The sequence below is a fragment of the Bacillus sp. GbtcB14 genome (genome assembly GCF_019091205.1).
Classification (GTDB): Bacteria; Bacillota; Bacilli; order Bacillales; family Bacillaceae_G; genus Bacillus_A; species Bacillus_A cereus_AG.
On sequence record NZ_JAGXJT010000010.1, the window covers coordinates 1 to 115,343 of the forward strand.

Below are 115,343 nucleotides of genomic sequence, written 5' to 3' on the forward strand. Positions count from 1 at the left end.
GGGTAAAATAAATGCTTGATAATAGGAGGTAACGATACTGCCTCGTGTGGAGTGTTATACCCCTCGTCCCTTCGGGGGTGCGAGAACACGATGAAGCACTAACTTGTGTAAATTTGATTGAATTGTATAGATTTAGTTAAGTTTATCGTATCGGATAGATCCTTTAACTTTAGCAAAAATAAAAAAGCATATGTTAACAGTGAATGAAGAAGGAATTACAGCAGAAGTGTTAAGTACAATGGTAGGAGTAAGCAGATCAACAGCGAGGCGTTATTTAGAGTATTTAATATCAGGAAAGAAAGTTCATGCGGAGCTTACATATGGGAGTGTAGGGAGACCAGAAAGAAGATATTTTCTTGTTTCTTCATAATAAAAAACAGTGGAGGATATATGTCCCCTACTGTTTTTTTATCTTATATTGGAATAATCCCAATTACAATTCCAGTAATCAACATCACCATTGTCGTTCCAACTGCCCACAATAAAGTGAAACGTTGATGTTCACCAAAATCAACTTTGGCCATTCCGACTAATAAATAAGTGGATGCGACAAGAGGACTTAATAAGTGAACAGGTTGCCCGAGTAATGAAGCGCGTCCCATTTCAGCTGCACTAATTCCGTAAGTAGCGGCAGCTTTCGTTAAAATAGGTAAGACTCCGAAGTAAAATGCATCATTGGACATGAAAAATGTGAATGGCATACTAAGAAGAGCTGTAATAATTGGTAGTTGTGGTCCAAGAGCGTCTGGTATAAGAGTGACTACACTTTGAGCCATTGCATCTACCATTTTTGTTCCTGATAGAATACCAGTGAAAACTCCAGCAGCAAATACGAGAGAAACAACCGCCAATACGTTTCCTGCGTGAGAAGCAATACGTTCTTTCTGTTGTTCTAAGTTCGGATAGTTGAGCATAACAGCAATAGCGAAAGCGATTGTAAATAAAACAGGTAACGGCATAACTTCTAGTATGAGACAGACAAGTAAGGTAACAGTTAATAAAAAGTTAATCCATAGAAGTTTAGGGCGTTTATGAACGGCAGCTTCCACTGTTGCAGCTTGCTCATCCATCGTTTGCATTTGTTTTAAATATTGTACATCCATAATTCCTAATCGTTTTCTTTCTTTTTTTCCAAGATAGTAAGCAACGAAAACGACCCAAATTGCACCAGCGATCATTCCTGGTATAAGTGGTGTAAAGAGCTCTGATGCGTCTAGTCCAAGAGCACTCATAACCCGAGCTGTCGGTCCGCCCCACGGTGTAAGATTTGTCACTCCTGCTCCTAACATAACAACCCCAGCTAATATAAGTGGATTCATTCCAAGGCGTTTATATAGTGGGTACATTGCGGAAACAGTAATCATATACGTTGTTGTTCCATCGCCATCTAATGAAACGATAATTGTAAGAATAGCCGTACCAACAACAATTTTTAAAGGATCCCCTTTTACAAATTTCAAGATTCTACTAATGACAGGATCGAATAAACCGCTATCAATCATAATTCCAAAATACAAAATAGCAAACATAAGCATAATACCAGTAGGTGCTAGTTTTTGGATTCCTTCTAACATCATAGGTCCCATATTTGCATAGAAACCACCAATTAATGCGAAAGTAATTGGAATTAATATTAATGCTACTAGTGCAGACATACGTTTCGTCATAATTAAAAACATAAAGACAAATACCATCGCAAATCCAAGTAGTGCTAACATGTAATCTCCCCCTCAAAAATGATTGCGCTTTCAAAATGTAATGAAAATTCAGAAAAAAGTTTTTTTGTTTATCATAAAAGCATCCATCCAAATGGTAAATAATTTGAAAAATAACATCATTAGAAGCATAATTTTTATTTTGGTCATTTTGTTCACGGGAGTTAATTTGAATTTTTAAAAAGTAAGCTGCTCTCCGTAAGAATGGTAGAATAAGATGAAAATATTGAAGTGTGAAATAGGGAGTAGATTTTATATGAAAACGAGAATGGAAGAGATTTATAGTTCTTATGAAGGAAAAGTAGAAGAGATTTTTGTTAATGAATCTTCTTACGTATATGAGTGGGAAAAATTAATGATGATTCGAAAAAATAACGGTGAACTAGAAAAAGTTGCGATCGGTATCAGTGGAAATATAAGATTAGTAAATGTAGTTGCTGGGCAGCAAATTAATACAGATACATTATTAGTTACGTTAGAAGACGATTTATTAATTACAGGTTGTGAATGATGAGAGATGTGTAGAAATGACTACACATCTTTTTTGTTCCATATATTACAAAAAGAACATTGTTTTTTCACAAATCTCACACAAGTTTTTGGTATTCTCCTTGTAGAAGATACGGTTAGGGAGGAAATAAAATGAGAACGAAGTATGTGATGCTTGCTATATGCTTATTTTTTGTCTTTACAATAGTAGGATGTGGTAAGAAACAAGCAGAGGCGGTGGCAATTGATGAGAAACATGATAAGTGTGATATTTGCCAAATTGGGGTAATGGATAATCAATTTGCAACAGAAATTATTTTAGAAAATGGAAAAGCGCTAAAGTTTGATGATATCGGTTGTATGTATAAATGGATGGAGATTAATCCAGGTGAAAAGACGAAAGAAAAATTTGTTCGAGATTATGATTCGAAAGAGTGGATTTCATTAGAAGATGCGACTTACGTATATGATAAAACAATAACGACACCGATGGCTTATAATGTTATTTCATTTGAAAATAAAAAGGATGCAGAAAGCTTTGTGTCTAACTATAAAGGGAAAGTTCTTTCGTATAAAGAGTTATCAGAGCATAAATGGGAAATGAATAAAGAGATGATGGGGAACCCGAAAAAGGGAAATCACGGTGGGCATCATTAATAATAGAAAAAGACAACTATATAGTTGTCTTTTTTTATTATTACTCAGGTGTAAATATAGAAAAGGTGTAAAATTTTTAGAAGAACGGTTACAATGGAATATAGTAACCTAAAGCAATCATTTATGTACTTTTTAGAAATGTATACAAATGCGGTAAAATCGTGCTAAACTAATTGCTTCATAATGTTAATGATGAGGCCATCAGGCGTATCATTCCAATAGGTTGAGAAACATAGTATAGGTTTTAAGATAATCCGATTAAAGAAGGAATATAAAGGGCTTATGGATAAATGTACTCAAGAAGAGTTATTGTATGTGATGGAGGAATGGTTAAGAAAACATTATCTTTCATAGGAGCTGTAGTTGTGAGAAAACAAAAAATTTTATTATGTATGTTATTAGGACTTTTAATGACGGTAGTGGCTTGCGATAAGCAAGAGGAGCCAGAATCGAAACCGGTTCATGTGAAAAACGAAAAGAAAAAAGAAAAGCATAAAGAACAGGAAGAATCTAAAGAAGAAAAAAGTATAAATTTAATGGACAAACAGTTGCTACTTTCTGCAACTCTTGGGGATACGGAAACAGCTATGAAGCTGATTCAAGATGGAGCCAATATAAATGTAGAAGGTGACAACGGAGAAACGCCTATCCTTGCAGCAACGTATCAAAATCATGTAGAAACAGTTAAAGCATTAATTGGTGCAGGTGCTAATATTGAAAGTAAAGATGAGAAACAAAGTAATCCATTTCTTTATGCAAGTAGAGAAGGATATACGGATATTGTAAAAGTATTAATTAATGCAGGAGTTAATACGAAAGAAACGACTAAGTCAGGTGGAACAGCACTTGTTTCTGCATCTGAGCGTGGCCATGTAGAGGTTGTAAAAGAACTATTAGAGCACACAGATATTGATGTGAATTATAGAAATGCTCGTGGTGGAACAGCTTTAGTAGAAGCAATCGTATTAGGAAATGGTAGTGAAAATCATAAGAAAGTAATTCAAATGCTTATTGACCACGGGGCAGATGTAAATATGGCCAATAAGGAAAATATTACGCCACTGCAATATGCTGAAAAAAGAGGTTTTAAAGATATTGCAAATATGTTGAGGGTAGCTGGAGCGAATGAAGTCGTACAGCCACAACCACAACCAGTGGAATAAAAAGTATGAAGTAATCCCATTTAGATAGACAGAATGAAGAAGTCATTTAGTATGATGGATTCAGTAATGTGTATTTGAATGGGATTTTTGTTTTGGGCATGAAAAATAGATTATGAATGGTATATGGAGTAACTATAGTACTTCTTGGGATAATTATGCTTCACAAGCAGTTGCGAGAAAACTAAAACCGATTAACTATGGAATAAATTTGTATATCACTTAAATTGTAAGATAGTTGGTTGCTGTTGGAGTTTATTCGTATATCTAGACTATTGTTAAGAGGATATGGTGAATATTAACATTCGATTAACACCTAATTAACAATCTATCAAAACTGACTTAATAAATGCGTAATATAGTAAAGGTAACAAAATAACTAGGGTAGAGAACATTTGAGAACACCCGCTTACATATAACGTGCCACTTTCTTAGGTGTGCTCTATTCCCTAGAGTTCAAATAAGGAGAAAGGTGTTCTATGTAAGTAGGTGTTTTTAGTTTGGATAAAAATAGAAAAGCTAGGTGGAATAAATGTTTAAAGAACCTTATATTGCGATGATAAAGGATTGGAAAGGATACAAAGCATACAAAAAATTACCAAAAACAGTTTTTCTTATGACTGGTTCAATGCTGGAGTTACCAGAGCGTGTATATGAATTACAGAAACATGGACATGATGTATTTCTTCATTGTGATTTTATACAAGGTTTAAATACGAATACAGAGGAAGCTCTTTTGTATATTCAAGATGTTATCGGAGCACAAGGTATTATTTCAACAAAAGGCTCGACAATTCGAAATGCTAATAAAATTGGATTAAAAACGATTCAACGTATTTTTATTGTCGATACTTTATCTCTTACAAAATCAATTGAGAATTGTAAAACAACTAAACCGAATGCGGTAGAGATTATGCCTGGTATTATGCCTTCAATTATTAAGCAGCTAGCAGAGGAAATAGAATTTCCTATTATTGCAGGCGGGCTGATTCAAACACGGGAGGATGCGGAAATTGCTATTCGTGCAGGAGCAAGTGCGATTTCAACGAGTCATTATGAAGTATGGATACAAGAAGAAAAAAGGAGTGCAACCTTGTGATTGAATTAAAAAATGTTTCAAAGGTATATAAAAATGCGGAAGAGACAGCAGTTAATGGTGTATCAGTTCACATTAAGAGAGGAGAATTTTTTGTTTTAGTTGGACCTTCAGGATGTGGGAAAAGTACACTATTACGAATGATTGCTGGCTTAGAAGAAATTTCTTCGGGAAATTTAATTATTAATGAACGTGTTGCAAATGATCTAGAGCCGAAAGACCGTAATCTATCAATGGTATTTCAAAATTATGCGCTATATCCACACTTATCTGTGGAAGAAAACATTTTATTTGGACTTAAGGTAAGAAAAGTACAAAAAGAAGAGCGACAAAAGCGATTAATGGAAGCAATTGAAATGGTAGGACTAAAAGAATATGTAAAAATGAAGCCAGGACAATTATCAGGGGGACAAAGACAGCGTGTTGCGCTTGCTAGGGCAATCGTGAGTCAAGCGCCGATTTGTTTAATGGATGAACCACTATCGAATTTAGATGCGAAATTACGTGCGCAAATGAGGATTGAAATTAGAGAAATTCAGCAACGGTTAGGAATTACAATGATTTACGTTACTCATGATCAAATAGAAGCGATGACTATGGGAGATCGTATCATGGTCTTAAATAAAGGAAGCATACAGCAAGTTGGAACACCGCTTGATATATATAACGAACCAGCAAATGAATTTGTTGCAAGCTTTATAGGATCTCCTTCGATGAATATAAATGATGGAGAAGTGGACAAAGAAAAATGCGTATTACATATAGGGCAATTGCAAATTCCATTATCTAATGGACGGTTAAAGCAATTACCAAAAGGAAAAATTCGAATAGGTATGCGTCCTGAACATATTGAACTGTCTGAGGAAGGGCAAGAAGTTACATTACAATCTGTAGAAGTATTAGGGAACGAATCTATATTAAACTTCACGGTAAATGGAACAACTTGGAGTGCGAAAGTCATCGGACAGTTACTCTTGAACAAAGGTGACAAAGTAAAATTATTATTCTCGCAAGAAAAGTTATGCTTCTTTAACCAAAACACGAATGAACGCTTAAAAGTGGTAGCTGAAGAAGAGTTGAAAGTGGTGGCGAAATAATGATCGAAGTAAGTAAGTTACCAGTTCAAACAAAGGTGTCAAAAAAGAAAAAATTATGGGGGAGAACGAAAGATTTAAGAATAGGATTATTGTTTTTGGCGCCATCTATTTTGCTATTTTCGATTTTTCTGTTCTATCCATTGTTTAGGACGATTTACTATAGCTTTTATTTAACAGATATACATGGAGAAGCTAATCTTTTTGTTGGCTTAGAAAATTATCAATACTTATTTTCTGATCCTGCTTTCTACAAAAGCATAAAGTCAACTTTATTATTTGTCGTATATACAGTACCTACGAGTATTATACTCGCTTTATTTCTTGCATTGATTGCAAATGGAAAAGTAAGAGGTATTGGGTTATTCCGTGTATTATTTTCTTCCACTATGGGAATATCAGTAGCTGCTAGTGCAGTGATTTGGCTATTTTTATTTCATCCAAGTGTAGGATTATTTAATAATATATTAGCCTCTATGAATCTACCTGCAATTGCATGGTTAACGAGTCCAGATTGGGCGCTATTCTCAGTATCAGTTACAACAGTTTGGGTGAATACAGGATTTGCATTTTTAGTTATATTAGGTGGTTTACAAAATATCGATACGTCTTTATATGAGAGTGCATCTATAGATGGTGCTAGCTATTTATATAAGCTTCGCCGTGTTACATTACCGATGCTATCACCTACTTTATTCTTTATCGTAACAGTAACGTTAATTAGTGCGTTCCAAAGCTTTGGACAAATTGATATTTTAACGCACGGTGGACCGAATGATGCAACGAATTTAATTGTGTACTCGATTTACAAAGAGGCGTTTGTGAATCATCAATTTGGAACAGCAAGTGCACAAGCGATGGTATTATTTGTTTTCATTTTCATTGCTACATTACTTCAATTTAAGTTTGCTGAGAGAAAGGTGCATTATAAATGATTGTTAAACAGTGGAAGCAAAATTTCCTATTATACATGCTGCTCATTATTAGTGCAGTAATGGTATTTTTTCCTGTACTGTATGCGTTTTTAATAAGCTTTATGACACCAGATGATATTCAAATGAGAAGGTTATTTCCAACTCAATTTACTTTTGATAATTTCATTAATATTTTTCAAAAAGTACCGCTTTTTACATACTTATATAACAGTTTAATAGTATCGACAGTCGTTATGATTGGACAACTTATCGTATCAAGCTTAGCAGCGTATGCTTTTGTTTTTCTTCAGTTTAAAGGGAGAAACTTAATTTTCTTCCTGTTTATTTCAACGATGCTTATTCCGTGGGAAGCAACGATGGTACCTAACTTTTTAACGATTCAAAACTTTGGCTGGATCAATAGTTTCGCTGGGATGACAGTGCCGTTTTTTGCAACAGCTTTCGGTATTTTCTTACTACGTCAACATTTTATGACGCTTCCGAATGAACTGAAAGAAGCTGCTTTTATTGAAGGGATTGGAAATGTAAAGTTTTTATTCAGCGTTGTAATTCCGTATTGTAAAACGAGTTTTATTACGCTTGGAGTATATAGCTTTTTAACAACATGGAATATGTACTTATGGCCACTTTTAGTGACCACTGATGAAAAAGTAAGAACAGTCCAAATTGGTGTGAAGCAGCTTCAGTCACAAGAAGTTGCAACTGATTGGGGAAGCGTAATGGCCGGTGTTACGGTTATCGTTATTCCAACATTGATTTTACTATTTTTAGGACAAAAACAATTACAACAAGGATTAACAAAAGGTGCAATTAAATAACTAAGAGAAGGTGAGATTAAAATGAGTCTAGTTAAAAAAGGTGCTGCTCTATTGATGGCAGCAACAATGGCATTATCTAGTGCCGCTTGTTCAAATAGTAAAACAGAGGGGAAACCTGAAGCGCAGGCAAAAGTAGCACCAGTTGAAAAAAATGGTGATAAAACTGTAATTCGCTTCTGGCATGCGATGGGTGGAAAAACACAAGGTATACTAGATGGTCTTGTTGCAGACTATAATAAGTCACAAAATAAATACGAGATAAAGGCAGAGTTCCAAGGGACATATGAAGAGTCTTTAACGAAATTTAGAACGATGTCTGCAACGAAAGAAGCACCAGCGCTTGTTCAATCGAGTGAAATTACAACGAAATATATGATTGATAGCAAAAAAATCACACCAATTGATAGCTGGATAAAAAAAGATAAGTACGATACTTCAAAGTTGGAAAAAGCAATTACAAATTATTATTCAGTTGATGGGAAAATGTATTCTATGCCATTTAATTCATCTACACCAGTATTAGTTTATAATAAAGATGCTTTCGCGAAGGCTGGATTAGATCCTGAGAAAGCTCCGCAAACATATGCTGAGTTAAAAGAAACGGCGAAAAAGTTAACGATTAAAGAAGGCGGAAATGTAAAACAATATGGATTCTCCATGCTTAACTATGGTTGGTTCTTTGAAGAATTGTTAGCGACACAAGGTGCTTTATATGTAGATAACGAAAACGGGCGTAAAGATGCAGCAAAGAAAGCGGTATTTAATGGTAAAGAAGGACAGAAAGTATTTGGGATGTTAGATGAATTAAATAAAGCTGGTGCGCTTGGAAAGTATGGAGCAAGTTGGGATGATATTCGTGCCGCGTTCCAGTCAGGACAAGTTGCTATGTATTTAGATTCTTCAGCAGGTGTTCGTGATTTAATTGATGCATCTAAGTTTAATGTAGGTGTTTCATATATTCCGTATCCAGAGGATTCGAAACAAAATGGTGTTGTTATTGGTGGAGCATCATTATGGATGACGAATATGGTTTCAGAAGAAACGCAACAAGGTGCTTGGGACTTTATGAAATATTTAACGAAGCCAGACGTACAAGCGAAATGGCATACTGCAACAGGGTATTTCTCTATTAATCCAGACGCATATAATGAACCATTAGTAAAAGAGCAATATGAAAAATATCCACAGCTAAAAGTAACAGTAGAACAATTACAAGCGACGAAGCAATCTCCAGCAACTCAAGGAGCATTAATTAGTGTATTCCCAGAATCACGAGATGCAGTTGTAAAAGCATTAGAAGCAATGTATGACGGGAAGAATAGTAAAGAAGCGTTAGATGAAGCTGCAAAAGCAACTGATAGAGCAATTAGTATTTCAGCTCGTACGAGTCAAAAATAAGAAAAAGCCGTATCCCGAAAAAGGATACGGCTTTCTTTACAAGGAGATAAGGGATCAAAAAAATGAAGAAGTCTTATCTCTTTTATATGAGTAAAGGGTCTAGAATGAATCTTGTCCTTTTCATTATTTGTTTAGCTCCATTGCAACTTGTTTGCCATTTACGAAAGCCTCTACCACTGCTGCTACAACTTCCATCACTTTTTTCATTTCTCATCTCTCCTTGTTTTTTGTTTCATTTCTTACTTTTAGTATAAGGAAATATAGCAATTGCAACTATCGAATTGGATGACAAGAGACTTACATTGTTGTAAGGATAAGTGTTTTAGTTGTAATGAATATGGATTCAGAAATTTCTGTTGTTTTGAACTATAATTAGAAAGAGAGTGTCTTAGAAAGAAGGGGATAATATGAAAAGAATTCTTGTTATTAGTGATATTCATGGAGAAATAGAAAAGTTCGAACAGTTATTGGAAGAAGCTCAATACGATGCAAGACAAGATCAATTAATTCTATTAGGGGATTATATAGATCGTGGTCCCAATGCGCGTGCTGTAATCGAAAAGGTAAAAGATTTAAAAGAAGAAGGTGCCTTTGTTTTAAAAGGAAATCATGAAGATATGATGATTAAGGCGCTAACGACAGATGAGGAGCGTCCATGGAGCCATTGGGTAAAAAGGAATGGTGGAGATAAAACGTTATATAGCTATGGATTTGTAGAAGAAGACATTGCGGTTAATGAGGAAAACTTCCAAAAACCGATTTTACAATCTCATGTATTAGAGGAACATGTAACGTTTATTCAAGGATTAGATCATTACATTGAAACAGAAGAGTATATCTTTGTGCATGCTGGTGTTGAGCCAATGAAACGAGTTTCTGAATCTGAACCATACACGTTAATGTGGATCCGTAATGAATTTCATAATGGGTATAGTGGTGAAAAGGTTGTTGTATTTGGACATACGGAAACGAAGACGCTTCATGGTAATGATGATTGTGGAGTGTATTTTGGTAGTAATCGTATTATAGGGATTGATGGCGGTGCTGTATATGGTGGCCAGCTAAATTGTTTAGAATTGCCGAGTAAAAAGGTGTACGTAGTAAAAAATTGAAAGAGATAAGGGGAATCTATTTCAATTTTTTATTAAGCAAAATTTAAGGAAGAGCTTTTATAATAGAGCTTCCAAATTTTATATCGAGAAAAACGTTAAAATGTAATTATAAATAAAATTGAACAATATGGTGGAAGGTGAAAATATGCGTTTACTTGTAGTAGAAGATAATGCTTCTTTATTAGAGTCTATTGTCCAAATCTTACGTGATGAGTTTGAAGTAGATACAGCGTTGAATGGAGAAGATGGATTATTTTTAGCACTGCAAAACATTTATGATGCAATCCTACTTGATGTGATGATGCCAGAAATGGACGGATTTGAAGTGATTCAAAAAATACGTGATGAAAAGATTGAAACGCCAGTCCTGTTTTTGACAGCGAGGGATTCTTTGGAAGACCGGGTGAAAGGATTGGATTTTGGTGGAGACGACTATATTGTTAAGCCGTTTCAGGCTCCTGAATTAAAAGCGAGAATTCGTGCTTTACTACGTAGAAGTGGTAGTTTAACAACACAGCAGACCATTCGCTATAAAGGGATTGAATTGTTCGGGAAAGATAAAGACGTTCAAGTAGATGGACAAGGTATTAAGCTTACATTAAAACAGTATGAGCTTTTAGAGTACCTCGTTCAAAATAGCGGAAAGATTTTAATGCGTGAACAAATTTTTGATCGCGTTTGGGGATTTGATTCCGATACGACAGTAGCAATTGTAGAAGTGTATGTACATCATTTACGTAAAAAATTAGAAGCATTTGGTTATCAGAAAGATATTCAAACCGTTCGAGGTATTGGATATATATTAAAAGAACAATGAAAAAGGGAAGTATGTTTCAGAAGACGCGTATTCGTCTGACTATATTAAATTCGTTAGTGTTTATTATATTAATTGGAGTGTTAGGAAGTTTAGTGTATTCATATACATCCAATGAAATTTATAAGGGAGTAGATGAATCGATAAAGGACTTTATTATAAAGATAACGAGAGAAAAGCCACTAGGACCTCCACGATTTGAGGTGGGTAAAGAATTACGTATAGGGGATTCAAAAGCTTTTTACTTAATATGGGACGAAAGTAAGCAATTGCGAGAGATTGATCCGAGAGTTCGAGATCGTAGTTTTCTGGAAGAAAACAAAATAAAGCTATTTCCCAAAAAAATTGGAGATTTCTACGATATAGAAATAAAAGGAAAAAGTTATAGAACCGTGGCAGTCAAAGAAACTATACGTTCGGGAGAGAATGTCACATTTCAAATATTACGTGAAACTACGACTGAAACAGAAGTACTGCGTACATTGTTTTTAATTCTTATTATTGGTTGTAGCATAGGAAGTTTATGTGCAATAGGAATCGGCTTTTTCTTAGCTGGTAGGGCACTCGTACCAATTCAAAATTCATGGGAGAAGCAGCAACAGTTCGTTTCTGATGCATCGCATGAATTAAGAACACCACTTGCGGTTATTCAATCCAAAACAGATATATTATTTCAGTCACCATCTGCGACAATAGAAGAAAAAGCGATGGATATTTCTACGATTTCAAAGGAATGTAGACGGTTATCTAAGCTTGTAGCTAATTTATTATTGCTAGCACGTTCTGATTCTAATCAAATTGAGGTGGATAAGAAAACATTTGAAATGGATAAATTGTTAGAAGAAATAGTAGATCCATATAAGGAAATTGCTTCTTATCAAGAAAAAGAGATGATATTGAAAGTAGAGAATGACATATCATTTATGGGCGATAGAGAGAGAATTCATCAAATGATGGTCATCTTGTTAGATAATGCGATGAAGTATACGAATGAAGGTGGGCATATTCAAATTGATTGTACGCAAACGAACAACTCAATTCGTATACGAGTGAAAGATGACGGCATAGGAGTGAAAGATGAGGACATTCCAAAATTATTTGATCGTTTTTATCAAGGAGATAAAGCGAGAAGTGCATCAGAAGGAGCGGGATTAGGCCTTTCAATCGCGAATTGGATTGTAGAAAAGCATTATGGGAAAGTATCAGTAGAGAGCAAATGGGGAGAGGGGACTTGTTTTGAAGTAATTCTTCCTAAAAATCAAAGAATATAAGTGAGAAGACGATCTTGTTTTTACAAGGTCGTCTTTTTTTAAGGGAAAGTTAAGAAACTATTTATAACATGTATTATATACAGAAAGTTCGTCGCATGAAGAAGTGATTATAAAAAGGTATGTGAACAGATTATATCGATCATAATGTTATTTTGATTATGTATAGGGAATGATGGAAAAGAAAGTGTAAGAGGGAGGAATTAATTTTGAAAAAGAAAATGATGACGGTATTCACTATTGGAGTAATGAGCTTAAGTATATTAGGGGGTGCCTCTCCTTCTGAAACATCAAAAGGAAAGACAGATTACACGCAGCGCAGTAAAGAACAATTAAACAATGGCAAGGTACATGCGGTGCATACAGAAGAAAAGGCGGAGAATCTAGGTATTGAAACGGAAGGGAAAGAACAAATTACGCTAGAAAAAGAAATTCATGAAACGGAAGTAGGAAGAGAAGCTGAGCAGTTAGGAATTTCGATTGAAGGAAAAGATGTTGGAACTCTTTCAGAAGAAATCTATGAAACAAAAGTGAAGCAAGAAGCTTTAAAGTTAGGCATATCTATAGAAAATACATCAATTGTAAATTTGATTACTCAAATTAATACGATTAAAATTAGCGATGAAGCGGATAAATTAGGTATTTCGACAAATGGAAAAGAAATAGAGGATATTGCGGAAGAAATCTATGGAACGAAAGTAAGAGAGGAAGCAGGGAAGTTAGGTATTTCACAAAAAGGAAAAGAGATAGAAGCGTTAGCACAAGAAGTGTACGAACAAAAAGTGCAGGAAGAAGCAAAAAAATATCATATTGATTTGTATGGTAAAGATATATATCAAGTATTAAGCGAAATTAATGAACAAAAAGTATTGCAAATGGCAGACGAGCTTAATATGGATAAAACAAATATGAATGTTCAAGAATTAGCAGGAAAAATAAAAAAAGATCAGCCTGAAAAAGGAAAAGAACTAAATTTTGTACCGGTGATTCGCACGGATGCTGACGCGTTTTATTCTTATTTAACGAACTAAAAAGGGCGTGAGAGTGATACGGAGATGGAAGTGGTATATATGTATAGCATTACTAGCTATCGCAGTATGGAATGTATATACAAATGGAATTCCAAAGTATATGGAGAAGTTGACATTCTTCAATATACAAAGCGGAAAAGAAACGGAGTTTAGTAATAATGATGAAAAGGTCATCTTATCAAATGTACCTTTAATTCAGCAATTACCAGAGCTAGATAGAGGCTGTGAAGTGACGAGCTTAGCGATGATGTTACAATACGCAGGCATTACAGTGGATAAGATGAAATTAGCAAATGAAATAAAGAAAGTTGATTTTATGATAGAGGGTGTACGTGGGAATCCGAATGAAGGATTTGTAGGAAATATTTATACCTTTTCTGAATCTGGATATGGTGTATATCATGGACCACTTTTTCAATTAGCGAAAAAGTATTTACCTAATAAAGCTGTGGACTTAACAGGAAAGAGTATAGAAGAAATATATAAGAGTGTAAAATCAGGACAACCGGTAGTTATGATTACGAATGCAACATTTGCGCCATTAGATGAGGACGAATTTACTACATGGGAGACAAATAGTGGAGATATTTCTATTACGTATAATGAACATTGTGTAGTACTTGTTGGATACGATAAGGAATTTGTATATATTCGAGATCCACTCGATGATAGCCTAGATGTAAAAATGCCAAGAGAAAACTTTGAAAAGGCATGGATACAAATGGGGAGTCAGGCGATTAGTTATGTGAAAAGTTCTAAATGAATTAGTAAGGAAAGAGATGTAAGGAATTGTAAGAGTAGTTTTTGTAGGTGTTTTTTTGTTAAGAAATAAGAGAACTTCAGCTTATTATATAAGCTGAAGTTCTCTTATTTCTTATGATTAAATGTTTAGAAGTAGTGAATATGTAAAAATGCATAATTGACGAAAAAATTACATGTTATCATTATATATTGTTTTATATATGTTAATTGTATAAAATGACACAAGTATCCACATTACATAAAGGAGGCTTATTATGCAAAAAATATTTAACTGGGTTAAATGTATGAGCATCAAGAAAAAATTAATCATTTCATTTTTTCTTATTTTAACTATACCAGGACTTATTATCGGTGGTGTTTCATATCAAACTGCCAAAACAAATTTTGAACAACAAATTACAGGTAAAGCAAAGGAGAATATTTCAGTTTTAAATACTGTTATTTCTCAAAATATAGAAGAGAAATTTGTTGATGCGGCGTACTTTGCAGACATCTTAACAGAGGATACATATCCAAACGGACAAGAAGAAATAGTAAGAACGAAGTTAGCGCAATATATAAAACTTCATCCAGAAGTAGAAGGTATTTATATTGGAACACAGACAGGAAAGTTTATAAGAGAACCATATATCAAAATGGCTGATGGGTATAATCCAACAGATAGATCTTGGTATAAAGAAGCAAATGAAAATAAAGGGAAAGTAATTGTTACTGCACCATATCAATCAGCATCTACCAAAAATATGGTAGTGACAATTGCGAAAGAAGTAAAAGATGGTAAAGGTGTTATAGGAATTAACTTAAATTTAGATAACATCTTAAAAATTTCCAAAATGATTAACATTGGTGAAAAAGGTTATGCAGTTATTTTAGATCAAAATAAGCAAATTGTTAGTCATCCATCTAGAAAACCAGGTGCAAAAGTTACTGACCCTTGGATTAAACCAATTTATGAAGAAAAACAAGGAAATGTGTCTTATACAGAACAAGATGATAAAAAGAATTTAATCTTTGCAACAAATGAGAAGACAGGATGGAAAGTAGTTGGAGTTATGTTCGACGAAGAGATTACTCAAGCTGCGAATCCAGTGTTCTATAAGACTTTGATTGTCATTGCTATCGCTATTGCATTTGGTAGTGTATTAATTTATTTCATTACAAAGTCTATTACAAGACCATTAAGAAAAATAGCTGACTCGGCACATAAAATTAGTAAGGGAGATTTGACAGAGAAAATTACAATCCATTCAAAGGATGACATAGGGAAATTAGGAAATTCATTTAATGAAATGTCTGCTTCTTTACAAGATGTGATTACTCAAATTAGTTTTTCAGCAGAACATGTCGCTGCATCGGCTGAAGAGTTAACAGCGAGCGTACAGCAAGCAAATGATGCGACAGATCAAATTACAATTGCAATGGAACAAGTATCAGGTGGGGCTGAATCACAAAGTCAAGGTGTTGAAGAAGGTGCGGCTACATTACAACAAGTAAATACAGCAATTCAAGATGTAACGGGAAGCGCGGAATCAATTTCTATCTCCTCATTACATGCGCGAGAAAGAGCTGAAGAAGGGGAAGAATTGGTTGAACAAACAGCAAAACAAATGCAGTCTATTTCTAAATCGGTATCCGAATCAGATGCTATTATTAAACTTCTGGATGAGAAATCAAAGCAGGTAGGAGCTATTTCTGAAGCAATTCAAAACATCGCTACTCAAACGAACTTATTAGCTTTAAATGCTGCTATTGAAGCAGCAAGAGCAGGTGAACAGGGCCGAGGGTTTGCTATTGTAGCAGATGAGGTTAGAAAATTAGCGGAGCAATCAGGAAAATCATCTGGAGAGATTGCAAATTTAATTGCAGAAATTAAGGCTGATATTGAACATACTGTTAAGGCGATGGATAATGTGAATGGGGAAGTTCAACAAGGCCTTGATGTTGTAACAAAAACGAAAGTAAGTTTTACGGAAATTTTAAGTTCTACTACGCATATTGTTTCTCAAGTCAATCAAATGGTAGAAACAACAAAGAGAATTGCTGGAGATGCAAATGAAGTGACAAATGCTATTGATGAAATTGCAGCGGCTGCAGAAGAAAATACAGCTAGTATGCAAAGTGTTGCTGCTTCAACAGAAGAACAAGTGAATTCAATGGAAGAAATTAGTTCAGCTTCGCAAAACTTAGCTGAGATGGCCGAAGAACTACAAGCGATGACTAGTAAATTTAAAGTATAATAACAGCAGATAAGTAAGGTGAAAATAATATCACCTTACTTATTTTTCTATTCAGCAATTAGGGGAGTCATTAACGGGATGAAAAAAAGAAAAAGACTATGGAATTTATGGAAAACGATTACATTGTTAGTTTGTACAGTTGTAATTTTCTCTTTACTTGTGACAGATATATTAATTAGTCATAATGTAGAACGGGCGACGGAGGATAGCCAAGCAGAGAAAGCAAAAACAATTGCACACATTGTGGCGAATGATTCAATTGTAATCGATGGTTTGATTGGGAAAGCAGATACTTCTGAAATCCAAACGTATACAAATAGAATATTAAAAAACACAGGTGTTCAATTTATTGTAGTTATGGACATGAATGGAATAAGAAAATCACATCCAAATCCTCAAAAAATAGGTCATCATTTTATTGGGGGAGATGAAGGGCCTGCATTGAAAGGAAAGGAACATGTATCGCTGGCAGAAGGAACTTTAGGTATTTCAATGCGGGTGTTTGTACCTGTATTTTCTGAAACAGGTGAACAACTTGGAGCAGTGGCCGTTGGTATTTCAGCAGATAATGTAAAAGAGAGAGTTAAGGAAAGTAGACATATCATTTATATTGGTGTGGGAGTTGGAGTACTAGTCGGAATTATAGGAGCAATATTACTAGCTAGACATATAAAGAAAAGTTTATTTGGTCTTGAACCTCACAGGATAGCAAAAATTCTTGAAGAAAGAAATACGATGCTACAATCTGTAAAGGAAGGTATTATTGCTGTAGATAAAGAGGCCAATGTAACTTTAATAAATAATGAGGCAAAACGATTGTTTAAGAAAAGTGGTCTTGAAGAAGAGTTTATTGGTAAAGATGTTGAGTTGTATATGCCTAATTCACGTATAAAAGAAGTATTACAAACGGGAGAGGTACAATTAAACGAAGAACAAAATATTTATGGAATTACGATTGTGACGAATCGTGTTCCTTTATATGTAAAAGGAGAAATAGTTGGTGCGATTGCAACATTTCGTGATAAAACAGAGATTAGAAAATTAGCAGAAGAATTAACTGGTATTAGACTATATGCGGAAGCATTACGGGCACAATCGCATGAATTTATGAATAAAATGCATGTCGTATTAGGGCTTACACACATGAAGCAGTATGAAGAATTACAGAAGTATATAAGCGGTATGGTATCAGAGCATCAATATGAAATTGGTGGGGTTATGGAGAGAATAAAAAGTCCAGTATTTGCTGGTTTTTTACTTGGGAAACTTAGCTATGCTAGAGAGAAAAATATAAAATTAATCGTAAGTGAAGATTCTTACATGCCAGAAATAGATGATGAAAGTATTATTCATGAACTAATTACGATTGTCGGAAATTTAATTGATAATGCATTAGAGGCAGTGACGAATTGTGAAAAGAAGCAAGTTGAACTTGAGATACAATATGGGGATACATTAATCATTACAGTACAAGATACGGGGAAAGGTATACAAGAAGAAATAGGGGCATTATTTACGAAAGGTTATTCCACAAAGGGAGATAATCGTGGTTATGGTTTGTATCTTGTAAAAGAAAGTATACAGCGAATAAATGGGGAAATTCATATGCATTCATTAGTAGGAAAGGGAACAACGATAACAATTGAAATACCTAAAGGTAGGGATGAGAGGCAAATATGATTAAAGTTTTAATTGTAGAAGATGACCCGATGGTAGCAATGTTAAATACGCATTATTTAGAGCAAGTAGGAGGATTTGAACTTGTTCAAGCAGTTAACTCTGTAAAATCGGCGATAGAAGTATTAGAGGGATTACGAGTAGATTTAGTATTACTTGATATTTTTATGCCTGAAGAGACTGGATTTGAGCTTTTAATGTATATTCGGAACCATGAAAAAGAAATCGATATTATGATGATTTCAGCTGTACATGATATGGGGAGTATTAAAAAAGCATTACAATATGGCGTAGTAGATTATTTAATTAAACCATTTACATTTGAACGATTTAAAAAGGCGTTAACTATATATCGAGAAAAACTTACTTTCATGAAAGAACAACAAAAAATTAGTCAATCGGAATTAGACTCGTTAATTTTGCAAAAAGAAAAAAGAGAGCCTACTGTCACTAAAGAGCTTCCGAAAGGATTAACGAAGCAAACGCTGCAATTAATTTGGCAGAAGATCGAGTCGCTGAATGGACGAGCATTTACAACAGAGGAAATGGCGCAACTAGTTGGTGTTTCAAGGGTTTCTATTCGAAAGTATGTAATGTTTTTAACTGAAATTGGAGTATTAGAAAACGAAATGGTGTATCAACATGTAGGAAGACCAGTGAGTAAATTAAGATGTATTGACCAAAATAAAATAGAGTTTTACGTATAAGCGACTTAGTATAAGTCGCTTATACTTTTTTTAATTACAAAATCAATTACAAAACTTACAAAAACTATTTTTACTATTGAAAGCGTTTTAATATTGTTATTAAGAAAACAAGGGGGTGCCATATGGGAATTCAAAAGAATGTGGAAGCGGTATCATTTTCTGGAGGAAATGAAGTCCAAAGAGAATCTTTCGCTTCTAAAATTATGAATGTGAAAATCGGTGTTATACCTTTACCGTTATATGTAGTATTGGCTGCTATTATTTATGGGGCATCTGTATATAATAAATTGCCAGCAGATATGATTGGTGGATTTGCAGTTATTATGATCATGGGGATTTTCTTAGGCGATATTGGGATGAGAATTCCAATTTTAAAAAATATCGGCGGTCCAGCAATACTTTCGTTATTTATTCCATCATTACTTGTATTTTTTAACTGGATGAATCCAGCTTCAATGGAAGCTGCGACTATGTTAATGAAAAAATCGAACTTTTTATATTTATATATTTCTTGTTTAGTAGTCGGAAGTATTTTAGGAATGAACCGTAAAGTGTTAGTACAAGGTTTCGTTCGTATGTTTATTCCTTTAGTAGTAGGGACATTAGCTTCTGTAGCAGTAGGATTATTGGTCGGTTCATTATTTGGATTTGAAATGAAGCAGACATTCTTCTTTATCATCGTACCAATTGTGAGTGGTGGTATCGGGGAAGGAATTTTACCATTGTCGCTAGCTTATAGTGATATTTTAAATGAATCATCAGCAACGTTTGTATCACAGCTTATTCCAGCAGCTATTATTGGAAATATGTTCGCAATTGTAAGTGCAGGGTATATGAAGCGTTTAGGTGAGAAGAAACCGGAGCTTAGTGGTAACGGTGTATTAGTTAAAACAGACAATCAAGCCGAGTTATTAAAAGAACAAAATACAGAGAAGCCAATTGACTTCTCATTAATGGGAGCAGGTTTATTAATTGCGTGTACGTTCTTCATCTTCGGAGGATTTGCTTCTAAGTTCATCGGTATTCCTGGGGCAATCATTATGATTTTCTCAGCAGCACTTGTGAAATACTTTAAATTAATGCCAGCAAAAATGGAACAAGGAGCATTCCATTTATATAAATTTATTTCAAAGAATTTAACTTGGCCGTTAATGGTTGGATTAGGATTGTTATATATTCCGTTAAAAGACGTAGCAGCAGTTCTTTCAGTAGGATATGTTGTTGTGTGCGCGTCGGTTGTTCTTACAATGGTAGCATCAGGTTTTCTTGTAGGGAAAATGATGAAAATGTATCCAGTTGAATCAGCAATTGTAACTGGATGTCATAGTGGTTTAGGTGGAACTGGAGATGTTGCTATTTTATCAGCTTCAAACCGAATGGAGTTAATGCCGTTTGCGCAAATTTCAACACGTTTAGGCGGGGCAGCAATGGTTGTAACAGCGACAATTTTATTGAAAATGTTTTCATGATCAAACAAGCTAGCTATATTTATATAGCTAGCTTGTCAAATTAAGGGGAGATTATAAGTATGTTAGAAAGTCAAATTAATGAAAGATCATTATTATTGCATAAAGAATTAGTAGGGAAAATTGAAATTACAAGTAAAGTAGAAGTAAATTCAGCGGATGATTTAAGCCTGACGTATACACCAGGTGTAGCGGCGTCTTGCAAAGCAATTGCAGCAGATGAGGAAACAGTGTATGACTATACAGCACGTGGTAATATGGTGGCAGTTGTCTCAGATGGAACAGCGGTACTTGGTTTAGGGAATATTGGACCGAAAGCGGCTATGCCTGTTATGGAAGGGAAGAGTATTTTATTTAAGAAATTTGCGAATGTAGATGCTTTCCCGTTATGTTTAGGTACGACTGATGTGGATGAAATCGTTACCCTTGTGAAAAATTTAGAGCCTACGTTTGCAGGGATTAACTTAGAAGACATTGCGGCACCACGCTGTTTTGAAATTGAAAAGCGATTAAAAGCAGAAACGAATATTCCTGTATTCCATGATGATCAACATGGAACAGCTATTGTTGTCTTAGCAGCTGTTATTAATGCATTAAAAGTTGTAAGTAAAAAAATGGATAATGTAAAAATTGTTATTAACGGTGCGGGCTCGGCAGGAATCGCAATCGGCAAATTATTATTAAAGGCTGGCGCACAGCGCATTACGTTAGTTAGCTTAGAAGGTATTGTTTGTGAAGGTGAATCATGGATGAACGAAGCGCAAATTGAAGTTTCAAAAAAGACGAATCGAGAATATGTGCGTGGAACGTTAAAAGAAGCGATTCATCAAGCTGATGTTTTTATTGGTGTATCTGCTCCTAACGTATTAACGAAAGAACTTGTACAAATGATGAATGAGAAAGCAATTGTGTTTGCAATGGCGAATCCAATTCCAGAAATCTTCCCTGAGGATGCATTAAAGGCTGGGGCAGCTGTAGTAGGAACAGGGCGCTCGGATTATGCGAATCAAGTAAACAATGTATTGGCGTTCCCAGGAATATTCCGCGGTGCATTAGATGTGCGCGCGACTGATATTACAGAAGAAATGAAATTAGCGGCAGCATATGGGATTGCTAACATTATTACGGACGAAGAGCGTGATGCGAATTATGTAATCCCAAATCCGTTAGATAAAAGAGTTGTTCCAAGTGTTGCAGAAGCAGTAGCGAAAGCAGCCGTTGATTCAGGTGTGGCGCAAATTACGGAAATACCAAGTTATTAATAGCTAAAAGCAGTGCCTAAAAAGGCACTGCTTTTTTGAGATAAGAAATCAAAATAATGAAGAAGTGTAAAAGTATTTATTTGTGTTTCTTCACTATTTATTTAATTCCATTGCAACTTGTTTACCATTTACTAAAACCTCAGTTACTGCTACGATCACTTCTATCATTTTTTTCATCTCTCATCTCTCCTCGTGTCATTTCTTACTTTAAGTATAAGAGAAGAGAGATACTTCAACTATCGAAGTATATGACGTAGAAATTACATTGTTGTAAGAAAATGTTTTAGTTTTGTCACTTTACTCAGCAGTAATTACAAACTGATCATAATATTTTTCATTCACATATATATTTAATACCCATAATCCAGATGAAGGTAGTGACATAGTGAGAGGGAGTTCGTTTGTAGTAGAGTCTATTGTATTTGAAGTAGTCCAAGTTTGTTTGGAATTTTCTTGTTGATAGAGTACTGGTGTCGGAGTTACAGATCCTTGTTTTAGTGCAATAATAGATAGTTTTCCAGTTGGCATTTCAGGATCTAAAAAGTACCACATAATCTCATTTAGTTTCTTTGCGACAACAATGGTATCAGCCATTGCGATTTTTCCTTCGATGCCTTTTAAAGGTATTTTTCCATCTACGAATGATGGAGGTTCTTCCCAATTTACATCTTTTAAAACGCTAAGATGAAAGAAGGAAGGTACGTTAACTTGATTGGATGACGTTGAAATAGCTTCTTTTTTAGGTACTTTGGAATCTGGTTGTGTTTGTGTGCATCCAGTGATGAGGAAGGAGAAAAGTAGCATAGTTCCGATTTTTTTCATGGTGCCACACTCCTAATTTTTATTGTTAGTGTAATTGTATTTGCTAGAAAGCGGGACAATTCCTTTAAAACGTCAAAAGAGGTCGTAATTTTTGTACGACCTCTTTTGACATTTTTTATATTCGTTCAGTTGAAAAGGTTGGTTCTCTCTCTTTTTGGGGCATTGTTAAGAAAATAACAGAAAGAACGATACAGACGCCACCTAATAATTGATAGGCTCCAAAAGATTCATTTAGCCAAGCGATTGAAACAATGGCAGCTACAAGTGGTTCAATGCTAGATAAAATACTTGTTTCTGTTGCTGCTAAATATTTCAGACTACCGATATAAAGAAGGAAAGAAAGAGTGCCACTTATGATGATAAGAATAAGCATAGAAAAAGTTTTTGGTGTAAAAGTATGTGAAAGCTGATTCCATCCAAACGAACGATTACAAATAAGCAGGGCGATGCCTCCAATTAACATCCCCCAGCCAATTACTACAGTTGTTCCGCAGTCTTTAATAAGAGAAGCTGGATGAAGGGTATAAAAGGCAAAGCCAAGTGCTGTTAATAGGCCAAAAATAATGGCTTCTTTCGATAAAACAATATTTTCAATTGAACCGTTTGTAATAATAAAGTACGTCCCCGTTAGCGCAGTTATAATTGCGAGTAGTTGCAGAGAAGCAGGGAATTTGCGTTGTTCAAATGCGACATAAATGGTAATAAGAACAGGACCTAGAAATTGAAATAATGTCGCTGTGACCGCGTTACTAATATGAACCGTTTCGATAAAGGCGTATTGTGCACCAAGCATGCCGAGAATAGAGAAAATAATAAGTTGTATAGAATATCTAGGATGTTTCCAAATTTGAAATATGTTTTGTTTCTTTATAAGTAAGAAAGATAAAATAAATATTCCCGCAAGCAACAAGCGAACTGTTAAAAAATCAATTGATGATACGTTAGTATGTTGAAATAGCCACTGAATCATCGGGCCAGATAATCCCCATAAGGTAGCTCCTGTAATAATCATAATGAGTCCAATCCGTCTACTATTGTTCATGATCATGCATCTCCTCTCGAGTATTTGATTTTTTATGTGTGACATGATAAAAGGAATTATATATAACTTCTGGTACTGTAAAAAGTATCAGATTTTAGTTTTATTAAGGGGTCAGATATTATGTTAGAATTAACGCCTAATTTAAATACGAAAAGTAAAATAGCATTGTACGTGCAATTGTATGAGTATATAAAACAAGAGATTAAAGATGGAACGATTCCGGCCTTTACAAAATTACCTGCAAAGAGAAAGCTGGCAAGCTATTTACAAGTGAGTAAAAATACAGTAGAAGCGGCTTACGAGCAATTGCTTGCAGAAGGTTATATTGAGTCGGCATCGAGAAAAGGTTATTTTGTATGTAAAGTTGAACAAATGATTTATGTAGAAGGAAGCGAAGAGAAAGTAGAAGAAGTACCGTTTCGGGAGGAGAACTATAAATTTGATTTCACCCAAACAGGAGTTGATACGAATACTTTTCCGTTCACTATGTACCGCAAGCTTATAAATGATGTATGGCAGCCACATAATAATGAGTTGCTTTTTCTTGGACACCCTCAAGGGGAATTGAGCTTAAGGGAGGAAATTGCGAATTATTTGTATGAATCTAGAGGTGTGCGTTGTTCAGCTAGCCAAATTGTATTAGGGGCGGGAACACAAATATTAGTAAAGCTACTGTTTCAATTGTTAAAGGGAAGCAATTATGCAGTTGAAAACCCAGGTTATCATAGGAAAATGGTCGTTTTTGAACAGGGGGAAAAAAAGGTTCAAATGTTGTCTTTAGATAAGGATGGAATTTGTATGGAGGAGTTAGAAAATAGTGATGCAAATGTTGTATTTGTAACTCCTTCTCATCAATTTCCATATGGAATGATTATGCCTATTACGAGAAGGACACAGCTTTTACAATGGGCGAAGAAAGAAGAAGACAGGTATATTATTGAAGATGATTACGATAGTGAATTTCGTTATTCAGGAAAGCCAATTCCAGCACTACAAGGGTTAGATACAGATGGGAAAGTTATTTATATGGGGACGCTATCAAAAGCTTTGTTGCCCTCATTACGGATGAGCTATATAGTATTACCGAAGAATTTAATTAAAAAGTATCAAAAGGAATATTTGTTTTATACACAAAGTGTTTCAAGAATGGACCAAGAAGTGATTAGAAGGTTTTTAAATGAAGGCTATTGGGAAAAACATATTCATAAAATGCGTGTCGTCTATCGGAAAAAGAGGGATCGACTTGTTTTTGAAATAGAGAAGTATTTCTCTAATCGTGTTGAAGTGATAGGCGAAGATTCGGGATTACACATTTTATTAAAAGTGCATAATGGAATGCGAGAAGAAGAACTAATTAAAGAAGCTGCGAAATATAGTATTAAACTATATCCTGTTTCTACGTACTATAAAGACGGTACTGCGCCTGAAAATGTAGTTTTACTTGGGTTTGCGATTTTATCAGAAGAAGAACTTGCCAAAGCGATTCAACTATTAAATATAGCGTGGTTTAGAAGAAAGTAAAAAAACATCCTCATACACGAGAGGATGTTTTTTATTATTTATTTTCATCTAAGAATAAGACCATATGCTCTTCGTCCCAATATTGTCCGTTATATTTTAATGAACGTTCTTGTACACCGAATGTTTTAAAGCCTAATGATTCATAAAGTTTTTTTGCTCCATCGTTGCCAACAACAACATCAAGCATAACTTGTTCTACTTCTAAAGATTTAGCAAGTTCAAGACATTCTTTAATAAGTGCTTTTCCTGCTCCAAGTCCACGTGCTTTTGGAGACACATATACAGAACCGATTTTAGCTTTATGTTCCTGTTTTACATATGGTTTCGTTTCCAGTGTTGCAACCCCGATTAATTGTCCATCTTTAAATGCACCTAGTGTATAGTTTTCATCTTGTGCTAATTTTTGTGCTTTATATTCAATCGCACACTCTTTATTAATAATATCTTCATAAGAAGAGCTGAAAGCTTCAGGGTTTTGCTTTAATCCTTCTACACGAAGTTCTAAGTAAATTTCCGCTTCGTCTTTTGTTAATACATGGATATCCAATTATATCACCCTCCAAATCTTTGCAAATGTACCTTTATTTTATATTGAAATAAGAATAATTTCAAAAGGTTAGCTTATATGAGCTGATTTTATGAACAAAATAACACCAGTAGTGTTTACTACTACTGGTGTTTTCACACGCATCTTATTCAAAAGGTAGCTCGATTATAAAGTTTGTTCCTACTCCTATTTGGCTTGTTACTAGAATGGAACCGTTATGTAATTCCACAATTTCTTTTGCAACAGCTAGCCCGATACCTTTTCCTCCAGTAGCTCTCGTTCTGGATTTATCAACACGATAAAAACGATCAAAAATATGTGAGATATCTTCTTCAGGAATACCTTCTCCTTCATCGTCTACACTTATTGTAAAAGAATCTGTTTCCGTGAGTACACGTATCGTAATAGATGTGTTTTCTGGCGAATGTTGATAAGCATTGTGTAATAAATTTAACATAACTTGTTCCATACGTCTTTCGTCTATGCAAACTTCTAAATCATCTTTGCAATATACATGGAGTTTCATTTGTTTGTTAGTTAATGTTGTTTTTGTTTTTTCGACCATTCGTTCTAAAAATGGTTTAAGGATCACTTTTTGTTTTTTTATAATAAACTGATGTTGTTCTAATTGCACTAGCATAAATAAATCTTGGACGAGATCGGTTACACTATCTGTTTCATCCTCAATGATCTGTAAGTATTCTTCTCGCTCCTCTTTTGTTAAAGAGTCTCTCTTTGCTACCTTCGCATAACCTTTCATATAGGTCAATGGAGTTAATAGTTCATGAGCGACACTAGCGAGAAATTCATTGCGCTCTTTTTTCATATACGTAAGTTCACTCGATAAATCTTCAATTGTTTTTGCTAAGCTTCCAAGTTCATCATTCCGTTTAATACCTAATTGAATTGGCCTATTTAATTTTGACATTTTTTCTGTTGCCTTCTTCATTTTTATAAGCGGTTCAGTAATAACACGAGAAAAAACAAAGACAGAAATAGTCGTTAAAATAATCGTCAAAATACTAATGATAAGAAATTGATGCAGTAGTTTAAGTAACATCTTTTCTAAGAAAGACGTCTTTAATAACATATATAAATTACCTTGAAATCCTTGAATTTCAAGTGGACTTACTGTTGAAATGAATTTTGATTTTTTCCAGTTTCTTTCTACAATTAACCCGCTATTTGGGATAAGTTCTGTTTTACAAGTAAGTTGTTTTTTCATTTCTTTCGTTACGGGTTCGGAGTTAGAAATAATTTTGCCGTTATTGTCAGTTATAACGATTGTTATATCAGTATTAGCAATTAATTCGGAACCGATTAAATCTTCAGCCGCATGTTCGATAGTGAAATCCTGATACCGAGGATGTTTAGGACGTTCTGTGTATTGCTGTTGTTTAGAATATTCATTCCATCTTGCACGGTTTACAATCTTATCACGATACCGATTACCTTTCTCTAATAGAGCATCGGTTTCTTCTTTCACACGCATTGTTGATATGCTTTTATAAAAAGATACGAAAGCAATTGTTTCAATACATAAAGCTAATATTAAAAAGTATGTCCCAATTTTAAGTGAAAGTTTACTCATTTTCTCACCATACCTTATTTCATATAAAGGGTCAGTGGTATACTATTGTCCACTGACCGAAGTAATTATTCACTTTTCCATTTATATCCGACTTTATAGACAGTTTCTAAGTAATCTTCAACTGGAAATCCTTTTTTACGTAATTTATCACGGATATTGCGAATATGTGAATCGATTGTTCTATATTCAATGTCTGTTTCATAACCCCAAATTTTTTCGATTAAATCATCTCGGCTATAAGCGCGGTTTGTATTTTGTAAGAATAGTCCAAGTAACGAAAATTCGATAGGTGTCAGTGAGATTTTCTCATCATAAACTGTGACAGTATGTTTCGTTTTATCCCACTCGATACCATTGAAGCTAACAAATCCATCTTTCTTTGTACGACGTAATATAGCCTCGATTCGTGCGACTAATACATGCTCATCAAATGGTTTTGTAATATAGTCATCTGCGCCCATAGTAAGACCTTTCACCATATCGTAATTTTGATTACGAGCTGTTAGCATAATGATTGGAACGTTGGAAATTTGACGGATTTGATAGCAAGTATCCCATCCATCCATATTCGGCATCATAACATCTAACAAAATAATATCGAAGTCTTTTTGTTCTATTAATTTTAGTGCTTCAAGGCCAGAGTTAGCTTTCATACAAAAATAGCCACGAGGACTTAAGAACAGATCTAATAATCTTAACATGCGTTCTTCATCGTCTACTAATAAAATTTTTACCATAATCTTGTGCACCCCAAACTGTTCATTCTACTTGTATAGTTTACATGAAAATAATAAAAAACTCTTTTTATGTGATTGAGTGGAAGAGTTATTTTTCGCTCAGAGTAATTGACATAAAAAATGCACTAGTTTTGCACAACTATTTTTTATAATAGAAAACGTAGCGACACAAAATACCCTATGTTGCGACATAACGTCATGTCATTTTATTTATAAAATGACAATTCCATTCTATTGTGTATGTGAGATAGAGAGGATTTTCGTATTCACCTCGCATCGGATAAGAAAAATTTCCTATCTCACACTTTTTTTAAAAAGGAGATCATACACATGAATCCAAAAGAAGAAATTTCAAAAAAAGAAAAGCAAGATCGTAATACGGTTGTCATGTGCATTGCCGTATCTATGGTTATTATTATAAGTTGTGTAAATAAAATTTTGGGGATTTTATAATATAAAAAAGCTTATTGCTTCTTAAGAAGCAATAAGCTTTTTTCATTATTAGTGGAATAGTTCTATATAATAAACCAAGGTAAAATCGCTAACCCAGAAGTTACAATTGCTGTAGTAAATATTAAAAGCATAGCTCGTTTGTTTTGTTTCATGTCACATTCTCCTCTACCTATCAATTGAATGCTATACGTTCATTTCATAAGTGATGCCACACCAATTAAAGTTTCATTTTATACTTTTAGTATAATGAATGGAAAGGTTTGGTACGATCGATAAAGGTGACATGAAGATTACATTGTTGTAATGAAAAAGCACCTTCCTTAATAAGAAGATGCTTTTGGATAACTGCCCGTAAAAGCCCGATTGGTTCAACTAATACTCATTGGAGATGGAAAAATCCCCCACTGAGTAAAGTTTCACTTTATATTGAAGTATTAATCATTTAAGAACAGAACCATATGTTCCTCGTCCCAATATTGACCGTTATGTTTTAATGAACGTTCTTGTACGCCGTAAGTTTGGAAACCTAATGATTCATATAATTTTTTTGCGGCATCGTTACCAACTACAACATCGAGCATAAGCTGTTCTACATGTAATTTATCGGCATTTTCAATAATTGCTTTAATTAGAGTTCGTCCTGCTCCAAGGCCACGCGCTCTTGGGGAAACAAAGACGGAACCGATTTTTGCTTTATGTTCTTGTTTAATAAATGGTTTTGTTTCTAAAGTAGCAATACCAATTAAATCGTTATCTTTGAAGACACCTAGAGTATACTTATCCGGATTGCTTAATCGTTTTGCCATAGCAGCTACAGGATCCTCATGTTTAAGAACATCTTCATAAGAAGAGCTAAAAGCTTCCGGGTTCTTCGTTAAACCTTCCATACAAACTTTTAAATATATTTCTGCGTCCTCTGTCGTTAATAAGCGAATTTCCATAGTTGTAACCTCCTTGGTTGATTTCAAATAAAGTGGACCTTTTATAAGATTGTGTATGTGTTTTGTTAGCAGTCTCTTTTAATTTGTAAAAGAATGAAAAGATATATGCTACAATGTTTTGTTTTTAATTATGTAATGAAATTATATATTAACTTCATTAACTATTCAAGTGTTTAATATATTACATTTTTATAACTAAAATAACTCCTCAATCGAGGAGTTATTTTAGTTATTCGATTAATAACCATCAATTCGATGTGGATGTGTGTAAATATTGCAAGATTCATTTCTAATAAATCCTACGACTGTAATGCCTAAATCATGAGCGAGTTGCAATGCTAGTTTTGTTGGAGCGGATTTAGATAGAACAATTTCACATCCGATTTTTGAAACTTTGAGTAAAATTTCAGATGAAATACGCCCGCTAAATGCGATGATTTTTCCTTTAACAGATATGTCGTTGCGCAAACAATGACCGTATATTTTATCTAACGCATTATGTCTTCCTATATCCATTCTTGATATGAGGATATTATTTCGATCACATAGCGCGGTATTGTGAACACCGCCGGTTTGGCGAAAGGTAGTGGAAGATTGTTGTAAAGTATTCATTAAGTGAAAGCATTCTTCAGGAGTAATTTTCACATGTATATCATGTAAATCTTTTGCTTTTGCGGCATCGTTAGCGAAAATAAAGCCTTGTCTACCTTTTCCACAACAGGAAGTGATGTATCGTTTATTATATAAATTTTGATAGAGCGGATTTACTTTTGATGATGTTACATGGACAATTCCGTTATCTTTTTGAACCCATAGTTCTCCAACATCTTTATAAGAAGAAATAATTCCCTCAGAAATTAAAAAACCAATCACCATATCTTCGATGTAATTTGGTGTACATACGACTGTTACATATTCTTCGCCATTTAATTTAATAGTGATAGGAGATTCTGTGACAATCTCATCAAGTTGTTTTGAAAATGTACCAGACTGATAGCGTACAATTGTATAATTCTCTTGTGTAGGCCCCATATTAAATTCCCCTTTTATACGTATTTCGCTTCTACATTTATCATAAAACATTGAAAAAATAAAAACATCTATTAGAAGGAAGGTATCAGATTATTTTGGTTATTATTGTATATATACGATATAATAGAAATGTAGAATAGTGAAATTTTCAAGCTTTCGTAGTGATACCTTATAAACATCTAGAATCGACTTCATAAGAAAAGTATTTGGGCAGAGCGTTTCAAAAATATGTACAACACATTTATGAAAACGGATTCATAAATGTGTTGTACAGTTGGTTGTAAGGAGAGGGGAAACTATGGCAGAACAGACAGTCCGTGTAACCGTAGATGGTAAAGAATTTTCAGCATCAGGTGAAAAGACAATACTACAATTATTTAACGAGAGTAATTTAGAACATCCTCAAATTTGTCATGTACCAGAAGTAGATCCAATTCAAACTTGTGATACGTGTATTGTAGAAGTAGATGGGAAGTTAATGCGTGCTTGTTCAACGAAATTAGAGAATGGTATGCATATTGAAAGGCAGTCACAGCGTGCAAAAGAGGCGCAGACTGAGGCGATGGATCGACTATTAGAAAACCACTTATTGTATTGTACCGTATGCGATAACAATAACGGTAATTGTAAGGTTCATAATACAGTTCATATGATGGGGATCGAAGAACAGAAATATCCGTATGAGCCGAAGGTAAGTGCTTGTGAAGTGGATATGTCACATCCGTTTTATCGGTATGATCCAAATCAATGTATTGCTTGTGGACAGTGTGTAGAAGTATGTCAAAACTTACAGGTCAATGAAACTATATCGATAGATTGGAGCTTAGATCGTCCGCGTGTTATATGGGACAATGGTGTAAGCATAAATGACTCATCTTGTGTAAGTTGTGGGCAGTGTGTAACAGTATGTCCATGTAATGCGTTAATGGAAAAATCAATGTTAGGTGAAGCTGGATTCATGACAGGATTAAAACCAGATGTGTTAGATCCAATGATTGATTTTGTAAAGGATGTAGAGCCTGGATATAGTAGTATTTTAGCGGTTTCAGAAGTAGAGGCTGCGATGCGTAAGACGAAAGTTAATAAAACAAAAACAGTTTGTACATTTTGTGGTGTCGGTTGTTCATTCGAAGTATGGACGAAAGATCGTCATATATTAAAAGTACAACCGGTTTCAGATGCACCTGTTAATGGTATTTCCACATGTGTAAAAGGTAAATTTGGATGGGACTTTGTAAATAGTGAAGATCGAATTACGAAGCCTTTAATTCGCCAAGGAGATATGTTTGTTGAAGCTACTTGGGAAGAAGCATTAGAAGTTGTTGCTTCTAACATGCAGCATATTAAATCTGAATATGGAAGCGATGCATTTGGATTTATTTCTTCTTCGAAAGTAACGAATGAAGAAAATTACCTTATGCAAAAACTCGCTCGTCAAATATACGGAACGAATAATGTGGACAATTGTTCTCGTTACTGTCAATCTCCAGCGACAGACGGTTTATTTAAAACCGTCGGTATGGGCGGGGATGCTGGAACAGTGAAGGATATAGCTGAAGCAGGCCTTGTCATTATCGTTGGTGCGAATCCAACAGAAGGACATCCTGTACTTGCGACGCGTGTAAAACGTGCTCATAAATTACACGAGCAAAAACTGATTGTAGCAGATCTTCGTAAACATGAAATGGCAGAGCGTGCGGATTTATTTATTCATCCGAGCCAAGGAACGGATTACGTATGGCTTGCTGGTATTACGAAATATATTATTGATCAAGATTGGCATGATAAAAAGTTCATAGCTGAAAACGTAAAGAATTTTGATGAATATAGCAAAATGGTAGAGAAATATACGCTGGACTATACAGAGAAAATTACAGGGATTTCGAAAGAAAATCTGAAAGAAATGGCTCGTATGGTATATGAAGCAGATGGTACTTGTATACTTTGGGGAATGGGTGTAACTCAAAATACAGGAGGAAGTACAACGTCCGCTGCCATTTCAAATTTACTGCTTGTTACGGGTAACTATCGTCGTCCGGGTGCAGGTGCATACCCATTACGAGGACATAATAACGTACAAGGTGCTTGTGATATGGCAACATTACCAAACTGGCTTCCAGGTTATCAAGCAGTATCAGATGACACGCTTCGTGCTAAGTTTGAAAAAGCATATGGTACAACTATTCCGAAAGCACCAGGATTAAATAATATCGCAATGTTACTTGCGGCGGAAGAAGGAAAATTACGTGGTATGTATGTCATGGGTGAAGAAATGGCTTTAGTCGATTCAAATGCGAACCATGTGCAACATATTTTAGCGAATTTAGATTTCCTAGTTGTTCAAGATATGTTCTTATCAAAAACAGCTCGTTTTGCTGATGTTATTTTACCAGCGGCACCAAGCTTAGAAAAAGAAGGAACGTTTACGAATACAGAGCGCCGTATTCAAAGATTATATGAAGTATTGAAACCGCTTGGTGATTCCAAGCCCGACTGGTGGATTTTACAAAAAGTTGCTCGTGCACTAGGCGGGGATTGGAATTATGAAAGTCCAAGTGAGATCATGGATGAAATTGCATCACTTGCACCGTTATACTCTCAAGCAACGTACGATCGTCTAGAAGGTTGGAATAGTTTATGTTGGGGTAGTCATGATGGTAGCGATACACCGCTATTATATGTAGACGGATTTAACTTCCCGGATAAACTTGCTCGTTTATCATTAGATGAATGGGTACCACCGGTTGTAGCGCCAGATGAGTATGATTTACTTTTAAATAATGGACGTATGCTAGAACATTTCCATGAAGGGAATATGACGAATAAGTCGGCTGGTATTTTATCTAAAGTATCTGAAGTATTCGTTGAAATTTCACCAGAACTCGCTATAGAGCGCAATGTGAAAGATGGTGGTCTTGTGGAATTAGCATCACCATTTGGAAAAATTAAAGTACAAGCGCTTATTACTGATCGTGTAACGGGGAAAGAGTTATATTTACCGATGCATGCAACGATAAATGAAGAAGCGATTAATATTTTAACTGGGACGGCAACCGACCTTTATACGTGTACACCAGCGTATAAACAAACGATGGTGAAAATGCGTATATTACGTGAAAAAGGAAATCGCCCATTACCATCTTCAAACCCGCGAGATAAAAAGCGTAATCCGCAAAATGGTGTTGAAATCGAGCAAAAATGGCAAAGAAAACAATACGTATCACTGGTGGACTAGGGGGCGGAGATAGTGGCGAAAGAAATTACCTTAATTAAAAAGAAAACTGTAACAGAGGAAGAACAGAAACAGCAAGTAGCAGATGAACTTCTAAATGAGCTATCTAATAATCGTGAAGCAGTAGAAGAAACGATGCAGCTTTTAGCACAGCTGCAGAAGGCTGGTATATTAGATGCAGCGATTAGTTTACTTGCTGCGAAGGAAGATGTTTCAAAAATCGCTGTGGAGCAATTAAATCGTGAACCAGTTAAAAATGCACTTAACAATATGATGGGGGCGGGGGAAGCACTATCCTCAGTTGATCCGGAAGTAACAAAGCAAATTACATCGAGTTTAGTCACTGGATTGCAATTTGCAACAGATGAATTAAATAGTGGTAAAAAAACAAAAGTGATGGATTTCTTTAAAGTGTTAAAAGATCCAGATATCAATAGAGCTATTACATTCGGTTTTAGCTTCTTGAAAGCATTTGGACAAGGGTTAGAGAAAAAATAGAGTAAATGAAAAGTGATGGGAAGTAGCCATCACTTTTTTCATTGTATGTATAAGAGTGTTCATGTTAAGCGGAATATATTATTATTAAAAAGATGGATTAGAAATGGAAATGTGGAATCCATCTCAAATATCGTTTTAGAATGTGGAGGAATATATGCAACACCGTAAAAGACTATCTATACCAGGAGTAATGGGACATTCCTTTCAAACAGTTCGATTTGCTTTTTGGAATGTATTAACCTTTCAACTTGCTTATAAATTATTAGCAGCGATTGTATTTGTCCCGCTATTCGGGATCATTTTTAATAAGTTATTGTATTTTGGTGGTTATGCAAATGCGACGAATGATGAATTATTAGCGTTTTTAAAGACACCATACGGCATTTTGGCAATCGTAATTTTATCATTGTTAGCACTGTTTCTTATCTTTACGGAATTTGCGGTGCTTATTATCATTTCGTACTTCGCTCATAAAAGACAAAAGGTGAAATTACGTCCGATTTTATATAAAACCGTAACGTACTTACCTACTCTTTTCACATATTGCTTACCGGGATTTATTTTATATGCTGTCGTATTGTTACCTCTTTTAAGTATGGGATATGAAACGGCATTAATTCCGCAAATTCAAATTCCTAACTTCATTACAGGAGAATTGGCAAAGACAACGATGGGACAAGTTGGTTATTACACGTTCTTTGCTGTAGTTGCGTATTTGAACCTTCGCTGGATTTTTGTTTTACCTATTGTCGTTTTAGAACAAAAACCGTTTCGCACAGCAGCACGCAAAAGTGCAGCTTTAGTAAAAGAAAGCTTTTTTAAAGTACTATTCTTTTTAGTAGGATTTTTCATTTCAATAGGGCTTGTTTATATTGTGTTTTTTGGAATATATTTATTGTGCCTATGGGGTGTGTATGAATTTACAAACCCGGAAGGAACATTTGCATTATTAGCCGAATCGACGATTTCTGTATTCCTAACAAGTACATTGTATTTATTTAGCTTCATTGTGACACCATTTTATATTATGGCTATAACAAGATTGTACTTACAAAAGGTTCCGGTTGAAGATGTGTTATTAGAGGAAGGATTAGATTATTCGAAAACGAAAGCAGATAAATGTTTCTTCCAAAAACATCGTTGGAAATTTATTAGTGTATATATTGTAGGGATTATTACGGCCGGAATGGTCGTTGCCTTCATTGTAACGTTTATTTCAAATTCGTATAAAGAACCGATTATTATGGCGCACCGCGGATATATATCAAAAGGGGTAGAAAATACGAAAGAAGCTGTGCAAGGTGCTATTGATGCAAAAGCAGACTACGCTGAAATAGATGTATTACAAACGAAAGACGGTGAACTGGCGGTTATACATGATTTGAAGTTAAAACGTCTTGCAAATGCCAATGTGCATGTGTCAGATTTAACGATGGATGAATTAAGACAGCTTACTCTTAGTCAAGATGGATTTTCAGGACAAATAAGTACACTTGATGAAATCATTAAACTTGCAAAGGGGAAAATCAAACTCAATATTGAAGTGAAGCTTCATGGGGGCGAAAAAGACTTTGTAAACAAAGTATTAAAAACGATTAAAGATAATGAATTTGAGAAGCAATGTGTAATTCAAACGTTACACTATCCACTTATTAAAGAGTTTAAGCGTGCAAATTCAGATATAAAAGTAGGATATATACTGTATGCAAGTAGAGCCAACTTAAAGAATGTGAAAGCTGATTTTTATGTAGCGGAAGAATATATGTTAAATAAGAAGTTAGTAAAAGAAGCAAGGAAGTTAAACAAGCCAATTTACGTATGGACGGTAAATGATATGGAAAGTTTAAAGGGATATTATAAATTAAACGTAGATGGTATCATTACCGATTATCCTGAAGATGCACGTGAAACGATTAAGATGTTAAAAGAGCAAGAAGAGGAAGAAAGTGATCTGTTTGATAAAATTACTGAAACGACAGATGATTTATTTTCCAAGTTATTTATAAGTTATCCAGCTGCTAGCTAAATGCTAGCAGCTGTTTTTTTATGAAAAGAATATATCCCTAAAGTATTGTGTAAATTAATAACTGTATATGTATACGGCATCATTTGTTTTTTTTACATTGTTACATTATTGTCGAATAATAAATGAATGGTACTTATTTTGGGGGAGTATAATAAAAATAGAGTGATAGATTATGGGATGAAACGAGAATCCTGATAGAATCAATGTTTTATATATTTACACTATTCTAAATATATAAACTTTAAAAAAATGATATGTTAGCGTTTTCATAACTTTTAAGTTATGCTAGAATAAGGACATAAGTTATTAATTATTACAAAAAGAAAAAAGACTTTCTTTTTTCTGTTAATTATAAGGGGGCATTTCATTATGCGTATTGGGGTACCAGCAGAAATTAAAAACAACGAAAACCGTGTGGCAATGACACCAGCAGGTGTTGTACATTTAATTCGTAACAATCACGAAGTATTCATTCAAAAGGGTGCAGGTTTAGGATCTGGTTTCACAGATGCTCAGTATGTTGAAGCGGGAGCAAAAATCGTTGATACAGCTGAAGAAGCTTGGAACATGGAAATGGTTATGAAAGTTAAGGAACCAATTGAAAGCGAATACAAACACTTCAGCGAAGGTTTGATCTTATTCACATACTTACACTTAGCTCCAGAACCAGAATTAACAAAAGCGTTAATTGAGAAGAAAGTTGTTGCGATTGCATACGAAACAGTACAATTAGAAAACCGTTCTCTACCATTACTTGCACCTATGAGTGAAGTAGCTGGTCGTATGGCTGCACAAATTGGTGCACAATTCCTTGAGAAAAACAAAGGCGGTAAAGGTATCTTACTTGCAGGTGTTCCAGGGGTTAAACGTGGTAAAGTAACAATCATCGGTGGTGGACAAGCTGGTACAAATGCTGCTAAAATTGCAGTTGGACTAGGTGCGGATGTAACAATCATCGACTTAAGTGCAGAACGTCTTCGTCAATTAGATGACATTTTCGGAAACCAAGTAAAAACTTTAATGTCTAATCCTTACAATATTGCAGAAGCTGTAAAAGAGTCTGACCTTGTAATCGGTGCAGTATTAATCCCAGGTGCAAAGGCGCCAAAACTTGTAACAGAAGAAATGATTCAATCAATGGAACCAGGTTCTGTTGTTGTAGATATCGCGATTGACCAAGGTGGTATTTTCGAAACAACTGACCGTATTACAACTCATGATAACCCAACTTACGAAAAACACGGCGTTGTTCATTATGCAGTTGCAAACATGCCAGGTGCGGTTCCACGTACATCAACTCTTGCATTAACAAACGTAACAGTACCATATGCAGTACAAATTGCTAACAAAGGCTACAAAGAAGCTTGCCTAGGCAACTCTGCATTACTAAAAGGTATTAACACATTAGACGGCTATGTAACATTCGAAGCAGTTGCAGAAGCTCACGGTGTAGAGTACAAAGGTGCTAAAGAATTATTAGAAGCAGAAACAGTATCTTGCTAATAGAAGCATTATACAAAACAAAATCGAACAATATATAAACCAACATGATAAGAGCTAAGAGTGAAGATCTCTTAGCTCTTCTTGGCAAAAGGGGGCATACATCGTGGCCAACCTATTTAAAAAGAAATCCGTTACGCAATTGTTAGGGGAAAGTAAAAGTAAAACTTTAACGAAAACGCTAGGGGCATTCGACCTAACAATGCTAGGGATTGGTGCGATAATCGGTACAGGAGTTCTAGTATTAACAGGATTAGTAGCAGCAAGAGATGCTGGTCCAGCAGTTATTTTTTCATTCATGATTGCAGCAATTGTTTGTGGATTTGCAGCGTTATGTTATGCAGAGGTTGCATCTACACTTCCTGTTTCAGGTAGTGTGTACACATATTCATATGCAACAATTGGTGAGTTTGTTGCCCATTTAATGGGATGGACATTGTTATCCGTATATGTCGTAACAACTGCCGCAGTAGCTGGCGGATGGACGGGTTATTTCAATAACTTAGTGAGTGGATTAGGACTTGAAATTCCTAAAGCCTTGTTAACGATTCCATCGCAAGGTGGTATGGTGAACTTACCCGCAATTATCGTTACGTTGGTGATAACTTGGTTATTATCACGAGGTACAAAAGAAAGTAAGCGTGTGAATAACATAATGGTATTAATTAAAATTGGTATTGTTGTTTTATTCATTGCAGTTGGTGTATTCTACGTGAAACCAGAAAACTGGATACCATTTGCACCGTATGGCATAAGTGGAGTTTTCGCCGGAGGAGCAGCAGTATTCTTCGCTTTCTTAGGATTTGATGCATTAGCAACTTCTGCTGAAGAAGTAAAAAATCCGCAGCGGGATCTACCGATTGGTATTATTGCTTCATTAGTCATTTGTACAATCATTTATGTTGTCGTTTGTCTAGTTATGACAGGAATGGTTTCTTACAAGGAATTAGATGTACCGGAAGCAATGGCTTATGTACTAGAAGTTGTAGGACAAGATAAAGTGGCTGGTGTAATTGCTATTGGAGCTGTAATTGGTATTATGGCTGTAATTTTCGCATACATCTACGCTACGACACGTGTATTCTTCGCTATGAGCCGTGACGGTTTGTTGCCAAAATCTTTTGCGAAAATTAACAAGAAGACAGAAGCACCAACATTTTCAGTTTGGTTAACAGGAATTGGTAGTGCTTTAATTGCCGGATTTATCGATTTAAAAGAATTGTCGAATTTAGCGAATATTGGAGCGTTATTAACATTTGCGATGGTTGGTGTAACTGTCATCATTCTTCGTAAAACGCATCCGAAATTACAACGTGGATTTATGGTACCACTTGTACCGATCTTACCGATTATTTCAGTTGCATGCTGTCTATTCTTAATGGTAAATTTACCGTTAAAAACATGGATATACTTCGGTGTTTGGTTAGCAATCGGAGTAGTTGTATACTTTGTTTATTCGAAAAAACATAGTCATTTAAAAGAAGATGGAAGTTCGCAGGATAATTTAGAACAAGCTAATTAAAAGCTTAATTAAAAGGGATATAAGTATAGTAAGCCTTGTGCGTCTAGGGAACGCGCAAGGCTTTTTCTTTTGTGCAAAATGTACATCCTTTCTTGTATGAGAATGTAATGGATGCGGAAAATATGTGTAAGCCTTATTAAAATGTGAACAAAATGTTCGGAAAAATGTATGAGATTTCATTGACACATATGAATAGACGCTCATATAATAAGAGTATAAGATATATGAACGATTGTTCATATGTTCAAATAAAGAGGTGAGCTATAATGGCTGGAAATAAAGTAGAAGCACCACAAGAAACATGTTCTCAAACGATAATTCATGAAGAAGTTGTTGATCAAGTAAAACAAACTATTCCAACTGATGAAAGTTTAAGTAAAGTAGCAGAATTATTTAAAGTATTAGGTGACCGTACGCGTACAAGAATATTACATGCGTTATTTGAAGCTGAAATGTGTGTTTGTGATTTAGCGTATTTATTGGGAATGACACAATCATCTATTTCACACCAGCTTCGTGTGTTAAAGCAAGCAAAACTTGTAAAGAATCGTAAAGAAGGAAAGGTCGTTTACTATTCGTTAGCTGACCAGCACGTAATTCATATCTTCGAGCAAGCGTTTGAACACGTAAACGAGGAAGAATAAAAAAAGAACGCGAGGAGGGAGAACGATGGCTGAAGCATTAGTGAAAAAGAAACTGATGTTAGAAGGTTTAGATTGTGCGAACTGTGCAATGAAAATTGAAAAAGGTGTTGGGAATATAGAAGGAGTAAATTCTTGCTCTGTAAATTTCGCGACAAAAACAATGGTTTTAGAAACAGCACAAAATAAAGAAAGCGAAGTTGTTACAGAAGCGAAACAACTCGTTACAAAATTAGAACCGCACATTAAAGTGCAAGAAGAAAAAAACACAAAAGTGGCAAAAGAAGTGTTTATATTAGAAGGTTTAGATTGTGCAAACTGTGCGATGAAGATTGAAAATAAAGTGAAAGAAATGCCGACTATTTCAGCAGCAACTGTTGATTTCGTATCAAAGAAATTACGAGTTGAAGTAGCGAATAAAAGAGAATTAGAAGCGACTGTAGCGAATATAACAAATGTCGTTCAAAAGTTAGAACCAGATGTGAAAGTCGTTCGTGAAGAAAAGGGTGGTCATGACCACGAACATAGTCACGACCATGGTGAAGCAAATGTGAAAAAGATGGTAGGACGATTAGTGATCGGCGGAATTTTGACAGCAATTGCTGCATTAGCAGGCTTACCACAAATGATAACAATTCCGTTATTCGTCCTTGCGTATTTATTAATAGGTGGAGATATTGTCTGGAGAGCGGTAAGAAACATAACTCGTGGTCAAGTGTTTGACGAAAACTTCTTAATGGCAATTGCAACACTAGGAGCTTTTGCAATTCAACAATATTCAGAAGCTGTTGCAGTAATGCTGTTTTATCAAGTAGGAGAACTATTCCAAAGTATTGCGGTAAATCGTTCTCGAAAATCAATTACTTCATTAATGGATATTCGTCCTGATTATGCGAATGTAAAAGTTGGAAATGAAACGAAACAAGTATCACCAGAAGATGTGCAAATTGGTGATTATATTATCGTTAAACCAGGTGAGAAAGTACCGTTAGACGGAAAGGTAATTGAAGGAACATCAATGGTAGATACTTCAGCATTAACGGGTGAATCTGTACCACGTGAAGTTGAAGTTGGAAATGATGTATTAAGTGGCTTTGTGAATCAAAATGGTGTATTAACAATTGAAGTTACAAAAGAATTCGGTGAATCAACTGTATCAAAAATTTTAGATTTAGTTCAAAACGCAAGTAGTAAAAAAGCACCAACAGAAAACTTTATTACGAAATTTGCGCGTTACTACACTCCAGTTGTAGTTATTACAGCGGCGATTATGGCGTTTATTCCACCACTTATTTTAGAAGGAGCTACATTTGCTGATTGGATTTATAGAGCGTTAGTGTTCTTAGTAATCTCTTGTCCATGTGCGTTAGTTGTATCTATTCCCCTTGGATTCTTTGGAGGTATCGGTGGTGCATCTAAAAGTGGTGTGTTAGTAAAAGGTAGTAACTATTTAGAAGCTTTAAATGATGTGAAATATATTGTTTTTGACAAAACAGGAACATTAACAAAAGGTGTTTTCAAAGTTACAAAAATGGAACCGAGCGAAGGTACTACAAGTGAAGAGTTATTAGAATATGCGGCATTTGCTGAAGTGTATTCTAATCATCCGATTGCCCAATCTATTCGAAAGGCATATGGAAAATTAATTGATGAAAAAATAATCGATGATTATAACGAAATTTCTGGTCACGGTACAGTCGTAAAAGTAAAAGGAAAAGAAATTTTTGCAGGTAATGCAAAATTAATGAGAAAAGAAAATGTTGAATTTAAACAACCAGAAACAGTAGGTACATTAGTTCACGTTGCTGTAGATGGAAAATATGCAGGTTATATCGTTATCTCCGATGAGGTAAAAGAGGATTCGAAACAAGCGATTCAAAAGTTAAAAGAACTAGGTATTAAAAAGACAGTAATGTTAACTGGTGATGCAAAATCAGTTGGTGAAGCTGTCGGTAAAGAATTAGGATTAGATGAAGTTCATGCGGAATTACTACCGCAACAAAAAGTAGAAGAGATTGAAAAAATTGATGCAACGAAGCACGGAAAAGAAAAAATTGCCTTCGTTGGTGACGGTATTAACGATACACCAGTATTAGCCCGTGCAGACGTTGGTATTGCGATGGGTGGTTTAGGGTCAGATGCAGCAATTGAAGCGGCAGATATCGTTATTATGACTGATGAGCCTTCAAAAATTGCGACAGCTGTAAAAATTGCAAAACGCACAAGAAGTATAGTGTGGCAAAATATCATCTTTGCTTTAGGTGTAAAAGGGATCGTTTTATTACTTGGTGCCTTTGGTATTGCAACAATGTGGGAAGCTGTTTTCTCAGACGTTGGTGTGACACTACTTGCAGTGTTAAATGCAATGCGTGTATTACGAGTGAAAGATTTATAAAAAAGAGGACGCAACCTGCGTCCTCTTTTTTATTGGTGATTTTGTTGAAATTGACTCAATAAAATAATACCAAATATTATTTTACTTTTAAATAGTTTAATATTAAAATTTACAAATAAAATACATTTGTCTTATTATTTTAATATATTTTTGACAAATATCCATATAGTATTGAAAAAACAGAGAAGGGGAAACTTCTCTGTTTACTTTTGTATGTTTTTTTCAACTTGTTCTCGAACAGTTTGAATGTAACTCATTTTATGATCCCAACATTCTTGACTTAAATCGACAGGGTACTCTTCGGGATTTAAAGTTCGCATATACTCTTCCCAAAATAGCGCGAGACTCTGTTCATTATATTTTTGAATATCTAATATGCCCGGTAGTTCATATTTTCTTTCACCTTTAACGAAAATGTCTTTATGCAGTTCGCGTGCTTCAAAGTTTGTTACAAATTTACTTATATACGTGTGAACAGGATGAAACATTTTTAAGCGTTCTTCTTTTCCTGGTTCTTCAGAATCTAATGCAATGTAATCGCCTTCTGCATGATCATTAACTCGATTGATAATGCGATAAATTCGTTTCAGTCCTGGAGTCGTAATTTTTTCAGGGTTAGATGAAATTTTTATTGTATCATTTAATTTTCCATCAGTATCTTCAATCGCAACTAGTTTATACACAGCCCCTAACGCTGGTTGTTCAAAGGACGTAATCAATTTTGTTCCAACGCCCCATACATCAATTTTTGCTCCTTGAGATTTCAAATGCATAATTGTGTATTCATCTAAATCGCTAGAAGCAATAATTTTTGTATGTGTAAACCCAGCTTCATCTAGTAGTTTTCTTGCCTTTTTAGATAAATAAGCCATATCACCACTATCAAGGCGAATACCGTAAAAATCGATACGATCTCCAAACTCTTTCGCGACGCGAATTGCATTTGGAACACCTGATTTTAAAGTATCGTATGTATCAACGAGAAAGACGCATTTTTTATGAGTTTCAGCGTATTTCTTAAACGCGACATATTCATCTCGATACGCTTGAACGAAAGAGTGAGCGTGTGTGCCGGCTACAGGTATCCCGAAGCGCTTCCCGGCCCGTACGTTACTCGTAGATGAGAAACCACCAATAAAGGCAGCGCGTGTGCCCCAAAGAGCAGCATCAAACTCGTGAGCACGTCTTGTGCCAAACTCTAAAAGTTCATCATTATTTGCAGCGTGCTTCATACGAGCAGCTTTTGTTGCAATTAATGTTTGGTAATTCACAATGTTTAACAGGGCAGTTTCAATAATTTGTGCTTCGCCGAGCGGTGCATCAACACGTAATAAAGGCTCGTTATTAAATACAACTTCACCTTCTTGCATACTTCGAACGGTCCCAGTGAATTTCATATTTTGTAAATACTGAAGGAATTCTTCTTCAAATTGTAATTCTGCTAAATAAGCGATATCGCTTTCGGTAAAGCTGAAGTTTTCTATGTACTCTACAATCTTTTCAAGGCCAGCAAAAACAGCATAACCGTTCTCGAATGGAAGCTTTCGAAAGTATAAATCAAACACCGAGCGGCGATTATGAATACCATCTTTCCAATATGTATAAGCCATATTAATTTGATATAAATCTGTATGTAAGGCATAGCTATCGTCTTTATAATAAGTCATCGCGAAAACACCTCCATAATTTGGTTATAGTATACCAATTTTTCATCGCTCGTAGCAAAAAACGGATTTGGAAGTAGAGTCAAGAGGGAAAAAAATGAAATAATGCATATTTTTTAGAAAATTAACATTTATCAATTTATATTTCTCAAGATTTTATGTATTATTAGAGTAATGGGGGTAATGAGAATGGAGGAGGACAATGCAACAAACATTAGAAAAAATAGGCAAACAAGTCTTTTATAAACGGCTACAGCAAAAAATGACACAAGAAGAATTATGTCAGGGCATTTGTTCTGTCTCATACTTAAGTAAAATCGAAAATGGAAAGATCGAAGCATCAGAAGAGATTCTACAATTGCTCTGCACAAGGTTAGAAATTGCCGTGACGGATTTGAGAGATGTAGAAGAAGATGTGAAGGGGAAGCTGGATGAATGGTTGAATGCGCTAATTCGTTTGGAGAAGGCACAGGTTGAACGTATCTATAATGAATTGCAAGAAGATATGCAACATGTTTTAGATTTTGAAATTATAAATTATTATAAACTACTTAATATACGTTATTTACTGATGAAAAGGGACTTGCTGACGATTGCAGAAGAGTTGGAGAAACTTAAGAAGGCATATAAGAAATTCTCGCCTTTTCAGAAATTGTTGTATACGTATAGTAGAGGGTTATTATGCTGTTTACAATATAAGTGGAAACAAGGATTAACTTATTTATTAGAGACAGAAATTATGGCAAAAGAGCTAGGATATCATGAGACAGGAATTTATTATAATATAGCTCTTACGTATAGTCATTTGGAGATCCAACATCTTACGTTGCATTTTGCTAATATTGCACTAGAAGCGTTTAGAAATGAGTATAAATTTCGCAATGTAATAAACTGTCAAATTCTCATTGCATTAAGTTATGCAGAACAAGGGCAATATGAAGAAGCTTTAGAAATGTATGAGAATATATTAAGGGAATCAGAGGCTTTTGCAGATAAAGACGTTCTAAAGGCTATTACTTTGAGTAATATCGGGAATATATACTATAAAAAGAAAAAATATAATCAGGCGAAAGATTATTATTTAGAGGGTTTACAACTTCAAAAACAAATAGATTTAAATTATATAGACACATTATATGAAATGGCATTAGCGTGCATTAAATTAGCGCAGTTTGAAGAAGCGAGAGAATGGATTGATAAAGGTATTGTCGCTGCTAAACGTGAAGAAAGGTTTAATACAAAATTATATTTATTGCTTATGCTTCGAAAGAAGTATTTTGAAGAGGCACGAGAGTATAAACAATTTTTGGAATTGGAAGCTATTCCGTTTTATAAATCAGCAGGTAATAAAATAGAACTGAAGAAAGTCTATGTGGAGCTTGCAGAATATTTTTCTAAATCACTAAACTTTGAGCAAAGTAATCACTATTATAAGTTAGTTATTGAAATGTTAGAAAATCATAAGGAGGATGAAAAATGAAAAAAGTAGTGGCTGGAATTTTAGCAGTTGCAGTAGTACTTACAATTGTCGGTGGAGTGCAGTATACAAGTAAACCAGATACGTATGGATTAGATTCAAGTGTATCACAAACTGTAAATGTATAATATTGAAAAACCCCTTTCCAATCGGAAAGGGGTTTTTCAATATTTGTTCCTCAAAATTCTACAAAACTTGAGAAAATAATTATTTGAATTTTTAGTATATTAATAGTGAAAACATAATGCTAATATGAAACTACTCTTTTTCAAAAAAAATTTTTATTAGGGGGAAGGTTCATGAAAAAGAAAAGTTTAGCATTAGTGTTAGCGACAGGAATGGCAGTTACAACGTTTGGAGGGACAGGCTCTGCATTTGCGGATTCTAAAAATGTGCTCTCTACGAAGAAGTACAATGAGACGGTGCAGTCACCGGAGTTTATTTCTGGTGATTTAACTGGAGCAACTGGTAAGAAAGCAGAATCTGTTGTGTTTGATTACTTAAATGCAGCAAAAGGTGATTACAAGCTAGGGGAAAAGAGTGCGCAAGATTCTTTCAAAGTGAAACAAGTGAAAAAAGATGCTGTAACTGATTCAACAGTAGTACGTTTGCAACAAGTTTATGAAGGAGTACCTGTATGGGGTTCTACTCAAGTAGCCCATGTGAGTAAAGATGGCTCTTTAAAAGTATTGTCTGGAACAGTTGCGGCTGATTTAGACAAAAAGGACAAGCTGAAAAATAAAAATAAGATTGAAGGCGCAAAGGCAATTGAAATTGCGCAGCAAGATTTAGGTGTAACACCGAAATATGAAGTGGAACCAAAAGCGGACTTATATGTATATCAAAACGGTGAAGATACAACATACGCATATGTTGTGAATTTAAACTTCTTAGATCCGAGTCCAGGAAATTACTACTATTTCATTGAGGCAGAAAGCGGTAAAGTATTAAATAAGTTTAATACAATCGATCACGTGACAAATGATGATAAGTCTCCAGTTAAACAAGATGCTCCTAAGCAGGATGCAAAAGCGGTTATAAAGCCTGTAACAGGAACAAATAAAGTAGGAACTGGTAAAGGCGTATTAGGAGATACGAAGTCGCTTAATACAACATTATCTGGATCATCTTACTACTTACAAGATAATACACGCGGAGCAACGATTTTCACATATGATGCGAAAAACCGTTCAACATTACCAGGAACATTATGGGCAGATGCAGATAATGTTTTCAATGCAGCGTATGATGCAGCGGCAGTAGACGCTCATTACTATGCAGGTAGAACATATGATTATTATAAAGATACATTTAATAGAAACTCTATTAATGATGCAGGAGCACCATTAAAATCAACTGTGCATTATGGAAGTAAGTATAATAATGCGTTCTGGAACGGCTCACAAATGGTATATGGTGATGGTGATGGTGTAACATTTACTTCATTATCTGGTGGTATTGATGTAATTGGTCACGAATTAACGCATGCGGTTACGGAAAATAGCTCGAATTTAATTTATCAAAATGAATCAGGAGCATTAAATGAAGCGATTTCTGATATCTTTGGTACGTTAGTAGAGTTCTATGATAACCGTAATCCAGATTGGGAGATTGGTGAAGATATTTACACGCCTGGTAAACCAGGAGATGCGCTTCGCTCTATGAGTGATCCAACGAAATATGGTGATCCAGACCATTATTCTAAGCGTTACACTGGTTCAAGTGATAACGGTGGTGTTCATACAAATAGCGGTATCATTAATAAACAAGCTTATTTATTAGCGAATGGTGGCACGCATTTTGGTGTAACTGTAACTGGTATTGGAAAAGATAAATTAGGAGCAATTTATTACCGTGCAAACACACAATATTTCACGCAATCTACTACATTTAGCCAAGCTCGTGCTGGTGCAGTGCAAGCTGCAGCTGATTTATATGGTGCGACTTCTGCGGAAGTAGCAGCAGTTAAGCAATCATTTAGTGCTGTTGGTATAAACTAAGGCTTTAAGAGATAGCTATTAATAAAATACCTCAAAAATAAAGAAGGAGCCTATGCTCCTTCTTTATTTTTTTCTCCATTTTTTCCACAAATAAAACAATCCAATAGCACCCGCGATGGTTATAATCCACTTCGCTTCATTTGTTCCGTTCATAACTTGGTATGCCGAATATACTTCAATCAATAAGGCCGGTATTTTACCTATTGTGCTGGCAATACTGAAGGAGAGTAATGACATTTTCCCTAGAGCGGCAAATAAAGTCACGATACTGGACGGAATGAAAGGAATGAGACGAAACGATAGGACGAGTAGAAAGGCCTCTTTGCCTTGTACGTAAAGTAGGCGTTCTACCTTTGGATACTTATTTACTTTGTTGTGAGTGAATTTCTGAAGGCCTATACGATAAATATAAAACGAGATAATAGCCCCTAATGCTTCACCTGCGATCGAAATAATGGTTCCGTTTGTTACACCAAAGAGCTGTATGTTAATAGCGGTCAAAAAAATACTAGGGATAACACCTAAAAGACTAATGACGATGTTGATTAAGATACTAAGTGGAATTGCGATTGAATAATAGTCTGTTAAGAAGTTTTGAATTGTTTCAGCCATTGTTTAAAATCCTTTATCTTTTTTTGCATTACACCATATTTCTATTGTGTAGGCAAGTACAAATTTACATAATGTAGAAAATGTTGATAAAACACCTTTTATATACCTTATATAGGTATTAGGTATATAAAAATAGGGGTATTTTTTAGTTGTTTGAAAAAACCCAATAAAATCCTTATTTTAAAGGGTTTTATTGGGTTTTTAATGGGCGGTTTAACTCGGGAAATAATTATAAAAACATAGGGGTATATTTATGGATGGGGCAAAAATAGTGCTTTGATGAAACCAGGGTGGTAATATGGCGAAATAGATTAGGAAATTTAAAAATAAGTATGTTTTTTCGTTGTGAAATTGACTTTTAGTGAAGTTACGATAATAATCATGAAAGAGGTGATATGATGAAACGAATAAGTAGTCTTTTCGTGGGTAGTTTATTGGCATTAATGCTGATCTTAAGTGGATGTGCAGGAAAAGAACAAAAAACAGAGAAACAAACAGGGAATCAATCGACATCAGTAGAAAAAATTAGTGATAATATTTTAGATGAAATGGAAGGGCCACCTAAAAATGGTCATACGATTGAAAGACATGTAGGCAAATCAGAAGAGGATTTGAAGAATCGTTTGAAGACAGATAAAGTATCAGCAGCAAGCACATACTATGATAAGGAAACAGCGACGAAAGCTGTAAAAGATAGTTTGAAGCAGCATGATAAGGAAATTCAAGATTGGTTAAAAAATTCTAAAGAGGCTCGTCTCGTATTAAATACAACTCATTCATTCCCTGTTGGGAAAACGGTAATAAAGAAAAATATGAATGTAAAAGACAAATTAGTAAAAACTGTTACTGTTTTAGCGAGAGATAAGTCAGGAGATTTAGGATATAAGATCATTACTTCTTATCCATCTGATAAATAAGAAGGGGGAGTAAATATGTATAAGACATTACAATATTTTTTCAAATCGTATTGTACGTTAAGTATCCATGAGGATGAAATAGTAGGCGTGATGGAAGAGTTTATAGAGCAAGAAGATGAAGAAATTGTTTCGAAATTACGCGATGAATTATTATATATGAAGAAAAAGAATACTTGGGAAGAGGCGTGCGTATTAGCTGCGAGGCAAGGAAATCGTGTGTGGTCGTTAGAAGAAACGAAAGACCATCTTGCAACCTTTTTATTATTCTTGCAAAAGAAAAAGGCGTGAGCAGATCACGCCTTTTTTTGTTGGTTTGATAGTACCTTATTGTGTTGGAGCGCTTTTATATACGCTTTTTGAAATTTGTCCATTAGATAGTACTTCACCGTTTTGTGTTACTTTTTTATATGTAACTGCTGTTATTTTATCATTAGTCCTGCTAATTACTTGAGAAGAAACTTCAACATTTTTACCAGTATTTGTGCCGAAAATACGAGTAGTAATACTACCTCCATTTGAAAATGCTTGAATATAAATATGATTGCCTGTATTGTTTTTAAATTTTAAATCCGGACCATAATCTGCCACTGCTGCATCTTGCCCAAGTGGTAAATAATTTACGGGCATAGAATGATTGCTTCGAGAAACAATTCCTAAATCTGCCCTTAAAGCGGCGCTATATAAAGTACTACTAACTTGGCAAACGCCTCCGCCTGCACTTTGTATAACTTTACCTTCTGAAAATACTGCTGCGGATTTATAACCATGTGCAGCATCCGTTACACCAACGCGGCCATTAAAACTAAACGTTTCATCAGGTGCGACAATAACTCCACTTAAAGTATTAGCTGACTTATTTACGTTATAGGATTGATTTCCATTACGACCAGCCATAGGAGTTGAATATTCAGCAATTACTTCTTTAATCCCCATTTTCTGTATATCTTCTGTAGAACGCTCAGGTTTTAATAGTGTAACTGGTAATGTAACGTCCGATGAGCCAGAAGTAATGGCCTGTTTCGTTAAATCAGTTAACTTTCCTTTATCAATTTTTTCTCCATTTTGACTTTGGCTAATATTTACTGTAGAGCCTTCAACACTTAATTCGGCATTAACAGGATTTTTTAATGTGTCATTATATTTATCCTTCATAAAGGTTTCATAAGCAGTTGTATTTAATTGAGCTGTTAATTTATAGTCACGTTTTAATTCACCATTTTCGGCCTGCTTCCGCATTTGGTAACGATTTATTGCATTTCCTTCTTGTTCTTTAAAGATTTTGTCGATAATATCTTTTTCTTTATAATTTATCCCTAAATCTTTCCATGTGTAAGTTTGTTTATCATTTTGGAATATGTAGGTAAGAGATTTTTGATCTAATTCAGTTACCTTTTGATTAATAATTTCTTGAATATCTTTTTTATTTTTTCCATCGAGAGAAATACCTTCAAATGTAGTATTTGGTAATGCAGTAGTATCTAATTGATTATTTAGTTTGGATACATATTGATATCCACCAACACCGCCTACACAAAGTAATATGCCTCCAGTAATTGCAGAACCAATCAGTATTTTACTTAGCTTCATTTATTTCCCCCCAGAAATTTTTGTATAAATATATGTATTACATTTTTTGTATAAAAATGATGAAAATAACATTATGTACGTACTAGTATACTATTATTTCCACTATGTGTGTAATGTTTTTATAAAAAATGTTACACTGTTGTAATAATTGTCTCTTTTTGTCACAATATGTACGAGAAATATGTTGAAAGTTATAATAAAAAGGCTGTCTAGAAAAATCTAGCAGCCTTTTTATTATAATTTTTTATGTTCATTTTTATTCGTAACACCGAGATGTTCTTGTAGTGTTGTCGAAATATTATTGACGCTTTTTTCATTTGGAACGTAATAATAAATACCACCTATATATTTATCAGTTCCTTCTACTTGCATTTTGTCCATTTTTAAATTGGAATCCATTGAATTTTTGGCAATTGTCATCATATCATCAAAAGTTAAATTTGTTTTTAAGTCTTTATCGACAGCGTCGAGTAGACCACCAATTTTATTAATGGAATTAAGAGATAGTGCTTTTTCAGCAATAGCTTCTAAAACAAGCTGTTGTCGTTGACCGCGCATATAATCACTATCGATATGACGAGTTCTAGCTAGTGCTAATGCCTCTTCTCCATTTAAATGTTGACGTCCTTTTTTCAGATGAATAGCATCTGCTTCGTCTTTACTATTTTGTTCTGTGAATTCAACTGGAACATCGACAGTAATGCCACCAAGAGAATCGACAATTTTGATAAATGATTTAAAGTTGAATTTTACATAATAATCAACTGGAACATCTAAAAAGTTCTCTACGGTATCAATCGTGCTATCCACACCACCAAATACGTGTGCATGTGTAATTTTATCGTATTTATCACGTGATTTAATGTAGACACGTGAGTCACGTGGAATACTGACAAGTTTAACTGATTTATCATTTTTATTAATTGTTGCAAGTAATAGCGCATCTGTGCGAGTTGCTTTTCCGTAATTCTTGTCCCTAATCTCACTTTCATCAACACCCATAATAAGTACAGAAATGTTGTCAGTCATAGGTTTCACGGCTTTTTCACGTTTGCTGGATTTATCCCCGCGGCCCAGTTCAGAGTAGGCATTACTTAACACAGACTTCGCTTTACTGTATATATGGAAGGAATAGCCTCCTGCTCCAAGTGCTATAATCAGTAATGGAATAAGAAGGAACCAAAGTAGGCGTTTTTTCTTTGAGCGTCCTTTTTTGGCTCGGTTATCTTTGTTCATATCGGATTTCATCATTTTTCTCCTTTAAAACTATCAAAGTGTATACATCTAGAAGCGTATTCAAACACATAAAAAATATTGTACGCTAAATAAAAGCGATTGTACATGTATAAAAAATAGATGTCTTGATTATTTATCCCGTATTAACGGGCAGTAAAACTCCCACCTCAAGGTCCAGCGAATGCAAGGAAGTTAGGTGGGAGATAACTGCCCGTAAATACCCGATTGGTTCAACTAATAATCAGAGGGGGAAATCCCCCCTCTGATTAAAGTTTCACTTTATAAGACATCTATTCGTTATTGTATACAAAAGATAGGGATAAGAAAATGATAAAATTTTACCTAATTACAACATAATGCTTACGATAATTGCAGATAAAATGCTAACGAGAGTAGCTCCATATAGTAATTTAAGACCAAATCTGGCAACGACGTTTCCTTGTTCTTCGTTTAACCCTTTTACTGCACCTGAAATAATGCCGATAGAAGAAAAGTTGGCAAAAGAAACGAGGAAAACAGAAATGATACCCACTGTACGGGGAGAAAGGCTATTAGAAATTTTACTAAGATCCATCATGGCTACAAATTCATTCGTTACAAGCTTCGTTGCCATAATGCTACCAGCTGTGACAATTTCAGAACTTGGTACACCGATAAGGAATGCAACAGGCGCAAATACGTAGCCGATTAATTGCTGGAAAGTAATGCCGAATATAATGAGGAATAGGTCATTAATGCAGCTAATTAATGCGACGAATCCGATGAGCATAGCGCCGACAACGATGGCTACGCGAAAGCCATCTAGAATGTATTCTCCAAGCATTTCAAAAAAGCTCTGCTTTTCGCCTTTAATTTCTAAAATATCTTCGTCCTCTTTCACGTCGTATGGGTTAATGATGAGTACGATAATAAAACCACTAAATAAATTGAGAACGAGTGCAGTTACTACATATTTAGGCTCAATCATTGTCATATAGGCACCTACGATAGACATAGATACGGTTGACATAGCAGAGGCACACAGTGTATAAAGACGGTGTTTTGGAATTTGAGCTAATTGTTTTTTAACTGTAATAAAAACTTCTGATTGGCCGACAATGGCAGATGCGATAGCGTTGTAAGATTCTAATTTCCCAAGACCATTTATTTTGCTAAGGAAGTAACCGATCCAATGAATAAAAAATGGTAGTATTTTGAAATGTTGCAGTATACCAATTAAGACGGAAATGAAGACAATGGGCAATAATACAGTAAGGAAGAATGACATTTCACCTTTATTGACAAGACCGCCAAATACAAAGTTTATACCATCAGCAGCATACTCGAGTAGCTTTGTAAACAGACTGGAAATGACCCGAATAAGTATGAGGCCGATTTCTGTATTTAATAATAAATAGGTTAAAATTAACTGTATAATAAGCATGATGAAAATGGGTTTAAATTTAATATGTTTCTTATTGTTGCTAGCAATATAAGCAAGGAAGAAAACAACGATAAGTCCCACGAAAAAAGTAATAAATTTCATAGTAAGCCTCCTAAAAGAGATATTCTGCTATATATGCTTTTCATTTCAAGGGAGAATATGCATCGTTGGTAAAGAAAGGAATAGAGAGAGTATGAATATATGTAGAGTGCACCATGTTGCAATTATTTGTTCGAATTATGAAGTATCTAAAGATTTTTATACTAGAATATTAGGTTTTAAAGCGATAAATGAAGTATATAGAAAAGAACGAGATTCTTATAAGTTAGATTTATGTGTAGGGGAAGAGTATCAAATTGAATTATTTTCATTTCCAAGTCCGCCTGAACGTCCAAGTTTCCCAGAAGCAGCTGGTCTTAGACATTTAGCATTTGCTGTTACAAATATAGAAGAGGCTGTGAAACATTTAAATCAATGTGGTGTGGAGACTGAATCGATACGTATGGATGAAATAACCGGAAAAAAATTCGTCTTTTTCCAAGACCCTGATGGCCTACCTTTAGAATTGTATGAGGTTTGAAATTGGTGAATTTTATATAGGGTTGCTTTTACGTAAATGAAGAAACTAAAGTGAAACTTCTTTTTAAAGGAGGTGTAACTTTAGCTAAGAAAGCTAAAGGACATATGTGGATATTATAAAATTACTGATGGTAGCCATTCTTATTGCATTAACAGGTTTTTTTGTAGCTGTTGAGTTTGCAATTATTAAGGTACGTAGCAGTCGTATTGATCAACTCGTTAGTGAAAAACGACGAGGGGCATTAGCAGCTAAAAAAGTAACTTCGAATTTAGATGAGTATTTATCAGCATGTCAGTTAGGTATTACAATTACTGCTTTAGGGCTTGGGTGGTTAGGAGAGCCGACTATAAAACATTTACTCGAGCCGTTGTTTTTAAAACTACATTTATCTCCTGCAATTGCAAGTACAGTTTCATTTATTATTGCTTTTGCAGTGATTACATTTTTACATGTTGTCATTGGTGAACTTGCTCCGAAGACGCTCGCTATACAAAGAGCAGAGCAAGTTAGCTTATTATTATCTAAGCCAATTATTTACTTTTACCGAGTAATGTATCCGTTTATTTGGGCTTTAAATGGTTCTGCAAGGCTTGTAACAGGGTTATTCGGATTACATCCGGCTTCTGAACATGAAGTTGCTCATTCGGAGGAAGAATTACGATTAATCTTATCCGAGAGTTATGAGAGCGGAGAGATTAATCAAAGGGAATTTAAATATGTAAATAATATTTTTGAATTCGATAATAGAGTCGCAAAGGAAATTATGGTACCTCGTACAGAAGTTGTAGGTTTATATGAGGACGAACCATTTGAAACACATATTAAAATAATCGCACAAGAAAAGTATACGAGATATCCCGTATTTGGTGAAGATAAAGATGAAATTATTGGGATGGTTAATGTAAAGGATTTATTTATTCGTTATATGGATGGTAATCGAGACGAGGAGTGCTCGATTACGCCATATACAAGGCCAGTTATTGAAGTGTTAGAAAATATCCCTATTCATGATTTGCTATTACAAATGCAAAGAAAACGAATTCCATTAGCTGTATTATATGATGAATATGGTGGTACAGCGGGGATCGTTACACTAGAAGATATTTTAGAAGAAATTGTTGGAGAAATCCGAGATGAATACGATGAAGATGAACACCCGCCTATAGAGCATATAAGTGAAGGGTGTAAAATCGTAGAGGGAAAAGTGCTTATCAGTGAAGTAAATGATTTATTTGGTATACACTTAATCGCTGATGATGTAGATACGATCGGCGGTTGGATTATGGTACAAAAGCAAATCGTTGCTGAAGGAGAGAGCATTGAAAAATACGGCTTTTCTTTTAAAGTTCTTGAAAAGGATATGCATCAAATTAAACGAGTGGAAATAAAGAAGGTAGAAGAATGATTTTCTATAAATATTTATAAAAGATATATATAGAAAAATAAATGTTTGCGCTTTCAAAAAAGGTGCTATATAGTGAAGGTGGATACTGAAAAATTCTTCTGAATGATACTCGTATTTTTAGATAAGGATTTAGAATGAAAAGCATAGGTGATGAAAATGATAGCAACGAAGGATATACGTATAGAGAAAGATTTTTTAGGTGAAAAGGAAGTACCGAGTGTAGCTTATTATGGGGTACAAACATTACGTGCTGTAGAAAACTTCCCGATTACAGGATATCGCATTCATCCGTCACTCATTACGGCAATGGCAATTGTGAAAAAAGCGGCGGCACTTGCAAATATGGATACTGGTTATTTAGCGAAAGACATTGGACATGAAATTGCAGAGGCAGCACAAGAAATTGTTGATGGAAAATTCCATGATCAATTTATCGTGGATCCAATCCAAGGCGGTGCTGGAACTTCTATTAATATGAATACAAATGAAGTAATCGCTAATCGAGCGTTAGAGCGTATGGGGTATGAAAAAGGCGCGTATGCAAAAATTAGCCCAAACACGCATGTGAACATGGCTCAATCAACGAATGATGCGTTTCCAACAGGAATTCATATTGCAACTCTTATGATGTTAGAAGAACTTCTTATTACAATGGAAGAACTTCATTCTGCTTTCCGTGCAAAAGCAAAAGAGTTCGATCACGTCATTAAAATGGGGCGTACACATTTACAAGATGCTGTTCCGATTCGTCTTGGACAAGAATTTGAAGCGTATAGCCGAGTGCTTGCGCGTGATATAAAAAGAATTAAACAGTCTCGTCAACATTTATACGAAGTGAACATGGGGGCGACAGCTGTTGGTACAGGATTAAATGCAAATCCTATGTACATTGAACAAGTGGTTAAACACCTGCGAACATTTAGTGGATTCCCACTTGTTGGTGCAGAGCACTTAGTCGATGCAACGCAAAACACAGATGCATACACAGAAGTATCTGCGGCATTAAAAGTATGTATGATGAACATGTCTAAAATTGCGAATGACCTTCGTATTATGGCATCTGGACCGCGTGTTGGATTAGCTGAAATTCAATTGCCAGCTCGTCAACCAGGTTCATCTATTATGCCAGGTAAAGTAAACCCTGTTATGGCAGAAGTAATTAATCAAGTTGCTTTCCAAGTAATTGGTAATGATCATACAATTTGCTTAGCATCAGAAGCAGGACAATTAGAGTTAAATGTAATGGAGCCTGTACTCGTATTTAATTTAATTCAGTCTATCAGTATTATGAATAACGGATTCCGTGTATTCCGTGAATATTGTATTAAAGGAATTACAGCAAATGAAGAATTGCTGAAGCAATATGTAGAGAAAAGTGTTGGAATTATTACAGCAGTTAACCCTCATATTGGTTATGAAGCAGCATCTCGTATTGCACGTGAAGCAATTGAAACAGGAAAATCTGTTAGGGAGCTATGTTTAGAACATGGTGTACTGACAGAAGAAGAATTGGATATTATTTTAGATCCATTCGAAATGACGCATCCTGAAATTGCTGGAGCTTCTTTATTAAAGAATAAGAAGATGTAATGTAAAAAAACACCGATCCATTTGGATCGGTGTTTTTTTTAAAAGATATTAAATACAGCGTTTAATTGAAGTAAGCTAATGATAGCTAAGAAGATTAAACTGTATTTCATTGCTGTTTTAAATAGGACAGATTCTTTACCAACTAGTCCAACTGCGGCACAAGCAACTGCTACAGATTGTGGTGAAACCATTTTTGCCATTGTACCACCTACTACGTTTAATGCAACAAGAGTAGAAGGAACGATGTTTAATTGATCTGCAGTTACTGCTTGAAGCGGTGCAAATAATGAACCACTTGATACTACTGATCCTGTAATGAATACGCCAATCCATCCTAAGATCGGAGAAAGAACAGGGAATGCATTACCAGTAGAAGAGAATGCAAGTCCAAGTGTAGATGACATACCAGAGTAGTTCTCTACGTAAGCTAAAGCGATAACGCTACAGATTGTATATACTGGAGCTTTTAGTTCTTTTATTGTTTCAACCATTAATTCTTTAACCATTTTCCCTTTTACGCGGTATACGATAAGTGAAACGATAATTGCTAATACGATTGCAGTAGTTGTAGATGAGAATACATCAAATTTGAAAACAGCTGCGAAAGGTGTATCAGCTTTTGTAATTGGTGTAGTTTTCATAACGGCATTATGAAGACCAGGGAACTGAATGTTAAATACTAAGTTTGCTAGTGCGCCATCCGGAGCAAATAAAGCTTTAATTGGTTTTAAATTAAAGATTGTTACGAATGCAGTTAAGAATACGAATGGAGACCAAGCATATAGAATTTGATTGAATGTATGAGCTTCTTTTTCTTCTTGTTTTTCTTCTTTAGTAGAAGATTTTGGCTGCCAAACACGTAAGAATAATGCAAGAGAGACCATACTTACAACGGCTGCGAAAATATTAGTAAGTTCTGCACCTAAGAAGTAAGTTACAAGGAACTGAGTAATGGCGAAAGAAACCCCACTTACAAGAATACCTTGCCAAGTTTCTTTAATACCTTTAATTCCATCGACCATTGAAACAAGTAGGAAAGGTAAAACAATACTAATGAATGGTAAAATAAGAACAGTTTGACGACCGATAGTTAATGCGTCTAGCTCAGTTAATTGTGCTGGTACTGTAACTGGGATACCCATAGCACCCATAGCACCACCAGCGATGTTCGCTACCAAACAAATACCTGCTGCTTTTAATGGATTAAAGCCCATACCTACAAGTAATGCAGCTGTAATAGCAACTGGAACCCCTAGCCCAGCTGCGCCTTCTAAGAAAGCACCGAAAGAATAAGCGATTAATAATACTTGTAAACGTTGGTCATTTGTAATGCTTGAAATACTATCACGAATGACATTGAATTGCTCTGTTTTAACAGTTAATTTATAAAGGAAAATTGCTGCGATAACGATAGTACAAATTGGATAAAATCCAGATAAAACACCAAATCCGGCAGATGCTACAGCTACAGTTGCTGGCATTTTATAAACGAATATAGCAAGAATAATAGCGACAATCACACTGTAAAGACCAGCGATATAACTTTTCATTTTCAGTCCCATTAAACAAATGATGAAGCAGAAAATTGGAAGTGCTGCGATTAGTGCAGATAACCAAATGTTGTTTAACGGGTCATAAATTTGTGTCCAAGTACTCATAATGATGACAACTCCTATCTATTTTATGTGAAGAAATTCACATTATTTGTGAAACAATTCACAATCAACTTACATGCTTAGTATATTCTCCTTCAACACTATTGTCAACGTAAAAAAGTATAATTATTCCATAATAGTGTTAAAAGAAATGCTTTGTTCATAAAGTAGACAAAAAGCGCATTCCAACCTATCTGGGTGCGCTGTAATAAGTTATTTGCATATTCTTTTATTTCTTCGTATATCATTGGTTCTGATGAAGCCTTTGTACCATTGGATCTAGTAGTAAGGGAGAGTTATCACGCAAAATCCCAATTAGTATGGGCTAATAACCGGTGGAGGAAAAGTAAGATGCTCACTGATAAAAGTTTTATTTTCTTTAATAGGAAGTTTTGAATAACAGTTCAGGTAATTGCAGTACGAAAAAACAATAAGTCAATTTTTAATATTACATTAGCTCTTTTTACTGAAAATTCCTTTTAGTGTAACAAAGAGGTTAAATATACTCCAACTACTTTACGAAAGGTTATCAATTATAGATGATATTTTACGATATTATTACCGCACGTTTCAATGAGGTGAAAATATAACAAAAAGCTTGATAAAACAACGTTTGCAAGCAAAGTATTTGCAGCCCGTTGTTTTGCTTTTTCGTTATATCATATAGTATAATATTCAAAATCAGCAAGGATTTATTCCTGAGTTCTTTGCTGATAAAGATGGAAAAATTTTTCGGCTTTATAGGTTGATAAAGTTATGTCGTAACAGGAAATATAAGAACAGATATATAAATAAATAAAAAGAAAATAAAAACGAAAATGAGGGGAACTTTATGAGCCAAAATCAATTCGAATGTCGTATTTCAGAAGAAGATGTACAAATGTTAAGAGCGCTAGCGCATCCGTTACGTTTACGTCTAGTAATGGAACTAATGCAACGAGGAACTTGTAATGTAACACAATTACAGGAAGTGTTAGAAATTCCGCAATCAACGGTTTCGCAACATTTAACGAAATTAAAACAAAACAAAGTAGTGCGCTTTGAAAGACGAGGACTAGAAGTGTATTATCAAATTCATAATGATAAAGTAAGTGAAGTTGTAAAAACATTATTTTCTTAAAATTTGAATATTATGGAAAAAGACGTGTGGGATATACGTCTTTTTTTATTTGTCAGAAAGGTGATATGGGAGGAAATATTAGCATGTAAGGAAGAAAAGGCTATCAATTTACATGTTGCTATAAGGAATATATTCTAAAGGGAAAAGAAAAGATAGGAGGGAGGACAGTAAGTAAAGGGAGGAATAATAGTATGGATGTAAAACGTGTGAAACAAATCTTATCTTCTTCAAGTAGAATTGACGTTACATATGAGGGCGTACCAGTATGGATTGAGAGCTGTGACGAGCAGAGTGGAGTTGTTCAAGTGTATGATGTATCTAATCCTGGAGAAAGCGTTCACGTGAACGTGACGGCTTTAGAGGAGAAGTAATAGAAAAGACGCTTCTAAAATTAGAAGCGTCTTTTCTATTTATTATTCCATCATATGTGCAATTTTCTTAGAGAACATAAGAAGTACTAATCCTAGCACGATTACGATAACACCGATGCTTGCGAATACTTCTAAATATCCTAAAGATTGAGTGAAAGCAGCTAATTGTCCTGCTAATAAGTTTGCGAAGCCAGTACCAGCTAACCATACACCCATTAATAATGATGCTAATTTAACAGGAGCGATTGCACTTACCATAGATAATCCGATTGGTGATAAGAATAATTCACCGATTGTATGGAACATGTAAGTGAATACAATGAATAGTAAGTTTGCTTTCATTGTAATATTACCTTCATCGCTACCAGTTTTTAATACAGCTAAAGTTAGAACTAAATATCCAATCCCTAGCAAGATCATACCAAATGCCATTTTCGTTGGGATTTTCAAGTCACCATTTTTCGTTTTAGAAAGTTTAATCCATAATGCAGAAACCGGTAATGCTAGCAAGATAATGAATAGTGGGTTTACAGATTGGAACCAAGGTGTTGGAATTGTAAATCCACCAATTGTACGATCCACGAATTTATCCGTGTAAAGTGTTAAAGAACTACCAGCTTGTTCAAATCCTGCCCAGAAGAATACAACGAAACAAGTTAAAATTAAAATTGCAGTAGTACGTTTTTTCTCTTGTGTTGTTAAAGGTTTTTTCTCAATTGCTTTTGCATTTTTTTCTTTAGATTGTTTACCGACAACAGTTGTTCCAATAGACCCTAAGTAACGAGGTGCTAAGAAATTAAAGGCAAGCTGTCCAATAATCATACCGATACAAGCTGTTAAGAAACCGTATCTATAATCTGCGAAGTAACCGCAAATGAATGGAGCGATAAGAGCTCCTAAGTTAATTCCCATGTAGAAGATAGTGAAGGCACTATCACGACGAGAATCGTTTTCGCTATATAATTGACCTAATAAAGTCGAAATATTTGGTTTGAAGAATCCGTTACCAATAACTAATAATCCTAATCCTAAAAATAGTCCAGTTTTTGTGTTCATTGAAAATAGTACAAAGTTACCAATTGCCATGATGATACCACCAATAGTAATGGCGTGTCGCTTCGTAATGAAATGGTCAGTTAACCAGCCACCAATAATAGGTGTGAAATATACAAGCATTGTGAAAATACCGTAAATTTGTACTGCAACTGCTTTATCAAATCCTAAACCGCCGCTTACTAAGCTCGTTGTTAAATAAAGAACTAATAAGCCACGCATTCCGTAATAACTAAATCTTTCCCATGCCTCTGTAAAGAACAACAAATATAATCCTGGTGGATGTTTTTTTGGTGATTGTTGCTCTCCAGCTTTGTCTAATTTTAAAGCTGCATCCATGTTTGTTTCCCCCTAATCCTGTATAACGGATATTTATGTAATTATTTTAATTCACAAAATATTTAGAAGTCAATAGAATTATATGGAAATAGAAAGAAAAATTCTGAAAAAGTTCTATTTTTCTTCAACCGTTACTGTATTTTGCCCTGAAAACGAGATGATAAGCGTTTTCAAATGTAATAATTGAATTCTAAAAGAAAATAAAATAGTGATTAATCAGAAAATTTAGATTAAAATATCTATTCTGATATAGAGAAAATATATTCTATTTACTTTTATAATATAACATATTGGGAATAAAAATACAAAATGAAATAATGTGACATTTAAGTGAATCGAAAAATAACCAGCTCCATAGAAGGGGAGCTGGTTAGAAAAATATTATTTAACAAAGCGTTTTTCGATATCATCTAATAGTAGGTTAGCGGCCATTACACCACCAGCTGTATTCCAAATAACGTCGTCAACTTTGTATGCTTTACCATTTTTTACTGCATTTAAATTTCTAAATAGAGGATCATTGATATATTCTTTTTCTAATTCAGAGCCTTTTTTCTCGTTTCCTTTATCGAATGTGAAGTAGAATAATACATCGCCATCCATTGCTGAAATACGTTCTTTAGAAACGTTACGTTCTGCAAAGTCATCTTTATTTTGATCACCAGGACGTTTAAATCCAAGTTCTTTTAAAATGACACCAGAGAATGTATCGCCATGATAAATGCGAACATCACCAGGCATGAAGCGAACCATAGAGATTTCTTGATTTACTTTATCGCCAAGTTTGCCTTTTAAATCTTTTATACGTGATTCGTAATTAGCTACAACTTTTTGACCTTCTTTTTCTTTATTTAATGCTTTTGCATAAAATTTGAAGTTATCTTTCCATTCACCGCGTAGCGTCTCAGAGAACACAGTAGGTGCAATCGCTGTTAGTTGCTCATACACTTTTTCATGACGCATTTTGTTACCGATAATTAAGTCTGGTTTTAAAGAAGCGATTGTTTCCACGTTCACTTGTCCTTCATCACCAACAACTTTTACATCTTTCATTTTATCTTTAATATGTGGATACCATGGATCACCAGTCCAAGATTTTACAGCCCCAACTGGTTTCACACCTAGTTCAAGTAAAGCTTCAGTTCCTTCATTTGTTAAAATAACTACACGTTTTGGATTAGCAGGAACTTCTGTTTTACCCATTGCATGTTCAACTGTAATCATTTCTTTTTTCGTATCTTCTTTTGTTTCCTCTTTCGTATTTGATTTTCCACAAGCACTTAAAAGTAATGAAAAGGCTAGTAAAAATACAAATAATATAAACGATTTTTTTTGCGTGAATTTCATTATGTACCCCCTACATACTGAGAAGTTTTTTCAATAGCAAAGATGATAGTAATCCTTCATGGTCCAATTGTCAATGAAAATAATTCTCATTTCCGTTGACAATGAGAATTAAGTTGAAATACACTTACAACGTATCATTATACATTGAAGGGGAAACGCTGCATGTTATTAAAAACAAATCGAGCAAAATGGATTGGATTATTTGTTGGAATCATTGCAGTCATTACTTGTATTTGGGGAAGTATTATTTTTGGATATACAAATACGAGTTGGAAATTAGCGTTAGATGCTTTTTTCCATTTTAATGGTTCCAATGAACATATTATTATTCAAAATGTGCGTCTTCCAAGGGCGTTAATTGCAGCTAGTGTTGGTGCTAGTTTAGCCATTGCAGGTTGTCTTATGCAAACTTTAACTAAGAATCCGCTTGCTTCTCCAGATTTTATTGGATTAAATTCAGGTGCCGCTTTCTTCATAGTTGTAGCAATTGTTATTTTTTCCGTAACATCATTATCAGCTTTCACGTGGATTGCCTTTTTAGGGGCAGCCGTTGCAGCTGTACTTGTATTTGCTTCTAGTTCTTTAGGAAAAGAAGGGACAACGCCTCTGAAGTTAACATTAGCAGGGGTCGCAATTAGTGCGTTATTTTCATCATTAACACAAGGATTACTTGTGTTAAATGAAAAGGCGCTTGAAGAAGTATTATTTTGGCTTGCCGGATCTGTACAAGGAAGAAAGTTAGAAATTTTACAATCTGTATTCCCATATTTATTAATAGGATGGATTGCATCTATTATGATGGCAGGGAAAGTAAATACATTGATGATGGGGGAAGACGTCGCGAAAGGGCTTGGACAACGAACAATTTTAATGAAATCATTCGTACTATTTATTATTGTTTTGTTATCTGGTGGTTCAGTTGCGGTTGCTGGTCCAATTGGATTTGTTGGAATTATTATCCCGCATTTTGCCAGATTCCTTGTTGGGGTCGATCACAGATGGAGAGTACCATATAGCGGCTTATTAGGTGCAATACTACTAATCTTGGCTGATATAGTAGCAAGATATGTCATTATGCCACAAGAAGTACCAGTAGGAGTTATGACAGCATTTATTGGTGCACCGTTCTTTATTTATATCGCACGTAAGAGAGGGCTTAGCAAATGAAGAAGTATATTCCGTTTCGTATAGGAAAAGGCGGGCTCTCGTTTTTAATGTATAAACGAGCTTGTCTCGTCTTATTCAGTTTACTAGTTGTTTTAATAGGATTATTTTTTGCGAGTGCAGGTATGGGAGACATGAAAATTGCTCCTTATGATGTATGGCAAGCAATCACTGGAAATGGCGATGCGATGTCCAATATGGTTGTAAATAAGTTTCGTATGCCGCGTATTTTAATTGCCATCCTTGTAGGAATCGCACTTGCTGTAGCAGGATGTATTTTACAAGGTCTCGTTCGTAATCCACTGGCTTCTCCTGATATCATCGGGATTACAGGTGGTGCAAGTGTTGCAGTTGTATTATTTTTAGCTATATTTAGTGATAAAAATAATGCGCTAACCGTAAGCATTCATTATATGCCGTTAGCAGCCTTTGTTGGTGCAACGATTGTAGCGCTTTTTGTATATTTATTTGCATGGAGAAATGACGGATTATCACCGATTAGTCTTGTTTTAATTGGTGTTGGATTTTGGGCATTAACGAAAGCAGCAACGACTTTGTTTATGTTATTAGCACCAATTTACCAAGCGAGTCAAGCGAATGTATGGATTACAGGTACTGTTTACGGTTCTTCATGGCAAAACGTTATGGTGCTTGCACCGTGGGTTCTCATTTTAACGGTAATATCATTTATAGCTGCTAGACATTTAAATGCGCAAGAGCTAGGGGATGACATTGCGGTAGGACTTGGTGTTCCTTTAACGAAGTCACGCGTATTCATGTTATTACTTAGTACAGCTTTAATTGGCGGTGCGGTTGCCTTCGCCGGAGGAATTGGATTTGTCGGTTTAATGGCACCTCATATTTCACGAAGACTAGTTGGTTCTTTATACGGTGCATTACTCCCAGTTGCGGCTATTGTTGGTGCAATTTTAGTACTTGCTGCAGATTTAATTGGGCGTACAGTTTTCACCCCACTTGAAATTCCAGCAGGGGTATTTACATCAGCAATTGGTGCACCTTATTTTATTTATTTACTTTATAAAAGTCGGAATTCATAAAGGGAGATGAATATGCAAAAAGCATTGGAGACGAAACGTTTGACGTTGTCTTATGGTGAAACAATTATTATTGATGAGTTGAATTTAGAAATTCCAAAAGGCGAAATTACAATCTTTATCGGTTCTAACGGTTGCGGGAAATCAACTTTATTACGTTCACTAGCTAGATTATTAAAGCCAACAACTGGTGACATTTTGTTAGATAATCAAGCCATTCAAAGTATGCAAACGAAGCAAATTGCTCGTCAAATGGCAATTTTACCGCAAGGACCACAAGCGCCAGAAGGGCTTACAGTATTGCAACTTGTAAAGCAAGGGCGTTATCCATATCAAACGTGGCTGAAGCAATGGTCAGAAAAAGATGAGGAAATGGTGCAAAAAGCACTTGCAGCAACAGGTATGACAGAATTTGCTGAGCGTGATGTGCATGCTCTTTCAGGTGGACAACGTCAACGTGCTTGGATTGCAATGACGCTTGCACAAGATACAGATATTATTTTACTTGATGAGCCTACTACATATTTAGATATGACTCACCAAATTGAAGTGCTAGATTTATTATTCGAATTAAATGAAACAGAACAAAGAACAATTGTCATGGTATTACACGATTTAAATTTAGCATGTCGTTATGCAGACAATATTGTAGCTATTCAAGATAAACAAATATATGCACAAGGTAAGCCTGAAGAAGTAGTGGATGAGAAGCTAGTACGTGATGTATTCCGAATGGAGTGTCAAATCAGTACGGATCCGTTATTTGGAACACCACTTTGTATCCCGCATGGAAAAGGAAGACGTGTACGTAAAGAGGTTGCTCAGGCAATGAGATAAATAAAAAGACGATGAGGGTTCATCGTCTTTTTATTTTTGGCAAGAGAATAAGAGGAAGAGGGGAATTCGTAAACGTCGTTCATATTCTTCCGCGTTTTGAAAATAAGTTTGATCTGGTGTAGCTTCTTTTAAGTTTGTAATCGTAAATCCAGCTTGTTGTAACAATGTAAAATACTCTTCCGTTGTACGATGGTATTTAATAACTTCTTGCTCAATCCAAGGCTCAATGCGTTTTCCCATTTTAAAATAATCATCGACGAGCCAGCTTGTTCTTTTCCCGCTCGTTTGTAGGCTTTCAAATGAAGAGGTAATAATAGGGTGTTGAACGCTAAAAGTAAAGGCTCCATTTGTTTTTAAAGTTTCGTACACATTTTGAAAAATGATAGGAAGATGTTCAATATAATGTAAGGCGAGTCTAGATGTTACTAAATCAAAAGTAGCAGGAGGGTATATGTAGTCTTTGAGGTTTAAAAAATGGACGGTGCCATTTTTATTTTCTAGTTGTTTTTTAGCTTTTTCATACATAAGTTCGGAGCCTTCAATACCAGTGTAAGAGTGGCAGCCTTTTTCTAATAATTCCTTACCGAATTTAGCGTCGCCGCAGCCTAAATCAAGGATTTGTTTTCCTTTCACATCACCAATGAGTTGAAAGAAGGCTGGTTTTTCAAGTGACTCATTTGGGCTATTTTCTCGGTATCTGCGTTTCATATATTGTTTAAAAAATGCTTCGTTATTATATACATCAGATTCAGTAAATGCCATGATTGAAGCCCCCTTAAATATTTTTTTTATTCTATCAAATATGAAAAGTAAATGATAGATTTCTTGTAATGAATCATATATAATCTAGAATTGTAAGCGGTTACTTTAAACTATTTTTCTATAATAAATTCTGAAAACGTGTTAAGCTAGTAGAGGGATTATTAGAACTATTAAGACAATAATTCGCTTACATGAACGATGGGAGGCTTCACAATGTCTAGTAAAACACTTGCGAAATTTTTAGAAGAAAATTTAGAGGATTTAAAATCAAAGGGGCTTTATAACGTAATTGATCCGCTTGAGAGTTCAAATGGACCGATCATTACAATTGGCGGAAAAGAATATATTAACTTATCTTCAAACAACTATCTTGGATTAGCAACAGATAGCCGTTTGCAAGAAGCAGCAATTGGTGCTATTCATAAGTACGGCGTTGGAGCAGGAGCTGTTCGTACAATTAACGGTACTTTAGATTTGCATATTAAATTAGAAGAAACAATTGCAAAGTTTAAACATACAGAAGCGGCAATTGCTTACCAATCAGGATTTAACTGTAATATGGCAGCGATTTCAGCCGTGATGGATAAAAATGATGCGATTCTTTCAGACGAATTAAACCATGCTTCTATTATTGATGGTAGTCGTCTATCAAAGGCAAAAATTATTGTTTATAAACATTCTGATATGGAAGATTTACGTCAAAAAGCAATCGCGGCGAAAGAATCAGGTCTTTACAATAAATTAATGGTAATTACAGACGGTGTCTTCTCAATGGATGGAGATGTTGCAAAACTACCAGAAATTGTTGAGATTGCAGAAGAATTAGATTTAATGACATACGTAGATGATGCACACGGTTCAGGTGTACTTGGTAAAGGTGCAGGAACTGTAAAGCACTTCGGTCTGTCTGATAAAGTTGATTTCCAAATTGGTACATTATCAAAAGCAATTGGGGTAATTGGTGGATATGTAGCAGGGAAACAAAACTTAATTGACTGGTTAAAAGTTCGTTCACGTCCATTCTTATTCTCTACAGCATTAACACCAGCTGATGCAGCAGCTTGCATGAGATCAATTGAAATCTTAATGGAAAGCACAGAGTTGCACGATCGTTTATGGGAAAATGGTCGCTATTTAAAACAAGGATTAAAAGAACTTGGCTTTAATATAGGGGAAAGTGAAACGCCAATTACACCTTGTATCATTGGTGATGAAGTGTTAACACAAGAATTTAGTAAACGTTTAAATGAAGAAGGCGTATACGCAAAATCTATTGTGTTCCCAACTGTAGCGAAAGGAACAGGACGCGTTCGTAATATGCCTACAGCAGCTCATACGAAAGAAATGTTAGATGAAGCAATTCGTAAGTATGAAAAAGTAGGAAAAGAAATGGGCATCATTTAAGTAACGACATCTTTTGAATAGCTTGCAAATGAGGAGTGGGGAAAATGAAAAAAATTCTAGTAACCGGTTCTTTAGGGCAGATTGGTTCTGAACTAGTAATGAAACTTCGTGATGTATACGGCGCATCAAATGTTATTGCAACAGATATTCGTGAAACAGATAGTGAAGTAGTAACGTCTGGTCCATTTGAAACGTTAGATGTAACAGATGGACAAAAACTACATGATATTGCAAAGCGTAATGAAGTAGATACAATTATTCATTTAGCAGCTTTACTTTCAGCAACAGCGGAAAAAAATCCGTTATTTGCATGGAACTTAAATATGGGCGGACTTGTAAATGCATTAGAAGCAGCGCGTGAATTAAACTGTAAATTCTTCACGCCAAGCTCTATCGGTGCATTCGGTCCATCAACGCCGAAAGATAATACGCCACAAGATACAATTCAGCGTCCTACTACGATGTATGGGGTAAACAAAGTAGCAGGAGAATTACTATGTGATTATTATCATCAAAAGTTTGGTGTTGATACGCGCGGTGTACGTTTCCCAGGTTTAATTTCTTACGTAGCTCCTCCAGGAGGCGGAACAACTGACTATGCAGTTGAAATTTATTATGAGGCGATTAAAAAAGGCACATACACCTCATACATTGCAGAAGGAACATACATGGATATGATGTATATGCCAGATGCTTTACAAGCGATCATTTCATTAATGGAAGCTGATTCAAGTAAACTTGTGCATAGAAACGCGTTCAATATTACAGCAATGAGCTTTGAGCCAGAGCAAATCGCAGCATCAATTCGTAAACACATCCCGACGTTTACAATGGATTACGCTGTAGATCCTGCTCGTCAAACAATCGCTGATAGCTGGCCAAACTCTATTGATGCAACAGCAGCAATGAAAGAGTGGGGCTTTAAAGCAGAATACGATTTAGACAAAATGACAACGGACATGTTGGCTAAGTTAAAAAAAAAGCTCACAGCTGAGTTAGTGATGAATTAATAGGAAGGGTCGATTCTTAGGAATCGGCCCTTTTGTTTGTGTTTTAGGAATATACAAATAATTACAAGTGTGATAGAATGAGTTAATTTGTGCATAAAGGGGAGAGATACAATGGAGAAATGGGAGTTAGCAAAGGAAATTTACAATACGTCACGTTTAACGGGAACATTTAAACTTCGATCAGGACAAGTATCAAATCAATACTTTGATAAGTACTTATTTGAATCTAATCCAGTACTGTTATTAGAAATTGCTAAACAATTGAAAGAGCTCATTCCTCCTGAGACAGAAGTACTCGCGGGTTTAGAGATGGGAGGAATTCCAGTAGCAACAGCATTATCTTTACAAACAGGTATACCAGTTGTATTTGTAAGAAAAGAAGCGAAGAAGTACGGTACATGTAAGTTAGCAGAAGGCGTTGATATTACTGGGAAAAATGTTTGTGTTGTTGAAGATGTTATTACGACAGGCGGTCAAATATTATTAAGTACGAAAGACTTAAGGGAACTGGGTGCGAAAGTCCATCATGTTCTAGGCGTCATTGAACGAACGAAAGCGGGAAGAGAAAACTTATTAGAAGATGGCTTACAGCTACATTCTTTATTTACAATGGATGAGTTAATTGAAGGAGAAAAGCAACATGCAAAGAGTTGACGTCGTATATGCACTAATACATGATGAAGAAACGGATAAAGTATTAATGGTACACAATGCGGAACAAAACGTTTGGTCATTGCCAGGCGGGGCTGTTGAAAAGGGTGAAACGTTAGAGGAAGCTCTAGTAAGGGAAGTAAAAGAAGAGACAGGTTTAACTGCCGTGGCAGGTGGACTTGTTGCGATCAATGAAAAATTCTTTGAAGTATCAGGGAATCATGCGATACTTTTTACATTTCGAGCAAATGTAGTAAATGGTGAACTGATTGCGGAAGATGAAGAAGAAATTTCTGCAATAGAGTGGGTGGATCGAACGATCGCAAATGAACGATTCCCATTCTACGATAGAGGATTCGAGGCATTATTAGAAGTAGCCATTCCATACAAGTTTCAACCAGAAACAAAGTGATTGAAAGAAAAAACAGGAGCGAGGGCGCTCCTGTTTTTCTATTCAATCGTCTTCAATAATAACTTTTTCAATAGTGGTTTAATCTTCAAACGTAAATCTTCAGCGTGATTTGCAACTAAGAAGTGGTGGTTATAAATATTTTTCATTAATTGATAAGTTGCTTCTTTCGCTTCGCCTTCTTCGATGAAGATTCCGATTACTTCCATACCACTTTTACGAGCAAGTTTGACAGCTTCATGCGTATCTAAAATACCGTCTTGTTGATAGTCTAGCGCAGAAGGTTCACCGTCTGTAAAGACAAGTAAGAATTTATGCTTTTCTGGTCTTTTCGCAAGCTTTTCAGAAACGATCCGAATAATATATCCGTCGCGGTTATCTTCTTCTTCGCGAAGCTGCATAATTTCGGGACCAACGTTTGGTAACGTTGAGTTTTTATACGTTACAACTTCATGGATAACGTTCGGCTTATCTTCAGGTTTAGCACTAGAAGCATCTTCCCAAAATCCGCTAATAGCGTGCGGGATTTTTAAAGATTTCAACGCTTCATGGAATAGGACCACACTCTTTTTCGTTTCTTCCATTTTGTTATACATAGAACCAGAGCAGTCCACTAACAATTGGAATGCAACGTCGAGTTCTTGTGATTCTTGTCCTTTTTTATAAAACATGCGCGGCTGCTTTTCAGTATAAATACGAAGGAATTTCTTGCGAAGTCTTCCGTAGTATTTATCACTATTTGCATTCGTTTTATTTTCAATCGTTTTTTCGATAATTTTCTTTAATTCTTTTACATCTTTATTAACGACTGATTTGATAGCTTGGTAATCTTTTTTCTCATCGGTATTTGCTTTGCGAGCTTCTTTAAATGTATGAGAGGCACCAACGTTATACTTACCGTATGCACCCTCGCTTTGGCTAGAAGCGTGTGAAGCTCTTGCTTCTTCTGTATCAGCGCCATCAAAGTTGGATTGTGTACTTTTTTGAGAAGTACCTTGTACAGAGCCAAGTGCTTGGTCACCATCTTCTGATTCACGAGCAGTGTCACCCATCATATTTGTTTTTGTTCCGCTTTCTAATTCAAAGCGTAAAAAGTTCTCGTTTTCATTGTTTTTATTTTCACGATGCCATGTGGAGAAACTTTCATCCATTTTGTTTTTATTTTCATCGTCATCTATAAGCTGCGTATCATCATTTGCTAAATCTTCGACGCGACAGTTCTTTTCGTCTGCAATGACAGATAAATAAAGCGGAGCATGTCCGAAATAATTGTTCAGCATATCACTTTCAAGAAGCTCCTCTAAGCGATAGCGAATTTTTTCAACGATATACATAATGTCTTCTGTATTACGAGCTTGGAATGTTTCATGCAAAATTGATTCAATTTGCTCGAAATATTCATTATTAAACATTTCATATTTATCGCTCGTTAATGAAAGATAGCAGAGACAAAATAGACGATCACCGTGATAGTTACGAACACGATTGATTTCATTTTGTGAACCAAAGTAATTGCGATACATTTCTTTTCTTCTTTTAAAAACATGCTTTGTGCCGGGGCGTAAGTTTTTTACGATTTCCTCAACACGTAAATCTTCTAATAGAACAAATAATTGTGTTAAAAACTTTTTTAGATGCGATTCTTGTAATTCAATCGCATAAGAACGAATTAAAGTCATGTCCGAGTAATGTTTATTACCAAGTGCTTTTAAAAACACTTCGCTTTTTAATCCGATTACTGTATCTTCTTCTTTTCGATCATCCCAAAAGTGACTAATGACAACCTTTTTTTCAATTTCGTCGTAGTATGCTTTATAGCCATACTCGAGGTAGGCATCGTCTTCTTTTAGAAGGGCATACATTAAGTTTTCCATTTGTAGAAACAGCGACGCATCAATTTTTTTGTCACTAAAAATTTGTCTCATGAATTATCCCTCAAAGAAATAACTTTCTGCTAATTCACGGACAGTCATTTGTTCTGTTTCATCGTTTAATTTTGCGATAATACTACGTTCAATTGCACGTATAACAGGAATATATACACCTAAATCACATGCGTCGATAATGCCACGAATACTTGCTGCTTCTTCACTTACACGTCCATCACGAGCTAAAGGCATAAGGTCGCTTGCGAATGCAACGAACTTTTCAATTGTTGCAACATCATTTAATTTTGATTCAGATAGTAATAGTTCTTTTAATGTGTCACCTTGGATGTAAGGAACCTCAATAATAACGAAACGGTTTTTTAATGCTTCGTTTAGTTCACTTGTTCCAACGTAACCTTCATTAATTGCTGCAATTACACGATACTCGTCATCACCGTATACAACCTCTTGTGTAAATGGGTTTGTAATCATTTTACGATAATCTAACGCACCGTGAAGAAGTGGTAATGTTTCAGGTTTCGCCATATTGATCTCATCAATATATAGGAAATGACCGTTCTTCATTGCTTTCATAAGAGGACCATTAACGAATGCAACTTCAGAAGCGCCATCTTTCGTTTGTAGTGTGTTGTATCCTAAAATACCTTCTACATCTAGGTCGACAGAACAGTTAATGCTATGCATTGGTTTTTGGAATAAAGAAGAAAGAGTTTCCGCTAGTACTGTTTTACCACTACCAGTCGGTCCTTTTAATAGAATGTTTTTGCCAAGAAGAAGTGCTGTAATGGCATCTTCAATAATGCTGTTATCAGATGCTTTATATATTTTCTTTCCAATTAAATGTGCATTTTCACCAGCTTCTTGCTTATTCTTTTCGTGAATGTTTGAGAGCTGTTGTTTTAAATCAGCATGTATATGAAATTGTTCTAACATGTATTTCCCACCTAACATTATTTTCATAAAGTAATACATCTTATGATAACTTGTTTTAATATGGTATGCAAAGAAAAGGAGAGAAGGGAAATGGAAAAGAAAAAGCAATCAATATTACATTGATTGCTTACAGTAAAGGAGAAATGAGTCGCATAAAGGATTCTAATATTCGTTTTTTGATACTTCTTTTTTGGAATGCGTTCCATTTAATTTCAGTGGAATGCTTAAAGTCTTCTTCAAAATCATGTTTAATATCATGAACGGTTTCTGATTCATAAAGTACGCTAATAAGTTCATAATTTAATTCAAAGCTGCGTACGTCCATATTTGCCGTTCCAATTGTCGCGATTTTATCATCAACGAGTACAATTTTTGCATGCATAAAACCATCTTTATAACTATAAATGGAAGCACCAGCTTTTAAAAGTGGAGTGAAATAAGATTGAGATGCTTGATCACTAATAATACTGTCACTTTTACCAGGATATAAAATGCGTACATCTATGCCAGATATTGCACTTAAACGTAATAATGTTAAAGTTTCTTGATCTGGAATAAAGTATGGTGTAGCGATCCAAATCGATTTTTTTGCAGAACCCATAATAGCTAATAATGTATTGCGAATGCTTTTATCATCTGAGCTTGGTCCGCTCGCTACAATTTGCACAGCGCCTTCTGCACTTGAAATTTCTTTACCTGGGAAGTATTGTCTATTCATAAATTGATCCCAGGAATAAGTATTCAACCCACTAGATGCATAGAGCCAATCCTCTAGAAAGATGGCTTGTAATTTATATAGTGCTTTTCCTTCTATTTTTAAATGACTATCACGCCAAACGGGAAATTTTTTTGAACGGCCAAGGTATTCATCACCGACGTTGAGCCCTCCAGTAAAACCGATTTCTCCATCTACAATGACAATTTTACGATGGTTACGATAATTGACAGTTTCAAGTAACCAAGCTGAAAAAATAGGATCAAATTCTACAATTTCAATACCAGCTTCTTTCATAGGTTGTAAAAATCGTCTTCTTAAAGTGTTACTTCCGAGTCCATCATAAAGGAAGCGTACAATAACACCGTCTTTTGCTTTTTTTATTAAAGCATCTCGAACTTTTGTACCAATCTCATCAGATTTATAAATATAGTATTGAATATGTATGTGATGCTTTGCTTGCTCGATAGCTTGCAAAATTTCTGAGAATGTTTGATCGCCATTTGTTAAAAGTTTTGTAGTTGTTTTATCTGCGGCAGGTCCGCCTCCAAATTTTTGTACGACTTTTGTTAAATGTGTAGAACGTTCATGTAAGGGGACTGTGAGTGATAATTCTACTCGTCTTCCTTCCAATATTTCACGGAATAATTTTCTTTGCTCTTCGGAACGATGTAGATGTTTTTTTCTTCTCCAACGGCTACGCCCGAAAAGTGCATATAAAAGCACACCTACAACAGGGAGAAGTGCTAATACTAAAAACCATGCTAAAGTACTCTGTGGGGATCTATTTTCAATAAAAATAACGAAAGATATCCCTATGATTGTAAGAGACCATAATGCACCGAAAAAGGTATATAGCGAGAGGATAGACGTATCTAAAAGTAAGAGTACGATAGATATAATTGTAAATACCAATAATAATTGAACGATAGGCTTCTTCATTTCTATAAAATTCCTCTAATCTTTCTTAAATATAGACTTCTTATATAAAAAGGTATAATCCGACATTCTTATTATAAAGTGTTTTGTTTTTTTTACAAAATATAGGCATTTTCCCCATGCTTTCCGCATTTGTCCTACATACAGTATATTATCCCACTATTTGTTGGCTAATAAATAGTGTAGGAGGGACAAAACCTTTGCCCCTTATATAGGAAAGGGGATAATCATACCATGGATTTGTAGCAGGTGCATGATGAAACTTAGGGTATGGTTATCCGTATTACGTGGTTTCTTCTTATTATATAGGTTACTAACAAGGTCCGTACTATTCATACAATACCTATTAAGATGAGAAAATGGAAAAGGAGATGGGAAACATGAATTATATAGAAAATAACGGATTGTATTATCGTCATAATCATGGAGGGCACCATCATAATGGAGGGCATAATCACCATGGTGGACACAATCATTATGATCATCATCATCACGGTGGCGGATGGGGCTGGGGTGGCGGCTCATGGGGCGGTGGATTTTTTCCTGGAAGTTTTGCTGGAGGCATGTTAGGTGGACTTACAGCTGGCGCATTAACGGGTGCAGCAGGTGGAGGCTACTATCCAGCACCGTACCCAGTAACTTATCCAGCGCCATACCCAGCACCATATCCAACGCCATATCCGGGTTATCAGCAAATACCATATCCGTATTAAATTAAAAAAGAGGATATCCTCTTTTTTTTTTCGTTTAATAAAGTATTTATTTATAAAATACTTCCAAAATAAAGGTGAAAATATGTTAATATTTTGTTATTGTAATTTAAAAACATATATACTAATTTTAATTTTTATATTATTATTCGTGAATAGTTGTATAGTGTGCTCAAACTTCTATTTTGCTAGTAAAGTAAAGAGGTTAAATGTGAGCGGGATTAATAGGAAACAGTGGTTGTATAGAGCTAGCTATAAAGGAATGTAAGAGAATGAATAAGGTATAATAAAGTAAGCTAATTATAACGATCAGAAACTACTATTTATAATTGAAACGGTATTATATTGCTTTTTATTACAAATAATATTATGTTATTTTAATCGGCATATTTCAAAACGTGATTTATGTAAAGGACGATTATTAGGAAATGAAATATCTCTATTTCTATGAAAAGAAACAAGTTGTGTTTTAGTCAGATAGGAAGCAAGGAGAGATGCGCATGCTAGAACAAAGAGGTCATGCATTATATGACTCTTCATTGCGAGATTTAAAGTTAGCATTAGATGAGTCTTCAATTGTTGCGATTACAGACCGAAATGGTCTTATTACATATGTAAATGATAAGTTTTGTGAAATCTCCAAATATACACGAGAAGAGTTAATAGGGAAAGATCATCGTATTTTAAATTCAGGATATCACCCGAAAACATTTTTTCAAATTCTATGGAAGCGCATTTTGAGCGGAAAGGTATGGAGGGGTGAGATTCGAAATCAAGCAAAAGATGGAACATATTATTGGGTTAAAACAACAATTGTTCCATTTTTAAATGAAAAAGGAGAGCCATACCAATTTATTGCGATCCGAAATGATATTAGTAGTAGGAAAGAAGCAGAACAGAGGTTGCGGTTAAGCGAAAGTCGTTATAGGGAGCTTGCGTATCATGATGCTTTAACGAGTTTACCGAACCGATTGCAGTTAATAACGACTGTAAATGAGATGATTGCAGGCAAAAAAGAATTTGGTATGATTTACTTTGATTTGGATCGTTTTAAATTTGTAAACGATACGTTAGGTCATATGATAGGGGATTTACTTTTGAGTGAAGTTGCTTCACGGTTGCATTATGTGCTAGGAGAGAAAGATGTTCTGGCTAGGCTGGGTGGCGACGAATTTGTACTGTTAACAAAAAGTCATACACAAGATGTGATGAGGCAGTTAGCGACATCTGTGTTGTCATGTTTTCAGGCACCATTTATGCTTGAAGGTCATGAGGTATACATTTCAGCTAGTCTAGGACTGTGCTCATATCCGCAAGACGGACAAGATGTAGAAACTCTATTGAAAAATTCGGATTTAGCTATGTATAGCGCGAAAGAACAAGGCAGAAATGCCGCGTGTTTCTTTACAGATGAGTTACGTGCGAAAATAAATCGTAGAATGAAAATTGAATTCGCTTTGCAAAAGGCAATTCGTGATGAAGAGTTAGACGTGGCACTGCAGCCTATTATTGATTTGAAAACGAAGAAATATATTGGTATTGAGGCTTTAGCGCGTTGTTCGACAGAAGAAGGGCCTATTTCGGCAGGCGAATTTATTCCAGTAGCTGAAGAATCTGGACTTATTATAAAATTAGGGGACTGGATATTAGAAAAGTCATGTCGCTTGTTTAAAACATTGCCAGATTACGAAGAAGGACTAAAGTTATCTGTGAATTTATCCATACAACAATTAATGCAAAAGCGTTTTATTTTATCTGTACGTAGTATTTTAAGGAGAACTGGCTTTCCGCCGAATCGTTTAATTTTAGAAATAACGGAAAGTATTGCTGTACGCCATTTTGATTATATTATTGCTACATTACAAGAATTAAGAAATATGGGTATTTTAATTGCTTTAGATGACTTCGGAACGGGCTATTCTTCCTTATATTATTTAAAACAACTACCACTGGATATAGTGAAAATTGACCGTAACTTTATTCATGAATTTCATTATGATCACGCACAGCCAGAGCGAACGATTGTCAAATCTGTTATTGAAATTGCCCATAGCTTAAATTTAGCAGTAGTTGCTGAAGGGGTAGAAACAGTAGAGCAAGAAAGTTTATTACAATCTATGGGCTGTGATTACGTACAAGGATTTTATTATGCGAAGCCCTTATCTGTAGGAGAGTTAAAAGAAAAGTTAATTATAGATTTTGAATGAAAAAGAGAAGCCGATAGCTTCTCTTTTTTAATTCGTTTTTTGTGAGTTTTTCATTAGTACTGGATAAAGAATAAGACCTAATACAAACAATCCAATTCCTAAGAAGAACGTTTTTAAATCAGCAGTTCCGGTTTTGATAACCCAAATAGAGTATACAAATGCTAATGTAGTAATGATCCCATCCTTTATTCGAGAGCCAGGCATTACATCATACGTTTCTCCTGTAATAACTAATTTGAATTGGTACAACGTAGAAACAAGGTATGGAATTAAATAAGCTAATGTTGCTACAACGATAGCGAAATTATAAGCTTCTGACACAGTACCAGAAATCGTTGAGAATAAGAAAATTTGCGTCATCACATTTGTAATAAATAATGATTTTGAAGGACTCCCTTTTTTATTTGTTTTCGCGAAAAACTTAGGGAAAAGTCCATTCTTTGCTGCCTGGTAAGGTACTTCTGAACTAACAACAATCCAGCCAACTGTTGATCCAAATAAAGATACAAGTGCAAGTAAAGCCATGATGTAGGCACCTTTATTGCCAATTGCTAAATTTAATGCGTCTACTAATGGTTTTTGAGATTCTTTTAAAGCATCTTGCGGAAGAGCTCCCATTGTAAGTAAAGTAATTGACATGTAAATAAGAAGAGCGATAATTAATCCGAAAATGGTAGCTTTTTTTACATCACGCTGAGATTTTGCACGGTTAGAAAGCATTACAGCAGATTCAATACCGATAAATGCCCAGAGTGTTGCGATAGCAGCTGAATTGATTTGTCCACCTAACGAAATTGATTGTCCAGCTTCATTCATAAATGTTTGACCGTCTCCGAAATTAGAGGCATTGAAGATGAATAATGTGATTACAATAAACATTGTAAATCCGATAATCTTTGCAATGGTAGCAAGAAGATTCATATTTCCAGCTCGGTCAATATTTTGAGAAAGAATATATTGAATTCCCCATAACATAAGGCTACATACGAGGAAAGTTAATCCTTTTCCGAGTTCTAGTGAAAATCCGTTCGTTGAAAAGAGAATTTGCTTACTTTGTAAAACTGGAAAGAATGTCGATAAATATCCAGCAAAGGAAATAATAACAGATGCGGTTGCAGCCCAGTTCGCAGCCCAATAGCCCCATGCCATACTATATCCTGCAACTTTACCCGCTTTTTTTGAAGGGAACATTGCTTGAGCGTAACTTTGTGGTCCAGCTTTTAATTCTGGTTTTCGGATTGCTAAATTTCCAAATATGAGTGCAATCATAAATACGCCAAGTCCTGTAATACTCCATGCAAGTGTAGAACCCATTGGACCTGATACGTGTGCTAAATTTGCTGGGAGCATAAATACGCCACCGCCAACCATATTTCCGATCACAAAAGCCGTTAAAATCCATAATCCCCATTTTTTCGTTTCCATTTTTGTTAACTCCTTTGTAGTAAGTTTTGCTTAAACATCATTTTTTACTAGCTTTTTGACAATAAAAAAAGAGCCATGTAGATAAAAAATACCTACATGGCTCTTCGCCTAACGTAGGTACAACGGGAATAACCCTTGTACCTACGCGTAATTTTTCCGCTAGGTTTCAAGGGTTACGTATGATGATGATGTTTTTGTGCAAATGTAACTACAATTGTTGTATAAGTAAGCATAGTTCTTTGCTCCCTTTCTCCTCTGATTTTGAAGTTAGTATACTACATGTTTTTTTGAATGAAAAGAAAAATATAAAAAATTTTATAAAAATACGTTTTAAAGATTAAATATTTACCTGTATTTTTCCTATACTGGAAAATAAGTGAGAGATTGGCAGAAGAGTGTAGCATGGTATAATACATATAGAATTAGAAGGTGACAAGGGGTTATTGTAGATGATGAGTAAGTATGAACAAATTTATACAGCAATCAGCAAGTCTATTGATAATAAACAATTAAAAGAGGGATGCAAAATCCCATCAGAAACTGAATTAATGAAGCAGTATGAGGCAAGCCGAGGTACTGTAAGAAAAGCTGTAGATTTATTGCAAGAGCGCGGATATGTTCAAAAAATACATGGAAAAGGTGTTTTTGTTTTAAAGCGAAAAAACATTGAATTCAACTTTGGTGGTATTGTAAGTTTCCAAGAAGAAAATGAACGTTTAGGACGCCATTGTATTACAGAAGTTGTGGAAATGGAGAAAGTAAAAGCGACAAAAGAGGTTGCAAAGCTATTAAACGTGAAAGAGCAAACTGAAATAGATCATATTAAACGTGTGCGAAATATTGATGGAGAAAAAGTAATTTTAGATATCAATCATTTTGTATCTGAGTTTATTCCAGGGTTAACGAAAGAAATTGCAACGGCATCAATTTATAAATACATTGAGAAAGAATTAGGGCTACATATTAGCTATTCGCAGAGGGTAATTGAAGTGCAGCCGTGTACAGAGGATGACAGAAAGTATTTAGATTTAAATGGAACAGACTATGTTGTCGTTGTGAAAAACTTTACGCATTTGTATGATGGAAGTCAGTTTGAATATACAGAATCACGCCACCGTTTAGATATTTTTCATTTTTCGGATGTGGCACGGAGGAAGTAAAGAGGTGGAACAGAATATTGTTTCACCTCTTTTTTTTATAAAAAAACACAAACTCGTATATACGAGTGTTGACTAACTTATATGTACGAGTTAATATGTAAGTGTAAACGGTATCAAAAAAAGAAAAGAGGGACGGGAATATGGGGAAAGACTATCGTAAAACAGCAGAGGAAGTGTTGCAGTATATTGGTGGGAAAGATAATATCGAACAAGCTGCGCACTGTGTAACGAGGCTCCGTATCGCTTTAAAGGATGAAAGTAAAATAGATAATGATAAATTACAGTCTATTGCATTAGTGAAAGGAGCGTTTCATAACGCTGGGATATTTCAAATTGTAATCGGTCCAGGAGATGTTGATCGAGTATATGCCGAATTGATAACGCTTGCAGGTATGAAAGAAGCGACAGTAGCTGACGTGAAAGACTCTGGAAACCAAAAGTTAAATCCAGCTCAAAAGTTTGTAAAAGTATTTTCAGATGTATTTATGCCGATATTACCAGCGATTGTAACAGCTGGTTTACTAATGGGAATTAACAATCTATTAGGGGCGAAGGACTTATTTTTTGAAGGTAAAAATTTATTAGATGTATATCCAAACTTAAGTGGGCTTTGGGATTTAATTAATATGATGGCGAATACAGCATTCGTATTCTTACCAGCACTTGTCGGTTGGTCAGCAACGAAGCGTTTTGGTGGTAGTCCGATATTAGGGATCGTTATGGGATTAATGCTTGTGCATCCAGCCTTATTAAACGCGTGGGATTATGGTAAAGCAGCAACTGGTTTAGATGGACAAAAGATTGAGTACTTCGATATTTTAGGATTATTTCAAATTGAAAAGGTAGGGTATCAAGGTCAAATTCTACCAGTTTTAGTAGCAGCATTCGTACTAAGTAAAGTGGAAATCTTCTTAAAGAAACATGTACCAAATGCAATTCAATTATTAGTTGTACCAATTACAACGATTGTCGTAACAGGTGTATTAGCATTAGGAATTATTGGTCCAGTTACACGTCATATTGGAGATTTATTAACAGCTGGATTAGTAGGTGTATATGAAACAGTACCAGTAGTTGGAGCAGTATTGTTTGGAGCATTATATGCACCGCTTGTAATTACAGGTATGCATCATATGTTTATTGCTATCGACTTACAATTAATTGCACAACACGGTGGTACATTCATTTGGCCAATGATTGCTCTTTCTAACATTGCGCAAGGTAGTGCGGCACTTGCGATGTTCTGGATTTCTAAAAATCAAAATGATAAAAGTATGGCATCTACATCAGCAATCTCAGCATATTTCGGTATTACAGAGCCAGCTATGTTTGGTGTAAACTTACGAAATAAATTCCCGTTCTATGCAGCAATTATAGGATCGGCTATTGCAGCTATATTTATTACGTTAAATGGTGTATTAGCACCTGCTATCGGAATTGGCGGATTACCGGCATTTATTTCTATCATTCCGAAATCGATTCCAATGTTTATTGTCGGAATGATTATCGCAGTTGTAATCCCATTTACGTTAACGTGGTTATTTGCAAAACGAGTAAAACAGAAGTAGGAGGAAGTTAGACATGAAGGATTGGCATAAAAGTGTAGTTTATCAAATTTATCCGAAGAGCTTTAATAGCTATTACGATAAAGAAACCGGTGATATAAAAGGGGTTACAGAGAAACTAGATTATTTAAAAGAACTCGGAGTAGATTATATTTGGTTAACACCGATATACCAATCACCACAAAATGATAATGGATATGATGTAAGTGATTACTACAGTATTGATCCATCTTACGGAACGATGGAAGAGTTTGAAGAACTTTTAGAAGAGGCAAAAGCACGTAACATCGAAATTATGCTTGATATCGTTGTAAATCATAGTTCGACGGAGCATAAGTGGTTTAGAGAAGCGAAGGAAGATAAAAATAGCCCGTATCGCAATTACTATATTTGGCGTGATGAAAAAAATAATTGGCAATCTAAGTTTGGCGGGTCTGCTTGGAAATATGATGAGAAGACAGAGCAATATTTTTTACATCTATTTGATGAGACACAAGCTGATTTAAATTGGGAAAATGAAAAACTTCGTGAAGAAGTATATGATATGATGCGTTTTTGGCTTGATAAAGGGGTAACTGGATTCCGATTAGATGTTATTAATTTAATTTCAAAAGATCAACAGTTCTTAAATGATGACGGAAGTACGGCGACAAGCGATGGCCGTAAATATTATACAGATGGCCCGCGTGTTCATGAATATTTACAAGAGATGAACCGAAATGTTTTTGAAGGGAAAGATGTAATTACAGTTGGAGAAATGTCATCTACGACAATTGATAATTGTATTAAATATTCAAACCCTGAGCGCAATGAATTAAGTATGACGTTTAGTTTTCATCATTTAAAAGTAGATTATCCGAATGGAGATAAGTGGACGAAGGCTGATTTTGATTTTATTAAATTAAAAGAGATTATGTCTAATTGGCAAATTGAAATGCAAAAGGGCGGAGGATGGAATGCTCTATTCTGGTGTAATCATGACCAGCCTCGTATTGTGTCACGCTTCGGTGATGATAGAAAGTACCGAAATGAATCTGCGAAAATGTTAGCGACAGCTATGCATATGTTGCAAGGAACACCTTATATTTATCAAGGCGAAGAAATCGGTATGACGAATCCTAAATTCGAGTCCATCGAGCAATATCGCGATGTGGAATCGTTAAATATACACGATATAAAGCGAGAAGAAGGATTATCAAAAGAAGAGATTATCGGGATTTTAAAACAAAAATCTCGTGACAACTCTCGTACTCCGATGCAGTGGAATGAAAAGGTGAACAGTGGTTTTACAACAAGTACACCTTGGATTTCAGTTGCTGATAATTATAAAGAAATTAATGTAGAAAAAGCATTAGAAGATAAAGAGTCTGTATTTTATCATTATAAAAAGTTAATAGAACTTAGAAAAACATATGATGTTCTTACAGAAGGAGAATATGCTATTTTAGATAAAAATGATCCTAAGATTTGGGCATATACTCGTACTACAGAGAGTGAAGTGTTACTTGTTATTAATAACTTTTATGGAAAAGACATAACGTATTCTGTACCAGTTCATGTTCAATTAGATGGAATGAAACAAGAAATACTATTGTCGAATTATAAAGATTCAAGCAAGGATATTACAAAACTTAACTTAAGACCATATGAATCAGTTGTGTATCGATATACGAAATAAAAAGGTTGTATGCCCGCGTGGCATACAACCTTTTATTTTAAGACACCACTATACAAAATGCTTACTTCGACTTCAGGTTTAAATTTTACTTTTGCATAATCTTTATTCCAATTTTTTTTCTTCCATAACTCAGGGTGATAGGCGATAAGATGCCTGCCGATACCGAAAGCATCACAATTTGCTTTTTGTAGCTTTTTGGTTATCTGCTTTGCCTCCTTTGTAAGCTGTTTCGATAATTCTTTATTGAGCTTTTTTCTTTCACCCATTTTATAAAGATTATCTCTTGGAGCTTCAAGCGCTATAACTTTTAATTGAAGCTTAATGTGAGCATAAACATTTCCTTTTTTATCTGTTGTTATTTTTAAGTCTCGTTTTAACTTTCGATTGCTAATTTCCATCGTTAAATAATCAGATGTCTTCGCTGATTCCTCGCTAGTAAGTTTTTGGGTTATACGGGCACTTGTTCCCATCTTTCCGGTTAATAATACGAATAAAACAGATTGTTTCAGTGGTAAATGTCCAGTTAATTTGTCCTTATTAAATAACGCTAACCCGTCTGTAATAACTTCTTTTTCTTTTATTTTTATAGAAGGTAGGGTGAAATCTTTACCAGGGTCTAACATTTTAGTGGCGGCTGTTTCTAAAGTTTCTTTTGTAAAAACGCTCATATCCTCTAAGCTTTTCACTTTTTTCTTTAGGAAATCTCCAATAAGTAAGTTGCCTACTTTCTTTTTTTCAAGTACTTCGGATGTGTCACCTTCTACTGAAATAAGTTTTACTAAAGCAGTTGGATTTGTTGGGTCTCGAAAGCTGACATCTAAATAGGGTAATATACCTTTTTTCTGGATTTTTGTTCCTAATAATTGAACGCCATATTTGAAATAACGAATATTACCAGTTACATTTTTTTTCAGTGCATCACTTGTATCTCTTATGTTATATCCGGTTGCTGAATGTACTTCATTCTCGAATGAGGACTGTTCTCCGCTAGAACTTTTTACAAGTTCAATCGTTTGCTGAAGTTTATTCTCTTCCGTAATATCATATCCAATGCTATAAGCTAATCTCGCTTCTCTTAATGGTTCTTGATCCCAACAGCCAGAAAGGAATGAGCTAGTACATAATACAAAAAGTAATTTAACTCTTTTTTTGAACATACTGCTCTCCTTTCTTATTTCTTATTACTGAATAAAGTAGAAATAAAAGAGGGAGGACAACTATGAAAATATAGGTGAACTTATCAGTGAAAGTTGCAATTACTTTTAATTCTTCGGGTGTATCTATAAATACGGCGACTATAAAAGAAAGAAGTCCAACAATAGGGACGGCTTTTTTATGATTAGCAAAATTGAAGATATGTCCAATTCCGATTGAAGCAGCACAATAATAACTAGCAATAGAAGCGACAACTGTTATCATCCATATTGGGATGAATAGTAAATCAGTTCGATCTATAATCCCTATATGCAAGGAGCGTAATAAATAAGCAACTGGTTCTGGAATAAGTTCAATTTGTTTTGGACTGAATACGATAAAACAAATCCAAACAGTAAAAGTATAAAAAAGAGTTACAAGTCCATTAGCGATAGAAATGGCCTTTAGTTTTGCCACAGAACTCCCGTTTACTTTTGGAAAAGCGATAAGAATAATTTCAAAACCATACATGGCTGTAATTGTTTCTTTCGATGCTTGAATAATATTCCACCATCCAGCCTCTGTAATGGGGAAAATATAAGAAAAATCAGCCCGGGAAAGCCCTAGGGCAATTAAAAGTGCCATAGGTAAAATGAGAATGGAGGCCATGACATAAAATCGTACGATGACTTTAAATGTATTATAGGCTACATAACAACAAGCTATTGTAAATAGGATGAGAATGGCAGACCAAGGAGTTGCCTGTAATATCCAAACTTTAATAACATTACAAGCGTTTAACATAACTGTCATACCGATAAGAGTAAAATAAAAAACATAAAGAAAACCTAATAGTTTTCCAAGTTTATTACCAAATAGGATACAAACACTTTCATACATATCAGCATCAGGAAATCGTTTTAAGAAAAGCCACATAAGCAAAATGATAAGTTGAATTGCCAATCCAGCGATGAGTGCAGAAATCCAGCCCCCACCTTTAGCGATTGGGTGAAGGCGGTTTGGTAGAGAAAGGATGCCTACTCCAATTTGGCATTGCATAACGAAAAAGGTAAATTGAACTAGCGAGATTTTACTTTGCGTGTTTGTCACCGTCCTCATCCTCTCTCGTTACATGTTGTCGTTGCATTTCTTTTGGCTTTGGATCATGTGGTCGTTCCCAAAATGACCAAATTGGAAGTCTTACGAAAGAATCTTTCATATCCTTTATCCGCATTGGTGCAAGAGGAGAAAGATATGGTGTATGAAAAGAATGAAGCTGACATAAGTGAACGAAAGTTATAATTAGACCAAATGATATTCCTACATATCCGAATATGGCAGCAAGAATCATTAATGGAAAACGAAGAATTCGAACTGCTGAGCTCATATCGTTTGATGGAACGAGAAAAGATGAGATTGCAGTTAAAGCTACAACGATAATCATTGTGTAAGAAACGAGGCCGGCTTTTACAATCGCATCACCAATTACTAAACCACCTACAATACCGATCGTTTGTCCAACGCGGCTCGGCAGACGAATACCAGCTTCCCGTAATAATTCGAAAATTAACTCCATTAAGAGAGCTTCAAAAATAGGAGGAAGCGGTACTTTCTCTAATGAAGCTTTAATGGTATACACAAGTTCGAGCGGCAACACGTCAGGATGAAAAGCGACAGTTGCAATATATAAAGCGGGCAAGAGAAAGGCAATTAAAAAACTTACTAAGCGAATCATTCGGATGAAAGAACCGACAATCCAGCGGTTATTATAATCATCTGGTGATTGATAGAAAGCGAATAACGTAACAGGTACGATGAGCGCTGTTGGATCTCCGTCAGATAAAATAGCAACTCGTCCTTCCATTAAATTTGCTGCGACTCTATCTGGACGCTCTGTATTTAATTGCTGCGGAAAGGGTGAGAAAGACGTATCTTCTATAAATTCTTGTATGTATCCTGGAGGCATAAGTGCATCTGTCTTAATCATTTCTAACCTTCTTTTTACTTCTGCAACGAGATCTTCATTCGCTATATTTTGCATATAAGCAATTGCCACTTTTGTATGCATTTCTTCACCAAGTGTGAAATATTTAACGACGACATTTGGACTTTTTATGAGTTTACGAATAGAAGCTAAATTGGTTGCTAAATCTTCTACAAAACCAGTATGGGGTCCACGTACAATACCTTCATTATCAGGTTCTGTTATATCTCTCTTTAAAGATAAAGCTGTTTCGAAAATACAAAAACTGTCGACATGTTCATGAAAATATAAGGATTTGCCTTGTAATAAAAGTTGTACCCCATAAGTTAAATTCGTTTCTTTTTTCATATTTAACGTAGAAAAAGCTTTCTCTAAAGATAAATCAGACCTTGTTAATAATGGCTCAAGAGCTAATTGATGAATTAAATTTGGATCTGATAAAGATTCGATATATAAGATCGTTCCTTTTCCGTTTTGAAAAGGGAGATCTAATTTTTTTATATCATCAGAATGGAAAAGTTTATTTTTAAGGTAATTAATGTTCTCCGGAAGTGATGGAAACATATGCTTTTTGTTATTATCATGTTGTGAACTTTTCTGTTCGGACATACTTTCCATCTCCTTTACGTTGAAATTATTTCTGTTAATTTTTGCTTTTTGTGAGAAAATTATGCTTGGATTATTTGAAAAAATAAGCTTGAAAGTTACGTCATCTTCTACGCACTATTCAATTTCATAGCAGTACTTCTCACATTTGTGTCGAATTAAGAAGATATATAGGAGGGATATAGATGGAAATAGCTGTAGAACGTGTTTTTACAAAAGAGATTTTAAAAACAGCAGCGAGTTTGTTTCATGTAACAGTGGAAGAAAAGCCACTTGGAGACTTTGAAAATTATATTTTTAAGGCGAGGGGTGATAATAGTGAAGAGTACGTATTACGTTTAACTCACTCTTCTCATCGTTCCAAAAAAGAAGTAGAGGCTGAACTAGATTTTTTACGATATGTTGCGGAGAAAGGAGCAAAGGTAGCAGGACCTCTTTATTCAACTTCTCAAAATCTTGTAGAAGAAATCGGAGCAGAGGATGGAACTTTCTTTTTCGCATCCTTATTTACATATGCAAAAGGTGAGCAAGTAAAAGGAGAAGAATCGTCTTATTGGGGAGATGCTTACTTTGAAGCATGGGGAAAAGCAATTGGACAACTGCACCGCCTAACAATGAACTATCCTAAAACAAATTATCGTGATACGTGGGAAGAAGACGAAAGTGGAATTGTTAATGAATTAGAAGATGATCAAGTGAAAAAGATTGCAGCGGTATTAATGGATGAAATAAAGGCTCTTCCAATTGAAAGAGAAACGTTTGGCCTTATGCACGGTGACATTCATCCAGGTAATTTTCATTATGATGGAAAAGAGCTAACAATCTTTGATTTTGATGATGCGGCTTATAATTACTTTATACATGATTTAGCGATGGTTCTCTATTACTCTGTTCTATTTACACCATGGACAGCGGAGGAGAAGACGATATTCGCTCGTAAACAGTTACAAGTGCTAAGAAAAGGATACGAATATGAACACAAGCTGGCGGATAGTTGGTATGAATCGTTACCGCTATTTTTACGCTTACGCGATATAGGTTTATATGGCACACTCCAAAAGAAGTTTAAGGGGAAAGATATGCCAGATAACTTCCGGGAATTATCTGAAGAATTATATGAAAGAATTATAAGCAAAGAAGCGATTGTGAATATATAATACATTTTGTTCAAAACAAAGTATATAAAATAAATATATACTTTGTTTTTTTATACAAAAATATGTTTGTTTTATTAAAATAATATTGTCATAGATTCGGTATACATTTATAATTTTTATATATTCTGAAAATTCTTTATAAAGAAGGAGGGGGAATATTGGAAGCTATCGTAAATTGGATAAATAATATTGTTTGGAGTCCAGCACTTGTTTATTTATGTCTAGGAGTAGGGTTATATTTTTCCATTCGAACGAGGTTTTTACAAGTAAGGCATGTAGGAGAAATGGTGAAGCTGACATTTAAAGGAGAAAAATCAGAGGCTGGTGTTTCTTCGTTCCAAGCGTTAGCGCTTTCGTTATCAGGACGCGTTGGGACAGGGAATATCGCTGGGGTAGCAACAGCGGTTGCATTCGGTGGACCAGGAGCTGTATTTTGGATGTGGGCAGTAGCCTTTTTAGGAGCAGGATCAGCTTATGTAGAATCAACACTCGCGCAAATATATAAGACGAAACATCAAGGACAGTTTCGTGGTGGGCCTGCTTATTACATTGAAAAAGGTTTAGGTGTGAAATGGTATGCATTAGTATTCGTTGCAGCGACAATTATTGCAACAGGGCTCTTATTGCCAGGTGTGCAAGCAAATAGTATTGCCGTAAGTTTAGAAACAGCTTTTGGAATTAACACTACCGTATCAGGGGCTTTATTAGTTGTTGTATTAGCTATTATCATCTTCGGTGGAGTAAAGCGAATCGTTAATGTGGCGCAAGTTGTCGTACCATTTATGGCAGTTGGTTATATTTTAGTAGCTTGCGTTATTGTTGCTATGAATATTGAAAAATTGCCAGAAGCATTTATGTTAATTATAAGAAGTGCTTTTGCATTAGAGGCGGCTTTCGGTGGTATTATCGGTTTAGCAATTTCTTGGGGAGTAAAACGTGGTATTTATTCCAATGAAGCAGGGCAAGGAACTGGACCACATGCAGCAGCAGCTGCGGAAGTATCACATCCAGCTAAACAAGGTTTAGTACAAGCATTTTCCGTTTACATTGATACATTATTTGTTTGTTCAGCAACAGCATTTATGATGATTATTACAGGCATGTATAACGTATTTGATGCAAGCGGAAAAAACTTTATCGTAAATAAATTAAATGGTGCTCAACCAGGACCGGGATATACACAGGCAGCGGTAGAATCTGTTTTCCCTGGATTTGGAAACGGTTTCGTTGCAATCTCGTTACTATTCTTTGCATTTACAACAATTATGGCGTATTACTACATTGCAGAAACGAATATCGCGTACTTAAATCGTGATAAAGACCGTCCTTGGCTGTCTATGATACTAAAATTTGTATTTTTAGGAGCTGTATTCTACGGCTGTATAAAAACAGCAGCAACGGCGTGGGCTTTAGGTGACATCGGTGTAGGAATTATGGCATGGGTAAATATCATTGCGATTTTACTATTACAAAAGCCTGCATTAGTTGCATTAAAGGATTATGAAAAGCAGAAAAAAGAAGGAAAAGATCCAGTATTTGATCCAGGGCCATTAGGCATTAAAAATGCTGATTTCTGGGAGCATGAATACGGAAAAGATAAGAAGGAAGAAGTATCTTAATAGAATAGAAATGAAGGAGCAAAGGGAAATCCCTTTGCTTTTTTTGTGGACAAAAATGAAGTGAGAAGTTATTTTTGGGACTATTTTTGAATATAAAAAGAATGTACATGCTTTATTAGGGGAAGGGGGGAGTATGTTGATAGAGTTTCGTAATGTAAATAAATATTATGGTAACTTTCAAGTTTTAAAAGATATTAATGTACAAGTGAAAAAAGGTGAAGTGGTAGTAGTTGTTGGGCCGTCTGGATCAGGAAAAAGCACGTTGCTTCGGTGTATAAATCAGCTAGAGACAATTACAGACGGAGAGTTAATGGTACAAAATACGGAGGTACACAATGTAAAAACAGATATGAATGAATTACGTCGAAATATCGGAATGGTCTTTCAACATTTTTATTTATATCCACATAAAACGGTTCTTCAAAATATTACACTAGCACCGATTAAAGTAAACAAAGTTTCAAAAGAAGAAGCTGAGAAAACAGCGATGTTTTATTTAGAGAAAGTAGGAATCCCGGAGAAGGCTAGTGTATACCCGCATCAATTATCCGGAGGACAACAGCAAAGGGTAGCAATTGCTAGAGGGCTCGCAATGCAGCCGGAAATTATGCTATTCGATGAGCCTACATCTGCTCTTGATCCAGAGATGATTGGTGAAGTACTTGATGTTATGAAAACGCTAGCTAAAGAAGGGATGACGATGGTCGTTGTCACGCATGAAATGGGATTTGCTCGAGAAGTAGCAGATCGGATTTTATTTATGGATGATGGCAAGATCATTGAGGATACAACACCAGCGCAATTCTTTGTAAGTCCTGAACAAGAAAGAGCGCGTCTATTTTTAAGAAGAGTGTTAAACCATTAAAGGAGGAATTTCATGCTTAAAATGAAAAAGTTGTTTACCTTAATTGTATTCTCATGTTTATTCGTGCTTGTCGTTGCTGGATGCGGAAGTAAAAAAGATGAGGCGAAAGAAACGAATACGAAGCAAGGTGGGGCCGTGGAGCAAATTAAAAAGCGCGGGAAATTAGTAGTTGGGGTGAAGAATGATACGAACTTATTTGGATTGAAAAACCCTTCAACAGGGCAGGTAGAAGGATTTGATGTTGATATCGCAAAGGCGCTTGCGAAAAAAATTCTTGGAGATGAAAAGAAACTAGAATTAAAAGAAGTAACGTCTAAAACGCGTATTCCATTACTGAAAAACGGTGATATCGATGCAATTATCGCAACAATGACAATTACGGAAGAACGTAAAAAAGAAGTGGATTTTTCAGATGTATATTTTAAAGCAGGGCAATCGTTACTTGTGAAAAAGGGAGTTGATATTAAAGGTATTGATGATGTGAAAAAGGGTGTAAAAGTGTTAGCTGTAAAAGGTTCAACGTCTACAAATAATATTCGTCAAAAGTCACCGGAAGCGACCGTATTAGAATTTGAAAATTACAGTGAGGCGTTTACGGCGTTAAAAGCAGGGAAAGGCGATGTTTTAACGACAGATAATGCAATTCTTTACGGAATGGCAAAACAAGATTCTAATTATGAAGTTGTAGGGAAAATTTTTACGGATGAACCGTACGGAATTGCAGTGCAAAAAGGTGCAGGTGATTTAACGAAAGAGATTAATAGCTTGCTAAAAGATATGAAGGCGAGTGGGGAGTACGACAAATTGTATGAGAAATGGATTGGGCAAAAACAAGAGAAGTAAAGTGAAACTTTAATTAGTGAGTCTTTATTTCTAGTGAATAGTAAGAGTGAGAGGATGAGGGATGCTCATCCTCTTCTTGTAAAGAAAGAGGGGAGAATATGTGCCTGATTTTTCTATATTAACGAATAACATTGATATGTATGTAGAAGGCTTTAAGTATACAGTTATGTCTAGTGTAATCGCATTAATAGGCAGTTTTATTTTAGGTGTAGTATTGGCGATAATGCGTATTGCACCGATCCGCATTTTAAATTGGTTGGGAGCCACTTTTGTAGAGTTTGTCAGAAATATTCCACTCGTATTAATTGCATTTATATTCTATTTTGCTTTACCTGTAATAGGAATCACTTTAAATGGTTTTGTAGCAGGGACAGTTACGCTTACTGTATATACTGCATCGTTTATTGCAGAAGTCATTCGCGCCGGTATTTTATCCGTAGCAAAAGGTCAAATGGAAGCAGCACGTTCCTCAGGATTGACTTATACGCAAGCAATGTACCATGTCGTTTTACCTCAAGCGATGAAAATCGTAATCCCTCCTTTAGGAAATCAATTTCTCAATTTAGTAAAAAATTCTTCCATACTCGGAATTATCGCTGGTACGGATTTGATGTATCAAGGAGATTTAATTTCAACGAAAACGTTTGTTACGTTTGATGTCTATATATTTGTCGGGATGTTTTATTTAATATTAACAATTCCGCTCAGTATGCTAGTGCGTTATTTAGAAAAACGCTTAGCAAAGGAGGCGGTGTAAATGGATTTTAAGGGAGCAATTACAGGAGATCATATTCTGTTTTTATTAAAAGGATTGCTTATAACATTAGAGGTAGCGCTCGTAGCAATTGTGCTTAGCTTTATTATTGGTAGTGTAATAGGGATATTGCGCTACATGAAAATACCTGTTGTCTCACAAGTCTTAGGAATTATCGTTGAAATGATTCGAAATTTACCACTACTTTTAATTATATTTTTCACATATTTTGCACTGCCAGAAGCAGGATTGAAATTAGAAATTATAACAGCTACAATTGTTGCTTTAACAATATTTGAAGCAGCAATGATATCTGAAATTGTTCGAAGTGGTCTATTATCTATTGAAAAAGGACAGATTGAGGCTGCAAGATCTTCAGGATTAACGTATGTTCAAGCACTTTGGCATATTATTTTACCACAAGCATTAAGAAGAATGGTCCCGCCGCTTGTCAGCCAGTTTATTTCATTGCTGAAAGATACAGCGCTTGCAGTTGTTATATCATTACCAGAGCTTATGCATAATGCTCAAATTATTAGCGGGCAGAATGTAAATTATATGATCCCAACGTTTATAGTAGTAGCTTGTATGTACTTTATCGTAAATTATAGTTTATCAATTTTATCGAGAAGATTAGAACTTCGTTAACCCTTACAATATATGTAAGGGTTTTCCCTTGTTTATCCTTATTTTCCTCTAATTAGAATCTTAATCTCGCGATAAATCGATTTTTTATATTATTTTATCAGAAAAGTTTTAATTTTATATAGAAATTGTAACCGCTTTCGTGTATATTTTTATTATCAGAAAATTTTAACAAGATATAGGGGTATCGGTAGGGGGAGGATTTAGATGCAGCAACCAACGAATGAGAAATTACATCGTACGATGAAGAGTAGACATTTATTTATGATCGCATTAGGTGGTGTAATCGGAACTGGTTTTTTCTTAGGTTCAGGTTACACCATTAATCAGGCTGGACCAGGGGGAGCCATCCTTTCATATTTAGTGGGCGGATTTATTATGTATTTAACAATGCTTTGTCTAGGAGAGTTAACGGTAGCAATGCCAGTTTCAGGTTCTTTCCAAAAGTATGCGACGAAGTTTATTGGACCAGGAACGGGCTTTATGATTGGCTGGCTATATTGGCTTGGTTGGGCAGTAACAGTAGGACTAGAATTAACGTCAATCGGTTTAATGATGAAAAGATGGTTTCCAAATGTTGATGTTTGGGTATGGTGTCTTGTATTCGGCGTTATTTTATATGCTTCAAATGCAATTTCTGCGAAAAGTTATGCTGAATTAGAATTTTGGTTCTCTAGTATTAAAGTAGTTACAATTCTTGCATTTGTTGTTCTTGGTGGTAGTGCATTATTAGGGTTTATATCATATGACGGAAAAGAAGCAGCACCTCTTTTCTCTAACTTTGTAAGCGATGGTGGATTATTCCCGAATGGACTAGCTGCCGTATTACTTACAATGATTACAGTTAACTTCTCGTTCCAAGGAACAGAGTTAATCGGGATTGCAGCGGGAGAAAGTGAAAATCCAGAAAAAACAATTCCACGTGCGATCCGTAATACAGTATGGCGCATTATGTTATTCTTCATTTTAACAATGACGATTTTAGTAGGATTAATTTCTTGGAAAGAAGCAGGGGTAATTGAAAGTCCATTTGTAGTTGTATTTGATAAAATCGGTATTCCATACGCAGCTGATATTATGAACTTCGTTATTATTACAGCGTTACTATCAGTAGCGAATTCAGGATTATATGCGGCAACTCGTATATTATGGTCACTTTCAAATGAAGGAATGGCACCAACATCTTTCAAGAAAGTAAATAAGCGTGGTATTCCAATTACAGCGCTAGTCGTAACGATTGCTGTAGCTGGTCTTTCTTTATTCACAAGTTTCCTTGCAGAAGATACAGTATACATGTATTTATTATCTATAGCTGGTTTATCAGCTGTATCAAGTTGGATCATTATTGCTTTATCGCAACTTCGCTTTAGAAGTCAGTATATAAAAGGCGGAGGAAAGTTAGAGGACTTAAAGTATAGAACACCACTATACCCGATTGTTCCAATTTTAGCTTTAATTACAAATAGCATCGTTGTTATTAGTTTAGCGTTTATTCCTGAACAACGAATGGCGTTATATTGTGGTATTCCATTTATCATTTTCTGCTATATATATTATTATATGAGTAAGAAACGGAAGAAACCGATGAAAGTGGAGATGGAGACAACAAATGAAACTAACAATCAAACACGATGATATTGAGGCAGATTTATCGTATGGTCAATTAGCGATTGGAAAAGAAAACGGGTATTCACCGTTACAATTACTCGTTTCTTCTATCGCGGGATGTAGTGCAATTGTCTTTCGAACAATTTTAGAAAAGAAACGTATTACATACGATACGTTTACAATCGAAACGGAAGTTGGTAGAAGTGAAGCTTTATCAAAACCAGTTGAAAGTGTTCATTTGCACTATAAAATTAAAGCACAAAACATTACAGAAGAGCAATTGGACAAGGCGTTGCAACTTGCAGTGAAAAATTGTACGATTGTTCAATCGATAAAAGATAGTATAAAAGTTACGGAAACAATTGAACTAATAAAGTAAAACATAAAAACGTGAGAATACGACTCTCACGTTTTTATGTTTTTAATAAAGGGAGAAATATGATGGAATGTTTAGGGTGTAAATTAGCCAACGAAGAAGAAATTATATATAAAATATATGAAGATGACTATGTAACATGCTTTTTAGATCATGAACCTTTCTATTCAGGTCATACTTTAATTGTGCCAAAGCAACATGTTGTAGAAGTAGACGAATTAGAGGATGTTGTAGCGAAATCGATTATGGATGCTTCTAAACTTATTGCAAAAGCGATTAAGGCATTATATAAACCAGATGGAATTACAATTTGTCAAAATGGTGGAGTATTTAACGAGTTAACGCATTACCATATGCATGTCGTACCAAGATATAAAGAGCGCTCGTTTGCCGAGTTTTATATGGTACAGCTAGGAGAGAAGGAGAATTATAACTTGGAAGAGACAAAGCATTTGTTTAAAAGAAGCGATAGAGCGAATACTGCTTACTGAAAAGGCGTAAGAGGGATGTTCTCAATGGAACAGTCAGGAAAATTCTAATATAAAAAATCCCAATTTCTCAGTTACAATAGAGAAATTGGGATTTTGTTTATTCTATTATTAAATTTTATATATAAAAAGATTTTGCAGTGTCACAAAGTATAGCGCTCATTCGTTATATAGAGTGAGAGGAGGAATTATATGAAAGTTATAAATAACGATTATGAAAAGATGGAAGAGCTATATGAGTTGTATGAACAAAAAATTTATTATGTAGCGTATTCTATTTTAAATAATATTCAGCAGGCTGAAGATGCGGTTCAAGAGACATTTATTACTCTTTATAAGAACTTGGAAAAGCTCCATAGCTTGAGCACTGAAGAGCTTAAACGCTACATTTTGAGGGTCGCGAAAAACAAGGCGATTGATAGTTATCGAAAAAATAAACGACATGAAACATTTTTAGAAGAATATGAAAGAGAATCAACAGAAGCAGTAGATGAAAATATTGAAGAGTGGGAAAAACGTAAAATGTCTGAGGTTCAAATTGATACATTGCTAAAAGAGTTAAATGAATCGAACAGACAGGTGTTTAAGTACAAAGTCTTCTATAACTTAACGTATCAAGAAATTTCAAGTGTCATGGGGATAACGGAGGCCAATGTCCGTAAGCAGTTTGAACGCGCTCGAAAACGAGTTCAAAATATGATAGGAGGTATACAACATGACGAATTCAAAGAACTCCAAAGAAATATATGAACTTGCTGAAAAAATTGCTTTAGATGATTTTGATAAACTCGAAGAACAACATGAATTTTCACATACATATACGCGCAAAAAGAAATTGTTTATGGAAGAAATGAAGCTGAAGGGCGAGCGACCACAGAAAAAGCGTAAAAGACATCGTATGTTAATCGCTGCTGCCTGTTTATTAATTGGTATGCCGACAACTGTTTTTGGTGCAGTGAAAGTATATAATATGATTGTTCAAAAACAAAATTACGAAGTAAATGTTTCCTTAACAAATAAGGATTCGAAAAAGAGTGATCAGTGGTATAAGTTGAAGGTTGGTAAATTGCCAGAAAATATGGAAGCAATTGATGACACTGCTATGAAATATTCATTTAAAGATAACTACGCAAAGGGTGGATTTTCATTCATTCTTTGGAGAGTAGGAAAAGATTCGAATTTTAAAACACTGTACTCAAAAAGCTACGAAGAGAAAGAGATACATGGCAAGAAAGCAGTGATTGTTAATAAAGAAAATGGAAACAACAATTTAGCGTTTAACAGAGAGGTCTTTCTCTTTTTTGAGAAAGAGGGGATCATGTTACAAAGTTATATTGGAAACGATATAAACGAAGAACAAATGGTGGATGTGTTAGGGAACATTTCCCTTGAGCCTACGTCAAAAGAAAAGGCATCACATATAACAGATTATGATAAAAAGTATTTTAGCGAAGAAAGTAAGCCTAAAAAAACTAAGGTGATTCCTTTGAAAAAAGATAGTAAACGACTATTTCATATAGGACAAAAAGTTCCAGTAACGATTATCATGGATAACAGTAAAATTGAATATGTGATAGAAAAAGTTGAAGTTTTTGATTCCATTAAAGATTTTAAACAAGAAAACTTTAATGAACTTGGTTTAGGAATACTAAGCGAGAATCAGGCTTTGAATCAAGCTGGACAATTGATACCATATAGACGGGATGAATATAAATTTGGAAATGGTAAAGATTCAATTGATCAATTAGTAGAGTCAAGATTAATTCAGCCTAAATTTGTCTACTTGACAACAACAGTGAAAAATATAGGTAAACAGGAAACAAAAGAAATCTATATGCATCCATCCCTACAAGTGCTTAAAAGTAAGGGGAATGTATGGAATTACGCTGAAAGAGCTGGAATTGTGGAAAAAAATATTATGACGGGCGAAGTTGATTATTTAGAACCTCACGGAGACGGGAAAAGCTTTTATAATATTGGTAGTATCCGACCGGGACAAACGGTAAAGGTTAACTTAGGTTATTTTGTAGATGAGGATAAGTTAGATTCAATCTTCCTTGATGCTTTCCGTTACAGTGGGTCTAGTGGCACTGAGAATATGAATGAGAAAAATCGTTGGTGGTTCGATATTCGTCAACAGTCAAAATAATAGAAACAAATCGCCGAAAAAAGCTGCTTATATTTAGCAGCTTTTTTCGTCCCCATACATATGTAAAATTTCTTTCGCACGTATACGTAAACCATCTATCAATTCTTTCGGTTCTAACACTTTTGCATCTTTTCCAAGCCTATAAAATAAAGGCGTAATAAAATTAATTTCACCTTTATCAATTGTTGAATGTATATATCCTGTCCCGTCTTCGTTTATTACAACGAGCTCTTCAAGGTAAGGAACGCTTTTACATTGGCGTACACCTTCTGTTGTCAGTAAAACATGTAACTGAGTAGGACTGTGTACTACGTTAGAGTTAGAGATAAACCACTCTTCTAAATTCATGAATGTATCTTCATTTTCTTCTGTGGATAATATAGAGAGAATGCGGTCGACGCGATACAGTAATATTTTTTTTCTACTAAAGTCGTAGGATGGTAAGTACCATAGCCCGTCATGCGCATATACACCGATAGGGTGAACATGTTTTGTTTTTATCCCCGATTTAGATTCGTATTGAAAGTGTAAATCTTTATTTTCAATAGCCGCGGTTAGCACTTCGTTTAAAAGGGGTGTATCAATTGTTCTCTTTGGATTCCAAAAAGCGATATAAGATCGTATTTTATCAACTTTCGCTTTCGCATCATCTTGTAGAGAGCTATACAGTTTATGCGTAACGGAATTGATTTCTGTGTTAAATGGTAAGTCTCTGTAGTAGCTTAAAGACTGAAAAGCAAAAAAGATGGATACTGCTTCTTCTTCCGTAAATAAAATAGGCGGAATGACTTTATTCGTTAATACTTTATATCCTCCGTTACGACCTTGTTCTGCGTAAAGGGGTAATCCCATATCACTTAAATCTAAAATATATCTATGGACAGTACGAACAGAAATGTTAAATTCATCAGCTATTTCCTGCGCTGTAAATGTTCTTTTCGCAGAAGCGAATATAAGAATGTCTAGTAAACGTTTTGCTTTTGACAACTATCTCACTCGTTTCTTTTTTAACATGACATGAATTGTCATGTTTTAAGGTTAGTATAGTGTGTATAAGGTCATTTTATCAATATACGTTGCAAGGAGGAAAAGAGATGTCACGTGAAGTTGTTTTATTTATAGCCGCTAGTTTGGATGGATATATTGCGAAAGAAAATGATGATTTAGAGTGGTTAATGGAAACGGAAGGAGAGGGAGATAACGGTTATACAGAAATGTATGAAACGATTGATACAATAATTATGGGGAAAAGAACGTACGATTATGTAGTAGAGCATACGGAAACATTCCCATACTTAGATAAAAAATGTTATGTCTTTTCTAATTCAGAAAAAGGTTCAAACGAACATGTAGAGTTTGTAAATGAAGATGTAGTGGAGTTTACAAAAAGGTTAAAGGCACAAGAAGGATCTAAAATATGGATGGTCGGTGGAGGAAGTCTACTGAGTGAGTTCTTTAAAAATAATCTAATTGATGAATATGTCGTTACGATTACACCGCATATATTAGGTTCTGGAGTTCCATTATTTCAAGACAAGAATCCGGAAATTAATTTAACTTTAACGGATACGAAACGTTTTGGGCAATTTGTAAATTTATACTATAAAGTAAAATGATAAAGAAACACGACTACCATCAATAGTCGTGTTTCTTTATAGATGGTAATGAAATGATAAAGCAAGACCCGTGATCGACTTTACTCGTGACAGTAATCGTCCCGCCGTGTAATTCTACAATTTCCTTCACGATAGAGAGTCCTAAACCAGTTCCGCCTGTAGCGCGTGTTCTTGCTTTATCAACCCGATAAAAGCGGTCGAAAATGTGAGGGAGATCTTCAGGTGGAATACCTTCACCTTCATCTTCAATTGTAATGGAAATACGTTTATGTTCTTCTATAACAGAAATGTTTATATGAGAATGCTCCTTTGAATGTCTATACGCATTATTTAAAATGTTCACCACAACTTGTTCGAAGCGTTGTTCATCTAAGTTTACTAGCAGTGTAGGAGGACAAGAGAAAGAAACTTTAATGTATCTTTCTTTATATATGGTATTTACTTTTTCGGCTATGCGAGTCAGGAAGGTGTGTAAATATACTTCCTTTACTTGAATAGAAAAGTTATGTTGTTCCATTTGTGCAAGTGAAAATAAATCTTGAACTAAGTTTGTAATGTAATCAGACTCATCTTTTATAATAGATAAATATCGCAAACGTTGCTCAGGAGATGTGGTTTCTTTTAAAGCAATGTCAGCATAACCTCTTACGTATGTTAACGGTGTTCGTAATTCGTGAGCAACGCTTGCTAGAAATTCACTTCGCTCTGTTTTCATATAATGTAAATCATTTGCGAGCGTTTGGATAGATGATGCTAGTTCACCAATTTCATCATTTCGAGTAGTCGTTAATGAAACAGATAAATCGCCTTTACTCATTTTTTCAGTGGCATGTTTCATGTGTAACAATGGTTTTGTTAACAACCGTGATAAGAGAAAGATGGTGATGGCTGTTAATAGAAAAGTAATGGCTCCGGCAATAATGAATTGTCTTGTTAGCCCGTTAACCATTCCCTCAATTGATTCCGTTCCGAGAAACATATATACGTAGCCTTCCGTTTTTCCTGCGACTATAATGGGGCTAACTGTACATATATAATTAGATGTTTTCCAATGATTCTCTATAATTGCTCCGTCATGATCTGTCCGTGTTTGCATCTTTTCAATATGCGTTTTTATAGTAGTATTTATTTCATTGGATTTAGCTAGTACATCTTTATGTACATTTGTAATAACAACAGTAGTTTCGGCTTCGGATTCCATTAGTGCAACATGGGAGATTGTTTGCTTATCAAAATACTTTTCAAGGACATCTCGGTGACTATTTCCGCGCTTTAATAAAGCTGTCATTTCTTCATTTACTCTATTGTTGACAAGGCTATAATAAAGCAAGACAAATAGAACACTTTCAATTAAAAGTGTGACGATTAAAAAATAAAATCCGAGTTGAATAGAAATTCGCTTCATCGTTTTGCTCCTTAATCTAGAGTATCAACCCATCGATATCCGACTCCGTAAACAGTTTTTAAATGGTGATCAATAGGGAAATTTACTTTTCGTAATTTATCACGCAAATTACGAATATGTGAATCAACTGTTCTGTCTTCTGTATTTGTATTTAATCCCCAAATTCGTTCGATGAGTTGATCACGGCTTAATACGTAGTTCACATGGCGTAAAAATAATCCGAGTAAAGAAAATTCAATTGGTGTGAGAAGGAGTTCTTCATTATGGACAGAAACGAAGTGTTTTGTTTCATCCCATACAATACCGTGATATTGGATTTGTTTATGTTCATTTGTACGTCTTAAAACGGCTTCAATTCTTGCGAAAAGTTCTTCTTCATGGAAAGGTTTCGTTACGTAATCATCGGCTCCGAGTTTTAATCCTTGAACGACATCTACTGTTTGATCACGAGCTGTAACCATAATGATAGGAATGTTACTAAAAGATCGAATTCTTTTGCACGTTTCCCATCCATCCATCTTTGGCATCATAATATCGAGTAAAATAAATTTGAAGTTTCGATTTTCTATATGTGAAATAGCTTCTTCTCCGGACAATGCACATACGCAGTTATATCCGATTGGAGTAAGATAAAGTGTTAATAATTCAAGCATTCTCGGTTCATCATCTACGAGTAGTATATCGATCATAGAGTACCTCCGCATTTGTAGTTATTACTTAAATTGTAAGTCAAAATCATGAAGAAATGGTGCAGATTATAATGCATCTGCATAATTTCTTCAGAATTGCTTGTTATTGTAAAGTTGAAATTCTATTTTAGGTAATGATATTGGCTCGAAAATGATTCATATGGAGGCGGTATAGTGAAAAAAATGACCCGAGTTTTTGGGATAACAATAATTACAGCAGTTGGTCTTGCGGCATGTGGACAAACGAATACAGATCATAAAAATCATGAATCTAAAGAAGAGAAGAAAACAGAGCAGAAGGAAATGAAAATGAATCAGGAGGTAACTGCGCCGAAACAAATGAATCAAGGTGCATCGAATGATTTATTAACGACAAGTTTAAAAAATATAACGAGATTAAATACAAATGATCCTCTGCAAATGGCAGTATTAACTTCGCAAACGATATGGCCAGCAACGCATAAAGAGAATCAGCCAGGCGCTATTATTTTAGTACCAGTAAACGAGTGGCAATTAGGTATTGCGAGTGCAGACCTTATTCATCATCCGAATAACGGACCGATTTTATTTATAGAAAAAGAAAAGATACCCGAAATGACGTTAAAAGAAATAAAACGGCTAAATCCGCTCGGAACGAAAGATGGAACACAAATTATGGTGATGGGGGATGTAGGTGCATCTACCCTTGAGCAATTAAAAAATTATAAAGTAAAACAAATAAAAGAAAAGGATCCAGCTATATTTGCTAAAGATGTGGATAAAGAATACGCCGATATAACAGGAAGCTATCCAAATAGTGTTATTATCGGTTCGTCTGCAGAAGAAGGACGTTTATATACAACCCCCGCTGTAAACTGGATTTCTCATATGCCGGAACCACTACTCTATACAGAAAAGAATAAAGTGCCAGAAGCGACAATAGAGGCATTAAAGATGAGAAAAGATAAAGCAAATATATATTTACTAGGACCAGAAAAAATCGTTTCAAAAGAAGTAGAAAAAGAGTTAAGCAAATACGGGAAAGTAACGCGTATTAGCGGTGAGACTCCAACAGAAAATTCTATCGCATTTGCGAAGTTTAAAGATGAAAAAACAAAATTTGGCTGGGGATTCACAAAACCTGGTCACGGTGTATCATTTGTTTCAAGCAAAACACCAGATTTAGCAGTTGCTGGGGCACCTTTTTCACATATGGGTAAACACGCACCTGTTGTCTTATTAGAAGAAGGGAAAGCTTCACAACCAGTGTATGACTTCCTTGCTACTATTCAGCCGAAGTTTAAAGATGATCCAACACTTGGACCATATAATCATGGCTTCTTATTAGGAAGTACGAGTGATATTTCATTTGAAACACAAGGAATACTAGATGAGAGGTTAGAAATTGTTCAGGAAAGTGGTAAAGGACACGGTGGACATTAATAAAAGGAGTAAAGGCGCTACTAAGGTAGCGTCTTTTTCTTTAGGAAACTTTTACATAGCAAAAAATCTTATACTCGTTATATAATAGCTTTCGTGCAGTCGGCTTAGATTTTCTTATGGAGAAAATCAAATGATAAAGTGAAACTTTAATCAGTGGGGGTTTTGTTCATCCCCCACTGATTATTAGTTGAACCAATCGGGCTTTTATGTGCAGTTGATTCCCACCTAACTTCTTTGCATCCGCTGAATTTTGAGGTGGGGGTCTTACTGCCCGGCAAATAGCGGGATAAAAGAGTAGAGGAGTGGTATTTTGTTTCAAACGATAAAAAATGATTGGTTCTCCAATGTGAGAGGGGACGTACTATCAGGAATTGTTGTTGCTTTAGCGTTAATCCCTGAAGCGATAGCCTTCTCTGTTATTGCAGGCGTGGATCCGACAGTTGGACTATACGCAGCCTTTTGTATTGCGGTTACCATTTCATTTGTTGGCGGAAGAACTGGAATGATTTCAGCTGCAACAGGTGCAATGGCATTATTAATGGTAACGCTTGTTAAAGATCACGGTTTGCAGTACTTATTTGCTACAACAATATTAACAGGTATTGTCCAAATTATTTTTGGCGTGTTCAAATTGAGCTCATTTATGAAGTTTGTTCCGAAATCTGTTATGAGTGGTTTTTTAAATTCACTTGGAATTTTAGTTTTTACAGCGCAATTGCCGCATTTTAAAAATGCAACTTGGCAAATGTATGCACTTGTCGCATTAGGACTTGTAATTATATATGTATTTCCACGTATTACGACGGCTGTACCGTCTACACTTATTTCAATTATTATTGTGACAAGTATTGCAATTATGAGCGGATTACAGTTAAAAACAGTAGGAGATATGGGAAGCCTGCCGAAAGAATTACCGTTCTTTAGCATTCCTGACGTGCCTTTTACATTTGAGACATTAGGGATTATTTTACCGTACGCAGTTATGCTTGCAATTATTGGTTTACTAGAGTCTTTATTAACAGCTTCAGTTTTAGATGATATGACGCATACGGAAAGTAATAAGCATAAGGAAGCACGTGGGCAAGGTATTGCAAACATTGTCGCTGGTTTCTTCGGAGGAATGGCAGGATGTGCAATGATTGGTCAATCTGTTATTAATATTAAATCAGGTGGACGCGGCCGATTATCAACATTTGTAGCGGGCGGATTTCTAATCGTATTACTATTCGTTTTAGGTGATTATGTCGTTCATATTCCGATGGCAGCTTTAGTTGCAGTTATGATTATGGTTTCAATCGGAACATTTGATTGGAACTCTGTAACAACGATTCATAAAGTACCAAAAGGAAACGCATTCGTTATGATCGTAACAGTTGCGATTGTCCTAATTACACATAATTTAGCATTAGGTGTAATTATCGGAACAGTAATTAGTGCGGTTTTATTTGCATTCAATATGGCAAAGATTCACGTGAAACATTTATATATTGAAAATAAGAAAATATACGAAATTCATGGTCAACTTTTCTTTGCATCTACAGCCGATTTCATAACTAATTTTTCATTTAATGAAGATGTAAAAGAAATTGAAATGAATTTTACTCATGCGCACGTATGGGATGATTCAGCAGTGGCATCAATTGATAAAGTTATCATGAAGTATGAACAAAGTGGCGTGAAAGTAAGTATAACGGGATTAAATGAACGAAGCTCGAAGATTATTTCAAATTTAGCTACTTATAATAAAAGAATTGCTAGTTAGAAGCCTCCTTTTTAGGGGGCTTTATTATATAATACGAGTAGGATAACGAAAAGGGGATTCAGCATATGTACAAACAAATTATATTAGCATGTGACGGTTCTGAACATGCACTTCGAGCAGCGGAACATGCAACATATATTGCGAAATGTAGCGAAGAAACAAATGTTGAAGTTGTGTACGTAGTAGATAATAGAACGGCAAAATCAGATATTATACAAGGTCAAACAGATCTAGAAACAATATCGGCTAGTCGAAAAGATAAATTAAAAGAGATTGAAGGTTTATTAAAGAAAGAGAACATTTCTTATAAAATTACGATATTACATGGCGATCCAGGAGATACGATTGTTCAATATGTAAATACAGGAGATATAGATCTTGTTATTGCTGGGAGTAGAGGATTAAATACATTGCAAGAAATGGTGCTTGGTAGTGTAAGTCATAAAATAGCAAAGCGTGTGAAATGTCCGGTGATGATTATAAAATGAAATAGAATGTAACTAAGACCTTGGGATAGCAAGGTTTTTTTTTATGTATAAATGCCTTTCATTTGTGGAAATACTAGATATATAAGTTGAGATGTAAACTTACAAATTTGTAAGTTTGTTGTCAGAAAAATCGATGTTATGAAATTTTTCCCATTGGTAAAATAAGAGTATCAAAGGGGAGATAGGGAGGATGGAAGTAATGAAATCATTGCAAAACTTATCATATAGTCAAGGGGTAAGCTTAATTTGTTTAGGGGGATTTGCTGCATCTGTTACGTTAGCTGTTGTAATAAAGATGATTCATCAAATCTTTTAATAGTAGAGTAGGGAAGGAATTGGTTGTTATAAATAGCAAGAGAAGGATTATAAATAAAAAATAGCTCCTGGCATGTATTTTAGCGCCAGGAGCTATTTTTATTCTTATTTCTCTGTTTCTGCTTTATCACTTGTTACGCTAACTTTACCCCACTTGTATTGATCTTCTGGTGTGTATTTATAATCTTTTACGCGATTATTTACACCTTTTAGGTCAAATTTATAATGAAGTGGAATTAATGGTACTTCATCGTGAACTAATTTTTGCCATTTATCGTATACATCTTTACGGTATTTTTCATCAGCAGCTTCTTTAGAAATACCCTGTTTTAATAATTCTGTGTTTTTGTCAGTAGCCCAACGTGTGTAATTGAACGGTGCGTTTTTAGCCCAAATACCAGAAGGGTCTGGATCAGATGCAGTTCCCCAAGCGGCAGCGAAAAGGTCAACCTTTGGATCATCTTTTTTAATCATATCGTAGAATGAGTTGAATTCGTGTAAGCGACCATCAAGAAGTTCTACTTTTAGGCCGATGTCTTTCCAAGATTGAATAAAGAATTTTGCAAGTGGTTCACTTACATCGCTACCACTCATTGATAAGAAATTAGCTTTAAATTCTTTACCATTTGGATCTTCACGGAATCCATCTCCGTTCGTATCTTTATAGCCAGCTTCATCTAATAACTTTTTAGCTTTCTCTACATCTTTATCATAGGCACCAATTTTATTGTTATGATATTTTGGTAGAGATGGTGGAATTGGTGAGTTAGCTGGATAACGTAGGCCATGATATAATTTTTCACCAATTTCTTTTCGATCAATAGCATACGCCATCGCTTGACGTACACGAACATCTTTAAATTTATCCTTATCCATTACTACTTCTTCTTTTTCTTTATCCATATGGCCTAATTTAAAGCCGATATAACTATAGTATAAATCGGTTTTACCGACTAATTGTGCATTTTTTAATTTACTTACATTTGGATATTGATCTGCACTTACTTCAGCAATGTCAATATCACCATTTTTTAAGGACGCGTTAACAACAGAAGGGTTAACAACTTTTAAAACCATGCTTTTCAGTTTTGGTTTTCCGCCATAATAGTCATCAAAACGTTCGAATTCAACGGATTCTCCAGGAGTAATTTTCTTCACTTTAAAAGGTCCGAAACCAATTGGATTTTTACGAATTTTATCAGATTCTGCTAATTTATCGATTGGTACATCTCCTAAGTATTTCTTATGAAGAGGGTATGTCCAAAGCCCAGTTTTCACTGAAGGATTTGGTTCTTTAAACGTAATCGAAATTGTTTTTGGATCCGTTACTTTTATACCTGAAATTTTTTCGGCTTTTCCATTATGATAATCTTCCATACCTTCAATCATTTGCATTTGAGAATCATAGCGAGAACCAGCATATTGTTTGCTACCAATCACCAGATAAGAGTATTCTAAATCCTCAGCGGTAACAGGGTTTCCATCATGCCATTTTACATTATCTTTAATTTTTAATGTAATTGTCTTTTTATCTTTAGAAATTTCATATGTAGCAGCGCCATCATTCGTATATTCCCAGTTTTCGTCATTTGATAATAAAGATTCATCGAAAATGGTAATGACTTGGTTATCAGGATCTCCTTCATATACAGCAAAGTTCAAAAGTCCTTCAAATGGTGTGTTAGAAACAAGACCATATGTTAATGAACCATCTTTAACTTCCTTTTTATCATTTTTAACATTTGTACTAAATTTATTTGTATCTACTTTTTTTGTGCTGCTCGTTTTTTCACTACCACCACTGCCCCCACATGCTGAAAGTAGTAATGTTGAAACTGCAAGTGTACTTAATACTTTGAAAAACTTTGGCTTATTTGTCATTTCTTCCACCCCTTATCCTTTTCTTTGTCTTGCGTCGGCCGAACGGCGTAGCGCTTGACCAATAAAATTTATACACAGCATCAATGTTAAAATCATGACTGATGCGGGTAACCAAATCCACCATTTCTCTTGTAATACATCTGGATTTCTAGCATAACTAACAAGTGTGCCAAGGCTTGGGGTACTTTCTGGTAGACCAAATCCTAAGAAAGTTAGCCCAGATTCAATACCGATGTTTCCAGCAAGGTTTAATGTAACGCTAACAATGATAATGGAACTTAAGTTAGGTAGTACTTGGAAAAGAATGATCTTCCAGTTTGGTGTTCCTAATGTTTTTGATGCAGAGACATAATCGAGTTCTTTTTCAGTTAATACTTTTGAGCGAATTAATCTTGCTTTTCCTGTCCATAAGAACACGCTCATAATTAAAATGAAAGTAAAGATATTGAATGTAGGAACAAGTGTAATAAATACAATTACAAGCATTAAAAATGGTAAAACCATAACGAAGTCGATAACGCGCATAATCATATTATCAATTGCTCCTCCAAAATAACCGGCAATTAATCCAATTGAAAGGCCAATTAAACAAGAAAGAATAGTAATTGCTAATCCAATTGTAAAAGAGTTACGTGTACCAATAATAAGTTGGCCGAAAATATCGCGTCCTCCATAATCTGTTCCTAACCAATGTTCAGCAGAGGGAGGAGCATAAATAGCGAATAAATCAACTCGTACAATATCTTCTTGTTTCATAATAAAAGATGTTGCATAGACCGCTAGTAATAAGATTGCTAGGAAAACAAGTGAAAACATTGCTAATTTATCTTTACGAAGTTCTCGCCACATAATAGAGAAACCAGAAGGGCTTTTTTCGTAATGAACAACTTCAGTTTGTTTTTCAGGGTTTGCTAACATAACGTCTGCTCCTTTCTTTAATCAATACGAATACGTGGATCGACGATGCTTAGAATAATATCTGAAAGGAGAGTTCCAAGTAACGTTGCAAATCCAGTAAACATAACGAGTGCAGTTATTACACTAAAATCGCGTTGAGAGATAGATTGTATAAATAGTTGTCCAATTCCTGGATAGCTAAAAATACTTTCTAAGAAGATGGCACCGCCAACCAATCCTGTAATTTCATAACCTAAGAAGGCTGCAATTGGTAAGAATGAATTTCGTAAAATATGTCTAGAATAGATTTTTGATTCTGGAACACCTTTTGCTCGTACTGTACGTACAAAATCTTTATGTTTCGTATCAATAATTTCGCTTCGTAAATATTGTACAGTACCAACTGTTGCAATAAGTGCGCCAGATAAAGCTGGTAGTAGCATGTGATTTAATTTGCTTAAATAGTAAGCGAATGTACCTGTTGCAACTTGAGGATCTACGCTACCACCAGTTGGGAATATTGCAAACTTAAATCCGAATAGGAAGAGCATAATTAATGCAAATATAAATAGTGGTGTAGCAAAACCTAGATAGTTGTAAATGGTAATGAGTCGATCAGCCCATGTATCGTTCCAACGCCCACTTATAACGCCAAGTGGAATGGCGATTAAATAAGTAAGAATAAGAATAACAAGTGCTAAAGATACTGTATTTCCAAGTCGTTCTCCAATTAAATCAGTTACTTTCATTTTATGTGCATAGGAAATACCGAAGTCACCTTGCACTGCATTTTTAATCCAGCGAACATATTGTGTTGTAACTGGGTCATTTAATCCAAGCTTTTCACGTTGTTCTTCAATCACCTTTGGATCCGCTTTCGGATTCATTGCTCTGCCTGTTAATGCATCGCCGGGCATCGCTTTAGCTAGTAAAAAGACTAGTACACTTAACACGAATAATTGCGGGATCATCACTAAAAATCTCCGTAATATAAACTTCCACATGTTTTATCACTCCCTTATGGTAATGCGACCCGGTGCGTTGGCGAGATTGCTTTTAAGTCATAAGCCCGACCGTTTTCATTGAAATAATTTTCGTATGATTTCTCGTACTCAGAGCTTACTTGTTGACGGAGCTTACGCTGTTGTTCTCTGTTTTCAGGACGAATATCAGGAATTGCTGATATTAGACGTTTCGTATAAATATGTTGCGGATTATTATAAATTTCTGTACTAGTTGCTTCTTCCACAATGCGTCCGCGATACATAACACCGATTCGGTCACACATATGACGAATGACACCTAAATCATGACTAATGAATAAGTATGTTAGTCCGAGTTCAGCTTGTAAATCTTGCAAGAAGTTTAATACTTGTGCCTGTACAGAGACGTCAAGTGCAGATACTGGCTCATCAGCAATAATAAGCTTCGGTTTTAATGTAAGAGCGCGTGCAATACCAATCCGCTGCCTTTGCCCACCGGAAAATTCATGTGGATATTTATAAATTGACTCTGGATTTAGACCAACTTTATCAAGATATTCTTGAACTGCTCTACGTTCTTCATCAGGTGAGAGTTTCTCAAAATTTCGAAGTGGCTCAGCAATAATGTCGAGAACACGTTTCTTCGGATTTAATGATGAATACGGATCTTGGAAAATCATTTGAATATCTTTTCGCTGTTCACGTAGCTCAGAGCGACTTAACTTTGTTAAATCTCTATTATTAAAATGAATGCTACCCTCTGTTGCTTTCGTTAAATGCATAATTGCTTTACCCGTTGTTGATTTGCCACTTCCTGACTCACCAACGATCCCGTATGTTTCACCCGGTTGTAATTCAAAACTTACACCATCGACAGCACGCACGTGATCTAATGTGCGGCCGAAGAAACCACCTTTAATTGGGAAATGTACTTTTAAATCTTCTACTTTAAGCAGTGCCATGAGTTACGTCATCTCCTTTCTTATGTTGGAAGTTGAAATGCTTGTAGCAAGTACAACGCACCCAATGGTCTGGTTTTACTTCGTGTAAAATTGGATTTTCCTCGTGTTGATCAGGTCTAATCCATGGAATTCGAGCTTGGAAGCGACAACCTGTGCGAGGAAGCTTTGCTAACGTAGGAACCACCCCTTGAATTACATGTAATTTTTCTTTTTCACCATACGCAGATGGAATGGAGTTTAATAGAGAACGAGTATATGGGTGAAGAGGGTTATTAAAAATCTCTTCAACTTTACCTGTTTCTACAACTTGTCCAGCGTACATAACGACGATACGATCAGCTGTTTCTGCAACAACACTTAAATCATGTGTAATTAAAATGATGCCCATTTTTGTTTGTTCTTGAATAGACTTTAGTAAGTCTAAAATTTGTGCTTGGATGGTTACGTCAAGTGCCGTTGTTGGCTCATCCGCAATAATGAGTGCTGGGTTACAAGCAATTGCAATGGCGATAACAATTCTTTGTCTCATTCCGCCAGATAATTCGTGTGGGTATTGTTTATATGTAAGTTCTGGTTTTGGAATACCAACTTGATGAAGTAGTTCTAAGGTGCGTTCTTTCTTTTCTGCTTTTGAAAGGCTTGTGTGGTAGTCTAAGTTTTCTTCGATTTGTTTTCCAACTGTCATAAGAGGATCGAGTGCTGTAAGAGGTTCTTGGAAAATCATACCGATGTTTGATCCGCGTACTTTATTCATTTCTGCGGTCGACATAGTTAGTAAATCCTTATCTCTATAGTTAAGCTGCCCCTGTAATTTTGTATTTGCTTCATTATGCAGTCGCATAATAGAAAGGGCAAGTGCACTTTTTCCGCAACCCGATTCACCAACTATCGCGACAATTTCATTTTCATGGACAGTTAACGAGACATCATCAACTGCTGCATGATATTGATCTTGTATGCGAAAGGAAGTTTGTAAGTTTTCAATGCGAAGAAGTGGATTCTTCATGGCTATCCCTCCATCTTTTCTGAAAAGACTAAATATTTTGTATGTTGTTGTTATTTTAATATAAATTGACAATGTTTGACAAGGATAAGTTGAAAAAATATTCAAAAATCTTTTTATATAGAGATTGGATGCAGTTGTGTAAGTGGTTGGAGTAATTTGAAAACGCTAACATGAATAAGAGAGGGAAATAAATCTTTTGTAAGAAAAAAGTATTATATGTAGAAAAAAGAGAGGTGTTCTGGAAAGAACAGTCTCTCTTTTTTTGATAAGAATAATATTAGTACTTAAGCTTGTTTTGGTTTTGCAGATCCTGTCTTTAAAGTAAGAGCAAGGAAGAACATTGCAAGTACACAAGATACAAGTAATAAGATGAATCCGCCATCCCATCCGAATGCATCTACGATAAAGCCCATAGCTGCGCTAGCAAAAGTAGCTCCACCTAGGTAACCGAAGAACCCAGTTAAACCAGCAGCAGTTCCAGCAGCTTTTTTTGGTGCTAAGTCTAGTGCATGTAGGCCGATTAACATAACAGGTCCATAAATTAAAAATCCAATTGAGACAAGTGCGATACTATCAATCATTGGATTGCCAGGAGGATTTAGCCAGTAAACAAGAACGGCGATAAATACACCAACCATAAATAAAATACCGGCAGGTGCGCGGCGCCCTTTAAACATTTTATCACTCATCCAGCCGCAAAGAAGTGTACCTGGAATACCAGCCCATTCATATAGAGCATAAGCTGTGCGAGAGCTACTATGAGTGAAACTTTTTTCCTCTACTAAATACGTAGGAGCCCAGTCTACAACGCCGTAACGTACGAAATAAACGAAAACGTTCGCGATAGCGATGTACCATAAAAATTTATTGTTTAGTACGTATGTAAATAAAATTTCTTTTACTGAAAGTTCGCGTTCTCGATCTTTTACTGTTTCATCTGATGGATATTCTCCAGTATGTTCTTCAATAGAAGGTAATCCACAAGATTGAGGTGTATCTCTCATCGTAATTAATACATAAATACCAACTAAAATTGAAAGAATACCTGGGAAGTAAAAAATACTATGCCAGTCATTTGCAAAGAAATATAACCCTAATGTTACAAGAGAAGGCATAAGTGCGCCACCGACATTATGAGCAACGTTCCAAATAGACATTTTTGTACCACGTTCACTAATAGAGAACCAGTGAACCATCGTACGACCACAAGGAGGCCAGCCCATACCTTGTACCCATCCATTTAAAAACTGAAGGACAAACATGAGTATAATGCTCGTTGTAATGAAAGAAAATGAGCCGAAAATAATATTAATGATACCTGATAAAAATAGCCCAGCTGCTAAAAAGTAGCGAGGATTACAACGGTCGGATACGATACCCATAAGAAATTTACTTAATCCGTAAGCGATAGATACTGCTGAAAGGATAACCCCAAGTTCTCCTTTACTAAAGCCTTGTTCGATTAAGTATGGCATTGCTAGTGAAAAGTTTTTTCGAACAAAGTAGTAACCTGCATAGCCAATGAAGATACCCAAGAATACTTGTAAACGTAATTTACGGTATTCGCTATCAACGCGATCAGCTGGTAAGCGTTCCGCGTGGGGTGCAGGTTTAAATAATTGTGTGAAAAACATAAAATGAAAATCCTCCCCTAATGAATTCGAAATGTTGTAAGTCAGAGAGAATATAAAAAGGCCATGAAATATAAAAAAGTTTCCTTTTTTATGATTCATAGCCTTATACTCCGATTCTCCGTGACTGTCAATATTAACTTCGTCGAAAATTATACAACTTTGTGACAGAAATGTAAACGTTTTTATAAATAAAAAGTGTTGACGTATTTTATTCGTGGTATTAATATTTAAATACGTTAAATATTTTATTGCTTAAATAAGAGGTGGATAACATGCCAAATGATATGACGCATATCGATAAAATTCAAGCTCTTGCCTTTTCGATTGGAAAGAAAATGCAGACGGAGTTATTAGAACAAATGCAAGCAACAGGACTTACACCACCGCAGTTTTATATTTTAAAGATTTTAGATCATTACGGTGCTTCAAGAGCGACAAAATTAGCAAAAAAGATGTATGTAAAGCCTAGTGCAATTACAGTGATGATTGATCGCCTAATTGACCAAGAGCTTGTAGAGCGCTATCACGACAAAGATGACCGTCGTGTTGTCATCATTGAGTTAACAAAAAAGGGGAAAGCAAGAGTAGAAGAGGCAATGACAGCTCGTAATGAGCATATTGCAAAATATTTCTCACATTTAGAATTACAAGAAAGAGAAGATTTGTTACGTCTCTTTGAGAAGTTAGAAACAATTATTTGCGGGACACAAGAGAAAAAAGAGAATAACTAAGAGGAATTGAGGAGATTACATGGAGCAACAAGAAAACATAAATAGAAAGTTGCTGTTAATCGGTTTAATAATCGCGATGCTATTTGCTGCATTAGATGGAACAATCGTTGGTACAGCAATGCCGCGTATCGTCGGTGAACTAGGCGGATTAAGCTTAATGACGTGGTTAACGACAGCTTATATGTTAACATCAACGACAGTTGTACCGATTGCAGGTAAATTAGCGGATTTACTTGGTCGTCGTAACGTATATATAACAGGGCTAGTTATCTTTATGATTGGTTCGGCGTTATGTGGTATGGCAAATGGTATGACAGAATTAATTATTTTCCGTGGTATTCAAGGTCTTGGTGGCGGTATTATGATGCCAATGGCTATGATTATTATCGGAGATATGTTTACGGGAAAAGAACGTGCGAAATGGCAAGGTATTTTTGGTGCGTTATACGGTCTTGCTTCTGTAATTGGACCACAAGTGGGTGGTTGGATTGTAGATGCGGTGAACTGGAGATGGGTATTCTACATTAACTTACCAGTTGGTATTTTAGCGACAATCTTTATTGCAATGGGATTAAAATCACATAAACAAACGGGACCAATTAAAATTGATATCGCTGGAATCTTTACGATGATTCTCGGTGTTGTAAGCTTATTACTTGCGTTAACGTTTGGTGGAAAAGATTACGCGTGGGATTCTTGGCAAATTATCGGGTTGTTTGCATTAGCTCTAATTGGTATTGTTAGCTTTGTTATCGTTGAAACGAAAGCAGAAGAACCAATTTTACCGATGCATTTCTTTAAAAATCGCACATTTACAATACTGAATGCGATTGGATTCTTTATGAGTATCGGAATGTTCGGTGCTATTATGTTCGTACCATTCTTTATGCAAGGAATTGTAGGAGTAAGTGCTGCTGAATCAGGAACAATTATGACACCAATGATGATTACAATGATTGTGATGAGTATTATCGGTGGTCAACTTGTATTAAAAGTTGGTGTGAAACCACAAATTATTACAGGGATGCTTATTATGGCTGGTGGTTTCTGGTTATTAACAACGATGGATATGCACACGACTAAACTTACTGCTACTTTTTATATGAGTATTATCGGTTTAGGAATGGGTCTTGTAATGCCGACATTAACATTAGCGTTACAAGAAAGTTTCCCGAAAAAAGATCTTGGTGTCGTAACATCATCAAGTCAGTTCTTCCGTCAAATCGGTGGAACATTTGGTATTACAATTTTAGGGTCAATCATGAATAACACTTCAGGTACAACATTAACAAATAAATTAGTACCTGTATTAGATACATTCCCGAAAGAAGCGGGACAAATGGTAACGAAATTTAAAGATATGATTCATACAGATCCACAAGGTTTATATTCGATGCTATTTAGCCCAGAGGCATTAAAACAAATGCCAGAAGCATTCGCTAACAGCATTGTACCAATCTTGAAAAATTCTTTAGTAGACTCACTTCATACTGTATTTCTAACAGGATTAGTATTCATTGTAGTGGGTGCTATCTTTACGATTTTCTTACAGAAGATTAAACTATCGGATCGTAAAAAAGGTGCTGAAGAGCCAGCAGCAGAAGAAAAAGAACAAACTGTATCATATTCGTAATTAAAAAGCATCGCCTTATGGCGGTGCTTTTTTGAGTATAACCTTAAAAGCTTTTTCGTGAGAAATGATTGACGTATTTCTAGAAATACGTTATATTATTTTCTGTAAACGGTTACATGAAATGGAGAGGGAATAGAATGAGTACGATTAAAGACGTTGCGAAATTAGCGGGAGTATCTGTTGCGACCGTTTCCAGAGTGTTAAATAAAAATGGATATGTTCATGAAGATACATTAAAGAAAGTAGAGCGAGCAATTGAGATGCTAGATTATAAACCTAGTACAGTAGCGCGTTCATTGTATAACAAGAAATCTCGTTTAATTGGCTTAGTTGTTCCAAATATCGTGAATCCATTCTTTCCAGAAGTTGCACGTGCCGTAGAAGATGTAGCGCATAAGCAAGGATACACAGTTGTCCTTTGTAACTCTGATGAGAGTTTAGAGAAAGAAAAGCAATATATTGATGTACTTAGGCAAAATAATGTGGATGGATTTATTGTAGCAACAAATCCACAAAATAGTGTTAATTACATGAAGTTGTCTGTTCCAGTTGTTGCAATTGACCGTATGTTTAATGAGCGTATTCCTACTGTATATGCAGATAA

99 protein-coding genes and 4 pseudogenes (1 of these 103 running past the window's edge) are annotated in these 115,343 nt (G+C 35.2%); 70 read left to right on the forward strand and 33 right to left on the reverse strand.

The genetic code is table 11. The annotated features are described in order from the left end of the window. Nucleotides 1–154 precede the first annotated feature (154 nt). Nucleotides 155–370: pseudogene (locus tag KVT31_RS23405) on the forward strand (response regulator); the annotation flags it as partial. Between the two features lie 43 nt (nucleotides 371–413). Here the strand turns inward: KVT31_RS23405 and KVT31_RS23410 are convergent. Further along, nucleotides 414–1,718: a CitMHS family transporter gene (locus KVT31_RS23410; protein WP_088095070.1), complete on the reverse strand. Its 1,305-nt coding sequence runs from the start codon at nucleotides 1,716–1,718 to the stop codon at nucleotides 414–416. 253 nt (nucleotides 1,719–1,971) lie between these two features. On the opposite strand from KVT31_RS23410, the gene KVT31_RS23415 reads away from it, so the two are divergent. From KVT31_RS23415 to KVT31_RS23500, 19 genes and pseudogenes are all read left to right on the forward strand, one after another. Beyond that, a complete protein-coding gene (locus KVT31_RS23415; RefSeq protein ID WP_088095071.1) occupies nucleotides 1,972–2,226 on the forward strand; it encodes a hypothetical protein in 255 nt (84 codons plus the stop codon). Nucleotides 2,227–2,357: 131 nt separating this feature from the next. Beyond that, a complete protein-coding gene (locus KVT31_RS23420) occupies nucleotides 2,358–2,861 on the forward strand; it encodes a nitrous oxide reductase accessory protein NosL (RefSeq protein WP_088095072.1) in 504 nt (167 codons plus the stop codon). A gap of 290 nt (nucleotides 2,862–3,151) precedes the next feature. Further along, nucleotides 3,152–4,024: an ankyrin repeat domain-containing protein gene (locus tag KVT31_RS23425; protein ID WP_098343596.1), complete on the forward strand. Its 873-nt coding sequence runs from the start codon at nucleotides 3,152–3,154 to the stop codon at nucleotides 4,022–4,024. 529 nt (nucleotides 4,025–4,553) lie between these two features. Beyond that, on the forward strand, nucleotides 4,554–5,120 hold the full coding sequence (locus KVT31_RS23430; RefSeq protein ID WP_088095073.1) for a glycerol-3-phosphate responsive antiterminator: 567 nt from the start codon (nucleotides 4,554–4,556) through the stop codon (nucleotides 5,118–5,120). Beyond that, nucleotides 5,117–6,214, forward strand: coding sequence for an ABC transporter ATP-binding protein (locus tag KVT31_RS23435; protein WP_140392335.1), 1,098 nt, complete (start codon nucleotides 5,117–5,119; stop codon nucleotides 6,212–6,214). The genes KVT31_RS23430 and KVT31_RS23435 overlap by 4 nt, the downstream gene beginning before the upstream one ends. Continuing rightward, on the forward strand, nucleotides 6,214–7,146 hold the full coding sequence (locus KVT31_RS23440; protein ID WP_088095075.1) for a carbohydrate ABC transporter permease: 933 nt from the start codon (nucleotides 6,214–6,216) through the stop codon (nucleotides 7,144–7,146). Before KVT31_RS23435 ends, KVT31_RS23440 begins: the two co-directional genes overlap by 1 nt. Further along, nucleotides 7,143–7,964, forward strand: coding sequence for a carbohydrate ABC transporter permease (locus tag KVT31_RS23445; protein WP_088095076.1), 822 nt, complete (start codon nucleotides 7,143–7,145; stop codon nucleotides 7,962–7,964). Before KVT31_RS23440 ends, KVT31_RS23445 begins: the two co-directional genes overlap by 4 nt. 21 nt (nucleotides 7,965–7,985) lie before the next feature. Next, entirely contained in the window at nucleotides 7,986–9,362 is a 1,377-nt protein-coding gene (locus tag KVT31_RS23450; protein ID WP_088095077.1) for an ABC transporter substrate-binding protein, read from the forward strand. A 407-nt stretch (nucleotides 9,363–9,769) separates the two neighbouring features. Continuing rightward, nucleotides 9,770–10,474 (forward strand): metallophosphoesterase family protein, encoded by a 705-nt coding sequence (locus KVT31_RS23455; RefSeq protein ID WP_088095078.1) that lies wholly within the window; start codon nucleotides 9,770–9,772, stop codon nucleotides 10,472–10,474. A 145-nt stretch (nucleotides 10,475–10,619) separates the two neighbouring features. Continuing rightward, complete coding sequence (locus KVT31_RS23460) at nucleotides 10,620–11,291, forward strand: response regulator transcription factor (protein ID WP_088095079.1); 672 nt, start codon at nucleotides 10,620–10,622, stop codon at nucleotides 11,289–11,291. A gap of 11 nt (nucleotides 11,292–11,302) precedes the next feature. Then, nucleotides 11,303–11,441, forward strand: a pseudogene (locus tag KVT31_RS31040) (sensor histidine kinase); the annotation flags it as partial. Nucleotides 11,442–11,614: 173 nt separating this feature from the next. Further along, nucleotides 11,615–12,559 (forward strand): annotated as a pseudogene (locus tag KVT31_RS23465) (sensor histidine kinase); the annotation flags it as partial. A 206-nt stretch (nucleotides 12,560–12,765) separates the two neighbouring features. Continuing rightward, complete coding sequence (locus tag KVT31_RS23470) at nucleotides 12,766–13,587, forward strand: transporter (RefSeq protein ID WP_088095081.1); 822 nt, start codon at nucleotides 12,766–12,768, stop codon at nucleotides 13,585–13,587. A gap of 13 nt (nucleotides 13,588–13,600) precedes the next feature. After that, nucleotides 13,601–14,350 carry a C39 family peptidase gene (locus KVT31_RS23475; protein ID WP_098343598.1) on the forward strand — a complete coding sequence of 250 codons (750 nt, stop codon included), beginning with the start codon at nucleotides 13,601–13,603 and terminating at the stop codon, nucleotides 14,348–14,350. A 253-nt stretch (nucleotides 14,351–14,603) separates the two neighbouring features. Next, nucleotides 14,604–16,586, forward strand: coding sequence for a methyl-accepting chemotaxis protein (locus KVT31_RS23480; RefSeq protein ID WP_088095083.1), 1,983 nt, complete (start codon nucleotides 14,604–14,606; stop codon nucleotides 16,584–16,586). A gap of 78 nt (nucleotides 16,587–16,664) precedes the next feature. After that, nucleotides 16,665–18,266 (forward strand): sensor histidine kinase, encoded by a 1,602-nt coding sequence (locus tag KVT31_RS23485; protein WP_088095084.1) that lies wholly within the window; start codon nucleotides 16,665–16,667, stop codon nucleotides 18,264–18,266. Beyond that, nucleotides 18,263–18,970, forward strand: coding sequence for a response regulator (locus tag KVT31_RS23490; RefSeq protein ID WP_088095085.1), 708 nt, complete (start codon nucleotides 18,263–18,265; stop codon nucleotides 18,968–18,970). Before KVT31_RS23485 ends, KVT31_RS23490 begins: the two co-directional genes overlap by 4 nt. A gap of 122 nt (nucleotides 18,971–19,092) precedes the next feature. Next, nucleotides 19,093–20,439 (forward strand): 2-hydroxycarboxylate transporter family protein, encoded by a 1,347-nt coding sequence (locus KVT31_RS23495; RefSeq protein ID WP_088095086.1) that lies wholly within the window; start codon nucleotides 19,093–19,095, stop codon nucleotides 20,437–20,439. Nucleotides 20,440–20,498: 59 nt separating this feature from the next. Next, entirely contained in the window at nucleotides 20,499–21,698 is a 1,200-nt protein-coding gene (locus tag KVT31_RS23500; protein ID WP_088095087.1) for an NAD(P)-dependent malic enzyme, read from the forward strand. Nucleotides 21,699–21,995: 297 nt separating this feature from the next. Here KVT31_RS23500 and KVT31_RS23505 read toward each other — a convergent pair whose 3' ends face one another. Continuing rightward, the gene (locus KVT31_RS23505) at nucleotides 21,996–22,520 is read right to left on the reverse strand and encodes a DUF4871 domain-containing protein (protein WP_088095088.1); all 525 of its coding nucleotides are present in this window, start codon (nucleotides 22,518–22,520) and stop codon (nucleotides 21,996–21,998) included. Nucleotides 22,521–22,635: 115 nt separating this feature from the next. Beyond that, nucleotides 22,636–23,562, reverse strand: coding sequence for a DMT family transporter (locus tag KVT31_RS23510; RefSeq protein WP_088095089.1), 927 nt, complete (start codon nucleotides 23,560–23,562; stop codon nucleotides 22,636–22,638). 120 nt (nucleotides 23,563–23,682) lie between these two features. Here KVT31_RS23510 and pdxR point away from each other — a divergent pair, with 120 nt between their 5' ends. After that, nucleotides 23,683–25,083 (forward strand): MocR-like pyridoxine biosynthesis transcription factor PdxR, encoded by a 1,401-nt coding sequence (gene pdxR / locus KVT31_RS23515; RefSeq protein WP_088095090.1) that lies wholly within the window; start codon nucleotides 23,683–23,685, stop codon nucleotides 25,081–25,083. Nucleotides 25,084–25,117: 34 nt separating this feature from the next. Here pdxR and KVT31_RS23520 read toward each other — a convergent pair whose 3' ends face one another. From KVT31_RS23520 to KVT31_RS23530, 3 genes are all read right to left on the reverse strand, one after another. Continuing rightward, the gene (locus KVT31_RS23520) at nucleotides 25,118–25,630 is read right to left on the reverse strand and encodes a GNAT family N-acetyltransferase (protein ID WP_000351216.1); all 513 of its coding nucleotides are present in this window, start codon (nucleotides 25,628–25,630) and stop codon (nucleotides 25,118–25,120) included. Between the two features lie 145 nt (nucleotides 25,631–25,775). Continuing rightward, nucleotides 25,776–27,221 carry a HAMP domain-containing sensor histidine kinase gene (locus KVT31_RS23525; RefSeq protein ID WP_088095091.1) on the reverse strand — a complete coding sequence of 482 codons (1,446 nt, stop codon included), beginning with the start codon at nucleotides 27,219–27,221 and terminating at the stop codon, nucleotides 25,776–25,778. Nucleotides 27,222–27,286: 65 nt separating this feature from the next. Continuing rightward, nucleotides 27,287–27,958 (reverse strand): response regulator transcription factor, encoded by a 672-nt coding sequence (locus KVT31_RS23530; RefSeq protein WP_088095092.1) that lies wholly within the window; start codon nucleotides 27,956–27,958, stop codon nucleotides 27,287–27,289. 330 nt (nucleotides 27,959–28,288) lie between these two features. Here KVT31_RS23530 and KVT31_RS30635 point away from each other — a divergent pair, with 330 nt between their 5' ends. Further along, on the forward strand, nucleotides 28,289–28,411 hold the full coding sequence (locus tag KVT31_RS30635; RefSeq protein WP_001068388.1) for a hypothetical protein: 123 nt from the start codon (nucleotides 28,289–28,291) through the stop codon (nucleotides 28,409–28,411). 434 nt (nucleotides 28,412–28,845) lie between these two features. On the opposite strand, the gene KVT31_RS23535 is transcribed toward KVT31_RS30635, so the two are convergent. Further along, nucleotides 28,846–29,352, reverse strand: a complete 507-nt coding sequence (locus KVT31_RS23535; protein WP_088095093.1) for a GNAT family N-acetyltransferase — start codon at nucleotides 29,350–29,352, stop codon at nucleotides 28,846–28,848. 237 nt (nucleotides 29,353–29,589) lie between these two features. Beyond that, nucleotides 29,590–30,384 carry a formate dehydrogenase accessory sulfurtransferase FdhD gene (gene fdhD / locus KVT31_RS23540; RefSeq protein ID WP_088095094.1) on the reverse strand — a complete coding sequence of 265 codons (795 nt, stop codon included), beginning with the start codon at nucleotides 30,382–30,384 and terminating at the stop codon, nucleotides 29,590–29,592. A gap of 298 nt (nucleotides 30,385–30,682) precedes the next feature. Between fdhD and fdhF the strand changes: the two genes are divergently transcribed. The 7 genes from fdhF to KVT31_RS23575 all read left to right on the forward strand — a co-directional run bounded on the left by fdhF (nucleotide 30,683) and on the right by KVT31_RS23575 (nucleotide 42,198). After that, entirely contained in the window at nucleotides 30,683–33,619 is a 2,937-nt protein-coding gene (fdhF, locus tag KVT31_RS23545; RefSeq protein ID WP_088095095.1) for a formate dehydrogenase subunit alpha, read from the forward strand. Between the two features lie 12 nt (nucleotides 33,620–33,631). Continuing rightward, on the forward strand, nucleotides 33,632–34,114 hold the full coding sequence (locus KVT31_RS23550; RefSeq protein WP_088095096.1) for a helical membrane plugin domain-containing protein: 483 nt from the start codon (nucleotides 33,632–33,634) through the stop codon (nucleotides 34,112–34,114). Nucleotides 34,115–34,268: 154 nt separating this feature from the next. Continuing rightward, the gene (locus tag KVT31_RS23555) at nucleotides 34,269–36,140 is read left to right on the forward strand and encodes a glycerophosphoryl diester phosphodiesterase membrane domain-containing protein (RefSeq protein WP_088095097.1); all 1,872 of its coding nucleotides are present in this window, start codon (nucleotides 34,269–34,271) and stop codon (nucleotides 36,138–36,140) included. A 369-nt stretch (nucleotides 36,141–36,509) separates the two neighbouring features. Further along, entirely contained in the window at nucleotides 36,510–37,643 is a 1,134-nt protein-coding gene (gene ald / locus KVT31_RS23560; protein ID WP_088083212.1) for an alanine dehydrogenase, read from the forward strand. Between the two features lie 103 nt (nucleotides 37,644–37,746). Beyond that, a complete protein-coding gene (locus tag KVT31_RS23565; RefSeq protein ID WP_088095098.1) occupies nucleotides 37,747–39,162 on the forward strand; it encodes an amino acid permease in 1,416 nt (471 codons plus the stop codon). A gap of 266 nt (nucleotides 39,163–39,428) precedes the next feature. Then, nucleotides 39,429–39,806, forward strand: a complete 378-nt coding sequence (locus tag KVT31_RS23570) for an ArsR/SmtB family transcription factor (RefSeq protein WP_088095099.1) — start codon at nucleotides 39,429–39,431, stop codon at nucleotides 39,804–39,806. A 25-nt stretch (nucleotides 39,807–39,831) separates the two neighbouring features. Further along, nucleotides 39,832–42,198, forward strand: coding sequence for a heavy metal translocating P-type ATPase (locus KVT31_RS23575; RefSeq protein ID WP_088095100.1), 2,367 nt, complete (start codon nucleotides 39,832–39,834; stop codon nucleotides 42,196–42,198). Nucleotides 42,199–42,401: 203 nt separating this feature from the next. Here KVT31_RS23575 and KVT31_RS23580 read toward each other — a convergent pair whose 3' ends face one another. After that, on the reverse strand, nucleotides 42,402–43,865 hold the full coding sequence (locus KVT31_RS23580) for a nicotinate phosphoribosyltransferase (protein ID WP_088095101.1): 1,464 nt from the start codon (nucleotides 43,863–43,865) through the stop codon (nucleotides 42,402–42,404). Between the two features lie 199 nt (nucleotides 43,866–44,064). Between KVT31_RS23580 and KVT31_RS23585 the strand changes: the two genes are divergently transcribed. From KVT31_RS23585 to KVT31_RS23595, 3 genes are all read left to right on the forward strand, one after another. Then, a complete protein-coding gene (locus tag KVT31_RS23585) occupies nucleotides 44,065–45,342 on the forward strand; it encodes a tetratricopeptide repeat protein (protein WP_088095102.1) in 1,278 nt (425 codons plus the stop codon). Beyond that, nucleotides 45,339–45,467: an NprX family peptide pheromone gene (locus tag KVT31_RS23590; RefSeq protein WP_088095103.1), complete on the forward strand. Its 129-nt coding sequence runs from the start codon at nucleotides 45,339–45,341 to the stop codon at nucleotides 45,465–45,467. Before KVT31_RS23585 ends, KVT31_RS23590 begins: the two co-directional genes overlap by 4 nt. A gap of 171 nt (nucleotides 45,468–45,638) precedes the next feature. Then, a complete protein-coding gene (locus KVT31_RS23595) occupies nucleotides 45,639–47,339 on the forward strand; it encodes a M4 family metallopeptidase (RefSeq protein ID WP_088095104.1) in 1,701 nt (566 codons plus the stop codon). Between the two features lie 63 nt (nucleotides 47,340–47,402). On the opposite strand, the gene KVT31_RS23600 is transcribed toward KVT31_RS23595, so the two are convergent. Further along, complete coding sequence (locus tag KVT31_RS23600; RefSeq protein WP_088095105.1) at nucleotides 47,403–47,951, reverse strand: TVP38/TMEM64 family protein; 549 nt, start codon at nucleotides 47,949–47,951, stop codon at nucleotides 47,403–47,405. 398 nt (nucleotides 47,952–48,349) lie between these two features. On the opposite strand from KVT31_RS23600, the gene KVT31_RS23605 reads away from it, so the two are divergent. Both KVT31_RS23605 and KVT31_RS23610 read left to right on the forward strand, forming a co-directional pair. Then, nucleotides 48,350–48,868 (forward strand): RNase A-like domain-containing lipoprotein, encoded by a 519-nt coding sequence (locus tag KVT31_RS23605; protein WP_140392338.1) that lies wholly within the window; start codon nucleotides 48,350–48,352, stop codon nucleotides 48,866–48,868. A 15-nt stretch (nucleotides 48,869–48,883) separates the two neighbouring features. Further along, the gene (locus KVT31_RS23610) at nucleotides 48,884–49,156 is read left to right on the forward strand and encodes a hypothetical protein (protein ID WP_088095107.1); all 273 of its coding nucleotides are present in this window, start codon (nucleotides 48,884–48,886) and stop codon (nucleotides 49,154–49,156) included. 36 nt (nucleotides 49,157–49,192) lie between these two features. On the opposite strand, the gene KVT31_RS23615 is transcribed toward KVT31_RS23610, so the two are convergent. The 3 genes from KVT31_RS23615 to KVT31_RS23625 form a co-directional block, all read right to left on the reverse strand. Beyond that, complete coding sequence (locus KVT31_RS23615) at nucleotides 49,193–50,455, reverse strand: VanW family protein (RefSeq protein ID WP_088095108.1); 1,263 nt, start codon at nucleotides 50,453–50,455, stop codon at nucleotides 49,193–49,195. Between the two features lie 234 nt (nucleotides 50,456–50,689). Then, a complete protein-coding gene (locus KVT31_RS23620) occupies nucleotides 50,690–51,706 on the reverse strand; it encodes an LCP family protein (protein WP_283162008.1) in 1,017 nt (338 codons plus the stop codon). Nucleotides 51,707–52,037: 331 nt separating this feature from the next. Next, nucleotides 52,038–53,216, reverse strand: a complete 1,179-nt coding sequence (locus KVT31_RS23625; RefSeq protein ID WP_088095110.1) for a NupC/NupG family nucleoside CNT transporter — start codon at nucleotides 53,214–53,216, stop codon at nucleotides 52,038–52,040. Nucleotides 53,217–53,307: 91 nt separating this feature from the next. Here KVT31_RS23625 and gloA2 point away from each other — a divergent pair, with 91 nt between their 5' ends. The 3 genes from gloA2 to aspA all read left to right on the forward strand — a co-directional run bounded on the left by gloA2 (nucleotide 53,308) and on the right by aspA (nucleotide 56,689). Beyond that, nucleotides 53,308–53,694: an SMU1112c/YaeR family gloxylase I-like metalloprotein gene (gene gloA2 / locus KVT31_RS23630; RefSeq protein ID WP_088095111.1), complete on the forward strand. Its 387-nt coding sequence runs from the start codon at nucleotides 53,308–53,310 to the stop codon at nucleotides 53,692–53,694. Nucleotides 53,695–53,800: 106 nt separating this feature from the next. After that, the gene (locus KVT31_RS23635) at nucleotides 53,801–55,099 is read left to right on the forward strand and encodes a hemolysin family protein (protein ID WP_088095112.1); all 1,299 of its coding nucleotides are present in this window, start codon (nucleotides 53,801–53,803) and stop codon (nucleotides 55,097–55,099) included. 156 nt (nucleotides 55,100–55,255) lie between these two features. Beyond that, entirely contained in the window at nucleotides 55,256–56,689 is a 1,434-nt protein-coding gene (gene aspA / locus KVT31_RS23640) for an aspartate ammonia-lyase (RefSeq protein WP_088095113.1), read from the forward strand. 38 nt (nucleotides 56,690–56,727) lie between these two features. Here the strand turns inward: aspA and KVT31_RS23645 are convergent, their stop codons facing one another. After that, entirely contained in the window at nucleotides 56,728–58,347 is a 1,620-nt protein-coding gene (locus tag KVT31_RS23645; RefSeq protein ID WP_088095114.1) for an L-lactate permease, read from the reverse strand. A gap of 829 nt (nucleotides 58,348–59,176) precedes the next feature. Between KVT31_RS23645 and KVT31_RS23650 the strand changes: the two genes are divergently transcribed. Both KVT31_RS23650 and KVT31_RS23655 read left to right on the forward strand, forming a co-directional pair. Next, nucleotides 59,177–59,464, forward strand: coding sequence for an ArsR/SmtB family transcription factor (locus tag KVT31_RS23650; RefSeq protein WP_000081429.1), 288 nt, complete (start codon nucleotides 59,177–59,179; stop codon nucleotides 59,462–59,464). 191 nt (nucleotides 59,465–59,655) lie between these two features. Beyond that, nucleotides 59,656–59,835 (forward strand): acid-soluble spore protein H, encoded by a 180-nt coding sequence (locus KVT31_RS23655; RefSeq protein ID WP_088095115.1) that lies wholly within the window; start codon nucleotides 59,656–59,658, stop codon nucleotides 59,833–59,835. Between the two features lie 42 nt (nucleotides 59,836–59,877). Here KVT31_RS23655 and KVT31_RS23660 read toward each other — a convergent pair whose 3' ends face one another. Together KVT31_RS23660 and KVT31_RS23665 are read right to left on the reverse strand one after the other, a co-directional pair. Then, nucleotides 59,878–61,227, reverse strand: coding sequence for a peptide MFS transporter (locus tag KVT31_RS23660; protein ID WP_088095116.1), 1,350 nt, complete (start codon nucleotides 61,225–61,227; stop codon nucleotides 59,878–59,880). A gap of 381 nt (nucleotides 61,228–61,608) precedes the next feature. Continuing rightward, entirely contained in the window at nucleotides 61,609–62,574 is a 966-nt protein-coding gene (locus KVT31_RS23665; RefSeq protein ID WP_088095117.1) for an ABC transporter substrate-binding protein, read from the reverse strand. Between the two features lie 162 nt (nucleotides 62,575–62,736). Here KVT31_RS23665 and KVT31_RS23670 point away from each other — a divergent pair, with 162 nt between their 5' ends. The 3 genes from KVT31_RS23670 to KVT31_RS23680 are packed head-to-tail and all read left to right on the forward strand — an operon-like array spanning nucleotide 62,737 to nucleotide 65,630. Continuing rightward, nucleotides 62,737–63,741 carry a FecCD family ABC transporter permease gene (locus tag KVT31_RS23670; RefSeq protein WP_088095118.1) on the forward strand — a complete coding sequence of 335 codons (1,005 nt, stop codon included), beginning with the start codon at nucleotides 62,737–62,739 and terminating at the stop codon, nucleotides 63,739–63,741. Beyond that, nucleotides 63,738–64,796 (forward strand): FecCD family ABC transporter permease, encoded by a 1,059-nt coding sequence (locus tag KVT31_RS23675; RefSeq protein ID WP_088095119.1) that lies wholly within the window; start codon nucleotides 63,738–63,740, stop codon nucleotides 64,794–64,796. Before KVT31_RS23670 ends, KVT31_RS23675 begins: the two co-directional genes overlap by 4 nt. A 12-nt stretch (nucleotides 64,797–64,808) precedes the next feature. Beyond that, complete coding sequence (locus KVT31_RS23680; RefSeq protein WP_001167960.1) at nucleotides 64,809–65,630, forward strand: ABC transporter ATP-binding protein; 822 nt, start codon at nucleotides 64,809–64,811, stop codon at nucleotides 65,628–65,630. Between the two features lie 30 nt (nucleotides 65,631–65,660). On the opposite strand, the gene KVT31_RS23685 is transcribed toward KVT31_RS23680, so the two are convergent. Further along, nucleotides 65,661–66,392, reverse strand: coding sequence for a class I SAM-dependent DNA methyltransferase (locus KVT31_RS23685; RefSeq protein ID WP_088095120.1), 732 nt, complete (start codon nucleotides 66,390–66,392; stop codon nucleotides 65,661–65,663). Nucleotides 66,393–66,605: 213 nt separating this feature from the next. Between KVT31_RS23685 and KVT31_RS23690 the strand changes: the two genes are divergently transcribed. The 4 genes from KVT31_RS23690 (at nucleotide 66,606) to KVT31_RS23705 (ending at nucleotide 69,869) form a co-directional block, all read left to right on the forward strand. Next, nucleotides 66,606–67,796 carry a glycine C-acetyltransferase gene (locus KVT31_RS23690; RefSeq protein ID WP_000095906.1) on the forward strand — a complete coding sequence of 397 codons (1,191 nt, stop codon included), beginning with the start codon at nucleotides 66,606–66,608 and terminating at the stop codon, nucleotides 67,794–67,796. Nucleotides 67,797–67,840: 44 nt separating this feature from the next. Next, complete coding sequence (locus tag KVT31_RS23695; protein ID WP_088095121.1) at nucleotides 67,841–68,806, forward strand: L-threonine 3-dehydrogenase; 966 nt, start codon at nucleotides 67,841–67,843, stop codon at nucleotides 68,804–68,806. A gap of 111 nt (nucleotides 68,807–68,917) precedes the next feature. Further along, nucleotides 68,918–69,460: an orotate phosphoribosyltransferase gene (gene pyrE / locus KVT31_RS23700; protein WP_140392339.1), complete on the forward strand. Its 543-nt coding sequence runs from the start codon at nucleotides 68,918–68,920 to the stop codon at nucleotides 69,458–69,460. Next, complete coding sequence (locus KVT31_RS23705; RefSeq protein WP_088095123.1) at nucleotides 69,447–69,869, forward strand: NUDIX hydrolase; 423 nt, start codon at nucleotides 69,447–69,449, stop codon at nucleotides 69,867–69,869. The genes pyrE and KVT31_RS23705 overlap by 14 nt, the downstream gene beginning before the upstream one ends. Before the next feature lie 38 nt (nucleotides 69,870–69,907). Here the strand turns inward: KVT31_RS23705 and KVT31_RS23710 are convergent, their stop codons facing one another. The 3 genes from KVT31_RS23710 to KVT31_RS23720 form a co-directional block, all read right to left on the reverse strand. Beyond that, nucleotides 69,908–71,791, reverse strand: coding sequence for a vWA domain-containing protein (locus KVT31_RS23710; RefSeq protein WP_088095124.1), 1,884 nt, complete (start codon nucleotides 71,789–71,791; stop codon nucleotides 69,908–69,910). Nucleotides 71,792–71,794: 3 nt separating this feature from the next. Then, entirely contained in the window at nucleotides 71,795–72,688 is an 894-nt protein-coding gene (locus tag KVT31_RS23715) for an ATP-binding protein (protein ID WP_088095125.1), read from the reverse strand. 127 nt (nucleotides 72,689–72,815) lie between these two features. Beyond that, a complete protein-coding gene (locus KVT31_RS23720) occupies nucleotides 72,816–74,345 on the reverse strand; it encodes a cardiolipin synthase (RefSeq protein ID WP_088095126.1) in 1,530 nt (509 codons plus the stop codon). A gap of 377 nt (nucleotides 74,346–74,722) precedes the next feature. Between KVT31_RS23720 and KVT31_RS23725 the strand changes: the two genes are divergently transcribed. After that, a complete protein-coding gene (locus KVT31_RS23725; protein WP_088095127.1) occupies nucleotides 74,723–75,055 on the forward strand; it encodes a cobalt transporter in 333 nt (110 codons plus the stop codon). Between the two features lie 497 nt (nucleotides 75,056–75,552). Then, the gene (locus tag KVT31_RS23730; RefSeq protein WP_088095128.1) at nucleotides 75,553–77,259 is read left to right on the forward strand and encodes a putative bifunctional diguanylate cyclase/phosphodiesterase; all 1,707 of its coding nucleotides are present in this window, start codon (nucleotides 75,553–75,555) and stop codon (nucleotides 77,257–77,259) included. A 27-nt stretch (nucleotides 77,260–77,286) separates the two neighbouring features. On the opposite strand, the gene KVT31_RS23735 is transcribed toward KVT31_RS23730, so the two are convergent. Continuing rightward, nucleotides 77,287–78,684 (reverse strand): amino acid permease, encoded by a 1,398-nt coding sequence (locus tag KVT31_RS23735; protein WP_088095129.1) that lies wholly within the window; start codon nucleotides 78,682–78,684, stop codon nucleotides 77,287–77,289. A 449-nt stretch (nucleotides 78,685–79,133) separates the two neighbouring features. Here KVT31_RS23735 and treR point away from each other — a divergent pair, with 449 nt between their 5' ends. From treR to treC, 3 genes are all read left to right on the forward strand, one after another. Continuing rightward, complete coding sequence (treR, locus tag KVT31_RS23740; protein ID WP_088095130.1) at nucleotides 79,134–79,844, forward strand: trehalose operon repressor; 711 nt, start codon at nucleotides 79,134–79,136, stop codon at nucleotides 79,842–79,844. Nucleotides 79,845–79,984: 140 nt separating this feature from the next. After that, entirely contained in the window at nucleotides 79,985–81,412 is a 1,428-nt protein-coding gene (gene treP / locus KVT31_RS23745; RefSeq protein WP_088095131.1) for a PTS system trehalose-specific EIIBC component, read from the forward strand. 13 nt (nucleotides 81,413–81,425) lie between these two features. Continuing rightward, nucleotides 81,426–83,087 (forward strand): alpha,alpha-phosphotrehalase, encoded by a 1,662-nt coding sequence (treC, locus tag KVT31_RS23750; RefSeq protein ID WP_088095132.1) that lies wholly within the window; start codon nucleotides 81,426–81,428, stop codon nucleotides 83,085–83,087. Between the two features lie 32 nt (nucleotides 83,088–83,119). On the opposite strand, the gene KVT31_RS23755 is transcribed toward treC, so the two are convergent. The 3 genes from KVT31_RS23755 to gerKA are packed head-to-tail and all read right to left on the reverse strand — an operon-like array spanning nucleotide 83,120 to nucleotide 86,814. Next, nucleotides 83,120–84,244: a Ger(x)C family spore germination protein gene (locus KVT31_RS23755; RefSeq protein WP_088095133.1), complete on the reverse strand. Its 1,125-nt coding sequence runs from the start codon at nucleotides 84,242–84,244 to the stop codon at nucleotides 83,120–83,122. Then, nucleotides 84,225–85,331 (reverse strand): GerAB/ArcD/ProY family transporter, encoded by a 1,107-nt coding sequence (locus KVT31_RS23760; RefSeq protein WP_217613654.1) that lies wholly within the window; start codon nucleotides 85,329–85,331, stop codon nucleotides 84,225–84,227. The genes KVT31_RS23755 and KVT31_RS23760 overlap by 20 nt, the downstream gene beginning before the upstream one ends. After that, nucleotides 85,312–86,814 carry a spore germination protein GerKA gene (gene gerKA, locus KVT31_RS23765; RefSeq protein WP_088095134.1) on the reverse strand — a complete coding sequence of 501 codons (1,503 nt, stop codon included), beginning with the start codon at nucleotides 86,812–86,814 and terminating at the stop codon, nucleotides 85,312–85,314. The genes KVT31_RS23760 and gerKA overlap by 20 nt, the downstream gene beginning before the upstream one ends. Nucleotides 86,815–86,996: 182 nt before the next feature. On the opposite strand from gerKA, the gene KVT31_RS23770 reads away from it, so the two are divergent. From KVT31_RS23770 to KVT31_RS23820, 11 genes and pseudogenes are all read left to right on the forward strand, one after another. Continuing rightward, nucleotides 86,997–87,968 (forward strand): phosphotransferase enzyme family protein, encoded by a 972-nt coding sequence (locus KVT31_RS23770; protein ID WP_088095135.1) that lies wholly within the window; start codon nucleotides 86,997–86,999, stop codon nucleotides 87,966–87,968. A gap of 158 nt (nucleotides 87,969–88,126) precedes the next feature. Then, nucleotides 88,127–89,587: an alanine/glycine:cation symporter family protein gene (locus KVT31_RS23775; RefSeq protein ID WP_088095136.1), complete on the forward strand. Its 1,461-nt coding sequence runs from the start codon at nucleotides 88,127–88,129 to the stop codon at nucleotides 89,585–89,587. A 133-nt stretch (nucleotides 89,588–89,720) separates the two neighbouring features. Then, nucleotides 89,721–90,452 (forward strand): amino acid ABC transporter ATP-binding protein, encoded by a 732-nt coding sequence (locus KVT31_RS23780; RefSeq protein ID WP_088095137.1) that lies wholly within the window; start codon nucleotides 89,721–89,723, stop codon nucleotides 90,450–90,452. A gap of 12 nt (nucleotides 90,453–90,464) precedes the next feature. After that, a complete protein-coding gene (glnH, locus tag KVT31_RS23785; protein WP_088095138.1) occupies nucleotides 90,465–91,295 on the forward strand; it encodes a glutamine ABC transporter substrate-binding protein GlnH in 831 nt (276 codons plus the stop codon). Nucleotides 91,296–91,395: 100 nt separating this feature from the next. Then, a complete protein-coding gene (locus KVT31_RS23790) occupies nucleotides 91,396–92,052 on the forward strand; it encodes an amino acid ABC transporter permease (protein ID WP_088095139.1) in 657 nt (218 codons plus the stop codon). Further along, nucleotides 92,053–92,697 (forward strand): amino acid ABC transporter permease, encoded by a 645-nt coding sequence (locus KVT31_RS23795; protein ID WP_088095140.1) that lies wholly within the window; start codon nucleotides 92,053–92,055, stop codon nucleotides 92,695–92,697. It begins immediately after the preceding gene. A 204-nt stretch (nucleotides 92,698–92,901) separates the two neighbouring features. Further along, nucleotides 92,902–94,329 carry an amino acid permease gene (locus KVT31_RS23800; protein ID WP_088095141.1) on the forward strand — a complete coding sequence of 476 codons (1,428 nt, stop codon included), beginning with the start codon at nucleotides 92,902–92,904 and terminating at the stop codon, nucleotides 94,327–94,329. Further along, nucleotides 94,304–94,681, forward strand: coding sequence for an OsmC family protein (locus KVT31_RS23805; RefSeq protein ID WP_088095142.1), 378 nt, complete (start codon nucleotides 94,304–94,306; stop codon nucleotides 94,679–94,681). The genes KVT31_RS23800 and KVT31_RS23805 overlap by 26 nt, the downstream gene beginning before the upstream one ends. A gap of 62 nt (nucleotides 94,682–94,743) precedes the next feature. After that, nucleotides 94,744–95,179, forward strand: a pseudogene (locus tag KVT31_RS23810) (HIT family protein). A 179-nt stretch (nucleotides 95,180–95,358) separates the two neighbouring features. Continuing rightward, nucleotides 95,359–95,916 (forward strand): RNA polymerase sigma factor, encoded by a 558-nt coding sequence (locus KVT31_RS23815; RefSeq protein WP_088095143.1) that lies wholly within the window; start codon nucleotides 95,359–95,361, stop codon nucleotides 95,914–95,916. Further along, complete coding sequence (locus KVT31_RS23820; protein ID WP_088095144.1) at nucleotides 95,882–97,315, forward strand: DUF4367 domain-containing protein; 1,434 nt, start codon at nucleotides 95,882–95,884, stop codon at nucleotides 97,313–97,315. The genes KVT31_RS23815 and KVT31_RS23820 overlap by 35 nt, the downstream gene beginning before the upstream one ends. A gap of 33 nt (nucleotides 97,316–97,348) precedes the next feature. On the opposite strand, the gene KVT31_RS23825 is transcribed toward KVT31_RS23820, so the two are convergent. Next, a complete protein-coding gene (locus tag KVT31_RS23825) occupies nucleotides 97,349–98,302 on the reverse strand; it encodes a helix-turn-helix transcriptional regulator (protein ID WP_088095145.1) in 954 nt (317 codons plus the stop codon). Between the two features lie 107 nt (nucleotides 98,303–98,409). Here KVT31_RS23825 and KVT31_RS23830 point away from each other — a divergent pair, with 107 nt between their 5' ends. After that, nucleotides 98,410–98,931 (forward strand): dihydrofolate reductase family protein, encoded by a 522-nt coding sequence (locus tag KVT31_RS23830; RefSeq protein WP_088095146.1) that lies wholly within the window; start codon nucleotides 98,410–98,412, stop codon nucleotides 98,929–98,931. A 19-nt stretch (nucleotides 98,932–98,950) separates the two neighbouring features. Here the strand turns inward: KVT31_RS23830 and KVT31_RS23835 are convergent, their stop codons facing one another. Together KVT31_RS23835 and KVT31_RS23840 are read right to left on the reverse strand one after the other, a co-directional pair. Then, nucleotides 98,951–100,336, reverse strand: a complete 1,386-nt coding sequence (locus tag KVT31_RS23835; RefSeq protein WP_088095147.1) for a sensor histidine kinase — start codon at nucleotides 100,334–100,336, stop codon at nucleotides 98,951–98,953. 11 nt (nucleotides 100,337–100,347) lie between these two features. Then, nucleotides 100,348–101,025 carry a response regulator transcription factor gene (locus tag KVT31_RS23840; RefSeq protein ID WP_088095148.1) on the reverse strand — a complete coding sequence of 226 codons (678 nt, stop codon included), beginning with the start codon at nucleotides 101,023–101,025 and terminating at the stop codon, nucleotides 100,348–100,350. A gap of 174 nt (nucleotides 101,026–101,199) precedes the next feature. Here KVT31_RS23840 and KVT31_RS23845 point away from each other — a divergent pair, with 174 nt between their 5' ends. From KVT31_RS23845 to KVT31_RS23860, 4 genes are all read left to right on the forward strand, one after another. Beyond that, on the forward strand, nucleotides 101,200–102,447 hold the full coding sequence (locus tag KVT31_RS23845; protein ID WP_088095149.1) for a cell wall-binding repeat-containing protein: 1,248 nt from the start codon (nucleotides 101,200–101,202) through the stop codon (nucleotides 102,445–102,447). Between the two features lie 310 nt (nucleotides 102,448–102,757). Then, entirely contained in the window at nucleotides 102,758–104,209 is a 1,452-nt protein-coding gene (locus KVT31_RS23850) for a SulP family inorganic anion transporter (protein WP_088095150.1), read from the forward strand. Between the two features lie 65 nt (nucleotides 104,210–104,274). After that, nucleotides 104,275–104,697: a universal stress protein gene (locus KVT31_RS23855; RefSeq protein ID WP_000277996.1), complete on the forward strand. Its 423-nt coding sequence runs from the start codon at nucleotides 104,275–104,277 to the stop codon at nucleotides 104,695–104,697. A gap of 190 nt (nucleotides 104,698–104,887) precedes the next feature. Next, the gene (locus KVT31_RS23860; RefSeq protein ID WP_000453510.1) at nucleotides 104,888–105,013 is read left to right on the forward strand and encodes a DUF4027 family protein; all 126 of its coding nucleotides are present in this window, start codon (nucleotides 104,888–104,890) and stop codon (nucleotides 105,011–105,013) included. A 104-nt stretch (nucleotides 105,014–105,117) separates the two neighbouring features. On the opposite strand, the gene opp4A is transcribed toward KVT31_RS23860, so the two are convergent. The 6 genes from opp4A to glpT all read right to left on the reverse strand — a co-directional run bounded on the left by opp4A (nucleotide 105,118) and on the right by glpT (nucleotide 112,375). Continuing rightward, nucleotides 105,118–106,893, reverse strand: a complete 1,776-nt coding sequence (gene opp4A / locus KVT31_RS23865; RefSeq protein WP_000182630.1) for an oligopeptide ABC transporter substrate-binding protein — start codon at nucleotides 106,891–106,893, stop codon at nucleotides 105,118–105,120. Between the two features lie 12 nt (nucleotides 106,894–106,905). Continuing rightward, a complete protein-coding gene (locus KVT31_RS23870; protein ID WP_000880741.1) occupies nucleotides 106,906–107,811 on the reverse strand; it encodes an ABC transporter permease in 906 nt (301 codons plus the stop codon). Nucleotides 107,812–107,828: 17 nt separating this feature from the next. After that, complete coding sequence (gene opp4B, locus KVT31_RS23875) at nucleotides 107,829–108,794, reverse strand: oligopeptide ABC transporter permease (protein WP_000265439.1); 966 nt, start codon at nucleotides 108,792–108,794, stop codon at nucleotides 107,829–107,831. A gap of 14 nt (nucleotides 108,795–108,808) precedes the next feature. Further along, complete coding sequence (locus tag KVT31_RS23880; RefSeq protein WP_088095151.1) at nucleotides 108,809–109,735, reverse strand: ABC transporter ATP-binding protein; 927 nt, start codon at nucleotides 109,733–109,735, stop codon at nucleotides 108,809–108,811. Further along, nucleotides 109,722–110,741, reverse strand: coding sequence for an ABC transporter ATP-binding protein (locus KVT31_RS23885; RefSeq protein ID WP_088095152.1), 1,020 nt, complete (start codon nucleotides 110,739–110,741; stop codon nucleotides 109,722–109,724). Before KVT31_RS23885 ends, KVT31_RS23880 begins: the two co-directional genes overlap by 14 nt. Nucleotides 110,742–111,025: 284 nt before the next feature. Next, nucleotides 111,026–112,375: a glycerol-3-phosphate transporter gene (glpT, locus tag KVT31_RS23890; protein ID WP_088095153.1), complete on the reverse strand. Its 1,350-nt coding sequence runs from the start codon at nucleotides 112,373–112,375 to the stop codon at nucleotides 111,026–111,028. A gap of 272 nt (nucleotides 112,376–112,647) precedes the next feature. Between glpT and KVT31_RS23895 the strand changes: the two genes are divergently transcribed. From KVT31_RS23895 to rbsR, 3 genes are all read left to right on the forward strand, one after another. Next, nucleotides 112,648–113,106, forward strand: coding sequence for a MarR family winged helix-turn-helix transcriptional regulator (locus tag KVT31_RS23895; protein WP_001132358.1), 459 nt, complete (start codon nucleotides 112,648–112,650; stop codon nucleotides 113,104–113,106). 19 nt (nucleotides 113,107–113,125) lie between these two features. Further along, nucleotides 113,126–114,739, forward strand: coding sequence for an MDR family MFS transporter (locus KVT31_RS23900; RefSeq protein WP_088095154.1), 1,614 nt, complete (start codon nucleotides 113,126–113,128; stop codon nucleotides 114,737–114,739). A 137-nt stretch (nucleotides 114,740–114,876) separates the two neighbouring features. Then, a protein-coding gene (gene rbsR, locus KVT31_RS23905) for a ribose operon transcriptional repressor RbsR (protein ID WP_088095155.1) crosses the window boundary here: on the forward strand, nucleotides 114,877–115,343 show its 5' portion. 505 nt of this gene lie beyond the right edge of the window; 467 of the gene's 972 nt are visible here — the first part of the coding sequence; the start codon lies at nucleotides 114,877–114,879; the stop codon falls past the right edge of the window.

Coding starts and splice junctions, on each gene's coding strand:
- KVT31_RS23410 (WP_088095070.1), bottom strand. CDS start 1,718: ATGTTAGCACTACTTGGATTTGCGATGGTATTTGTCTTTATGTTTTTA.
- KVT31_RS23415 (WP_088095071.1), top strand. CDS start 1,972: ATGAAAACGAGAATGGAAGAGATTTATAGTTCTTATGAAGGAAAAGTA.
- KVT31_RS23420 (WP_088095072.1), top strand. CDS start 2,358: ATGAGAACGAAGTATGTGATGCTTGCTATATGCTTATTTTTTGTCTTT.
- KVT31_RS23425 (WP_098343596.1), top strand. CDS start 3,152: ATGTACTCAAGAAGAGTTATTGTATGTGATGGAGGAATGGTTAAGAAA.
- KVT31_RS23430 (WP_088095073.1), top strand. CDS start 4,554: ATGTTTAAAGAACCTTATATTGCGATGATAAAGGATTGGAAAGGATAC.
- KVT31_RS23440 (WP_088095075.1), top strand. CDS start 6,214: ATGATCGAAGTAAGTAAGTTACCAGTTCAAACAAAGGTGTCAAAAAAG.
- KVT31_RS23445 (WP_088095076.1), top strand. CDS start 7,143: ATGATTGTTAAACAGTGGAAGCAAAATTTCCTATTATACATGCTGCTC.
- KVT31_RS23450 (WP_088095077.1), top strand. CDS start 7,986: ATGAGTCTAGTTAAAAAAGGTGCTGCTCTATTGATGGCAGCAACAATG.
- KVT31_RS23455 (WP_088095078.1), top strand. CDS start 9,770: ATGAAAAGAATTCTTGTTATTAGTGATATTCATGGAGAAATAGAAAAG.
- KVT31_RS23460 (WP_088095079.1), top strand. CDS start 10,620: ATGCGTTTACTTGTAGTAGAAGATAATGCTTCTTTATTAGAGTCTATT.
- KVT31_RS23480 (WP_088095083.1), top strand. CDS start 14,604: ATGCAAAAAATATTTAACTGGGTTAAATGTATGAGCATCAAGAAAAAA.
- KVT31_RS23485 (WP_088095084.1), top strand. CDS start 16,665: ATGAAAAAAAGAAAAAGACTATGGAATTTATGGAAAACGATTACATTG.
- KVT31_RS23490 (WP_088095085.1), top strand. CDS start 18,263: ATGATTAAAGTTTTAATTGTAGAAGATGACCCGATGGTAGCAATGTTA.
- KVT31_RS23495 (WP_088095086.1), top strand. CDS start 19,093: ATGGGAATTCAAAAGAATGTGGAAGCGGTATCATTTTCTGGAGGAAAT.
- KVT31_RS23500 (WP_088095087.1), top strand. CDS start 20,499: ATGTTAGAAAGTCAAATTAATGAAAGATCATTATTATTGCATAAAGAA.
- KVT31_RS23505 (WP_088095088.1), bottom strand. CDS start 22,520: ATGAAAAAAATCGGAACTATGCTACTTTTCTCCTTCCTCATCACTGGA.
- KVT31_RS23510 (WP_088095089.1), bottom strand. CDS start 23,562: ATGAACAATAGTAGACGGATTGGACTCATTATGATTATTACAGGAGCT.
- pdxR (WP_088095090.1), top strand. CDS start 23,683: ATGTTAGAATTAACGCCTAATTTAAATACGAAAAGTAAAATAGCATTG.
- KVT31_RS23525 (WP_088095091.1), bottom strand. CDS start 27,221: ATGAGTAAACTTTCACTTAAAATTGGGACATACTTTTTAATATTAGCT.
- KVT31_RS23530 (WP_088095092.1), bottom strand. CDS start 27,958: ATGGTAAAAATTTTATTAGTAGACGATGAAGAACGCATGTTAAGATTA.
- KVT31_RS30635 (WP_001068388.1), top strand. CDS start 28,289: ATGAATCCAAAAGAAGAAATTTCAAAAAAAGAAAAGCAAGATCGTAAT.
- KVT31_RS23535 (WP_088095093.1), bottom strand. CDS start 29,352: ATGGAAATTCGCTTATTAACGACAGAGGACGCAGAAATATATTTAAAA.
- fdhD (WP_088095094.1), bottom strand. CDS start 30,384: ATGGGGCCTACACAAGAGAATTATACAATTGTACGCTATCAGTCTGGT.
- fdhF (WP_088095095.1), top strand. CDS start 30,683: ATGGCAGAACAGACAGTCCGTGTAACCGTAGATGGTAAAGAATTTTCA.
- KVT31_RS23555 (WP_088095097.1), top strand. CDS start 34,269: ATGCAACACCGTAAAAGACTATCTATACCAGGAGTAATGGGACATTCC.
- ald (WP_088083212.1), top strand. CDS start 36,510: ATGCGTATTGGGGTACCAGCAGAAATTAAAAACAACGAAAACCGTGTG.
- KVT31_RS23570 (WP_088095099.1), top strand. CDS start 39,429: ATGGCTGGAAATAAAGTAGAAGCACCACAAGAAACATGTTCTCAAACG.
- KVT31_RS23575 (WP_088095100.1), top strand. CDS start 39,832: ATGGCTGAAGCATTAGTGAAAAAGAAACTGATGTTAGAAGGTTTAGAT.
- KVT31_RS23580 (WP_088095101.1), bottom strand. CDS start 43,865: ATGACTTATTATAAAGACGATAGCTATGCCTTACATACAGATTTATAT.
- KVT31_RS23585 (WP_088095102.1), top strand. CDS start 44,065: ATGCAACAAACATTAGAAAAAATAGGCAAACAAGTCTTTTATAAACGG.
- KVT31_RS23590 (WP_088095103.1), top strand. CDS start 45,339: ATGAAAAAAGTAGTGGCTGGAATTTTAGCAGTTGCAGTAGTACTTACA.
- KVT31_RS23595 (WP_088095104.1), top strand. CDS start 45,639: ATGAAAAAGAAAAGTTTAGCATTAGTGTTAGCGACAGGAATGGCAGTT.
- KVT31_RS23600 (WP_088095105.1), bottom strand. CDS start 47,951: ATGGCTGAAACAATTCAAAACTTCTTAACAGACTATTATTCAATCGCA.
- KVT31_RS23605 (WP_140392338.1), top strand. CDS start 48,350: ATGAAACGAATAAGTAGTCTTTTCGTGGGTAGTTTATTGGCATTAATG.
- KVT31_RS23610 (WP_088095107.1), top strand. CDS start 48,884: ATGTATAAGACATTACAATATTTTTTCAAATCGTATTGTACGTTAAGT.
- KVT31_RS23615 (WP_088095108.1), bottom strand. CDS start 50,455: ATGAAGCTAAGTAAAATACTGATTGGTTCTGCAATTACTGGAGGCATA.
- KVT31_RS23620 (WP_283162008.1), bottom strand. CDS start 51,706: ATGATGAAATCCGATATGAACAAAGATAACCGAGCCAAAAAAGGACGC.
- KVT31_RS23625 (WP_088095110.1), bottom strand. CDS start 53,216: ATGAAATTTATTACTTTTTTCGTGGGACTTATCGTTGTTTTCTTCCTT.
- gloA2 (WP_088095111.1), top strand. CDS start 53,308: ATGAATATATGTAGAGTGCACCATGTTGCAATTATTTGTTCGAATTAT.
- aspA (WP_088095113.1), top strand. CDS start 55,256: ATGATAGCAACGAAGGATATACGTATAGAGAAAGATTTTTTAGGTGAA.
- KVT31_RS23645 (WP_088095114.1), bottom strand. CDS start 58,347: ATGAGTACTTGGACACAAATTTATGACCCGTTAAACAACATTTGGTTA.
- KVT31_RS23650 (WP_000081429.1), top strand. CDS start 59,177: ATGAGCCAAAATCAATTCGAATGTCGTATTTCAGAAGAAGATGTACAA.
- KVT31_RS23655 (WP_088095115.1), top strand. CDS start 59,656: ATGGATGTAAAACGTGTGAAACAAATCTTATCTTCTTCAAGTAGAATT.
- KVT31_RS23660 (WP_088095116.1), bottom strand. CDS start 61,227: ATGGATGCAGCTTTAAAATTAGACAAAGCTGGAGAGCAACAATCACCA.
- KVT31_RS23665 (WP_088095117.1), bottom strand. CDS start 62,574: ATGAAATTCACGCAAAAAAAATCGTTTATATTATTTGTATTTTTACTA.
- KVT31_RS23670 (WP_088095118.1), top strand. CDS start 62,737: ATGTTATTAAAAACAAATCGAGCAAAATGGATTGGATTATTTGTTGGA.
- KVT31_RS23675 (WP_088095119.1), top strand. CDS start 63,738: ATGAAGAAGTATATTCCGTTTCGTATAGGAAAAGGCGGGCTCTCGTTT.
- KVT31_RS23680 (WP_001167960.1), top strand. CDS start 64,809: ATGCAAAAAGCATTGGAGACGAAACGTTTGACGTTGTCTTATGGTGAA.
- KVT31_RS23685 (WP_088095120.1), bottom strand. CDS start 66,392: ATGGCATTTACTGAATCTGATGTATATAATAACGAAGCATTTTTTAAA.
- KVT31_RS23690 (WP_000095906.1), top strand. CDS start 66,606: ATGTCTAGTAAAACACTTGCGAAATTTTTAGAAGAAAATTTAGAGGAT.
- KVT31_RS23695 (WP_088095121.1), top strand. CDS start 67,841: ATGAAAAAAATTCTAGTAACCGGTTCTTTAGGGCAGATTGGTTCTGAA.
- pyrE (WP_140392339.1), top strand. CDS start 68,918: ATGGAGAAATGGGAGTTAGCAAAGGAAATTTACAATACGTCACGTTTA.
- KVT31_RS23705 (WP_088095123.1), top strand. CDS start 69,447: ATGCAAAGAGTTGACGTCGTATATGCACTAATACATGATGAAGAAACG.
- KVT31_RS23710 (WP_088095124.1), bottom strand. CDS start 71,791: ATGAGACAAATTTTTAGTGACAAAAAAATTGATGCGTCGCTGTTTCTA.
- KVT31_RS23715 (WP_088095125.1), bottom strand. CDS start 72,688: ATGTTAGAACAATTTCATATACATGCTGATTTAAAACAACAGCTCTCA.
- KVT31_RS23720 (WP_088095126.1), bottom strand. CDS start 74,345: ATGAAGAAGCCTATCGTTCAATTATTATTGGTATTTACAATTATATCT.
- KVT31_RS23725 (WP_088095127.1), top strand. CDS start 74,723: ATGAATTATATAGAAAATAACGGATTGTATTATCGTCATAATCATGGA.
- KVT31_RS23730 (WP_088095128.1), top strand. CDS start 75,553: ATGCTAGAACAAAGAGGTCATGCATTATATGACTCTTCATTGCGAGAT.
- KVT31_RS23735 (WP_088095129.1), bottom strand. CDS start 78,684: ATGGAAACGAAAAAATGGGGATTATGGATTTTAACGGCTTTTGTGATC.
- treR (WP_088095130.1), top strand. CDS start 79,134: ATGATGAGTAAGTATGAACAAATTTATACAGCAATCAGCAAGTCTATT.
- treP (WP_088095131.1), top strand. CDS start 79,985: ATGGGGAAAGACTATCGTAAAACAGCAGAGGAAGTGTTGCAGTATATT.
- treC (WP_088095132.1), top strand. CDS start 81,426: ATGAAGGATTGGCATAAAAGTGTAGTTTATCAAATTTATCCGAAGAGC.
- KVT31_RS23755 (WP_088095133.1), bottom strand. CDS start 84,244: ATGTTCAAAAAAAGAGTTAAATTACTTTTTGTATTATGTACTAGCTCA.
- gerKA (WP_088095134.1), bottom strand. CDS start 86,814: ATGTCCGAACAGAAAAGTTCACAACATGATAATAACAAAAAGCATATG.
- KVT31_RS23770 (WP_088095135.1), top strand. CDS start 86,997: ATGGAAATAGCTGTAGAACGTGTTTTTACAAAAGAGATTTTAAAAACA.
- KVT31_RS23780 (WP_088095137.1), top strand. CDS start 89,721: ATGTTGATAGAGTTTCGTAATGTAAATAAATATTATGGTAACTTTCAA.
- glnH (WP_088095138.1), top strand. CDS start 90,465: ATGCTTAAAATGAAAAAGTTGTTTACCTTAATTGTATTCTCATGTTTA.
- KVT31_RS23795 (WP_088095140.1), top strand. CDS start 92,053: ATGGATTTTAAGGGAGCAATTACAGGAGATCATATTCTGTTTTTATTA.
- KVT31_RS23800 (WP_088095141.1), top strand. CDS start 92,902: ATGCAGCAACCAACGAATGAGAAATTACATCGTACGATGAAGAGTAGA.
- KVT31_RS23805 (WP_088095142.1), top strand. CDS start 94,304: ATGAAACTAACAATCAAACACGATGATATTGAGGCAGATTTATCGTAT.
- KVT31_RS23815 (WP_088095143.1), top strand. CDS start 95,359: ATGAAAGTTATAAATAACGATTATGAAAAGATGGAAGAGCTATATGAG.
- KVT31_RS23820 (WP_088095144.1), top strand. CDS start 95,882: ATGACGAATTCAAAGAACTCCAAAGAAATATATGAACTTGCTGAAAAA.
- KVT31_RS23830 (WP_088095146.1), top strand. CDS start 98,410: ATGTCACGTGAAGTTGTTTTATTTATAGCCGCTAGTTTGGATGGATAT.
- KVT31_RS23835 (WP_088095147.1), bottom strand. CDS start 100,336: ATGAAGCGAATTTCTATTCAACTCGGATTTTATTTTTTAATCGTCACA.
- KVT31_RS23840 (WP_088095148.1), bottom strand. CDS start 101,025: ATGATCGATATACTACTCGTAGATGATGAACCGAGAATGCTTGAATTA.
- KVT31_RS23855 (WP_000277996.1), top strand. CDS start 104,275: ATGTACAAACAAATTATATTAGCATGTGACGGTTCTGAACATGCACTT.
- KVT31_RS23860 (WP_000453510.1), top strand. CDS start 104,888: ATGGAAGTAATGAAATCATTGCAAAACTTATCATATAGTCAAGGGGTA.
- opp4A (WP_000182630.1), bottom strand. CDS start 106,893: ATGACAAATAAGCCAAAGTTTTTCAAAGTATTAAGTACACTTGCAGTT.
- KVT31_RS23870 (WP_000880741.1), bottom strand. CDS start 107,811: ATGTTAGCAAACCCTGAAAAACAAACTGAAGTTGTTCATTACGAAAAA.
- opp4B (WP_000265439.1), bottom strand. CDS start 108,794: ATGTGGAAGTTTATATTACGGAGATTTTTAGTGATGATCCCGCAATTA.
- KVT31_RS23880 (WP_088095151.1), bottom strand. CDS start 109,735: ATGGCACTGCTTAAAGTAGAAGATTTAAAAGTACATTTCCCAATTAAA.
- KVT31_RS23885 (WP_088095152.1), bottom strand. CDS start 110,741: ATGAAGAATCCACTTCTTCGCATTGAAAACTTACAAACTTCCTTTCGC.
- glpT (WP_088095153.1), bottom strand. CDS start 112,375: ATGTTTTTCACACAATTATTTAAACCTGCACCCCACGCGGAACGCTTA.
- KVT31_RS23895 (WP_001132358.1), top strand. CDS start 112,648: ATGCCAAATGATATGACGCATATCGATAAAATTCAAGCTCTTGCCTTT.
- KVT31_RS23900 (WP_088095154.1), top strand. CDS start 113,126: ATGGAGCAACAAGAAAACATAAATAGAAAGTTGCTGTTAATCGGTTTA.